Consider the following 115,343-nt stretch of genomic DNA (forward strand, 5'->3'; position numbering starts at 1 on the left):
GGCTGTACATCAGCGCCAGTGCTGCAAGAACTGCGGCGGTCAATCGGGTGACTGTTCTCATGGCTCTCAGATTCACTCCACACTTGTTTTTATAAGCGGTTCCTGCTGCTTAAGTCTTAGAATGCTCTATCCCCCTTGGTTGCTATGCATTTATAGCAGCCCGCAGGGCGATTTGCATTTTAGAGTGAAAGTTCCGGCGGAAATGACTTATAATAAGTTACTAAATACAGATCAAGGAATAGGGGCAGCGGAGATGACACTGATTGAACAAAGAGAGCATAGACAATATCCCGAAATCACGAAGCTGGAGACCTCCAGAGCCGCATATGAACGCGACTATTCGCGTCTGATCCATTCGCCGACCTTCCGGCGGCTGCAGGGCAAATCTCAGGTGTTCGGAGCCGGAACCGGGGATTACTACCGGACACGCCTGACCCACTCGCTGGAGGTGGCACAGATTGCCCGTGAAGCGGCCAAGAGCCTGCTGCGTTCTTACCCGGAAGTAGAGACAGGAGCTGCAGAGAATCCGGGCCTGGTCATTGACCCCGAGGTGGTGGAATGTGCGGCAATCGCCCATGACTTCGGACATCCTCCATTTGGGCATAAGGGAGAAGAGGTGCTGGACAACCTGCTGGAGAAGCTGGTGACCCGCAAGACGGTGGAGGCAGTGGCCAAGTCCGGCGCAGGTCCTGTTCAGCAGCAGACGATTCATGAGAGCATGAAGCGCAAATATGAGCATTTTGAAGGCAACGCCCATAACTTCCGCCTGATTATGTTTCTGGAGAAGCGTGAGAATATCGACGGCCTGAACCTCTCGGACGCGGTGCTGCTGGGCATTAACAAATATCCTTTTCCCGGGACGGTGCTGAAGAAGGGGATGTATCTGCACGAATGGGAGTATATCCACGAGATCCGCACCCAGTGGGGAATTCCGGCAGGCAAAAAGACGCTGGAAGCGCAGCTGATGGACCTGTGTGACGATATTGCTTATTCGGCGCATGACCTGGAGGACGGCATTAAGGCCGGTAAGATTGAGGTGCATGAGCATTTCATGCATGACGACTACATCCAGCGGCTGATTGTGGAGAAAATCACCACGCTTGAGGATGCCTTCTGGTCCGGCTGGAACAAGTCCGCGATCCGCTTCAAGGTGGAGGAGGTGCTGAGTTCATTCCTTCGGGTCTGGAAGGAGAAAATGCCTACCTGTGAGAATGACTATTCCCGCACCCGCCGTGAAGTCAAGGCCTATTGGGTCAGTACCTTTGTCGCCAGCCTCGGCGTGATCGGGGACGGGGACTGGAAGAAGGTTACCTTCATTAAGGAAGGCAGGGAGGATGAGGACATGCTGCGGACCGTTAGTGTGCTCAAAAGCTTCGCCTGGGTAACGATGATCCGCGATTTGCGCGTACAACGTCTGCAGAAACGAAGCGAGTGGATACTGCGGCGGCTGTGGGAGGCATTCCTTGATCCAGAGACATCCCGGAGCATTATCCCATCGGACTGGCTGCAGCGGTTCGAGAAGGACCAGAAGTCGGCGAAGCCGATCTGGACCTGGGAGCATATGGTGACCGATTATATCGCCGGAATGACCGATGCTTTTGCCGAGAAAATCTACAATGAGCTGTACGGGCTTAAGGTTGGTTCGATTTACGATCTGGATTAGACCTATATAGTAGAACCTTTACCTGTCCGCCGTTTGGGCTGGCAGGTAAAACCTTACATCGAGAGAAACATGTAAATTTTTAACCGACTGTTGCCGACATAGTACATGTAACCTATTTTTTTTTGCTTTTTTTATGAAAATAAATGAAATCAGATGGAAAATGGTGTAAACATCCAGACATTATCAAGGGGGCACACAGGTGTGGGTATAGGTCAGCGACTGAAGGAGTTGTTAGGAAAAGGGAGGAAGGGAGCAGACAAGGAGCAGCAGGCAAGTCTATTCCGGGGCAGAAAAAGCATCGGCTCCAAGATAGCCTACGGTTATGCGGCTCTGGCTGTATTCGTTATGATCAGCGGCGGGGTTTCGCTCTATCAAATGAACAATATGCAGAAGAACACCGGGAACATTATTAAAAATATCATTCCCGAGCTGAACAAAATACACAATGTCAATTACCTCACAGAGCATGTTATGGCCCTTAGCCTGCAGCATATCCTGAGCACTGACAACGCGGACAAAAACGCGCTTGCGGAAGAGCGGTCCAAATTTATCGGCAAAGTAGCGGGTACTTTTAAGGAATATAAAGCCAATCTGAAAGGAGAGCAGGAGCTGAAGCAATTACAGTCGCTCGTCGGGAAATGGGGTGAGTTCTTGACTGTCAACAATCAGGCGATCCTGCTCAGCAGCTCAAATGACGAGAAATTAGCCCTGGAGGTATCGCGGAAAGGGATTGACGCTTTTAATTCCATGCAGGTAGATCTGGATGCGCTGGTGGCGCACAGCCAGAAGGATGCTGAGGATGAGGGCAAGGTTTCCACGGATATTTTTAATACCTCCGGGAGAATGAATATTGGGACTGTGCTGATTGTCCTGATCGTTATCGGTTTGGTGAACATGTTCATCCGCAGAACGATCGTCAACCCGCTGAAGAAGGTAACGAAGCAGCTGCAGCAGATCTCAAGCGGGGATCTGACGGCAGAGGAGACACTGATTGGCAACAAGGATGAGATTGGTCTGCTGGCTACAACCGTGAATGAAACGAACCGCACGCTGCTCGAAATGGTCAGCCAGATCCGAAATGTATCGAGGATTATTTCGGAGCAGGGCGATGAGCTGATGCATACGATTGCCGATACCAAGGAGGGCAGCAGCCAGATCGCACTGACGATGGAAGAGCTGGCCTCAGCCTCCGGCAGCCAGGCCGAAGCAGCAGTGGATGCCTCCAAGGCGGTAGAGGAGTTAAATGCGTTAATCGAGAATTTTGCGGGCAGAGGTACGGATCTCTCCAATCATTCAGAGCAGGTCCGGCAAAAGGGCGAAAAAGGCCGGGCGCTTATGGAAAGCTCCGTGGCGCAGATGAACGAGATTGCCGATGCAGTCTCGCAGTCTATGGGCACCGTTGAAGAGCTGAACCGCAAGAATGAAGGCATCTTCCATCTGGTGGGGGCCATCCGGAGCATCTCGGAGCAGACCCATCTGCTGGCGATCAATGCCGCCATTGAAGCGGCACGGGCTGGTGACAGCGGACGCGGCTTCGCGGTTGTCGCACAGGAAGTACGGAAGCTGTCGGAGGATGTGCAGCGGACGGTCTCGGAGATTACAGAGATTACGCAGGGTATCCAGCTCGACTCCAGAACCATGGTAGAGCAGCTGCGCGGCGGAGTAGCCAAGACCGAGCAAGGCAGCCGGCAGATTGTGGAGACCGGGGATGCCTTGGCTGAAATCAACGGCTCGGTCCGTATGATGGCGGTGACCATCGATGAGATGGGCCAGGACCTGCAGCAAATGACCGGTGCCAGCGAGACCATGAATGAGTTCAGCCAGCATATCTCGGCACTCTCCCAGCAATCGGCGGCAGGTGTCGAAGAGACCTCTGCTTCTGCGCATGAGCAGCTCAGCTCAACCACCGCCGTGGCTAACGGCATCGCGGAGCTGAAGCTGCTGCTTACGGAGCTCCGGGAGTCGGTTAGCCGATTTAAGGTGTGAGGGGGATAGATTGAACTTTAAGACTTCTGGGCGGCGATGTCGGCCGTAACTGCGGTGATATTTGGACTTACGGTCGCTGTTGTTCCCGGATTTCTTGATTTGAACCGCAGTAGCGGTTGAAATCCGGGAACAAAGGCGGACGCTACCGCTCCTACAGTTCCAAATATCCCCTCCGTTACTCTCATCTAGATGTGGTACTTCAAGTTCAATCTATTTGGTGATGGAAGTATAACAAGAGCCTCTGCGTAGTTCAGCAGAGGCTCTTTATTATGCGTGAATACGTGAATACGTGAATACGTGAATCACTGAATGAACTGAATTGCTGAAATTAGTTGAAAGAGTTGAATGAGCTGAGCATGTATCGACATGTGGGTGCTGGTGATGCTAATGCTGGTGGTGATGCTGTTGTACTGATACTGATGCTGGTGCTGGTGCTGGTGCTGGTGCTGGTGCTGGTGCTGGTGCTAGTGCTAGTGCTAATGAGTCCGCTTGGAATCCTGCACAATTTGCAACATTTACCTGATCAATATGAGGTGAATGAGAGATTGTTGCACAAATGTCAGCAATTCTTCTCCAGTTGGCAGATGAACGGGACAATTCCTGCATTTCATGCAACATTCCGCTAGAATAGCCCAAATTGGCGATACCCGAGTTGCAATATGTGCAACATTTGGCCGCAAGGGACCGTTAGAACTCTAAACTGTGAGTCTGCGAGGTAACAAAATTGCCATTACTCAACCAAACCCCTAGCTCGCCAACCCACCGACGCACCAAGCTATGACCTGCCAGCCGACCAACTAGCCGCCAACCCGCCAAGCTACGGCCTGCCAGCCAACCCGCCAAGCTACGGCCTTGCCTGCCAACCCCCTAGCTCTCCAACCCGCCAGCTCAGCCGCCCAAGCCCCCTAGTACTGGCGGCTATAATCCACCAGGTTGCGCGAAGGCTTGCCGGATTCCAGATAGGCCTGCATGTTCTCCACGAAGATGTCGACCACCCGGTCGGCATAGCGGTCAGTTACCCCGGCACAGTGAGGGGTGATGATTACCTGCTCCATGCCCCATAGCGGGTGGTCCTCCGGCAGCGGCTCGGTCTCGAAGACATCGAGGCCCGCCCCGGCTAGCTGACCGCTGTTCAGTGCAGCGATCAGATCGTCCGTATGCGTGGTCACGCCACGGCCAATATTAATATAGTAGGCCCCCTGCTTGCAGGCGGAGAAGACCTCAGCATCGAACAGCCCGCGGGTTTCGTCGGTTAGCGGCAGGGTGTTGACCACGAAGTCCGCCTCGCGGACGGAGTCCTTCAGCTCCCCGGTGGTGAAGATCTGGTCGAAGCTCTCTACCGTCCGTCCGGATCGGCTGACTCCGATCGTCTTCATCCGGAAGGCTTTGGCGATTCTGGCGGTCTCGCTGCCGATAGCACCGGTTCCGGCGATGACGATCGTCTTGCCGGTCAGCTCGCTCTCCTGCCCGTCCGAGTGCCAGCGGCGGTTCTGCTGGTTGCGGATATTCGTGTGCATATTCCGCGTGAACATTAGCATGAAGCTGAGGATGACAGCGGTAATCGGCTGCGCATGCACGCCGCTGGCGTTCGTCAGCAGAATTTCGCGTTCCTTCAAGCCCTCCAGCGGAAGCTTCTCTACTCCGGCGGACCAGGCTTGTACCCAGCGGAGCGGCGAGCCCTGGCGCAGCACGGTGTCACGGATGCCTTTGCCCCAGCCGATAATAATCTCTGCGCCGGAGAGCAGCTCCAGATCAGGGTTCCTGGAATCTCCAAGGGTAAGGGTGTACTCTGGTGCAGCGGCGCGGATCAGCTCCTGCTGAGCGGCTGACAGCTGCTGCATACAAACGATGGATTTAGTCATGTTGGTTCCCTCCTGTTCTACATTTCAGTAGAGAAATAGACGATAAGTATAGATAAGCATAACAAATCTGCCTGGAAAGGTGAAATTCGCATGAGTCATTTGGACCCGGAGCAAGAAGTGGAGCGCCTGTTCGTTGCGGTGCCGCTGCCTGATACGCTGCTTGAATATCTGAAGAATGAGTCTGCCCGTGTGTCGTCAAGACTTAAATTTGCCAGATGGACACATTTCAAAGATTTCCATATTACGCTGCAATTTCTTGGAGATACCTCCAGGGAAAATATTCCATCTCTCTATGAGGCACTATGGAAGGTTGCGCGCTCAAGTAAAGGCTTTCAGCTGAAGCTCGGCGAATGGGGCACCTTCGGTCTTCCAGACTCGCCAAGAGTGCTTTGGGCCGGGGTTTCCGGCGAATTGGAGCCGCTGAAGGAGCTACAGCAAAGGGTGGTTTCTGCAACCCTTCCTCTAGGATATACTCCAGAGATGCGAACGTACAATCCCCATTTGACAGTAGCCCGCAAATATCGCGGAGAAGATCCGTTTACGCTGGAGCAGCTGGAAAATTTACGGATGGACACCAAGCCCTCGGGCCAATTACTTCCAGACATAGGCTGGACGGTAGATGCTTTTGTGGTGTATGCTACCAGGATGCATGCCATTCCTATGTATGAAATGACTGAAAAATTTACATTTTTCTCAACATAAATCGACAAGAAAGTTTTCAAAGCTTCCATTTTCGGTTACATACAATAGGAATGTGCCGTAAAATAGGAGGTAAAACATGTTGATTTTCAAACAGAGCCGCTATATTGCGCTGCTGGTTGGTGTAATCCTAGTGTCTTTCTCAGCGATAAGTTTGATGAACCCCGAAGGATCTGCTGCTACCGGGGAGAATGTAATAGAAATGGGTAAGTTGAACTCTGCAAGCCACCAGTCTGTGGAGCAGCTTATTCCGCAAGCCGCATCCGTCCTGCACAGGACAAGCCATTCAGCCGCAATCCATACACCCATGCTCTACACCACAGCTGCCAAGCCTGTCCATACCTGGACCCGCACAGTGAGTGCAGGATGGTTAAGTCCCGAGAAGCTGCAGCGCAAGGATGCGCCTAAGCCGGCTTCCATTCTGACTAAGCCTAAGGTAACTGTGGTGAAAGCATCGCCGCCAGTGGCGCAAGCGCTGAGGATCGCGGCAACGGGGACGAAGAGTGTGAATGTAAGCAAAGCTGTAACTCAGCAACATCCCCCCGCAACATTGTTCTTCTCCCGGACCAAGCTACTACCCAAGGAGCAGCAAGCTGAAGCTACCTGGAGCTACGCCGTATCCGGAGAAGACCTGCATCTGCTGCAAAAAATCGTCATGGCAGAGGCAGAAGGCGAACCGTACAAGGGCAAAGTGGCAGTTGCCAACGTTGTTCTAAACCGGCTGCGGTCAGCCAATTTTCCCGACACGATTAGAGAAGTAATCTATCAGAAAAGGCAGTTCAGTCCTGTAGGCAATGGGCGTCTTAAGCGCGTCAAGCCAAATGCGGACAGCATTAAGGCTGTGAATGCAGCACTTATGGGGGTCAAAGAAGTTACAGATGATACGTATTTTTTCCTGTCGCTGACGCTGGCACAGGATCTTACCGTGCATCATTCCCGGACACTCGCCAAGACCATCGGCAATCATACTTTCTATAAATAAAAAAATCTCTATACATCAGACGCTATACGTCTATTCTATTACGCCCTTATGGTGTTACCGGCTGACGCAGCCACATCAGGGATATCGCTGGCTGCTATATCTTGTCAGCTCCGCGCAAAGAGCCTCCAAATCCAAGCTTACGGCTGGATTGGAGGCTCTTTGCAGTTCGGGTAGGGTAACCCGCTTAAGGAGTGACATAGACGGCTTCTTCGCTCCGTGCCTTGGGCGGCGGGGCGCTCCACGCCTCGGAGAAGGCCGCTTCGGCAGCAGGCTTTCCCAGCATCTTGAGGATGGTGGCAGCGCAGTGCTGCGGCTGCTGGAGGTCCGGAGAGGTCTTGCGCTTCTGCGGTCCTCCGAATCCGGCATATTCGCTTAGGAGCATGGAGAACCATTTATCCACGACGCCCGGATCAAGCATCTCGGCCAGCCCCAACTCAACGAAATACTGGCTGTTCTTCTCTTCCTGTCCCGGGATGGCATTGTAGAACAGCATGGGAATACCCTTGGCCTGGGCTTCAGTGCAGGTCATTCCGCCGGGCTTCGTGATCAGCAGATCGGAGGCATCCATCAGCTTGTTAATCTCACTGCTGTACCCGAGAATCCTTACATTGGGATGGTTCAGCAGGGGGTTGGCCTGCATTTTGGTTATAGCTTTGTCGTTGCTGCCCATACAGAAGATAAGCTGGATCTCATTGATCCGGGCGGTGAGCGAGTTCATAATATCCTTGCCGAACATCAGGCCCCAGCCGCCGCCCATAATAAGCGCAGTCGGGATGTCAGCGAGCCCCAGCTCTTTGCGCAGCTTAGTCTTACCCTGGGACTCCCAGAATTTCGGATGCACCGGAATTCCGGTCACGGTCACCAGCTCGGAGGGGACGCCGCGTCCTGTAAGAATGGATTTGACCTTTGAGGTCGATACCAGATATCGGTTGGCTTCTGCATTCACCCAGCTGCCATGGGCATCATAATCCGTAATCAGCGTGTAGAACGGTACATCCAGCCCCTGACGCTTCAGCCTGGAGATGACCGCAGCGGGAATCGGATGCGTGCAGATAATCAGATCCGGCCGCAGCTGCTCAATGACCTGAGAAGCATGGGTATAAAAAATCCGGTGAAGGGCCAGCTGGGTCAACCGGTTGAGTGATTTATGATATTGGGTCTTATACATCATGCCGACCAGCTTCGGCTGGCTGCTGACAGTTTTGCGGTAAGCGGAAAGAATCCAAGGAGCGACCGTAGGATTCAGGAATTTTCCGAGCTCGAAGACCCGGCACTGAACATCGGGGTTCAGCAGTCGTATTCCTTCAGCCAGAGCATAGGCTGCCCCTGTATGGCCCGTGCCGAAGCCTTCCGAAAACAGCAGTACTCTTTTCTTTCGCATAAGTTCACCTGCAACTTTCCATTATAGGTAGATTAAATAGATATCTTTATTAGTCCGTTTGCGGTTTGCGCGTACATGCTTCTCCTAATATTATACTAGGGATTTTGCTTCTTTTCTCACATTATACAAATAAGACGTAAATAGAAAGTTAAAACACTGCAATAAAATAAAAAAAAGTTGCAAACTATTGCAAAACTATAGGCAAAGTGATAAAGTTGGTCTTGACCGAGTGACCGGATCAGTAAATTGGTCAGAACAAGACTGCTAGACGATCCTCAAGGAAAGGGAGTGTATGAATGGCTGTGGTAGATCGAAGGCAGCAGGTGCTGCAGGCGGCGACGAAATCTTTTTCATTATTCGGCTATAAGGCAACTACAATGGATCAGGTCGCCAAGATTGCCAATGTCGGCAAAGGGACGATTTACACCTTTTTTACGAACAAGGAACAGTTATTTGATGAAATCCTGCGTGATGTCATCATCGAGATGAAAATGATCGCCGAGCGGGAGATTAGGCGCGATAAGCCGTTTTTTGATAATCTGCACCGTGTGCTGGATGCCCTGCTGGAATTTCGGAGCGAACACGAGCTATTCATTAAGCTGTCTCAGGAGAGTCTTGACTTCGGAACGCCGCAGGCTGGTGAAGGACTCGACAAGATCGAGAGTGTGGTGCTTGAATATCTGGAACGGGAGGTGGAGCAGGCCATTCGTCAAGGGGAAATCAAACCCTGCGATCCACAGATTGTGTCGGTGGTAATGTTCAGGCTATATATCGCGCTTACTGCTGAGCTGAGTAAGGTACATGTGCCGTTGACCAAAGAACAGATCAAGCATTACTTTCATCTGTTTTTGGCAGAGGGGCTGTCACAGTAGAAGTTAAGTCCGGTATAGGGATGGCGTCTCGTACAGCTGCGCTTTCCCTGAGTGGGATCGATGAGGCGGATGGTTCTGAACAGGGTAGACTCATTTTTTTTTGCCTTTAATTGACCAAATGGGGAAAACAGTCATCCAGTGTTACTGTAACATTCACGAAACTATCATTTCACAGCAAGTCATCGTATTTTTCAAGAGAGAGCATATGATCATAAGGAGAGAACCAGAATGAAATCTTTATCCGTGTTTATGAAGGATCTTGGCGCGGTATTCAAGAATCCCAAGATGCGTATTTCCATGTTTGCCATTCTATTTATTCCTGTTCTGTATAGCGGATTGTTCCTGAAGGCATTCTGGGACCCTTACGGTAAAATGAACGAGCTTCCGGTAGCGGTTGTCAACCAGGATAAAGGTGCTGATTATGAAGGCACCAAGCTGACCGCCGGAGAAGATCTGGTCACGGAGCTGAAGAAGACGGACGGGTTCAAGTGGAATTTCGTCAGCAGGGAGCAGGCGGAAGCCGGGCTTGCAGATAATACCTATTATATGGCGATTGTGGTTCCGGAAGACTTCTCGGCCAAGGCAACTACACTGCTGGATGCAGATCCGCAGCCGGCCAAGATCATCTACGAGCCGAATGAAGGCTACAACTTCCTGGCAGGCCAGATTGGCGGCACGGCAGTGAAGGATATCAAGAGCAAGGTATCCGCCAAGATTACGGAAGCTTATACCAGTTCTGTGTTTGATAAAATCACCAAAATCGCAAACGGTCTGGGCGAAGCCGGAGACGGTGCGACCAAGATCGCAGACGGCGCCACCAAGCTGGATGACGGCGCTCTGAAGCTGAAGGACAATCTGGTTGTCCTGACCGAAGGCACTGGCAAACTGCTGGATGGTGTAGCGCCGCTTACGCAGGGCGTGAGCGACCTGAATAATGGAGCAGCCGCTCTGAAAACCGGCAGCAGCACGCTGGCCGGAGGACTGCAGCAGTTATCCGCAGCACATAAGCAGCTGCAGGAGGGTGTAACGCAGTCGGCAGCGGGCAGCAAGCAGCTGAATGCCGGGCTGCAGAAGACGGCAGCCGGAACGGCTTCGCTACAGGCCGGAACACAGTCGGCTGTAGTCGGCACAGAGAAGCTTCAGACAGGTACGAAGGCGGTCGTGGACGGCAGCGCGAAGCTTGCGGCCGGATTAAGCTCCTCCGCCGAGGGCAGTGCGAAGCTTGAAGCCGGACTTACGGCTTCGAAGGATGGCAGTGCCAAGACCGCAGCCGGAGCCAAGGCTGTAGCTGACGGTCTGCAGGCGCTGGCGAAGTCGAATCCGACGCTTGCGGCAAGCCCTGAGGTGCAGAAGCTGCTGGCAGCAAGCGCGGCAGTAGCTGCGGGCACGGCGCAGCTGGACCAGGGCCAGCAGCAGCTCCTGAACGGAGCTGCTGCCCTGAACAGCGGCCAGGGGCAGCTGCTTGAGGGAGCAAATCAGCTGCACAGCGGTTCACAGCAGCTGGATGCAGGTGTAGGCCAGCTGCATGACGGAGCGCAGAAGCTCTACGCAGGCAGCACACAGCTGCTGGATGGCCAGAATCAGCTGGTAGCCGGAGCAGGAGCACTGGAGAACGGCGGTGCGAAGCTGGCCGCAGGCATGAAGCAGTTCGGCGCAAAACTGGACGAAGCGGCAGCGGGCGGCGTGAAGCTGGCAGACGGCGGCAAAGCGCTGGAAGCTGGCACCACGAAGCTGCTGGCCGGCGCAGGCAAGCTGGGCAGCGGACTTAGCTCGGTAGCCGATGGCTCGAAGAAGCTGAGTGACGGAGCAGGGCAACTGAAGGATGGCCTGGATGAGCTGAAGACAGGCTCCGGTGAGCTGGCAAGCAAACTGGGCGATGCGGCATCACAGACTAAATCGGTGAACAAGACCGATGGACTGGTATCCATGTTCGCCCAGCCGGTCCAGATCGAAGAAGTGAAGGTTAACAAGGTGCCTAACTACGGTACAGGATTTGCTCCTTACTTCCTGTCCCTCGGATTGTTTGTAGGCGCACTGATCTGTACGATTGTTATCCCTATGCGTGAATCCGAAGTCATTGGCGCCAGCCGGTTCAACCGGTTCATGAGCCGTACACTTACGTTCTCCCTGATGAGTGTGCTGCAGGCGCTGCTGGCGGTCCTGATTGTCTTGTATGGTCTGGGACTTGAAGTACAGAATGTACCCTTGTTCTACGCCTTCTCGTTCATTACCAGCCTGGCCTTCATGTGGATGATTCAAGCTATTGTTACCTGGATGGATCAGCCGGGCCGCTTCGTAGTCATTCTGATTCTGATCTTCCAGTTGACTACAAGCGCAGGAACCTTCCCGCTGGAGCTGATTCCAGACTGGATGAAGATCTTCAATCCGCTGCTGCCGATGACTTACAGTGTCAAAGGCTTCAAGGCAGTAATTTCTACTGGAGACTTCGGCTCCATGTGGGCTGATGCAGGAACACTAGGTGCTTATGGAATAATCTTCCTGGCACTTACCTTCACCTACTTCATGACCCGTGACCGCGGCAATGAAGCTGTGCTGAAAAGTGAACAAGTTTTGACTGTATAAAGCAACAACATTCTTTGTAAAACATACGAACCAAAAGCGTCCCCTAAGGGGGCGCTTTTGGTTTATTCATAAATATAAATAGCTAATGGAAGTGCCGTTTTCAGGCCGGGAAAATGGTTGAAACGCTTTCAATGCATAAGCGCTTATTCGTCATTTATGCATAATTATACATTCGACAGTTTTTTTACGCTTTTATTCGCTAAAGCTGCAATGTAAAAGTATTTGTTAATCAAGCTCATAAAAAAGTTTAAATTGCGCTCATGTCAGCTCGATGATAAAATAATAACACCAATTCTGCCTGAATAAATATTAAGATTTTCCGCTGAAAAATTTTCCTGGAATTCCGTCTACTTTATAATAGAGAGGTTGCATGTGATGAGACACACTGAACTGCCCGGCAAACAGGGCCTTTATGATCCCCAGTTCGAAAAAGACGCTTGCGGCATGGGATTTGTCGCGCATATTAAAGGCAAGCCGTCCCATGATATTGTCAGCAATGCGCTGACTATGCTCTTCAATATGGAGCATCGGGGAGGCCAGGGAAGCGAGCCGAACTCTGGAGACGGAGCCGGTATTATGCTGCAGATTCCTCACCGTTTCTTTGCCGGCGAAGCCGCGAAGCTGGGCTTTGAGCTTCCGGAGCCGGGCCATTATGGCGTGGGCATGATCTTTCTGTCTCATAACGAGGAGATCCGGGCCAGCCATGAGGCACTCCTGAGCGAGATTATCGCGGAAGAGGGCCAGCAGGTACTCGGTTACCGCGATGTCCCGACCTTTGACGAAATGCTCGGCAAGACGGCCAAGGCTGCTAAGCCTTATGTACGCCAGGTCTTTATCGGCCGCTCGGAGGGAATTAAGGATGACCTGTCCTTCGAACGCAAGCTGTATGTGATCCGCAAACGGGCAGAGCTGGCGATCCGCTACGGCGGGGCAGAAGAAGGCGAATCCTTCTATGTGCCGAGTCTTTCCTGCAAGAAGATCGTATACAAAGGCATGCTGACTACCGTACAGGTAGGACAATTCTATCTTGACCTCCAGGAAGAGACGCTGGAATCAGCGATTGCGCTGGTCCACTCCCGCTTCAGCACCAACACCTTCCCGAGCTGGGAACGTGCCCACCCTTACCGCTTCATGATCCACAACGGTGAAATTAACACCCTTCGCGGCAACGTGAACTGGATGCATGCCCGCCAGTCGCTGTTCAAGAGCGAGAAGTTCGGAGAAGACATCAGCAAAGTTAAGCCGGTGGTGAATCCGGACGGCTCCGATACGGCCATGTTCGATAATACCTTTGAATTCCTCTACCTGAGCGGACGCTCCCTGCCCCATGTGGCAATGATGATGGTTCCTGAGCCTTGGAGCAATCATGACAGCATGGACGAGAAGAAGAAAGCCTTCTATGAATACCACAGCACCCTGATGGAACCGTGGGACGGGCCTGCCGCAATGGGCTTCACTGACGGTGTACAGATTGGGGCCATCCTCGACCGTAACGGCCTGCGTCCTGCGCGTTACTATGTCACCAAAGATGATCTGATTATTCTCTCCTCTGAAGCGGGTGTCCTCGACATTCCGGCAGAAGATGTACTATACAAAGACCGGCTGAGACCGGGCCGGATGCTGCTCGTGGATACGAAGCAGGGCCGGATTATCTCGGACGAAGAGGTAAAAGCCGAGATCGCCTCCGAGCAGCCTTATCAAGAGTGGCTGGATGAGCATCTGATCGGCCTCGATCAGCTTCCGGATGCACCGGAGCTGCCGAATCCGAAGCATGATAATGTGCAGCAGCTGCAGCAGTCCTTCGGCTATACCTTCGAGGATCTGCGCAAGGTTCTGGAGCCCATGGCCTCCACAGGCGCCGAAGCTGTCGGCTCCATGGGTTACGATTCACCGCTGGCCGTGTTATCAGACCGTCCGCAGCGCCTGTACAATTACTTCAAGCAGATGTTCGCCCAGGTCACCAACCCGCCGATTGACGCGATCCGTGAAGAACTGGTAACGTCCACAGCGACTACGATCGGACCTGAACGCAACCTGCTGAAGGCAGAACCGGAGAGCTGCCGGCAGATCTCGCTGGATTCTCCGATTCTCTCGAACGAGGATTTTGCCAAAATCCGTCATGTCCGCCGTGCGGGCTTCAAGTCGATGTCCATTCCGATTCTCTTCCCGGCGGAGCTGGGAGCAGAGGGGCTGCGAATCGCCCTTGACCGGATGAATGAGGCGGCAGACCGCGTCATGGGCAAGGGCCATAATATTCTTATTCTGTCCGACCGGGGTGTAGACCGCGAGAATGCGGCAATTCCTGCGCTTTTGGCAGTCTCCAGCCTGCATCACCATCTGATCCGCTCGGGAACCCGGACCAAGGTCAGCATTCTGCTGGAATCCGGCGAACCGCGTGAGGTTCATCATTATGCGCTTCTGCTGGGTTATGGTGTAAGTGCGGTCAATCCTTACTTGGCCTTCGAGAGTCTGGATGACATGATCAGCCAAGGCCTGCTCCGCGGAATCTCGCATGAGAAGGCTGTGAAGAACTATATCAAGGCAGCTACGAAGAGCGTGGTCAAAATCCTGTCCAAAATGGGAATCTCCACGATTCAGTCCTATCGGGGGGCACAGATTTTTGAAGCGGTCGGGCTGAATTCGGAATTCGTGGACCGTTACTTCACTTGGACGCCTTCGCGTATCGGCGGAATTGGCCTGGAGGAAGTGGCGCAAGAAGCACTTGCCAGCCATAACCGCGCCTTCACCGACAAAGACGGCAACGATATGGTGCTGGATTCCGGCGGTGAATACCAGTGGCGCAGTGACGGGGAAGAGCATCTGTTCAACCCTCAGACCATTCATCTTCTGCAGCACTCCGTGCGCAGCGGTGATTATGAGATGTATAAGAAGTATGCAGGACTCGTTCAGGGCGAAAGCGAGAAGCACCAGACGCTGCGCTCGATGCTGGAGTTCAAGAGCACCAATGCTCCGGTCTCGCTGGATGAGGTAGAATCGGCTGAATCGATCATGAAACGCTTCAAGACCGGTGCCATGTCCTTTGGCTCGATCAGCAAGGAAGCACATGAGACGCTCGCCATTGCCATGAACCGCATCGGCGGCAAGAGCAACACCGGTGAAGGCGGGGAAGATCCGGCGCGCTTCATTCCGGATGCTAACGGCGATTCCCGCCGCAGTGCGATCAAGCAGGTGGCCTCCGGACGGTTCGGTGTTACCTCGAACTATCTGGTGAATGCCGACGAGATTCAGATCAAGATGGCGCAGGGCGCCAAGCCGGGTGAAGGCGGACAGCTTCCGGGCCGCAAGGTGTATCCTTGGGTTGCAGAGGTCCGTGGTTCAACGGCAGGTGTAGGACTGATCTCGCCGCCGCCGCATCATGATATCTATTCCATTGAGGATCTGGCCGAGCTGATCTATGATCTGAAGAATGCCAATCCGCGTGCCAGTATTAACGTGAAGCTCGTCTCTGAGGTTGGCGTTGGCACTATTGCCGCAGGTGTGGCTAAGGGCCGCGCCGATATTATCCTGATCAGCGGTTATGACGGCGGAACCGGCGCTTCGCCGATGAACTCCATCCGTCATGCCGGACTGCCTTGGGAGCTGGGCCTGGCGGAGACCCACCAGACGCTGATGCTGAACAATCTGCGCGACCGTGTAGTGCTGGAAACCGACGGCAAGATGCTCAGCGGGCGCGACCTCGCGGTAGCCGTTCTGCTGGGTGCCGAAGAATACGGCTTCGCTACTGCACCGCTGGTAGCCGTAGGCTGTATCATGATGCGTGTATGCCAGATGGACACCTGTCCGGTTGGCGTAGCTACCCAGAACCCTGAGCTTCGCAAGAACTTCATGGGTGATCCACAGCATGTGGTGAACTTCATGACCTTCGTGGCACAGGATCTGCGCGAGATTATGGCCGAGCTGGGCTTCCGGACGATTGAAGAGATGGTTGGCCGCACCGATTGCCTGGATGCAGTTAAGGCATCCACGCACTGGAAGAAGAAGGGCGTCGATCTGAGCAGTCTGCTGCACACTCCGGCTATGCCGGAAGGAAGTACACGCTTCCGCAGCAAATTCCAGAACCACGGTTTGGAAGAGACCTTGGATATGATGCATCTGCTTGACATTGCTGCACCTGCGCTGGAATTCGGTACGGCAGTTGAAGCTTCTCTGCCGATTACGAACGTGAACCGTGCAGTGGGTACGATTCTGGGCAGTGAGCTGACGCGCAAATACGGCGCAGCCGGGTTGCCGGACGATACGATCCGGCTGCATTTTACCGGATCAGCGGGACAGAGTCTGGGCGCATTCGTGCCGAAGGGCGTCACTATTACCGTTGAAGGCGACTCGAATGACTATGTCGGCAAAGGGCTGTCCGGAGGCAAGCTGATTATCCGGCCTTCACGCAAGGCTACCTTCGCGGCAGAAGATAATATCATCATCGGAAATACAGCACTGTACGGAGCGACCGGCGGCGAAGCTTACGTGAGCGGCATCGCCGGTGAACGGTTCGCCGTCCGTAACTCCGGGGCGAATGTAGTCGTTGAAGGCGTGGGCGACCACGGCTGCGAATACATGACCGGCGGCCGTGTGGTTGTACTGGGTTCAACGGGCCGTAACTTTGCAGCAGGGATGTCGGGCGGTATCGCTTATGTATACGATCCTGACAACACCTTCGTCAAACGCTGTAACCTGGAGATGGTGCTGCTGGAGCGTGTGGAGGAAGCGGACGAAAGCGCTGAACTGCATGCCTTGATTAGCCGCCATACTGAGCTTACAGACAGTAATGTGGGCCGGGCGATTCTGGACTCATGGGCTGAGGCCCTGCCGAGATTTGCCCGGGTGATTCCGAAGGATTACAAACGGATGCTGGAGCAGATCCGCAAGGTGGAGCAGAACGGTTTGACCGGTGAAGCTGCACTGATGGCTGCTTTTGAAGCGAATATGCGTGAGCTTGCGCGTGTTGGCGGTTAATGTTCTACATTTCATAAGTGATATGCTTCGGCATTGACGGAGCGCATGATCAATTCAAGAGGCCACCTCTTTCCCTTATGGAAAGAGGTGGCCTCTTATGTTTTTCTTACAGGAAATTATGGTCTCGTCTGATGGTGATAAAGTATGCATAGAATTGTGGAGGATTAATGCTCCTTCATTTATCCACAGGATGCTGGCGCGAGGGTGGGCGGGCCAAGTGTATGTGAAAAACAGCACACATAGTACTCGCACGCAGGCGCATGTTCCGAATGTATGCGAAAAACAGCATACATTGTGCTATCCCGTTCACCCGTTAGGTTGATTTTGTGCCAAGCCGTTTCCACTGGCTTTCACTGCATTTCTTTCCTAATTTCAGGGAAAAGGGAAGGTGTGGTAAAATATATAAATGGTTGAAACGGGTTTTGGATATAACAATAAAGTGTAAGTAACGGAGGGGAAGTTTGGAACTGGAGGAGCGGTAGCGTCCGCCTTTAGGTTTGGATTTCTACCGCTATGAGCGGTGTAATGAGGAAATCCAAACCTAACAGCGGCCGGAGGTCCAAACATTCTCCGCAGTTACGATGGAAACTTTAATATTTATTTATGCCCGTTTCACACCAAACCGACGAAAGGAAGTGAAGTTATGCCGAATACGGCAGAAGTGGTAAAGCCAGTAGCCAGCCTGATGGGGGTCACCAAAAAGATCGGCTCCAAAACGCTGATCAGCGACTTGACACTCGACATTCCACCCGGGCAAATCTTCGGATTCCTCGGGCCGAACGGAGCCGGTAAAACCACTACCATCCGTATGATGGTAGGACTTATCTCCATTAGCCGCGGTGATATCTTAATCTGCGGACGAAGCATCAAAGACCATTTTGAAGAGGCCATAGCCAATGTGGGGGCCATCGTAGAGAATCCCGAAATGTACAAGTTCCTTACCGGATACCAGAATCTTCGCCAGTACGCCCGCATGGTGCCCGGTGTGACCAAAGAGCGCATCAATGAAGTAGTGGAGCTGGTTGGCCTCAGTCAGCGGATCAATGACCGGGTCAAGACCTATTCCTTAGGGATGCGCCAGAGGCTGGGGGTGGCCCAGGCTCTGTTGCACCGGCCGAAGCTGCTGATTCTGGATGAGCCGACTAACGGACTGGACCCGCAGGGGATCCGTGAGCTGCGTGACTATCTGCGCAAGCTGTGCCAGACTGAGGGGACAACCGTGTTTGTCTCCAGTCACCTGTTGTCGGAGATGGAGCTGATGTGTGATAGTGTGGCGATTATCCAGAACGGCCGCCTGATCGATGTGAAGCAGCTTAAGACTGTTGGGGATGCAGCGGTACCGGTGAGCCAGACGTTCTTCGAGGTGGATAACCCTGAGGCTGCACTGGCGCAGATCGGCCAAGGCGTGATCATGGAAGGCGGAATAGCTGTAGATGCGGTGCGGGAGGAGATTGCCGAGCTGAATGCCAAGCTGGTAGCTGCCGGGATTAAGGTCTACAGCATCAAATCGATGTCCCGTTCGCTCGAAGATCAATTCTTGGAAATTACAGGAGGTGAAGGCATTGGGTGAGTTCGCTTCTCTCATACATAATGAGAATATCAAAATATTCAGACGTCTGCGGACATGGATTATGCTGGTTCTTCTGGCGCTGATGAGCGCGCTGTTTCCGGCGCTGGTTCACTTCACCACGAATGGCAGCGATGTAGTCGGGTTATGGGACAGTTTCCGGACTACCGTAGCCATCGCTTTTTTCCTGAATACCATCTTCACAGCTTTAGTGGCTGCCGACTCCGTGGCGGGCGAATTCACCTGGGGAACGATTAAGCTGCTGCTGATCCGCCCTTGGAGCCGCTCCAAGATTCTGCTCTCGAAATATATTTCGCTGGTTATCTTCAGCCTTGTCAGCACGGGAGTGCTAATCTTATTCGGCTATGGCTCCGCCTTCATTTTCTCTTCCGGGGCTGCAGGCATTACGGGGGACATGGTGATGGGCTGGGGGCAAGGAGAATATGTCTTCATGCTGATTCTGTGCAGCTACATTGAGCTGTTCCTGACAGCAGCCATTGCCTTCATGATCTCCAGCGTATTCCGTTCCAGCGGCCTGGCGATTGTGCTGTCGCTGTCGATCATGTTTACCAAGGATATCTTTATTGCCATATTCAACCCCGACCGCTATGAGTGGGCGAACTATCTGATTTTTGCCCATATGAATCTTAGCAATTATCTGGTGTCGGATACCGGTCCCGGAGGAGCAACGCTAGGGTTTGCGATTGCCGTTCTGGCTGTGTATTATGTTGTATTCATGGCGGTATCCTGGATTGTGTTCCGTAAAAGGGATGTGGCAGCGTAAAGAGCAAGAAGGAGCTTGCCAGTTTAGGTGTACAGGCTGAGAGCTTACGGCTCATGCGCCCTCCAGCTTACTCTGCTTGCTCTCTCTGCGCTTGGCTGCAGTCTTCTTGGCAGTGACCGTATGCAGCCCGCCCGCTGTCTCAGGGGCGGGCTGTTCGGTCATGGCCACAGCCCCGTTCAGCAGGCTGCCTTCCGTAATGCTCAAGGAACCGGCGGCAATATTGCCGTGCAGCTGTCCCGTTCCGGTCAGAATGAGCTTCCGCTGGGCGGTTACGTCTCCATAGACCTTGCCGGCGATAATGATCTCCTGCGCCTCAATGCTGGAGTGGACGGTGCCCTGTTCACCAACCGTCACAGTACCCTCACATAGAATCTCCCCGCTGAAATTCCCTTCAATCCGCAGGTTCGTATCGCAATGCACTTTCCCCTCAAGCGTGCCGCCATGTCCGATCAGCGAGTCGGTTGACCTCAGCGAAGCACCCGGTTGACGTCTGTTCCACATTCCCGCATTCCTCCTTATATTCTTGAACCTATAAAGGCTTAACATAATTGAGCGGATTCACCGGCTTGTTCTGCTTCACGACCTGAAAATGCAGATGGGGGCCCGTGCTGCGCCCGGTGCTGCCCAGCATGCCGATCTGCTCCCCTTTGCCGACCCGTTCACCGGGGGTGACCGTCATCTGGTTCAAATGCATGTACCAGGTCTCCAGTCCATTGTCATGCTTGATTATGATGTATTTGCCCCGGGCTCCCATTTGTTCTGCCGAGGTAACCACACCGCCCAGCGCCGCGTATACTGCATCTCCGATATTTCCTGCAATATCAATCCCTGAATGATAAGCAGAGACGCCCTTAAAAGGATCGGAGCGGTAACCGAAGCTGGAGGTGATGACCTTCGAGCCGGTAGGCCACATCACAGCCCGCGCCAGCCGGGCTTGCTTCTCCTGGGCTTGTTTTGCTTGAACATCCGCTCTCGTCTTGTGTGCCTTTTCGGCCTGGGTAATCGTGCTGGAGATACTGCCAATCATCTCATCCATGATGCTGTGGATCTCCTCGAAGTCGTCCTTTGTCTCCTCAACCAGCCGCTGCGGATCATTCTCGTAGACGGCGACATATTCACCGCCGACCTGCGGATTCACCGTCCGGCGCAGTGCGGTGGCAGCAGCCTGGAACCGGAAGTTAATGGCAGGGGATACGGCGGCAGGCGGCGATACGGCAGGAGGGACGGCTTCCAGCTGCTCCCGGATGAACGGGCCGGCGCTTAACCGGCTGACTTTGCCATGGGTTCCAGCGGCAGCAGCGCCGGTATCCGGCAAGCCCGCCACAAGCAGCTGCCTGCCGTTGCCGGAAGCTGCTGAGGTTGACGTATCCGCGCTGTAGGTCTTGGCGCCAGCATTTTCAGTGCGGATAGCCGCACTAGAACCGCTACCGGCAGCAGAAGAGGTGGTTTCTTTGTTGATCAGTGATTGCAGCTGCTCTTCCAGCTCAGTCACACTCTTCAGCTTGTCTTTAATGCTCTCCGCTTCCTCCGAGAGCTCGCTTACCTGGCCGCGCAGCTGCTGTAGCGCCTGATCCTTATCAGCAACCTTCAGCTCCATGCGGATATTGGTCAGTGATAAGGCGGCCGCTTCGGCCTCCAGCTCTGCGATGGACCGGGAAGCATGGATATGCATGGAGGTGACCAGACTGGAGAGGGACAGCGCGGCTGCGGCAGGCAGCGCCAGAGCGAAGGGCTTCGACATCTGCAGCTGCTTCACAGGCCGTCCGGCCTCACGCATAACGAGCAGCGTAATCTTTTCCTGACTTGGCTGACTCTTCATAACGTCTCCTTACTGCGGCCATGGAAGCCGCTGGGTATGAACTGACTGATATCATCTGTCGGGGTGCAGGGGGCTTATCCGATTCGTCCTACTACTCTATGTATTCCATAACTAAGGTGAACATGACAACGGTTTACTTGAATAAAGAAGGAGAGTTAAGGCAAAACCTGTAGTAAGCGCAGGCTTCTGCCGCGGCAGATTCCTCATGAAAGTTAGCAAGCGCCGTCTATGCCCGCAGAGATAGTAATAGTTCTTACAGTTGATCAGGAGGCCCGGAATGAGGATATTTGCCGTTATCTTATGTCTTTTTATTGTGCAGCTTGCTATTATTACCGCTTCCGAATTTCGCCGTCCGCAGCGGGCACTTGCCTGGATATGTATCACCTTCTGCTGCCCGCCGCTGGGCCTGCTGTTCTACTATTTCCTGGGCCGTGATTACTGGCAGAGCCGCAAGCTTGGCAACCGGTGCGTCTCCCTGCTGCGGGAAATCCGCATTCACGTTGCCGGTAAGATTCATAGGGTCAAACAGGTGGAAGACACCGGAAACCCCGGCTTTGAGCACCGCTCTGAGCTGCTGCACCTGTTCTCGGGGCTGGCGGACAATCCGGTTACAAGCCATAACCGGTGTGAGGTGCTCTCCGGCGCGCAGGAAGCGTATAAGTCCATGCTGGAGGCGATGGAGCGTGCGCAGGAGCATATCCACATGGAATTTTATATTTTCCGGGATGACGGGATCGGCAAGCAGTTTCAGGAGCTGATGATCCGCAAGGTACGCCAGGGGGTGAGGGTGCGCCTGCTGTGCGATGGACTGGGAAGCCATAAACTAAGCCGGGGCTTTGTGAATACACTGAAGAACGCGGGGGTGCAGGTCTATTTTTTTCTGCCTCCGCTGACTGCACTGCCGGACCGCCGGTTCAACTACCGCAATCACCGGAAGATCCTGGTGGTGGACGGACTAACCGGATTCACCGGAGGCATGAACATAGGCGATGATTACCTGGGCAAGAATCCGAAAATGGGCTACTGGCGGGATACGCACCTGCGGCTGGAAGGGGATGCCGTCTATCATCTGCAGTATGTGTTTCTCAAGGACTGGCGGCTGGCGGCCGGTGATATTATCAGCCATCCGCGCTTCTTCCCGGATCATGACTGTAGCGGAAGGGATGCCGTGCAGATTGTCGCCAGCGGCCCGGATGCGGCGATAGATGCCACCCAGGAGATGTATTTCGCTTCTATTTGTGCTGCAAGGCAGCGGATCTGGATGACCTCGCCGTATTTCATCCCTGACCCTGCGATAAGCAGGGCGCTGAAGAATGCGGTCCTTAGCGGAGTGGACGTAAGGATCATTATCCCGGCGAAGCCGGATAACAAGCTGGTCTATTATGCCACGTTGTCGTATCTGGAGAATCTGCAGGACGCCGGCGTGAAATTTTACCGCTATACCACAGGGTTCATGCATGCCAAGGTAATGATTATTGACAGCCTGCTGGCCACCGTCGGCAGTGCCAATCTGGACATGCGCAGCTTCTATTCCAACTTCGAGCTGACAGCGGTGCTGCTCCGTCCGGAGATTATTACAGAGCTGGCTGAGGACTTCAGCAGAGACCTGAAGCACAGTGAATTCATTGATCCGAAAAAGTTCCGGGAGCGCAGCCGTAATGTCAAACGCATAGAAAGTCTGTGTCAGCTCTTATCTCCGCTATTATGAGAGAAAAGATGGCGGAATCATCGTTTATCGAAGGTTATATCAATTTACATGCGTTATTTGAGGTTCCTTTATGATATAATGGAAATATAAGAAGAACAGGGGAGAAAGCACGATTGTACGTTCGCTTTCGTAAGCTTCTTAGATATACTATTTATAGGGGGAGTTCTATGACTGTAAGCCAACATATCTTTACGAGTGAAGAACAGAAGAAGCCGCAGAAGTCTGGAGTGTTCAAGACGGCAAGACTGGCCCAGCGGATTGTGATGATTGTCATCGGAGCGGCCATGATGTCTGTTGCCCTTGAAATTTTTCTTGTTCCCAATAAGTTGATTGATGGCGGAATCACCGGTATTTCCATTATGTTGTCCCATATTTTTAATATACCGCTCGGTATTTTGTTAACCCTGCTTAACCTGCCGTTTCTGGTCATCGGTTATAAGCAGATTGGCAAGACGTTTGCCTTATCTACTCTATTCGCTGTAGTTCTGATGTCCATTGGAACCCAACTGCTCCATCCTGTGAATCCTATTACGGTTGAGCCGCTGCTGGCAGCAGTATTCGGAGGGGTAATCCTAGGAGTGGGGGTTGGACTCGTTGTCCGTTATGGCGGATCGCTTGACGGAACTGAGATTGTAGCCATTCTTGTGTCCAAGAAGCTTCCGTTCTCTGTAGGGGAAGTCGTCATGTTCTTCAACCTGTTTATTCTGTCCGGCGCAGGCTTTGTGTTCGGCTGGAATAATGCGATGTTTTCATTAATTGCTTATTACATTGCTTTTAAACTGATAGATATTACACTTGAAGGTCTGGATCAGTCGAAATCGGTATGGATTATCAGCGATAAATTCCGTGATATCGGCGAAGCTCTGACGGAGCGTCTGGGACGCGGAGTGACTTATCTTGATGGTGAAGGCGGATTCTCCGGCGATAACAAGAAAGTGATCTTTGTAGTTATTACCCGTCTGGAAGAAGCGAAGCTGAAGTCTATCGTAGAGGATTGGGATACCGAAGCATTCATCGCGATAGGCAATATCCATGATGTTAAGGGCGGCCGATTCAAGAAAAAAGCAATTCATTAGCATTAGCGTCACCGGTTCAGCCGGAACGCTTCGAAGGAAGGTATATTTACGAACGACAGAGTAACCCATACGGCGGTCCTGACTTGCTTCGCCGCATGCCCATATATAATAATACCTTCCGTCCTGATTAAGGACGCCAGGGTAAGCCCGCAGCCTGAGAATGGCATTTGCGGGCTTATTGCTGTCCTGAGGGAAGCTTGGCAATAATTGCTTCGACCGGCTGAGGAGGAACCTTGGCAATCAGATCTCCTAACCGGCTGAGACGCTCTTCTATATTCAGCAGGTTAAAATCTGTAGGCTTGACGCCCCGTTCAACCTCCTCCCACAGGAGGGGAGTGGAGACAGTAGCCAGCGGCCGGGCGCGCGGGGTGTAAGGGGCAGCGAGTGTTTTGCCGCCGTAATGCTGGAGATAATCGAAGTATATTTTGTCCCCGCGATGCTTCTTCAGGCGCTCCAGGGTGAAGAGATCGGGCCGCTTCTCGGTAACATAACGGCCTACGAAATGCCCGATCCGGCGCAGATCATCGAAGGTGACCCCCGGCTTAACCGGAACAATGATCTGCACTCCGGTGGCTCCCGAGGTTTTGGGAACCGAGGCCAGCCCGAGCGATCTCAGCACCTCTCCTACCACAGCAGCAGCTTCCATAATCCGCGGTTCGACCTCAAGCGAAGGGTCCAGATCGATCATCCATTCGCAGGGCAGCGTACTGCCGGCATAATGGAGGGAAGGGTGGAATTCGAGCGCGGCCAGATTGCCCAGCCAGAGCAGCTCCGGCAGGCCCTGCAGCACAATGTAGGTAATATCATCCTGCACCGCCGTGCTGACGAATTCCGGCAGCGGCTCCGGGGCGTTCTTCTGATAGAAGGACATCCCGGGGACGCCGTGGGGATAGCGGATCACCGTGAGCAGCCGGTCCTTGCAATAGCGCAGCAGGTAGGGCGAGAGGGCTGCAAGCTTTTGCAGATAGATCTGCTTAGTGATGCCCATCTCGGGCCAAAGCGGTTTGTCGGGATTGGTGATGCTGATTTGCTGCCCGTCTACGGTAATAGTTCCTTTAGTGGCCGCTGGCATGGGACACCCCTCCTTAGGCTTGTCTATGTCTGCCTATATAGATTGAACCAATGATTTTTATATTTAAGGGTTATCCGTGACTCCAGAGAAGTTTTGGACTTCCGGCCGCTGTTGTCTGCAGATTTCATGATTTTATACCGTTTTTAACGGTTGAAATCCGCAGACAAAGGCGGTCGCTACCGCTCCTCCAGTTCCAAAATTCCCCTCCGCCACTTTCCCCTTAACTTAAATTCCAAGTTCAATCTATATAGTATTTGCCTTACTTTAGTTTTTCAGTCGGGATTCCGGCAAAGACAGGCCAGTGTACTTTTTTTACGCAAAATGTCCCTTTTGGCCCGAGCAGGCGCTTATAAGAGTGTTAGCTAGAAGAGAGGAGCGTTTTACGATTTTGGATGAAATGGAACACCTCGTTGTTAAGGTTCAAAACGGCGAAGTGGAGCAGTACGGGCGGATCGTTGAAGCTTTTCAGCAGCCGATGTACCGTTATTGCAGCCGTCTGCTAGGCAGCGGGGCAGAGGCGGAGGATGCCGTGCAGGAGATTCTGGTCAAAGCCTATCAAAATATCGGCAAGTATCGTCCGCTGGTCAGCTTCTCTTCATGGATGTATAAAATCGCCTATCATCATTGCCTGGCGGTTATCCGCCAGCGCCAGCGGCAGAGCCGGGTGATGCTGCTGCTGCGGCCGCAGAAATATGCGGAAAGCCCGGAGCAGCAGATGGACCGATTCCTGTTCGATGAACCGCTCGCTGTAGCGCTATCCCGGCTGAAGCCGGAGGAGCGGAACCTGCTGGTGCTGCGGATTTTTGAAGAGCAGAGCTTTGCCGAAATCGCCGTCATTCTGGGCAAGAATCAGGATGCGGTCAAGAAAAGATACCGGCGTACGATCGTTAAGCTCACCGACCTGCTGCAATCGCAAAGAGAGGGGGAGGCATCACCATGGACGAGCAATTCACTGCTGAAGAAAAAAGGATAAGACGAATGGGCGCAGGTGAGGCAGCGGGCAGCATTGATGTTAAGTCATCCGTTATGGAGCGGGTACGGGTCATCCATGACCAGCGTCTTGCATCAGAGGGCGGCGGAACGCCAGCTTCACCGGGGCAAGCGGTGCCAGAAATGGTTAGGCAGGGGCCTGTGATGACCAGGCAGCAAATGCCTGCGAAGCGTCCTGCGGTACAGCGGGGCAGAAGGCTGGCCGCCGGACTCTGCGCAGTTGCGCTGCTGGGGCTGGCTGGGTTTAGCGTTCTCCGCCATGTGACGGACCAGGAAACTACGGGGACGCTGCACCCGGACTTTGCGGTCATCCGGCAGACGGAGGGGCAGCCTCTGGTCTTGAAGGATAACGGCGGCAGAATTGTGGCACAGGTGAAGAATGCAGAATTGAAGGTCTACACGCCGGCCTACATTGGCTCTAGCTCTGCCCGAGAACGTTTCTTTAAGCTAAGGGAGCAATATGAACAACAGGCGCAAGCGGATTTACAGCCGGGAGAGACAGCAGCTTATTATGTCAATGACAGTGAATTGATTGCATTGATGAACGGGCTGGGTTATGGGAAACCGCTATTTTTCACTAGCAGAACGGTTACGTATACCAACTACGCGAAGCTGTCAGCCGCCCGGGAGCAAACGGGCAAGTGGAGCTTTGCACTGCCGCCTGAGCGAATAGGCGGGTTACAGTTTGCCGAGGGCCGGCTGTTCGCCAAAACCCCCTCTGCGTTTGAGCCGGAGTATAGGCTGGCACTGGAGGCATTGAAGGCCAAAACGGAAGCTGCTCCGGACGGGAATCCGCTGGCTGCAACTTTATGGCCCTTGGAGAATATCGCAAGCGCCGAGGTGATCTATCAGGATGGCAGCCAGCAGCTGAAGCTTCAGTTATTCTGGAATAACGCAGCAACAACCGGTCCTTCGCAAATTCACGTATCCCCCGGCCAAACCGCTGAACTATGGACCTACGAGGATAAGGAGCTGCTGTTCATTCCGGGGGCAGGCGCTGGAGAAGAGAACGGAAGTTCGGTAAGCATACTGTATTGGTATGATAACGCCTACGGAGGGCTTGCTTTGATAGCGGACCCGCCGGATAAGCGGCTGACCCGGGAGCAATGGGAGAGCATTGCCGCTGGTATGGTGCAGCGGTGAGGCGGCAACCATTGTGCTTGCCCATGCGGCTGAGCGCAGATAGGCAGCTAAAACCCCCTCTGGCTTAAAGAACAAGAATGGGCGGGCAGATCGACCTGAGCCTGAATCACAGGCTGGCGGAAGGTGCCGGAGGGATTCCATTCCAGAAAATGCAGCTTAAACACCAGCTCAGGCTTAATCCAAACGGAGCCTGAGCTTCGCTGCGGAAGTGCAGCAAACGGCATTTGCTCTGTGACAAGCCCCGGAATCCGTTCGGTCAGCGTCCGCCAGTCCTGGACAGTCATTCTGCCCGCCCCGGCATGTCCGATATAATGCAGCCCGCCTGTATCATCATACAGGCCGAAGAGCAGCGCATTCACAATGCCGTCCCGGAAGGTGACACCACCGGCGACTGCGGTGACATCGGAGATAATCTTGAGCTTCTGCCAACGCTTGTCTTTGCCGCCGGGTGCATAGGTGCTGTCCAGATCCTTGCAGACGATCCCTTCCAGACTGCCTTGCCGCGCAGCGGTGAGCAACTGGGCGGGGTCCGGGTAGCTCGGCACCTGCTGCACATGGGGATGGGGCAGCAGCATCTCCTTCAGCAGCTCCTGCCGCCGGAAAAGCGGTTGGTCCAGCAGCCAGATGCCGTTACAGTACAGCATATCAAATACCATATACAGCACCGGAACCTGCGGCTGCACTGCCCGGATCGCAGCCTCGTTCTTCAGGCTGTCCCGCCGCATGACCTCATGGAAGGAGGGCTTGCCGCCGCTGAGCGCAATGATCTCGCCATCCAGAATGAAGGAGCCGGCCCGGCAATAGCTCTCTGGTCCGTCCAGCTCAGGATACTGGAGCGTGCGCCGGTTGCCCCGGCGGTTAATCAGTTCGGCATGGCTCCCGTCGTAATAGGAGATCATCCGCACGCCGTCCCATTTGATCTGGGCGATCCACTGGTCCCCGCTTGGAAGCACAGAGGCTAACACAGGCTCAAACGGAGTGACGGGTTGAAGCTGAAGGGAGCTGTCCAGCTTGGCGGCGGGTGCAGACGTCCGGCCGCTAGGCACCGGTGCCCTTGCTCTTCGCGCTTCTGCGCTTCGGCTTCGGGGCAATCACCGGAATCGGTCCGGTGGCTTCATCTACAACCGGGGCGGCGGGTGTATCGGTTGTAGTCGTGGCGGCAGTGGCCTTGGCCGGACGTTTCTTCGCTCCTGCAGCAGTCTTCGGCTTAGCCCCGCTGCCTCCCTTGGCGGGTCCGGGATCGGAAGGAATATGCTGCACTGCCTCGATACTGGCCTGTAGGGCGGCCATTAGATCGATAACATTATTCTCCTGGCGGGCGGGAGCAATATGGAACTCTTCGCCTGCAATCTTATGCGTGATCAGATCAAGCATCCGCTGGCGGTAATCATCGGTGTATTTGGCAGGCTCGAACGGGGTGGACAGCTGTGAAATCAGCAGCTTGGCCATGTCCAGCTCTTTGTCGTTCACACTGCCCGGCTCCGGCAGGCCCGGGACCTGTGATACCGGACGGACCTCGTCCGGGTAATAGATCGTCTCAATCGCCAGGCAATCGGCCAGGACGCGGATGGCGGCCAGACTGCTTTTGGAGCGGATGGAGATCTTGGCAATACCTATCTTCCCGGTCTGACGCATCGCCTCCATCAGCAGACGGTAGGCATTGGCACCTGCCTGATCGGGCGATAAATAATAGGTCTTCTGGAAATAAATCGGGTCGATCTCCGTCAAATCCACGAAATCCAGTATGGTGATGCTCTTGCTGCTCTCCTCGCTTAGCTGATCCAGCTCCTCCTTGTCGAACAGGACAAACTTGCCCTTCTCATATTCGTATCCCTTGCCGATCTCCTCCCAGGCGACTTCCTTGTCGCAGACAGGACATTTACGTACATAAGACAGCGGACTGCCGCATTCTTTGTGGATGTAGCGCAGCGAGATGTCTTTATCCTCCGTAGCAGAGAACATCTTGACCGGAACATGCACAAGCCCGAAGCTGATGGCACCTTTCCAAACGGTATGCATAAGAATCGCCTCCTGATGGGATGTGGTATGGCTTAGTATGGGGCGGCAGTGCTTTTTCTAGCCGGATGCATTATTTGAGAGTCATGGGAAAAAATAATGCTGCTCAGCTTACACAGACACATAGCGAGAAGAGGAGGCATTATGGACAAGGAGCACTATCACTGGAGCGATGCGTTATCCGAGCAGGATATTCCGGCAGAGGCGGTCAATTGGGACAATATTATTGCCGATCCCGAGGATGCCGGGCTGGATGAGGATGCTGGGCTGCTGGATGCCGATGCAACGATTGGGGAGCTTCCGGCGGAAGATGACGAGGAATAAGGAGGCAGGAAGAGAATGGATATAACACGTGCGAAGGATATTTACGCTTCCAAGGACAAGATCGCGGTACATCTCGACGGTGAGCCGGTCTGGATTGAGCATGTCGATCCCGATAACGGCATGGCAACGGTTCAGGTAGGCTCCCGGCCGACGAATACGCAGACTGTTGGTGTTGAGCGGCTGGAGGAGCAGGGGAAGTAGCGGGTTAGCACAATAAGTCAGGTAGGTATCCAGGTAAAATACTCATTGGAGCAGGGTTCTCTTGGCGGTGACAGCATCGCGGGGAGTACCCTGCTTTTTTATGGCCTTACTACCGGACATGGAGCCTTAGCCCTCTAATTATAGCTGACACAGATATTGACGCCGGGAGTGGTGACCCCCTATATTTGGAAGAAGAATTTTGACGAAAAGAGATGATGGAAGTGCGTCCGATATTGCTGGGTGTGTGCTCGGCGCTGTTTTTTGCGGTGACGTTTGTGCTGAACCGGAGGATGGAGCTTGCGGGAGGAAGCTGGGCCTGGAGCGCCTCGCTGCGGTACTTGTTCACGCTGCCGCTGCTGCTGGCGATTGTGGCCGGAAGAGGGAGGCTGAAGCCGTTGCTGGCTGCGATGAGAGAGCGTCCGGGGGCTTGGCTGCTGTGGGGCACTGTCGGGTTCGGCCTGTTCTACGCGCCCATCTGCTTCGCCGCTGCCTATGCACCGGGCTGGCTGAGCGCGGGAACGTGGCAGATCACAATTATCTCCGGTTCGCTGCTCGCTCCGTTCTTCGGAGAATGGGTCAGCGGACCGGGAGGACAAGTATACATAAGAGGTAAAATCCCGCTGCGCGGGCTGCTTCTCTCCCTGATTATTCTCGCAGGAGTAGCGCTGCTGCAAGTAGAGCAGGCGCGGCAGCTCGCTCCTTCCCAGGTCCTGCTGGGCATTGTCCCGGTACTTATCGCTTCCTTCGCTTATCCGCTCGGCAACCGCAAGATGATGGAGCTGTGCGGCGGCCAGCTGGATGTATTCCAGCGGATTCTCGGCATGACGCTTGCCAGCCTGCCTTTCTGGCTGGCTATTGCCCTGTACGGCATGGCAGATACAGGGCTGCCTTCCTCCTCTCAGGTAGGACAATCGGTCATCGTTGCACTCAGTTCGGGAATTGTGGCGACGGTGCTATTTTTCCGGGCAACCGATCTGGTCCAAGGCAGCATGAGCAGTCTCGCAGCTGTGGAAGCGACCCAGTCACTGGAGGTACTGTTCGCCTTGCTGGGGGAGATGCTCCTGCTGGCTTCGCCGCTGCCTTCCTTCCTCTCATGGGCGGGGATCGCGGTCATTATTGGCGGAATGGTGCTGCATAGCCTGTTCTCCCGGCATCCGGGGAAGCCTGGGGCGGCTCAAGTGGTCTCGACGGACTGACAGAGGCTGTTGCGGTGCAAGTAGCATACCGATATAATTAAGGATATTGTTAACCGTTAGGGACTTCAAAAAGGTGGTAGTTGCAGCTTTGGACAATAATAAACAAACGGTGTTTACGTACCGTTCATTCAGCCTTCAGGATACGGAGGCACTTGCCGCCGCCATTGCTGCCGTGTCATCGGAAGGGATGGTCATCGGCCTTGACGGAGATTTAGGTGCAGGCAAAACGGCGTTCTCGCAGTGCTATGCGCGCCATTTAGGGGTGGAGGGCATTGTGAATAGTCCTACTTTTACCATTATCAAAGAGTATGAAGGACGTCTGCCGCTGTATCATATGGATGTATACCGGATATCGCTGCAGGAAGCGGACGAGCTGGGGCTGGAAGAGTATTTCTATGGCGATGGTGTGAGTCTGGTGGAGTGGAGCCGGATTATTAAGGACCTGATGCCGCCGCGGCATCTCCATATAGAGCTGAAGACCGCCGGCCCGGATGAACGGGAGATAACGGTGACCGGAATCGGAGAGTCTTACGGCGAAGTGTGCCGGATGCTGATCCAGAAGTGGGGTAAAGAAACATGACGAACTCGAATAATGAGCCGCGCAAGCGGTTTTTGGCGCTGGATACATCAACGGCAGTTCTGGGAGTGGCCGTTACTAACGGCGGGGAGCTGCTGCATGAGATCAATGCTTCCGGGGAGCGGAACCATTCGGTTCATCTGCTGCCTATTATTGAGCAGGCGCTCCAGGCGTCTGCCACTACGGCCGATACAATCGGCGGAATCTCGGTCGGGATCGGTCCGGGCTCCTATACCGGAACACGGATCGCTGTGACCGCAGCCAAGACGCTGGCCTGGGCCTGGAACGTTCCGGTTACCGGCGTATCCAGCCTCCATGCGCTGGCCTGGGGCGGATATCATGCGGCTTCTGCGCAGCAGAAGCAAGGCTCCATAACGTCCCCGAACGGCACGGCAGGAACAGACTGGATCATTCCGCTGATCGATGCCCGGCGGGGACAGGCATACACCGCTGTATTCGCGGCGGACGGGGACAAGCCTCCCCGGCGGCTGGCGCCGGATGCCATCAGGCTGATGGCCGACTGGGTGCAGGAGCTGGCGGTACGGCTGAAGGAAGCCGCAGCTGAGGGCAATCTGCCGGACACCCTGTGGTTCGTAGGCGAGACGGCACTGCATGGAAGTGCGGATACGCTGGCTCCGCTGATGGAAGCCGCCAACGTCCAGGCACTGCCTTATGAGCTGGAAGGACGCTGGACCGGATTCCTGGCGGAGTCGGGTCTCTACGAAGAGAGCGGAGATTTGCATACGCTGATTCCCAATTATACGCAGCTGTCGGAGGCGGAGGCGAATCTGCGCCGCAGCAGCGAAGGGAGCCTGAATACACGATGATCGAACCGGAACGTAGACCAGCTCAGGGGACTGAGCTTGTTTTTCGCCTGATGCGGCTGGAGGATGTGCCTGCGATTCTTGTGATTGAACGGGAGGCCTTCACCATGCCTTGGACAGAGGAAGCCTTCCGCAACGAGCTGTCCCACAATCATTTTGCTAAATATATGGTAATGGAGCTGGCAGGGCATATTATCGGCTACGCCGGAATGTGGGCGATTGTCGATGAGGCGCATGTGACTAATATTGCACTGCTGGAGGCATACCGGGGGCGTAAATGGGGCGAGCGGCTGCTGGACGAGCTGATGAAGACGGCGGCTTATCTCGGCATGAAGTCAATCACGCTTGAAGTACGGGTCTCCAATGAGGTGGCCCAGAATTTATACCGCAAAAAAGGCTTCAAGCCTGCCGGTACCCGCAAGGGCTATTATTCGGACAACCGTGAGGATGCGCTCATCATGTGGGCCGATCTGCCGGAGTACGGGGAGCAAGCTGTAACGGAAGGAAGCGTGGACTTGAAATGAAGACAGACACGGGCGCAAGGGAGCCTGTATTGATTCTGGCGATTGAAACCAGTTGTGACGAGACCTCTGTAGCTGTAGTGAAGGATGGGTGCGAGGTGTTGTCCAATATCATTTCCAGCCAGATTGAGACCCACCGGGCATTCGGGGGTGTGGTGCCTGAAGTGGCCTCCCGCAAGCATGTTGAGGTGATTACGCTGGTCATTGAAGAAGCTTTAAGCGCGGCAGGCGTACGTCCGCAGGAGCTGACGGCTGTGGCGGTAACGCAGGGTCCGGGGCTGGTGGGGGCGCTGCTGGTGGGAGTCGTGGCTGCCAAAAGCCTGGCGCTGGCCTGGGGCAAGCCGCTCATCGGCACGCATCATATTGCCGGTCATATCTATGCCAACCGGCTGGTCAAGGAATTGAAGTATCCGGGCATGACGCTGGTCGTGTCCGGGGGGCATACGGAGCTGGTGCATATGGAGCGGGAAGGCAGGTTCCGGATCATCGGGCGCACCCGTGACGATGCGGTCGGCGAAGCGTACGACAAAGTAGCGCGGGCCCTGGGCTTTCCTTATCCGGGAGGGCCGCATGTGGACAAGCTGGCGCATGAAGCGGAAGCAGCCTTCGCTCTGCCGCGTGTGTGGCTGGAGCCGGGTTCGTATGACTTCAGCTTCAGTGGCCTGAAGTCTGCGGTGCTGAACGCGGTGAATCAGAGCAAGATGAAGGGGCTTGTGCCGGATGTTGCGGGCATTGCGCGCGGCTTCCAGGAATCCGTAGTTGAAGTGCTGGTCGAGAAGGCGATCCGTGCCGTCCGGGAATACCACGCGGAGCAGCTTCTGCTCTGCGGAGGGGTAGCGGCGAACAAGGGGCTGCGTGAAGCCCTGACCCGGCGCTGCGGGGCAGAAGGGATTGAGCTGATTATCCCTCCTCCCGTGTATTGTACGGATAATGCGGCGATGATTGGTGCCGCAGCTTACGTGAAATGGAGACATGAAGGCGGGATTCCGCTGGATATGGTAGCCGATCCCGGCTATTCGCTGGAGAAATGGTCGGTATCTGCCTATTGACTTTTGCAGAAGCCGCCGGGTATAATCAGTTCAATTCAATCATCTTATATTTGAACAAACGCAATGATCGGAAGCAGTAAGGTCACTCCGGGATAAGAGAGCTGCGGGCAGGTGCGACGCAGTCGATGGAGACCTGAACTCGTCCGGGAGCGGAGCGGTGGAAGCAAGGGGCTCTTTGAACAGGAGCATTGGCCGGTACAGCATGTAATCCGGCGACCTTAGGTACATCGTTACGGTTAACCTCCGTGAGAGGGTGGTCAGTCAGGGCTTTGGCGGAGTGGGAACATTCCGGGAACCTTGCAGACATGGAGTGGGTATCTTAGAACAGCTGGAAGGTTAGCGGGTTCGGATATCAACAAGAGTGGTACCGCGACAGTGAACAGCCTGTCGTCTCTTGAATGAGACGGCGGGCTTTTTTGTGCACAAATAAGAAGGAAATAAATAGGAATGACACGCAAGGATCGGGAGTAGTAGACGGCTAAGGTGAACAGAGAGCTGCGGGGAGGTGCGACGCAGACACCAGAGGCTGGCGAATCTCGCCCGTGAGCGGAGCAGAGGAAAGAGCTACAGGTACGCTGCTACGGATGTCCCCGTTACCGGACTATTCAGATCCCCCGGACTTCCTCTTACCTTGGATTGGGAGATCTGATGCTAAGCTGGACGCAGCCGGGACTTCTATACATTAGGGAGCCTATGCGTCAAAAAGAGTGGTACCGCGGAGGGCTGACCCCCCGTCTCTTTATAAGAGACGGGGGGTCTTTGTGCTTTTTAGGAGGCAGCCCTCCATGATATAAACCTAATTTGAGGAGGAATTAAGATGATCATTCCGGTAAAGAAACGAATTCAGATTTTTGACACGACGCTGCGCGATGGGGAGCAGGCCCCGGGGGCCAGTCTTACCCCTGAGCAAAAGATTATTCTGGCCGCCAAGCTGGCGGACCTGGGAGTGGATGTCATGGAGCCGGGGTTCCCTGTATCCAGCCCGGGGGATTTCGCCGCGGTGGAGACGATCTCCCGCAACATTCAGGGCGTGGAGATCTGCGGCTTCGCACGTGCGGTCAAGGGGGATATCGATGCTGCTGTACGGGCCACCCGGGATGCTGCGCGGCGGCGGATTCATCTGTTCATTTCCTCCTCCGACATCCACCTGCGCCATCAGCTGCGCATGAGCCGTCCTGAGGTTGTAGCGGTTGCCAGAGAGATGACGGCTTATGCCCGCCAGTTCTGCGACGTGGTAGAGTTCACTGCAATGGACGCTGCGCGGACGGGTATCGACGATCTGATCGAGATGGTCGAGGCGGTGATTGAAGAGGGCGCTTCGATTATCAATCTGCCGGACACGGTAGGTTATGCGCTGCCGCAGGAATATGGAGAGATGTTCCGGCGTGTGCGGCTTGGGGCCCGGGGCGGCGACAAGGTCATCTACAGCGCCCACTGCCACAACGATCTGGGCCTCGCCGTAGCGAACAGCCTGGCGGCCATTGAAGGCGGCGCCACGCAGATTGAGGTCACGGTCAACGGTGTGGGCGAGCGCACCGGCAACTGTGCGCTGGAGGAGCTGGTCATGGCGCTGGAGACACGCGGAGACTCTATCGGCGCCGAGACTGGAATCGTGCTGGATAAGCTGTATGACACCTCGCGGATGATCAGCGGGGCGATGCATTTCCCGATTGCCTTCAACAAGCCGGTGGTCGGGCGCAATGCCTTCCAGCATGAATCCGGCATCCATCAGGACGGTCTGCTGAAGGACCGCAGCACCTACGAGATTATGGACCCGGAACGGCTGGGCATCCCGCGCAGCATGATTATCCTCGGCAAGCATTCCGGCAGGCATGCGCTGAAGGACCGCGCCGCGAAGTACGGTATTGCCCTGGATTCGGCGGAGCTGGACGCGCTCTACGAATCCTTCAAGGAGACGGCTGACCGCCAGAAGGCCGTCAGCGATGATGAGCTGCTGCGGATGGTCAGCAGCACCACAGGACAGCAGGCGCAGGTCTATGCGCTCGGCGAGGTCCAGGTCCTGGCCGGCAGCGCGCCGCGCCGCGTGGCTGCAGTGACAGTGCGCCATCTGCAGAGCGGCGCAGAGACGACCCAGACCAGCACCGGAGACGGTCCGCTGGAAGCAATCATTGCCGCTATAGGGCAAGGGATTGCCGAGGATATCCGCTTCGACGGGCTGGAGCTGCATTCCCTCGGCAGCGGCGGGAATGCCCAGGCCGAGGCCGCCGTCATGGTGGAGTGGAAGGACACCAAGTTCCGGGGCACGGCCATCCATCACGATATTGTGATGGCCGCAGGCATTGCTTACATCGCCGCTTGTAATGCGGCGCTGCTGTCGGAATCGGAGGTGCTCACTCCCGGCTCGGCGGTGAACAGCTAGAGACCAGAGACCAGAGACCAGAGACCAGAGACCAGAGACCAGAGACCAGAGACCAGAGCGAAGTTGCCTCGCAGGTTCAACGCTTTTGATCGGCCGGATGCCTCTGCCATGTCACCGACATCGGCAGAGGCGTATTTGCTGTCCAGGGCTGGCGGGGCGGCGTATGGCCAAATGTATACGAAAAACCAAACACATTATATGCCGCGACGGCTGACGGGCGCATTGTAGTCGAAAAACCGACCACAATGCGCCGGATGAGGGTACGCGAGGCAAATGTAATCGAAAAACCGACCACAATGCGCCGGATGAGGGTACGCGAGCCAAATGTAATCGAAAAACCGATCACAATGCGCCGGATGAGGGTGCGCGAGCCAAATGTAATCGAAAAACCGATCACAATGCGCCGGGTGAGGGTGCGCGAGCCAAATGTAATCGAAAAACCGACCACATAAGGCGTTGCCTAGGAGCGTGGGCCGGATGGCGCACAAGTGAACGTACATATCGTCTAAACCTAACATGATTTTTGACCCATGCGGCATTTGTCAACCTGTGGACAACGTTATCCACATATTCCGCACGATTTGTGTAAAAACCGTGTAAAATCAGCAATAACGCCTTTTTTGCGAGCACCATAAACAGGAGGTTATGCTATGAAACAGAATTGTGAGAATTGTGGATAATGTGGATAATTCGGTGGATAAAAAGTCCTTGACAAGCAAAGTAGCCATTTTACGCATGAAAAAAGCCCCAAAGGGCTATTTTCAGACGATAGTTATGCACGGAAACTGTGGATGGGGCTGTGGATAACTACATTTGAACAAATTGGAAACTGTTAAATTTTTTTTGAAGCGCCTTTACATTATTCCTCAGCCAGTTTCTCCCATTCGCTAAATAAATCTCCCAGCTCGCGTTTTTTGTCCTTCAGCTCACTTTCATGCTCCTGCAGTGCCATATAATCCTGATACACCTCAGGTTTAGTCATCTCATGCTCAATCCCCGAGATGGCTTCCTCCAGCTTCGCGATATTCTCCTCCAGTTCAGAGATGCGGCGCAGGCGGTTACGTTCCTCGCGTTTGGCCTGCTTGTCCGCCTCATAGGAGAGGGAGCCGCCTTTCTCTGCGGATGTGGCTTCGCTGTCGGCACTGCGGGAGGACTTGGCGGCGGCAAGCTCGGCTTCCTCTTCGGCAATTGCTTTGAGCTCAAGCTTTTTCTCAATATAGTCGTCATAATTGCCCAAATACTGATCAATTCCGTCCGGGTGCAGCTCAAGTACCCGTTCAGCCATCTTGTTGAGGAAATAACGGTCATGGGAAATGAACAGCAATGTGCCTTCAAAATCGATCAGGGCCGATTCGAGCACCTCGCGGCTAATGAGATCCAGATGGTTGGTAGGCTCATCGAGAATCAGCATATTGGCTCCGCGCAGCATCAGCTTGGACAGGGCCACCCGGGCCTTCTCGCCGCCGCTCAGCGCAGCTACCTTCTTAAGTACATCCTCGCCGCTGAACAGGAAGTTGCCGAGAATCGTGCGGATTCTGGCCTCCTCGAGCATCGGATATTCGCTCCACAGCTCCTCTAGCACAGTATTGCGCGGATTCAGCCGGGTCTGCTCCTGGTCATAGTAAGCGATCTTCACCTTGGTTCCCCAGTTCACGGTTCCGCGGGAAGGCTCGCGGGTGCCGGTCATACATTGCAGCAGTGTGGACTTCCCGATCCCGTTCGGCCCGATCAGCGCCGCTGTCTCGCCGCGCCGCAGCTCGAAGGAGGCATTGCGGAAGAGCGGTGCAGCCTCAGGACTGAAGGAGACTGCGACCTCACGGACCTGTAGTACCTCCTTACCGGACATGAAGTCAGGCTCGAAGGAGAAGCTGGCCTTCTTCAGGTCGCCCAGCGGCTTGTCGATGCGCTCCATCTTGTCGAGCGCCTTGCGGCGGCTCTGTGCCCGCTTGGTGGTGGAGGCCCGGACAATGTTGCGCTGCACGAAATCCTCCATCCGCGAAATTTCGTCCTGCTGCTTCTCATACTGCTTCATACGAATCTCGTATTCCGCAGCCTTCAGCTCCATATAACGGCTGTAGTTGCCTGTGTATCTGCGCGATTGGTGGCGCTCAATCTCCACGATGGTCGTTACCAGGCGGTCGAGGAAATACCGGTCATGGGAGACGACCAGGATGCCTCCGGCGTAGCCGCGCAGATAATCCTCCAGCCAGGTGAGCGTCTCGATATCCAGATGGTTGGTCGGCTCATCGAGCATAAGCAGATCAGGTGCTTGAAGCAGGATGCGGGCCAGCGCCAGACGCGTCTTCTGGCCTCCGCTTAAGGTGGAGATCGGAGTATCCGGTGCGAACTCCCCGAAGCCCATCCCGTGCAGCACACTGCGGATGCGTGTATTGATCTCATAGCCGCCGTGATCCTTGAACCAGTCGGAGCGTCTGGCATAACGCTCCAGCAGATCCTCATAACGCTTCGGATCTTCGGCAAGCGCCGGATCGGCGATGTCCGTCTCCAGCTGCCGCAGCTCGGCTTCCGCTTCCAGCAGCGGCGCAAATACGGCGAGCATCTCTTCCTGTATAGTGTTATCCGATTGTAGGCCGCTGTTCTGGGCTAAGTACCCTATCGTAGTTTCCTTGGACTTATGAATTTGCCCGCTGTCATAAGACATCTCACCCGCGAGAATCTGCAGAAAGGTCGATTTGCCTGCTCCGTTGACGCCAACCAGCCCGACTCTCTCCCTCTCGTTCACCATGAGGCTGATGCCGTCCAGCACGCTTTGTATACCGTATGATTTCGTAATTCCTGTCGCTTGAAGAAGCATTCTGATGAAACCTCCGCCCTTGCAAATTGGCCTTGGCGGCTTGCGCCCCGGCGATTGTCTAATCTTATTCTCCAGTTTACATGAAAAAGCTTAGCCGTGCGAGGTCCATTCTTCTAACAAGGGGAATGAATCAACCTTGGCGAACCAGTGAGAAGAGTGGTAAACTGAGCTTACAAACTATGATAAGCTAGGAATAAGTGAAGGAGGAGGCTGCCTATGCAGGACAGCAGCATGCGGCTAGCCGGGCGGAAGCGCGAGCTTCGCGCCGGGAATACCGCGCTCCGCGATGCCTTGCTCATGGAGCAGCGGGAGCTGTTATCCGCCCGGGTATGCGCTCATGCCTGGAGCTGGTTCTCACAGGAAGGAGCAGCTTCCCTGCTTGCTTATGCGCCATTCCGCTCCGAGCTGGACTGCCGTCCGCTGCTTGCGGCGGCGTGGGCGGAAGGGCATGAGGTGCTGCTTCCCCGCGTCAACCGGGCGAGCGGGGACTTAAGCCTTCACCAGGTAAGCTCCTGGGATGAGCTTGTCCCTGGAACCTACGGGATCATGGAGCCGCCAGCCGGGAGTGCTGCACTTGCCGGCCCCATCGCACAAGCAGGACGGGGAAGCGGCTGGCCGGAGGTCATCTTCGTGCCCGGACTGGCCTTTGACCGGCGGGGCGGCCGCCTCGGCTACGGACGCGGTTATTATGACCGCTTGCGCACTGCCCTGGAGGCCGGAGTCTCCGGCACGGCTGCCAAGCCTATGTGGATTGGTCTGGCCTACGGCCTCCAGCTGGTACCCGAAGTACCGCTTGAAGAGCATGATGCCTTGATGGATCTGCTGATTACGGAGAACGGCATCTGGGATTGCCGGAAGGAGAGGCTACATGGAATTAACTCATTTCAACGAGCAGGGCAGAGCCCGCATGGTGGATGTGAGCGACAAGGAAGTCACCAAGCGGACAGCAGCAGCCAGAAGCCAGGTGCATATGGCCCCGGAGACGCTGAGCGCCATTAAGGCGGGAACGATCCGCAAGGGCGATGTGCTAGCGGTAGCTCAGGTTGCAGGGATCATGGCGGCGAAGCAGACCGCAAGCTGGATTCCCATGTGCCACCCGCTGCCGCTTACCGGAGTGGATATCCGCTTCATGGATAACAACAAAGATGAACTATATATAGAAGCAACCGTCAGCACTACCGGCAAGACCGGGGTGGAGATGGAGGCGCTGACTGCCGTATCGGCAGCTGCGCTGACCGTATATGATATGTGTAAGGCGCTGCAGAAGGACATGATTATCGGACCTACGATGCTGGTGTCCAAGAGCGGCGGCAAGAATGGGGATTACGCGCTGGAGGCAGAGTAGAGCAGCAGCAGGGAATGATACAGCCGAAGGCGCAGCGGCAGCTGCTTCAGCAGCCGGACATACATAGTACATAGAGAGGGAGGGACAACCTATGGCGTGGAAAACAGCAATCCTGACGGCCAGCGATAAAGGGGCCAGGGGCGAACGGGAAGACACGAGCGCCCAGGTGATTCGGGAGCTGGTGGAGGAGGAGCTGGGCGGCGAGATCATTGAATACCGGATCGTGCCTGATGAGCAGGATGAGATTATTGCTGCATTGATTGAGCTTACGGATTATTTCCAGGCGGATCTGGTGCTGACAACCGGCGGAACCGATCTGGCCATCCGCGATGTGACGCCGGAGGCGACGCGGCGGGTCATTGAACGCGAAGTGCCTGGACTCTCCGAGGCGATGCGCAGTACGGTGATGCAGAAGAACCGCGCAGCTATGCTGTTCCGGGGAATCTGCGGTATCCGCGGAAGAACCCTGATTGTCAATCTGCCCGGTACCCCGAAGGGGGTACATGAGAATCTGGCGGCGATTATGGACCAGCTGCCGGAAGCTCTGTTAATGGTTACGGGACAATACCGCCAGTAATCGGACTCTGCTCTCTTCACTTTTGTCTAAATCGTTCAGGATAGACGATGGATGTGTGATATAAGTTATGGTATTATTATTTTATCGTTAACTATTGTCATGAACGGACAGAAGGATGGGAGGAAACCGGTATGTTAGGTGGTATTGGCACACCCGGAATTATCTTGTTGGTTATCTTGGCGCTGCTGCTCTTTGGTCCCAATAAGCTTCCTGAGCTGGGGCGGGCAGTCGGGCGTACCTTCCGTGAATTCAAGGACGGCGCGCGGGAGATTGTGAACGAGCCGGAACCGGCCAAGCGGAGCGAGACACCTGCTCCTGTGGCTGCGCAGACGGTAGCAACAGAACTTCCGCAGGACCGCCGTCTGCCGGAATAATTTTAAGGTTCCCACGCAGGGGCGTCTTTCCCAGGTCTGCTTATAGACCGGGGCGGCGCTCCTTTTTTCTCTAATGTATATAACCATATTCATATCAATCCGGGTGGTGTCAGTCATGTCTCTGGAAGCGGAAGAAATGTCCCTCGTCGATCATCTGACGGAGCTGCGCAGACGTCTTATCTACGTGCTGATCGTGTTCGTGGCCGGACTTGTGCTCGGCTTATTCGTCGCCAAACCAATCTATTTGTATCTTATAAGCGCCGATGTTGCGCAAGGCTTCATTCTGCATGCGTTCTCCTTCTGGGACGGAATCGGGATGTATATGAAGATCGCTATGGCAGTCTCGCTGGTCTTCTCTGTGCCGTTTATCGTCTTCCAGCTATGGGCGTTCATCAGCCCCGGCCTGCGGCCTGTGGAGCGGAGCGCTGCCCTGCGTTATGTGCCTTATGTGTTTGTGTTGTTTATTGCCGGCATTGCGTTTGCCTATTACATAGTGTTCCCTATGGCCTTATCCTTCACGATCTCGATTACACGGAATATGGGGCTTGAGGAGACCTACGGCATCGCCGAATACTTCGATTTCCTGTTCAGTCTGGTGATTCCGCTGGCCCTGCTCTTCGAGCTGCCGCTGATTGTCATGTTCCTGACCAAGCTCAGGGTGCTGAACCCGCTGCGTCTGCGCAAGATGCGCCGTTATGCCTATTTCGCGCTTGTGTTCGTTGCTGTGGTTATTACGCCGCCTGATTTCATCTCGGACTTTCTGGTGACGATTCCGCTGCTGGTGCTGTATGAATTCAGCGTATTTCTGTCCGCATTCGTCTACCGCAGGCAATTGGCTGAGGACGCTAAGCGGGAGGCGCGGTATGTGAAGGCAGATTAGAGGGATGGGGGCATAATATGCCCCTTGTTGGATAGAATGGAGTAAAGTGTGTGTCGGACAAGCGCTGAAACCATAATTTTGGCAAAAACAAATACGATTTTACGTAAAAGGACTTGAAATCCGTCTTCAAGTTGAGTATCATAAAAATTGTTGTTAGCACTACAGAGGGTTGAGTGCTAACGCTGCTGAAAAACCGGGATTGGCCGGAGCAGCATTCCGTAAGGGATGCTGATGGCGCAGATCCCCGCAGCTCAATCTATGTTTTCAAGGCAAATCACATAATTTCAAAGGAGGCTATTTTTTCATGATTAAACCACTAGGTGAACGCGTATTGGTAGAACCAAGCGAGCAACAGGAAACCACTTCTTTCGGGATCGTGCTTCCAGACTCTTCCAAAGAGAAGCCGCAAGAAGGTACTATTATCGCTGTAGGCAGCGGAACTTTGAAAGACGGAGTCCGTGTAGCGCTGGAAGTAAAAGAAGGCGACCGTGTGCTTTTCTCGAAATATGCCGGAACTGAAATCAAATACGAAGGCAAAGAATATCTGATTATGAAAGAAAGCGACATTCACGCTATTCTTGACTAGTCTTAAGCGTCTCTCATAAGCCGGATTCAGAATACATTCACAAATTATATTAGGAGGTTAACTATACAATGGCAAAAGAAATTAAGTTCAGTGAAGATGCTCGCCGTGCAATGCTGCGCGGGGTTGACGCTTTGGCAAATGCAGTAAAAGTTACACTGGGTCCTAAAGGCCGCAACGTGGTACTGGAGAAGAAATTCGGCAGCCCGCTGATCACGAATGACGGTGTAACCATCGCCAAAGAAATCGAACTGGAAGATGCTTTTGAGAACATGGGCGCACAGCTCGTTAAAGAAGTAGCTACCAAGACTAACGATGTAGCCGGTGACGGTACTACAACTGCAACGGTTCTGGCTCAGGCTATGATCCGCGAAGGTCTGAAGAACGTAACTGCAGGCGCTAACCCGATGGTTATGCGTAAAGGGATCGACAAAGCAGTGAAGGCTGCTGTTGCTGAACTGCAGAATATAGCTAAGCCGATTCTGGATTCCCAAGCTATCGCTCAAGTAGCTGCAATCTCCGCTGCTGACGAAGAAGTGGGCCAACTGATTGCTGAAGCTATGGAAAAAGTGGGCAAGGACGGCGTTATCACCGTTGAAGAATCCCGCGGATTCCTGACTGAGCTTGAAGTGGTTGAAGGTATGCAGTTCGACCGTGGTTACATTTCCCCGTACATGATTACGGATACGGACAAAATGGAAGCCGTTCTGGAGAACCCGTACATCCTGATCACAGACAAGAAGATCAGCAGCACGCAGGAAATTCTTCCCCTCTTGGAGAAGATCGTTCAACAGGCGCGTCCGCTGGTAATCATCGCTGAAGACATCGAAGGCGAAGCTCAGGCGATGCTGATCGTGAACAAGCTGCGCGGAACATTCAATGCTGTAGCGGTTAAGGCTCCTGGCTTCGGCGACCGCCGTGAAGCTATGCTGCAGGATATCGCTGCTCTGACAGGCGGCCAAGTGATCACTGAGAAGCTTGGACTGGATCTCAAGAGCACTTCTATCGAGCAACTGGGTAACGCCCGTCAAGTGCGCGTAACCAAAGAAAACACTACAATTGTAGACGGAAGCGGCGACAAGGCGGACATCAATGCACGCGTTAGCCAAATCCGTTCCCAGCTGGAAGAAACGACTTCCGAGTTCGACAAAGAAAAACTGCAGGAGCGTCTGGCGAAATTGGCTGGCGGCGTAGCCGTTGTCAAAGTCGGTGCTGCTACTGAAACTGAACTCAAAGAGCGTAAGCTCCGCATCGAAGATGCCCTGAACGCAACCCGCGCTGCGGTTGAAGAAGGTATCGTATCCGGTGGGGGTACGGCTCTTGTGAACGTATATGCTGCTGTAGCTGCTGTTGTAGCTGAAGGCGACGAAAGAACTGGCGTTAACCTCGTGCTGCGCGCACTGGAAGAGCCTGTTCGTACCATCGCTGCTAACGCAGGCCAAGAAGGTTCCGTTATCGTGGACCGCCTGAAAAAAGAAGCTATCGGCATCGGCTACAACGCTGCTACCGATGAGTGGGTAAACATGTTCGAAGCAGGGATTGTTGACCCTGCCAAGGTAACCCGTTATGCTCTGCAGAACGCGGCTTCCGTAGCGGCTATGTTCCTGACTACCGAAGCGGTTATCGCTGACAAGCCAGAACCAGCCGGTGCTGGTGGCGGAATGCCAGATATGGGCGGCATGGGCGGTATGGGCGGCATGATGTAATAAGGGTGACAAACCCTTATGCATCAAGGGTTTCCTGAGAAGGAAACACCGTTTGACCACATGATGCAAAAATAAGAGGCTTCCTATGAGTTCATTGAACTTGTGGGAAGTCTCTTTTTCATAGCTCAAATCTTTAATATTCTTCAATCTAATTCTTCATCTAAAAGAGGTTTTACTAAACGACGCACTTCGTCTGTTGACGTGGTATCCATTAATTGCTCTCTTAGTTCGTCTGCGCCTCTAAATCCACGAACATAGATTTTGAAATAGCGAAGAAGTGGTCTAAATGAACGTGGCAGGGTTTCTGTTGAATATTTATCGTGAAGCTCCAACTGTAAAAGAAGTAAATTGAGAAAATCCTTAGCGCTATGTTCTTTAGGTTCTTTCTCAAAAGCAAATGGATTAGTGAAAATGCCACGGCCAATCATGACACCATCAACGCCGTATTGTTCTACTAATTGTAATCCTGTTGCGCGATCCGGAATATCTCCATTGATAGTTAACAACGTATTTGGAGCGATTTCATCGCGTAATTTTTTTATCTCAGGAATTAGTTCCCAGTGTGCAGCTACTTTGCTCTTCTCTTTTTTTGTACGAAGGTGAATGGTAAGATTCGCAATATCTTGTTTCAATATATGTCCTAACCAATCGCGCCACTCGTCAATTTTAGAGTAACCCAATCTTGTTTTAACACTAACCGGCAATCCACCTGCTTTTGCTGCTTGAATAATTTCTGCTGCAACTTCAGGATGCTTTATTAATCCAGCCCCTTTTCCACTGGATGCGGCGTTTTGTGCTGGGCATCCCATGTTTATATCGATACCACGAAAACCAAGTTTTGTCATATCAATACTCATCTGTTCAAAAAGTGCAGGTTTATTGCCCCAAATATGAGCGACAATCGGTTGCTCATCATCTGTGAACATTAATCGCCCACCTACATTTTCTTTTCCAACAGGGTGACAATAATTTTCTGTACTTGTGAATTCCGTGAAAAATACGTCAGGTTTTGCAGCTTCACTAATGACGTGACGAAATACAATATCTGTGACGTCTTCCATTGGTGCTAATATAAAAAACGGTTTCGGTAAATCCAGCCAAAAATTTGGTTCGTTACTCATATTATCTTCTCCTGTTGCAACATAGCAAAGTCTTTTACCCATCATACATAGTATCATTATTTTTGTTGAATTTGTATGAATAGTTGTAGTTTGACGTGAGAGTGATATAGATTCCAATCCTGCAACCTGTCGACCTGTTCCCGGCGGCATGATGTAATTTTGCCCACATGATTTAATTAAGCTACTCACAAGTTCGATTGAACTTTGTGAGTAGTTTTTTTTATGCGATGGAAATAAATTAGGTATCGTAAAAGTCTGATCTCCTGGAGATCAGGCTCTTTTTGCTGTTTGCCAGAAGTGAGCGGCAAGCGCGAACTTAAAGATTTCTTTAACTTTCACACAGGGGTTAATCCGCCATGTAGAATTGTAGCTTGATAGGGTTAATCAGCTAATTTAGGAGCAAAGAAGGGGATTTCCAATTGAAAGGCCGGTACTTGATGACAAAAATCCGAGGTTTTATCATTTTTTTAATCTTTCTTCTTGCAACAACTCCATCAGCAGCAGCGGCACAAAGCTCCAGCTATGCAGAAGCGCTTAACCACTTAGGATTGTTCAGTGGAACGGAGAATGGATATGAACTGTCGCGGGTGCCTACCAGGGCAGAATCCCTTGTAATGATGCTGCGTCTGTGGGGGAAGGAAGAAGAGGCCCTGAAAAGCACCTACAAAAATCCTTTTAATGATACGGGGTGGGAAAGCCGCTACGTGTCGTATGCCTATGCCAAGGGTGTAGTTAACGGAATTAATGAATATCGTTTTGGCGGTAACCGGCCCATCTCGCTTAACCAATATTGTTCAATGGTTTTAAGGGTGTTGGGATATTCAGAAACAAAGGGCGACTTTACCTATGAAACCGCGGTTTCTTTCGCCTCAATAGTTCTAGGAATAGATCTTACAAAAGAACGTGGATTCAATCGGGGAACTCTTGCAAAAATAAGCAGTTATGTTCTAAACACAAGACCCAAAAACCAAATTGAAACACTAGGTCAAACCCTTAGTGCAACAAATGTTTTCACCACGCAAGCTTTAAACGAGGCAAGGTCACTTTGGGAGCAGGATAATAATCTGGATGGAGCGACGATTTTAATATATGCAGTGGGTTCTGACCTTGAATCACAGCAAGGACGGCTAACCGATGACTTGGAAGAAATTTTGCGAGGTCAGCCAAACCAAAATACGAAAATCCTGATGCAAACAGGCGGAACGCTCAAATATCACAACAAATATATGGCCGATGGAGCGTCCGAACGCTTTGAAGTTAGCCATGGACAACTTAAAAAGCACGAAAGCCACATCCAAACCGCCGCATCAGACCCTAGGACACTGAGGGATTTTCTTGTATGGGGCAAAACCGTTGCACCCAGTGAGCGTTATATCCTGATTCTATGGGATCATGGGTATGGTACAATGGGCGGATTTGGTGCAGACGAGCTAAATGAACGAACAACGATGAAGGTTTCGGAGCTTTCCAAAGCAATCGATTCATCAGATATGTATTTCGACTTAATCGTCTTTGATGCATGTCTTATGGGCACCGTTGAAACTGCCTATGCGCTTAGAGATCAGGGCAAATATCTCATAGCTTCTGAAGATTCAACCCCCGCAGCAGGCTTGTACTATACCACATGGATAGGTGCGATAGAGCGAAACCCACAGATTAGCACTGAAAGAGTAGGGCGTTTAATTTTAGATTCCTTTACCCTTCATTCGGGGATTGAAGCTAAGATGCAAACAACCATGTCAATGATGAAGCTTTCTCAGGCGGAATCCTTGGTTAAGGCCATAGAACATGCAGAGTTTGATCTCTCACTAACAGACCTTGCAAACCGCTCAGAGCTATTAGGCAAAAACGAAGGGATATTTGATCAATATGATCTTATAGAGCTCATGGGCCAATCATCAGAAGTCACTGCTGCAGCCCAAGCACTTGCCTTCGAAGTAAGAAATTCAGCAGGCTATAACCATCGCAACGGTGTGGCTTTATATTTCCCTAACAGAAAAATCGCACAAACAAATGAAATGAAAGAAGAACTACAAGCCATTGGCCTTAGCTCAAAGTATATAGAAACTATTTTCAACGGTAAGCTGTAAAGGCTGATCGTTATCCAGAATGTGGTCTTATAACAAGGAGGTATTTTATGAAGAAGATTTTAAGCTTGATGCTGGTACTTTCGCTTCTCGCATCAGTAACGCCTGTTTATGCGAATGTAGCAACAGAGTACGCCTATATGTTTGGTGTGAAAACAGGAGGAAACGATGACGGCGGAACAGGTGATGAGATTCACATGGGCGTGAGTACCTATGAATCTGGACTACCCTCTGATCATGCAGCAAATCTTGGCGGAGCTCCCGCTTGGTCTGATATAAAACATACCTTTAAAATGCAAAATATTCCACCATGGAGAATGAATGAATTCGTTTTTTGGCTGGTGGGCAGTAATGACTGGTACGGTGAATCTGTGGATTTGTATCTTCCCTATCTTGAGGGGAATACCAATCCAGAGAAGGTAATGACCATTCCAATACACTCATGGACAAAAGGCAAGGACAGACTGTATCATGACATTTCGGACGTAACCAAAAGAAAATTCACAGATATAGGCTATGTTGACGAGCTTGGAGGAGAGTTCTATCTGGATGCGAATTCGTCAGACTCTGAACGTGTAGAGTGGAACAAATATGTCAGAGATCAATATGGTTATTATGACATCATGCAATATGAGGATGCTCCTGTGTTCAGCTATACTGTTTCGGACGACTCTGTAGGCAGGGATTGGTTAACATTCCAGGAACCAACCAAAACAAAAACGTTTCAGTTAGATATTGACCGCAAGAAGCTTCACGATCAAATGGTTGCACAGAACAAAGCAGAGATTTCGCTAACCTACAGGGTGGCGCTGCTTGCCCAGTCTACCAATGCTGAAAGTCTCGGGGGGACCTTTGCCCATACAAGCTCAGGAAATCCCGAAGTTAAAACCTATTTAACAACAAAGATAGGGCAAGCGGATTACTATTATAAAGATGTAACTTATACGTTCTATCGTAGTATATATAACCTCGGCAACCCTGATATCAATCAGACTGTTACCTATTCGCCGAGCCAGGACAACCGATATCTGAATCGGAAATTGACAGATGTTAACATCACAGTTGAAGCGGTTTCCATTCATAAAAAAGCCATGACGCAAGAAATTAAAACGGAGCTGATCACCAACTTCCAAGCCACGCCTTTGTTATATATTGGGAACAATACGACAACACCGCTTGCCAACCTAACCATGACCAAACTGCAGGGCAATGACGGCAAACCAAACGGCAAACTTCAGTTCACCGGACAAGTGCCGCTGGATGTTAGTGCAGTTGAAAGCGAGGGCATAAGGCTTCAGCTTGACAACGTATCTACCCATCTAACGAAAAAAGGCCGGGCTCAGGCCTATCATTTGGAAAATCCAACTCCAGAATCAGCAACATCACAAAGTTTTTATTTCTCAACTCACAAAGTGGACACAAAAACACCAACTGTAAGAGTGACCGATAAAAATGGAAATGACCTGGTGGGGGCAGATTCCATTCAAAACAACATCAAAAAGCTGCATGAATTTTATATGGTTGCCAGCGAAACACTCTATCCAGACGGAAATGTCGCCCACAGCGAGTCGAATCAAAACTATTTTAATTATGAGCTGTACAAGAAAACTGGTGATTCCTATGAACCGGCCATGACCCGAATCACAAACTTTGACGGTACAGGAAACAGAGCAAGAGTTACCGCACCTATTAACACGCAGGTTATCAATGGCGTTAGCCTAAAACTAAGTCCAATCGATCGGGCGGAAGGCGAATTCAAGCTTCGGCTGTATGGATGGGATCAAGCTGACAATCCGCTTGGCGGAGATGCCGGATATGCAGAAATTGAAAATATCAAAATCGATAATCTGGCTCCGCGAGTGACCGTAAACGAAACGGTACATCCGCAAGATGCACAGCTTCGCAAAAGAAATGACTATCGCTTTGAAATGAACGACCTTGAGCAAAGCAATAACGGCTGGTCAAGGACTTATTATACCTTTATGAACGGAATTACGGCGCCACCTGACACGCCAATCAATCAAATTAAACCTGCCTCCACAGAAATTGCTTCAACTCAAGGGCTGTGGGCATTCGTAGACTCAGAAGGGGATAGCACAACTGCCATGCTATCCATTCCAAAAGGGGACAACTATGAGGGAACTCTCTATTATTTCACAGTAGACTCACTTGGAAACGATTCTAGAAACGAGCAAGCATCAAGATACTATAAAAAATCTGTGAGTATTTTCAATGGAAATGTTGCCGACACCCTCCATACGGAGGATTCAAGTCTTCCAAAGCCGTATTTTGACATTAGCTTTGACGTAAGCAATTCAAACCTTGAAACGAGTTATCGGTGGATTTCTGATCCTGGCAATGACAAAAGCTTTACGCAAAAATTTAGAGTATACGAATCAAGCGATGATGTTGGTGCAGCTGAAAAAACTAATCTTAGCGGAACCAAAGTTTTGATGGACGGGAGATATATACTGGAATATCGTGTGAAAAATAAACAGTCTGGTAACACTGCCGAATTTTCACAAGTATACACGTATGACGCCTATTCCCCGGAGATTAAATATACCGCAGGAAGTCAGCACGATCATTTCAAATCATCACAACAGTTTAACGTGAAAGTGACAGACCGCAGTGGAATTGCAAGTGCATATTACTATTTATCTAAGCCAGACTCAGAGATCAGAATTGAAGAGTTGCCAAACTATCCGCTGACTCTGACAATGGACAGTGACAATATAGCCCAGGTTAATCAGACCTTGACCCTGACAGGACTTCCAACAGGTGCGTACAGCATTGTTGTTGTGGCCAAAGACCCGCATGGCAGAGAAAGCAAAAAGGTTTCCCCATACTTTGGCATGAGGTCAGAAGCTGCAATCATTGACACATTGAACTTTACGGAGCCAAAGACTTTAAACGGAATGGGTACAACAACGGATGGAACCTATAGTGTCTATGCTGTTTTGAATGAACCGCATGCAGCATGGACTTCTGATAGCGCATTGAAATATCAAAAACCGGTATATTATGCAACAACGGACGGCATGCCAACAGATAACGGCGCTTTAGTTTCTGAGTTTACAGCGAGCAACAATTCCGGTGGGAATTATGCCTTTACACTCGACACACCGGTTCCGCTTGAAGAAGGTGTCAACACCATCTACTTCCAGTTTGGACTCATCAATGCTCCTGCTGACGACAAACCTGAATTTTTAACAGAAGCAAGACCGCTCACCATTCTTTATGATAGCCAGGCACCAACCTTTGAATTGCCGGACTATAGCACCATTCAGCCAACAAACGCATCCGTGACAGCAACAATCATCGCAAGTGATGCTGGCACAGGGATTAGCAAACTGACAGTTGCACCAGAGGATGCAGACAAAATCACGGTTTCTCCATATACAGACGGTGCATTCACAGTAACGGTAAGCGAAAACATCACAACAAAACTGATCCTGTCTGATGAGCTTGGAAATCGTGTTCTTGTTCCTATTTCCGTATCTAACATTGACCGGGCAGCTCCATCTGCGCTTGCTTCAAGTAACATCGTGACCAAAGGAGCAAGACAAGATGGTGTGGTTACAGTTGATGTCTCAGACAAGAACGATACAACCGTTTCATTCGCGCTTATTCAAGACCCCGCAGACAACCATATTCTAACCGAAGCGGACTATGCGTTGTTTCAATCAAGCCATTCCGTGGAAATGCAGAGTAGTCCGGTAATCATTAATGGCGCAGGCAATAAACAGAAAACCTACACCATTGAGTTGAAGGGGCTTAGTGAAAGCTATGCCATTGGGGTCAAAGCTGTCGACACAGCAGGAAATGAGACTGAAAAAGTGTTCTTTGACTCAAAACTGGACCTGGTTGACGCGGAGGCATCCATTGTAAGTGTCAGCGCAAACCCTGCAACAACAAAAACCACCGCAACGGTTAGCGTTTATTTTAACGTTCCAGTCACCGTGATGCCTAACGCACCTGTAGAGGGTGATGTTGTGGGTGAAATGGCAAGGTCGAACCTTCTGTATACAGGACTTCTAACAACATCGGCTGACTACGTAATGGACTACGAGGTTGTAATTCAAAACAATAATAAAATCAGCCTCTATATTCAGGATGAAGTTGGAAGGGATAGCGTTCTAGAATTCACGCCTGATGTTAATTTCGTTACAGGATTTGATATTTCAGGTCATGTAGAGAAAAATGGTCAAACGATCCAAAACGGCGGGTTCATATCCTATAACCAGGGCGATAAGCTTTACTATGTTGTCGTTCCGGAACCAAAGTATTCCGGACAATATTTCTTTGTTGAAAATGCAGTGTTATCCGGATTAGAACTCAATACAGAGCTAAGTGTTCCTGACCCTTCATTTACAGAGGAAGAAGGAAGAACAGCTTATTCAAAGCTGGTATTTGAAGCGCTAAGAGACGGAAAAACAACAAAATCAGCTTATTTCGAGTCATACACGGCAGAAGGTATGGAAGCTGACCGGATGGAAGATGAATATGTTGCCATTACAGTGGTTGACGAAACTGCACCAGCTGCAAAGGTGGACTATTCGATGACGGAGTCAACCAACCAGAGTGTTACCGCAACACTTTCTGTATATGACCCGGAAAGCGGGATTTTGAAACTTGAGCGTTCGTATGACGGCATAAGCTTTAGCCCCATTGAATCGATTGTTTCGCATACCGAAACCTTCGAGCAGAATGCAACGGTATATTTCAAAGTGACAAACAAAGCCGGAATAGAAACGATCGTGCCAGTCACCGTGTCAAACATTGATAAAACGCCAATCACACAAGACACACACTACAAGGTTGAATACAGCTATGAGAACTATCTTGGGAACTGGGTTCCAATCACAGAAGGAAAAGCCTATAGAAGGGTTATGGCAACGCTCAAGTTTACCGGAGGCGGAAAAACTCTTTCGATGACAAACAACAACGCAGCCTTCTCAAGGACTCTAACTGAGGATAATAACACCTTCACATTTGAGTTTAGGGATCAATCGGGCAACACAGGTTCTCATACGGTTAGCTATAACCAGTTTGACAACACCATTGGACAAACATCCTATGTGTTATCGAATACGGCCAAGACCAACAAAAATATCTTTGCAACGATCACTTTAACGGATGATTCAGGTGAAATCGCATTTGCAGAGGTGAAGAAGGGCGATGTGGTCTATCCCTTCAAAGGGGAGCCGCTTGAGAATGAATATGTCGTTGAACTGGACAGCTCAGGAATTTATAATGTGACAGCCTATGACTACGCTGGAAACCGTTGGACGACACCGATCACCGTCTCAAACATTAATAAGGTAGCGCCTACTGCAATCGCAAGGACTTACAGCACGCCACCAACCACCATTACTGCACAAAGCGTGAATGTGGAGTTGACACAGTTCAGCAAGGATATCAAAACGATTACAGTCACTGGTGTAGAACCTACCGGAAGCCTAACTGCCAACGATATCGTACATATCCCCGGCACAAAAGCTGTTCGGTTTAGAAAAAATGGTACAGTGTCCATGTTCTTTGTTGACGACTATGGCAACGAAGGACAGGAAGTGATTACCATATCGAATATTGTGTCCACACCGCCGCAAATCAAAGCCACTGCAACATTAGCTGAAGATAAGCTGAGCGTGAATGTAACCTTTGATCAAATCCGTGACAGTGACGGCGTTCCGCTGGACATTCTTAGAAAACTAACAGAGCTTACCGTTTCTTATCGTGGATATGAACATGCACTTCTGACTGAAGTGAAGGACGAGTCCGGCGATGCCCTGTCCTATAAAGAGGCAGTAATCAACGTTAAAACTAACGGAGAGCACGTCTTTCAAGTTAGGGACCAAACAGGCATCACGCAAAAAATTCTCGTAACGGTTGAAGGAATTGAAGTGGGCGGCCCAAGGGTTAAAGAAGTTCGCTGGACATACAAATATCTCGAAAAGAACCAAAGTGGTGAGTGGGTGGAAAAGGATCATCAAAACAAGATTGTTGTTGGTGTTGACACCTCTGGAAAAGAAGAAGGATATGTTGTGGGAATCGACAAGAACCCGGCAACAAACCAGAATGTGAATGTCACGGTAATCACGGATAAAGATGCTAAACTCGTGGGCGGAAACGATCCTTGGGAACAAGAGAAGTCAATGAACTATAGAGAAAATGGACTTTACAATTTTAACCTTGAAGGAAGAACAGGGACCTATACCTCGTATGGTGTTGACATTGGGCTAATCGACAAAACACCCCCTGTGCTAAAACTTAAAAATGGTGAAGAGCTAATCTTCATCGAAGGCATGACGCCTAAAAAAGATGCCTCCATTGCCTATGACAAGTCTAAGCTTCTAGACTTCGAAGCATGGGATATGGTTGCGGGTAAAAAGGTCGACCTGACGAACCGGGTCACCATAAGCTATGGAACTGGCGGGCGGGTGTTTAACCCTGACAACATCTTAGCAAATGAATTTGTTCGCTCGAACCCGTACTATATCGACTATACCGTAAGAGATGATGCAGGGAATCAAACCACCATTCGCCGGACCGTTCGCCTTGTGGGTCTTTATGACACCATAGCTCTTGTGAACGGCGTTATGCCAGACAGCTCAAATGCTGCGTCCGTTCTTGGAAACAAGGTTGAAATTTCATTGAAGAACTTTTCCGGGATCTCGTATGCACGTTATGAAAAAGGTGTCTTAACACAAGGTCAGATGAAAACAAAAGGTACTGTCCTGCAGGAGAAAAGCGGAGTGTATACCCTCGATAATGTTACGAGCGGCTGGTACACCGTATATATCCAAACGGATAAACGCGACTATTTCAACATTCATGTATATGTCTCAAATCAAGGAGGGAAATAGGCAATGACGTTCTATAGAACAATGAAACGCAGCGTAGCTGCAGCTATTATTCTATCCATGCTTTTCACTTTTGCAAGTTTCCCTGTTCATGCTGACGCCAGTAATGCGGATTATTCCATTGCGAACGAATTTATGAAATATTCAATCAATTCAAAAACGGGTGGTTTCTCCATCGAAACCATTGATGGTCATCCACAAAAAGCGTTTGACAACAACCTTCCGCTTCTTTATAAGGAAGATACAGCAAGGAGCAATGGAACATCCTTCACAACCGTTCGTATCGACGGAAAGGATTTTATTTTCGGTCAGGAATATGGCTGGTTTGGAATCGATACAAAGCTTCATGAACCTGTAGTCTCAGAGCAAAACAGGCTTTTAACCATTGCATGGGACATTAAGGGCTATACCATCACACAAAAGGTATCCATTTCGATTGACCCTAACAACTCAAGGACTGGCAACATTGGTGTTTCTTATGATGTGAAAAATAACAATGCCACAGCCGGAACGGTGGGGATTCGGCTTCTTTTAGACAACGCGCTTGGTTCAGAAATTGATGCACCTTATGTGTTGGTTAATCCGTCGCAACCGACAATCGTTGAAACCGAATATAGCGGTGACCACCTTCCGCAGCAAATTAGATATGTTGATTCTCTTTCAGCTTCGAACAAGACAGCTTATGCCCTCTTGTCCGGCTGGAGCGGCAACAAGGATGTAAACGTTGATAAAGTGATTGTCGGGCACTGGATTAATCTTGCAAACACAAGATACGATTATACACCAAACCCTAGTGTTGACTTTACTAATTACTCCAACAAATATTTAGTTCCTGACACTGCAACGGCTTATTATTGGAATGAAAAATCAATTGAGCCGGGTCAAGTCAGAATTTCTGAAATGCTCTATGGTATCGGTAACTTTGCTGAACAAACCAAAAAGGAGCATGTATCCATAGGGATCCACACTGAACAAGTATTACTTACTAACGACAAAAAAGCTTATGAAAACAATGGTGTTATTAAAGCAAATGTAGTCATTGACAATAGTGTCTCAGGAGCAAAAGAACTTATAGAACCCATTGTGAAGCTTAGCCTCGAAGAGGGACTTGTGTTTGCAGCCACGAATACACGGGAATACACGGTGAAGATTTCGGGCGGTCTTAACATTGGAACGGTGTTTGATATTCCGGATGTTGACATTATTGCAGAGACACAGTCTATGATCACATCAAAACGTCTGGTCGTTTCGTTAAACGCAACAGAAATTATTGATGCTAGCACAAATAAAGTGGTTGACTATAGTGCAAACACAAACATTTTGATTCCAGCAGTGGAAGGAAAGCTCCCGGAAGTTTCAATGAAGCATGTTTTCCCGGCGGCAGTTTATTATGAAGGTGACAAAAACCTTACCGTTTCTGGCGATATGAAGGTTCTGATGGAGGCCCTTTCGGGGAGTGACGGATGGAGTCTGTACCTTGTTCCATCATCCAGCGCTGAGGCTGTTCTGATTGACAAAAGAAAAATAAGTTTTGTTGAGGAAGGTCAAACGCTTGCCTTCTCAACGAATCAGACGTTGGCGGTTGGAAAGTATGACATTGAATTTAGATTTACGAATCAACAGCTGATCGATGCCTTCGGTACAAAAATCCAAGCCACAACTAAAGTGGACGTCACCAATAAAATAGCGGATAAAAGTGCAAGCTACGGTATTGTTTCGCTAGTCCGATTCACAGACGCTGCAAACAACAGACAGTTATATGATTATATTAGTTTTACAAACGAAGATGTAATGAAGAAATTTATATCCGGCGGCGTGAAAAAAGATGGCATTCTTCACAAAGAAATAGCATTTGAAGAAAATAAAACAGAAATTCTGTTGACCCTTCGCGGAAAAATCAGGCTTATGGATACGGGTAAAGAAAAATATTACTCTGCCAGCAGAGCCGATGGCGATATTACCATCAACAGCATCCTGACCTATGACAGCAACGAAGCTCTTAAGATGACCGTTGACAACGAGGGTGCAAAGCTAGAAGGCGATGGTACCGTCAAAGTGATCAACTCGATTAATATTTGGCATAATAAGTGGCATTTCGAAGTGAGCAATGGAACTAAATATACCCTGGATCGGGAGGCTGTTGCCGAGAAGACTGCTCAAGCATTTGAACTTCAGCTCGGAGATGCCGGTTATATGCTGCAGAATATTGCAGGGTTCTTGATCAATATTAAATATGGTGTGATGACCCAGGACGATGATGATTTCGGAATCAGCTTTGGCGGAAGAATTTCAATGCCGTTAAAAGCTGCTGATCCATCTAAGGGTGAGGAGCATTATGATTATAAAGGCTCGCTAACAGCGAACGTTCAAGATGTTCTCTATGGAAGTAAAGACAGCAAAATTGGTTTTGTTGGCATTAACACAACACTGTCTGTAGCCCTGCCCAAAGATATATTAGGCCCGTTAGTAGGAAACGAAGCCGGTGTTAAGGCGGATATAACCATTAATACCATTGATGATATTTATAGCATTGATGCCGGTGTTTCCGTTACCATGCTGGAAGTAGAAGGGTCACTGGCACTGAAGAAGGTTCCTATTAACGAAGTTCCCAAGATGATGCTGGACAAGCTCACCTTCTTTTTAGCGCCATCCACAATGAAAGTTCCTGTGGTTGCACCTTATGTATTTATCACAGGCCTTGGCGGAGGAATTTCAAACCTTGCAGATACCGTTGCCGGAGAACCGGCAGGTGAACTTCCACCCCTCACCATCCATCTTCAAACAAGGCTTTTAATTAATGCCATTATTGTAGGCGACTTTAAGCTGGATGCTAAACTATCCGGTCTTGCCATAGAAGGCAGCGGCCACTTGGAGAAAGACGAAGAGGGAAGGCTTCTTAATATTCAAGCGGGAATGAATGTTCAATGGATCTCGCCGTTTCAACTCAATGCCTTCGGCAGCATCAGTATTCATGCCGGAGCCATTCGTGGCGGGATAACGATTAAAATTACGGAAGATTATTTTTATGGTTATGTTTATGCAGGGCTGTTCATTCCAGACTCCATCCCGCTGCTTGGGGGCAAGGAGATCGCAGGAGTTGAGGCAGCAGTCTCATCTGACTTTGTGGGTGCAAACTTTAAGGTCATTGGGGTGAAGCTTGGCTTTATCTATTATTGGAACGGTGACCTAAGCTTTGGCGGGTCCATCGACCTCTCTTCAAGAGGAGATGCCGTTCACTATGTCCACTCGGAAGCGCTGGACGAGAGCGGCAACCTTGTGCCAACCACCATGATCTATGGAACGAATATGAGAAGACTGAGTACGGAGGCCATCGCTAAGACAAGGGCCGGGAATGGGGTTACAAAAGAGATTAACCCGACAACAAAGGATGCACTTCTCTTTGAAATTCCACTTCGTGGTTTAATCAAGCCTTCTGCATCAGAAATCATTGTCACCAATCCAAATGGAAAAAGATTGACCATGGTTGAAGACGATAACAAGGGCAACGGAAACTATCTTGTTCAAGCTTTAGATGGCACTAACTATTTATACATTTCAGTCACTGATCCCTCTCTGATTGTTGCGGGTAACTGGTCCATTTCAGTTACAACACCGGATGTTTATATAGACAACTTTGCAGTAAACAGTGTTGACTATATGCCAGAGCTTACAGGAATTAATGCTTCTACTAGCAATAATACAAGCCGTGAACTTAACGTTTCCTGGACTACGGACAAGCAAAGCAAATATTCGGGTGCACTTAATGTCTATGTCACAAAAGACTCGTCCGTCATGAAAACAATCGAATCGTCTAACATTCAAGATACTTCATCATTAATTAGTATTGGCAACCTGGAGTTAGATGAAATTGAATCAGGCGCTCATGCGTTCACACTTCCTGAGTCCTTTCCTGAAGGGAAATATCATGTGGTGGCAATGCTTGTTAACCATCAAGGCGGAATGAGCAAGAAAATCACTGCTTCAACATTCACTTTCACAAATCCATTGCTCCCTCGAAACCCGAAATCCGTTTCTGCGGTCTACAGCGGTGACGGCTATGTGAAGGTAAATATAACGGGAAGCGACGAAACTGCAACACATTATCTCGTGGCGATCCAAGACGAAGATGGGGTTGAGGTCGATAATTCCTTTGGTCAATTTAAAGTTGGCAGTGACATCATTCTAAAACCATTGGAAAGCCAAACCAACCGGCCTCTATTAGAGGAAGGCAAGACTTATTTTGTTAAAGTGCAGGCTGCTAGAATTGTGGAGTCTCCCCTGAAGCAGGCGGAATATTATCGGTCAACCGAATTTGTATCATCGCCAAGCTTTGTTATGCCTTCAACGGATAAACCTCAGCTTGTAAGCATTGAAACAAACGTTGACCGGTCAAAAGATCGCTATTACTTAAACACTGACCAATTAAAGGCGACGTACACCTTCGACAGACCTGTTAAAATGACCTTAAATCTTAACACCGAAGATAAAAACACGCCTCAAGAATTTAAGAAGGTCTGGTCATTTGAAGAAAGTCTTGAAGACGGCCAGCAGCTGGTTGACTTTATAGCGGTTGCTGAAAACCGTGACACCCTCCAAGGCAGCAGGTCATCAGGGGCTATTGGATTTACTGTTGATACAAAAGCACCTGCGTTACTCCTTGATGAAGATGTTCAAACCAGCCTTGATAAGGAAAACGTTGATAACACTGTCAGCAATCAAGTTGTTTTTGTTGGCGCAGACTCAAGCTACAGCTTCCGTGGTCTAACAGATCCATCCGCAACATTAACGTTAGACGGCACTTCAGACGGAATTGTTATCAGTCCGGACGGAACCTTCGTTGTCAATCGTAAGGCCTCGAGTGAGGACCCGAACCAAACCCTGATGCTTAAAGCGGTTGATGATGCCGGTAACGAAACGGCTGTTCCAGTGTATCTTGTGAATCGTGTTTTGTCTGAGTATGAAAGCATTAAACTAATCTCTGACCTGGAAGGCTCCGAGGATCAGCCTGATTCGATCGAGCTTGGCATAGGCGGGACAACGGCGCTTTCTGTGAAAGCTCTCCGCACAGTTAACGGCACCGTTCTAAAAGCAGAAGACGTTGTGTGGGACGTTCTTTATAATCAGAACATCATCAGACTTTCGCAAGATGGGACCATTGAAGCATTAGCTCCAGGCGAAACTGCCATCAAGGTTAGTTATAGACTTTCTGCCTTTGAAGGCCAGGACGGGAAGACGGTCTATAAAGAACTGTCAGACGTTATCAAAATCAAAGTAAAAGATTATGGTTACCGTTATGAAGTTCGTCAGACACAAGGGTTCTCGTTGTACACCATATACACTGAAATGAACATGGGCAAGGCAACGGTTGTGATTGGAGGCAACAAACAAACTCTGTTATATGACAATCTTAAGAAAGCCTATATTGGTGCTTCAAAGGAGCTTGTCACAGGCGAGCAATTAACAGCCAAGCTTGGTTTTGAACCAACGGTGAAATCTCCTGTTCTTCTGCGTGGAGATACCGATGGTAGTGGTGCTATGGATAAAGTTGACGTTCTGGCAACATTGAACGCTATTTTAGACAATATTTACAACGGTTTTAGTTCTGCAGAAAATTGGATGAGAGCTGATACAAACGGTGACGGCATTGTTGACATTGTAGATGCGCAGCTCACCCTAATGGAGGCACTTAAAAGATGATCAAATACTTAAAAATCATTTTGTGCATAATGCTTCTAGGGGCTGCCCTACCATCATATGCCTATGGCGCAAATGATGCTGCAGACCTTAGTTATCGTGTGGACATCAAAGTAACGGACAGCTCAGGTTCCTTGAAATCATCATTTGAAGTTGGAGAAAAAATATTTGTTAAACTAAGTCTTTCCTATACGGGTGCCGGAAGGGCGCCTGTATATGGCTTTCAAGGAAAGCTGCAGTTTGATTCTTATGTACTCGACAATACCGCTGTGAATGTGGAAAAGGACATTTCAATGAAATATGCCGATGGTGCCATCAACTATGTCTATTTGGATATGACCGCCAACGGAAAAGAGGATTCCATACTGAAAAATATTGGAACGGCTGTATTTCAAGCTAAGAACAGCGGCACGTTCAGCATCTCTTCAAGCGGCTTCATTATAACGAACAAAGATGCGACACACCGGTACATTGAACCGGTTGAAGATGTGCAAATCATTGTGGGCACTGGAATAAAGGACCCCTCAAAATCTCTATTATATGAAGACATTGTTGCTGCAAAAGCTTTACTTGCTTCAGTTACTATTGCGGATAATCCCAAAAACATCTACTATCCGGATCATTGGTATCCGACAAAATCCGCTCAAAAATTGAGAGATGTGATTGCCGGGGCTGAGGCTGTTTTTAATAACAAGGATGCGCTGGCGTCGGAAATCACTGAAGCTATTGAAAAGCTTAGCATTGGTGTTTCCGATTTCGAGAACTCCAAAATTGTCGGCCCGAAACGTTGGGCTGCTCCGGCTGACAATACCACAGTCAATAACACCGCAGTTGATCTGTACTATTCCGTTAAAGCTTCTGTTAAAGGCGGAAATGGCAAAATTGCCGAGGGCTTTGAAGCTCAGACCATTCGCGCAACAACCTCTGCAACCATCAGAATGATTCCGGATGAAGGGTTTGAAACAGAATATATTTTTGTCAACGGTGACAAATTTATAGGCCATGACATTTACACCATTCCAGAGGTTAGCCGGGACACCCTTGTGGTTGTTACCTTTGCGAGAAAAACTCCTTTTACAGATATAGCACATGACGATTGGTTCTATTCTTCTGTAAGATATGTTTACAACAAGGGACTATTCACAGGAACCTCTGGAACGGAATTCTCACCCTCCGGGAAAATGAGCCGTGCCATGCTGGCCACTGTAATCTATCGCATGGAGAATAAACCGAATGTTAAATTTGCAAATGTATTCTCTGATGTTCAAAGTGGCCGTTGGTATTCAGATCCGGTGATTTGGGCAAATCAAAGCAAAATTGTTAACGGGTATGATAAGGGTAAATTTGCTCCTAATGATGCCATCACCCGTGAGCAAATTGCTGTTATGCTGCATAGATACGCAAAGGTTAAAGGTGTTGACCTTCAAGCAAAAACTTCAAGCCTGAGCTCCAAAGATGCAAATAAAATTTCAGGCTATGCCAAAGAGTCCATTACTTGGGCTGTGTCCAAGGGCATCATGAAGGGCAACACGGATTTGACTATAAATCCTTCGGGTCTTGCAACCAGAGCGGAGGTTGCCACTATGCTCGAAAGGTTTAATGAGTTGAATTGAATATAAGATGAATACAAACCAAACTGACTTAGAGCTTCTCTTTGTCAGTTTGGTTTCTTTATGTGAACTTTGATGAAGCTGTGAAAAATGGGAAATAAATCCTCGGCAGACCCGGGTTCCGGGTCTGCCGATCTTTTAAAATGGACGGCACCAGCTTTTGGATTGACGGATATTTAGAACGGTGGTAATATTAACCCAAAGTAAAAACCTTTAAACTTTTGTAAAGATTAATAAGGTTTATATTGAGACAAAGCTGACATTAAATGTTCTATTATCAGTGAGGAAAAGGATATATCATGATATGTAAGGAATTTTTTATTTTCACTGAAAGTTTAATCGTTTAAACTTTAGAGTGGAGGAGGCGGGTAATCTAAGATGAATATTCATGATGTAGCCAAAAAGTCAGGGCTCTCGGTAGTGACTGTATCCAGAGTGCTAAACCACTCACCGTCTGTGCGTGAGTCCAATAGACAGAAGGTGCTTAAAGCGATGGAGGAGCTGAATTATCAGCCCAATTCCGCAGCGCGGAGTCTGGTACGCGGCAAGACGGGAGTCATCGGGATGTCGATTAACAACTTTAACGATTCTTTCTATGACCGCGTAATTCGTGTGGTCAACCGCAAGCTGACGGAGCAAGGGTATTTCTTGGCGTTATCCATTGCCGAGAATGAGGATGAAGGGGATAACTTCCTGTTTCAGAAGGACCGTGTGGACGGGATTATCCTGTTGTCCCCGCTGGAAGAGGAAGCATCTGTAGAGGAGCTGAAAAGAAAAAACATTCCGTTTGTATTGCTGGATAACCAGTTCCAGCATGAGGATGTTCCCAGTGTCGTGGTCGATAATTACCAGGGCGGTTATGAGGCAACCAAGCATTTGATTAATCTTGGACACACGCAGATTGCCTTTATCGGCGGCCCTTCGGTATTCCTGAGCGTTGCGGAACGTAAGCGGGGGTATAGCCAGGCACTGGAGGAAGCAGGGCTAACGTCGTTCGGCACAGATTCCTGCGGGTTCACGGTGAGCGGGGGGTATGAGGTCGCCAAACGCTGGGTCCGTGAAGATAAGCTGCCGACAGCCTTTTTTTGCGGAGATGACTTCATTGCTCTTGGAGTAGTCCAGGCGCTGCGCGACGAGGGGATTCGGGTCCCCCATGATCTCTCGGTCGTGGGATTCGATGATCAGCAGTTCGCAGGCGAATTCTACCCGCGGCTCACGACGGTCAGGCAGCCTGAGGCGCAAATGGGCAGCATCGGGGTTGATCTGCTGATGCAATTAATCCATGGGGAGGTGATGCCGCCCGCTGTAACGAAGCTCGCTCCTCAGCTTCTCGTGCGCGAATCGTCAGCAAATGTAAGATTAACCTGAATATTAGGAGTGAAATGATCTGTGAAGTATTACTTGGGAGTGGATGCTGGGGGCAGCAAAACCTATGCCATGATTGCAAGTGAACAAGGTCAGGTTATTGCTGTAGGCCGGGGAGGAAACGGAAATCACCAAAAGAATTGCGAGCAGGCAGAAGAGAGTTTACAGCAGGCGGTATCGGAAGCGGTCATGGCGTCAGGGTTGACGAGGGACCAGCTGGAGTATTCCTGGTTCGGAATGGCAGGAGCCGACAGAGAGGCTGACTTCCGGATTCTGCGGCCGATCATCAGCCGCCTCAGCCTTCCCCGGACGGAGATTTCCTGCGATACCTGGAATGCACTGCGCTCCGGCACCGGGGAGAATTATGGAGTTGTGCTGATTTGCGGTTCAGGTGTGAATTGTGCCGGCAAGAATCCGCTGGGCGTGATGCATCAATGCGGGGGGTTCGGTTACCGGTTTGGTGATTTTGGCGGCGGCTATGATCTAAGTATGGAGGTATTCCGTAGCGTGATGCGGGCGCATGATGGAAGAGCGGGCAAGACGGTGCTGACAGAGCGCTTAACCCGGCGGCTGGGCTATTCCAGCGTTACGGAGCTGCGGGAGGAGTATCTGGATCATTACCGGGAATTACCGGCTGATATTGCCGAGCTGCTGTTTCAGGCGGCAGAGGACGGGGACCAGGTTGCCACTGAGCTACTGATCAGGCAAGGCGATGAGCTGGGACTGGCTGCGGCGGCAACGATCCGCCAACTGGCGATGGAGAAGGATACTTTTGACGTTGTACTGGCCGGCAGCCTGCTGACCAAGGGAGACCGCTCGGGAATCATCAAGCGCGCCATTGAGCAGAGAGTGAAGCAGTCGGCGCCGGGTGCCACCTTGAGGATATTAAACCGTGAGCCGGTGGTTGGTTCGGTCGTTCTGGCGATGGAAAGCAGCGGAATGGATGTGAATCATGAAATCCTGGACCGCCTGTCTCTGGAGCAGGTAATCAAATGAAAATGGTGAAGGAAGGTTCTATCATGGAGGAAACATTGAAGCTGGTTGTAATCGGAGCCGGGTCATCGTATACACCTGAGCTTATCGAGGGGATTATCAAGCACCATCAAGAGCTGCCCATCGGCGAAGTATGGCTCGTGGATATTGAGGAAGGGCGGGAGAAGCTGCATACGATTGCGGAACTAAGCAAGCGTATGATTGCGGAGTCCGGCCTGCCGATAACGTTAACGGAAACGCTTAACCGCAGGGAAGCCATCGCCGGAGCGCACTTTGTCTGCACACAGATCCGGGTAGGCATGCTGGAAGCGCGGAAATGGGACGAATTGATTCCGCTGAAGTACAATGTGATCGGTCAGGAGACGACAGGCCCCGGAGGGATGATGAAGGGCCTGCGGACGATCCCGGTCATTCTCGATATTTGCAGGGATATGGAGGAGCTGGCCCCAGAGGCCTGGCTGCTGAATTTCACGAATCCGGCGGGCATGGTGACCGAGGCGGTACACAAATATTCTTCGGTTAAGAGCGTAGGGCTGTGCAACTCTCCCATCGGTTTTCAAAAGTGGCTCTCCGAGTTCTTCGGACTTCCTATTGACAAGATCTATGCGGAGTTCGTGGGCATCAATCACCTGCACTGGGTATCTGATGTCGTGATTGACGGAAAGAGCAAGCTGCAGGAGCTTATTGACTATCCTCAGGATTACAAGGCCAGCAATGTACCGTTTGATTCCTGGGACCACCGGTTCCTGAATGGGCTGAAAGCGATCCCTTCCTATTATCTGAGCTATTACTATATGACAGACGAGATGCTTGCGGAACAGAAGGAAGCGGCAGCATCGACCGGCTCGCGGGCTGAGGTGGTGAAGCAGGTGGAGGAAGAGCTGTTCGAGCTGTACCGGAACGTAGAGCTGAAGGAGAAGCCGAAGCAGCTGGAGCAGCGCGGCGGAGCCTATTATTCGGAGGCGGCGGTACTGCTGATGCGGTCCATCTATAATGATTCGCGCGATATTCAGACGCTGAACGTACGAAATAACGGAATCATTGATTTCCTGCCGGATGATGCTTCCATCGAGGTGAACTGTCTGGTGACCAAGCAAGGTCCGCTGCCGGTCCCGCTGCGCCGCATTCCACAATCCGTCAGAGGTCTGCTGGCGGCGGTTAAGCAATATGAGAGTCTGACCATCGAGGCAGCCGTTCGCGGAGACCGGGACATTGCCCTGCAAGCCCTGGTGCATCATCCGCTGGTCCCTTCAGTCACCGTAGCTGAACAGCTGCTGGATGAAATGCTGGAGCACAACAAACCATTTTTGCCATTATTTCATTAGACTTACGCCGGAGGGGAAGACGGATGAAGATGGCAGAGAAACCAAGGGTAAGGCACAAGTTTAGGGATCAGTTAGATTTACAGTCCATGGTTTGGCCGGGCATTATCTTTGTTCTTATATTCAGCTACATTCCAATGTATGGCGTGGTTATGGCCTTCCAGCAGTATGATATCTTTGGCGGCATAATGAAGAGTCCGTGGGTTGGATTTATGAATTTTAAAATGTTCTTTGAGGCTCCCGAGTTCTGGAATGTGATGAGAAATACGATTGTGATTAGCTTTCTGAAGCTGCTGATTACGTTCCCGGCCCCCATTCTGTTTGCGCTCATGCTGAATGAAATCGGAAATATGGCATTCAAACGGTTCATCCAGACCGTCAGCTATCTGCCGTATTTTCTGTCCTGGGTCATTGTATCCGGATTTGTATTCTCGCTATTATCCGTGGATAACGGAACGCTGAATTATTTGCTGGAACGGCTGGACCTGATCGTAGAACCGGTTAATTTTCTGGCGATTCCGAAATACTTCTGGTCGATTCTGGTGAGTGTCAATGTGTGGAAGGAGATCGGGTTCGGGAGTATTGTCTATCTGGCCGCGATAGCGGGTGTTGATCCGGCCTTGTATGAGGCGGCCTCTATAGACGGTGCAAGCCGTTTTAAGCAGATCTATCTGATTACCCTCCCCAGCATTGCTTCTATTATTATCATCTTTATGATTCTGGCCATCGGCAATCTGCTTAGTGCGGGATTTGAGGACATTTTGCTGCTGGCGACCAATCCAATCCTGCGGCCATACTCCGATGTCATTGACACCTACGTATACCGTGTCGGGATATTGAATGCCAGATTCTCTTATGCGACAGCGGTAGGACTGTTCAAAGCGGTGATCAGTGTAATTCTGCTGGTGACAGCCAACAAAATCGCCCGCCGGGCAGATGTTAGTCTCTGGTAGACCTACAATCTATAGGAGGAGTGAACAATGAGACTAAGCCTGGGCGACAAAATCATGCAGCGGACGATCTATATCCTCTTGACACTGATGGCTGTTATTATGCTCTATCCGTTCTGGAATGCGCTTGTGATCTCCTTTAATCAGGGGAGCGATACGGCGCTGGGCGGCGTAACCCTGTGGCCGAGAGTGTACACCTTCGAGAATTATTATATTGTGTTTCAGGATCACCGCCTGCTGAACTCTTTTCTGATCACCGTCCTTAGAACCTTGAGCGGCACGGCCTTGTCGGTCTTCTTCACGGCCCTGTTAGCCTACGGCATGTCCAAAAAGACATTGCTGTACCGTAAGCAGTATATGGTCTTCTTCATGGTTACGATGTTCTTCAGCGGCGGGCTGATCCCCACTTATCTGCTCATCCGCTCTCTGCATATGCTGGATACCTTCTGGGTACTGATTATCCCGGGAATCATCAGCGTCTACAACATGATTGTAATCCGCACCTTCTTCGCTGCGCTGCCTGACGGGCTGGAGGAATCGGCCAAGATCGACGGCTGCGGCAACTATGGGATTTTCTTCAAAATTGTCATTCCCGTCTCCGGCCCGGTCCTCGCTACGATTGCATTATTTACAGCGGTGGGGTACTGGAACGACTGGTTCACGGGAGCCATCTATATTACGAAGGACCCTCTGCTTCCTATACAGACGCTGCTGCGGCAAATTATGAACTCCAACATTATGACTGAGATCGGCTCATCGAATGCCATTGCACTGGATCATATGAACCGGAATCGCACGGTCACCACGAAGTCATTGACCATGGCTACGATGATGATCGCCACTATCCCGATTATTTTGACGTACCCCTTTCTCCAGAAGTATTTTGTTAAGGGCGTACTGATCGGTTCATTGAAAGAATAGCAGTCTTTCATATCGTGTAGAAAGAAGGGGACAACATGCGCATTCGGTTGAAATGGGTATCGCTTCTGCTTACCGGCCTGCTGCTGCTCACTGCCTGCAGCAGTGGCGGGGAATCCGGCACTCCGCAGAACACAAGTGAGGGAGAGGCCGGGGCAGCCACAGATGACGGCGGCATTAAGCCTACTACCTTCAGCTTCTATGGGAACTACGACTGGCTTACAACAGCCTCTTGGGGGGAGAATGAGGCGACGAGATGGATTCAGGAGAACCGCAAGGTTACCGTTGAGCCGGTGCAATCCGGGGGGGCGGCCGCAGAAAAGCTTAACACGATGATTGTCAGCGGCGCTCTGCCGGATGTGATCTTCACGGACCGGGGAGCCACAGTGGAACGGCTGGTGCAGGCAGGAAGGCTGGTAGCGCTCGATGAGTATTATGAGAAGTATCCGAATTTCAAGAAATATGTAAAGGAATCCACCCTGAACCTGCTTCGTTCTGAGGACGGCAAAATCTATCAAATCCCCAACTGGTACACCTCCGGGCAGTTTGGCAACGGGGGCTATATGGTCAATAAGGATATCTATAACGCACTCGGCAGACCGAAGCTGGAAACCTTTGATGATCTGTATCAATATTTGCTCCTGGTGCGAGATAAGTACCCGGATGTAGTGCCTCTGGAGGTCGGTGAGAAGGGAGGCGGCCTTGACATTATGTACGGCGGTTTCAAGGAGAATACCACCAGCAAATTCATCTCCCTTATGGGTTATCCTGAAGGCGACAGGCTGATCCCGATCTATGACGATCCTGCTTTTGAGGACATGATGCTCTATATCAACAAGCTGTTCCGCGAACGCCTGATCACCCAGGATGCGCTGCAGCAGGTCCAGGATGCGGTGAAGGAGAAGGTGAATACCGGCCGGGTAGCGGTCATGGTCGAATCCAACATCACTACGTACGGCGCCGAGGGGCACCGGGCACTGACTGCGGGCAACCCGGACAGCGGATATGAGATTATTTGGCCGGTGCATAAGGCGGGAATAGACAAGAATAAGGTGTTTGTCAGCGGCTTCGAGACACTGGGCTGGAACGTCAATGTCATTACCACCTCCGCCAAGAACCCGGAGGCCATCTTCGCCTACTATGACTGGATTACGGGTCCGGAGGGACAGAAGGTACTGTTCTTCGGTCCGAAGGGTCTATACTGGGATGAAGAGGATGCAGACGGCGCCCCGGTTCCGAACGAGAAATACAAGACAACACCTGCTAATGAGCGTACGGAAACTATGCGGAAGTTCGAAGATTTCAACTGGGCGGGCAACACGACTCTTATTGATACGGCAAAAATGAGCCTGGAGGCTTCGCTTGCCGCCAACCAGAAATCATGGGAGACGGTAGCGCAGTCCACGGTGACCTGGAAAACCGCTCTGGATATTACGGAATTCGTGAATACCGATCCGGTTCCCGATACGGAGATGGGGATCATCGCCCAGAATGTTCAGAATATTCATACCCTGGCTTTTGCCCAGATGGTTCAGGCGAAGTCGGACGAAGAGGTGCTGTCCGCGCTGGAAACGGCTAGAAAGAACGCCAAAAAAGCCGGGCTGGATAAGCTACTCGAGTTCAAAACGCAAAGATGGCAGGAGAATGTCCAGAAGATTAACGCGAAGAAATAATTCTTGTTGTGACCCGAATAAGACTATTATTATGGAGGCGTGTCTATGATAATTACCCTGAGAGCAAGGTTCACTGCGGTGTTAAGCTTGGCGTTGGTTTTCTCTGGAATGGGTGCTTCGATTCCGGCTATGGCCGAGGAGGAGAGCAATCCGCCTTTTGAGACGGAAGTCATTGTACGAACCGTTAACCAGTTCAAAAATGTAGCGGATGTCGAGGACTTTATCGAGCTGTCCGAACAGCACGGAGTGGATGTCATCAGCTTGAACGTGAAGCAGGATGAAGATGATGAGGTCCCGTCCGGGCGGGTATTCTATCAGAGTGATATCGCTCCGATTGCCCAAGGCTACGAGAACTTCGATGCCCTTCAGGAGGTAATTACAGCCGCACACGCCGCAGGAATTAAGGTTCATGCGTGGATTCCGCAGTTCCATGACCAGGAGGCCTTCCTGGCGCACGATGAATGGCAGATGCAGTCGCTGGTAGGCGGGGTTCAGACTCCGTTCACTGGCGCGAACGGCAACGAATACTTCGTCAATCCGCTGCATCATGAAGTGCAGCAGTATGAGCGCTCCATCATTCAGGAGGTCATTGAGAATTATGCGGTGGACGGTGTGGTGTTAGACTGGATTCGCTTCGATAATTACAACATGGATGTCAGCAATTATACGGTAGCCAAATATCAGGCAGCGTTCGGATATTCTCCGCTCACTATTAATTTCGATGTGGATTCTGCCCAGCGGCGGCAGTGGAATGAATGGAGAACCGAACAAATCGGCCAGTATGTTGGTGATATCCGTCAGGATATTATAGGGTCCTCGAATCCGGATGTGGAGCTTGGCGTGTATATTCTGCCGCCGGAGTTCACTGAGGTGGGACAGGATGTCGCCAAATTCAAGAATGATATCGACTTCGTTGCTCCTATGGCGTATTTTGATGACTGGGAATTCAACAGCGACTGGGTGTACAGCACTTCCTACGGTATCCTGAAGGATACGAGCGACCGGATCAGCGGCAGCCAGGTGGATATTGTGCCTACGCTGGATAATGACTGGACGAATGATCAATATCAGGAGATTTACCAGGGAATCCGCCAGAATTATCCTGGCGTGAAGCGCCTGTCGTTCTTTGCCTATGGGGCCTGGCCTGAATCCGAGTTAATCAAAATCAATGAACGTACAACCTGGCCGACCCCTGACTGGACGGCCCCGGGAGAACAGGACTATCCGGCTCAGCTGCCAGCAGGCTGGAAGGCCAGAAATATCGGCTCCAAGCCGGGGAACGCCACCTACAATACCTCCAAGAAGCAATTTACTCTCAGCAGCAGCACTACGGATATTTGGGGAAATGGAGACCAGCTGAATTATATCTACCAATCCGTGAGCGGCAATGCGGAGATTATAGTTAAGGTGCAGTCCACTAGCGGGCTGGACGGCTGGTCCAAGGCCGGCGTTATGATTCGGGAGTCGCTGAGTTCGAATTCCAAGCACGCGGATATGATGCTTACCCCGGAGAATGGGGCAACCTTCCAGTACCGGACAGCGACTGCGGGCACTATGACCGATCAGAATGCGGCGGCTTCAGTTCCGAAGTGGCTAAAGCTGAAGAGAACCGGAAATACCTTCAAAGGCTCTATCTCATCCAACGGGAGCAGCTGGCAGACGGTCGGAACCGTGCAGATTCCAATGAACAGCCAGGTGTATATTGGAATAGCGCTCAGTAATCCGGGGGATACATCCGGGAATAAGGCCGTGTTCAGCAATGTGAAGATCACCCATTAAGTGTTACCATGTGTAGAAACCCTTGAGGGGCCTGTGTGTAGGCCTTTCAAGGGTTTTTAAAATATGAATATGATTCGCATAACAACCGGAAAAACTAAGCTTGTGCCCCGGATGTACGGAAAATATACTGCTCTACCCAATCCATATTGCTATTGCTAGAGTAGATTAACTTGAGGGAGATTCTGTTAGAGTGGCGGCAATGGACTGCGCCAAAAAAGTGGACAGGGGTAAAGGCGTGAATCCGTTCCGATTACATTAGGAAATGGGGGGATACAGATGGATTTCAGTGCATTGACTGGCCTTTTCGTGGATAACAATGGTTCGGTCGTGCTGAATGTTCTGTTATCTACTGCCTTGATCTGGAGTGTTAAGCAAATTGCGAATAAAGAGAAAGTCATACAGAATTATCAGAAACGCGATGAGGAGAATGAGAAGCAGCTTAGCGAATATAACCGTACGCTCGTGAAGCTGCTGATTGAGAGAGGAACCGCAGAGAGAAAACCTAATGATGAGGAGGTCGTCAACAAGTGAAGCTCCTCGATATCTTTCGCAAGCACGAGCTGAAGCCCAGCCGGGTCAAACAGGAAATTGAGACCCTGGGCCAAATTCAGGAGGCGTATGAATCCAATGATCTTGAGAGGCTTATTGATCTGCACCGTACCGGCTTAGGCAGAAGAGGAGATGATCTGCATGGACATTATTGATTTGGTACTGATTACACTGGAAATGATAGCCTTGATCGCTTTTACCGCATATGTTATCCGTTACAGCAAATATTTCATCGGACGAGGGCCTATGCGCACTTATAATTTGTACCTCCGCAGTGTGTGGGTAACTTATGGGGCAGTAGCGCTTCTGTGTCTCAATCTGCTGTGGGGAAGGCTAAACATTATTCTCGGGCTGAACCTGTCCGGTAGCTTATCCGATATCCTGCGGGAGTATGTGCTGGTGCTGACGCTTGTCATGCTTGTATTCGCAGGCTTGATGCACAAGGAGTTATGGGACAGCAACCATAGGCACAAGACCCGCCGTGAGCGCAAGAAACTGAAATAGTAGGCCCATTCCCCATCATTCCCCCTCGGACACCCGTCCTCCGCTACGTTCATCTCTCTCAATATGAAAAAGCACCAGCTCCAGCTGAAACAGCTGGCCGCTGTAAGCAAGCTGAAACAGCCCGCCGGCCTGCTCCATCGTCTGGCGGATATTCCGCAGTCCGATCCCGTGGGAACGCTTATCGCTTTTGGTGGTTAGCAGCTCGCCGTTTGGTCCTTGGAGGACGGACCCGGAATAAGGATTCAGAATCCGTATAAATAAGCTGTCATTCAGGTAATGCATATGTATGGCGATGTATCGTTCTGCTCCCTGCTCTTTGGGGATCAGGCTGGCTGCTTCCAGTGCATTATCAAAGGCATTGCCCAGAATAACGCTGATTAAAGCGGTATTCAGCATGAGCCGGGGCGGAAGGCTCAGCTCCAGGCGCAGATCAATCTCGGCTGCGGCGGCCTCCCGTTGTTTGTAGTCCAGAATGGAATCAATGACCGGGTTGCCGGTGTTGCAGTAAGCTTGGGCATGTCCGGTCCAGCCCAGCAGAGCATCCAGCTCGGCTGTAGAGGCACCTTCTTCTCCGCTGAGGACTCTGGAACGCAGGCCTAGGAGAATATGGTTGAAATCATGGCGGAACCGGAGGGCTTCCTGCTGAAACTCCCGGTTCCGGTGATACTGGTTCACATAATAGCTGTTCTGCTGCTCCAGCAGCAGGCGTTGGCTGCGTTCAGACTGCGCGCTCAGCACGCGGTCTATCAGGAGGAAGATCAAGAGATTGATAGCGAGCAGCAAGGCGGGAACAACAGGGAATAACTGCGGATATAGCTGGAAGAAGGGACTGCCGGACAGCTGCAACAACACGGCAATGCTAAGACAAGGACAGAGAAAGGCAACAGATCCTAACCATCCGGTCAGCTGGCCCCGGCCCTCGCCTTTCACCAGCCTGCGCAGCAATAGAACGAGCAATAACATCAGCAGCTTCGAGCACAGCAGGCTGAGCCTGTAACCGAAATCTGTTCGTGGCAGTGGAACCGCCGCATCGCTGAGGATAATCAGAGCCGAGATAAATACCACAGCATATAACCGCCATGCAGTGCTGCCCCGGTAAAGCAGGGACAGGCCCAGGATCAGTCCGATATTGCCTGCCATCAGCAGCAGGGCGGGCAGGGAGCTGTGATGGAGCAGAGCCTGAACACCTATGTACAGAATGTACAGCACAGTCAGCCGCAGCCGCGATTCTACACGGCAGGTGAAGAAGCGGCTGAAGAAGAGATGCAGTATGACTGCCAGAAGCGGAAGTACAGCGAGATAAATAATTTCATCGAGGAGTACAGAATTCACACCAGCTCCCCCCTGAAATGCAGATAAGCCCTACGCACACCGGGGCTGTATTTGCCGCTGACCGGCAGCTCGCAGCCGGTAGTGAGGATGATTTTTTTGGCGCTAATGGCCTGGATTGAATAGAAGTTTACGATATAGGACTGGTGAATCCGCACGAAATGGCTGGACGCCAGCTTCTGCTCCTCCTCTACCAGCTTCCCGTAATATTGCAGTTCCCTATCCTGAGTAACCAGTGTAATTCGTCTGATGCTACTCTCCAGATAGTGAATTTCGCGGTGAGGAATCCTTAGTTCCTGGTTCTTCAGCTGCACTGGAAGGAAGCTGGTCCGGCCCTGCTGCCGGAGACGGAGGGTCTTATGTATGGCCTGGGCCAGCTTCTGCTTGAAGCTTTCCGGCGCAACAGGTTTCTTAATGAACCCTGACGGACGCAGGTCAAATAGCTGCATATGGTATTCTTCATGGCTGGAAATATAGATAAGCTGCACCGGGTCATTGCCGTCATCCTCCCTCAGGAGCTGCCCCGCTGCAATGCCGTCCAGACCGCCCAGCTCAATATCCATGAAGATAATATCGAACTGCCTGCCGTCCCGAAGGTCCCGGGCGAAGCTTTCTCCCGAATAATATATGGAAATCTCAATGTGCTCGTTCAGGCTTTCCCCGGTTTCCAGAATCAGGCGCTCGGCCTCTCCGGCAACGCGGGGCTCATCGTCACACACAGCAATATGAATCATCGGCTCCTCCACCTTTGCATTTATCCCTACATTATACATTTTCATCCTCAAAAACGACATGATCTCGCATGAATATGACACCTGCGTTAGCGAAGGGGACACCGGATGGTATCGTTAAGCCGTCAACAGATTTGAATGGAAGAAGGAGTGTTTGCTTTGACGGCAGCGGTATTTGAGGCTCAGGGCTTATCCAAGGAGTACCCTTCAGGGGTAGCGCTGGATCAGCTCTGCATGAGAATTGAGGCGGGAGATGTGTACGGCTTCGTGGGGGAGAACGGGGCGGGCAAAACAACTCTGATGAGAATCATCGGCGGTCTGGTGCATCCGACAGCCGGAAGGATGGCCTTGTTCGGAGAACAGAGCAAGGAGAGGCTGATTGCGGCCAGACGCCGTATCGGCTTCCTGATCGAACGGCCTTCACTCTACCCGCATATGAATGCGATGGAGAATCTGGGCTTTTACTGCCGTATCTTCGGAATCAGGGATAAGGGCAGGAGCGCGGAAGTGCTGAAGATTGTAGGTCTGGATGAGGCGGGACCGAAGAAGACGGGCGAATATTCGCTTGGTATGCGCCAGCGGCTGGGAATTGCCGTGGCCTTGCTGAACCGGCCGAAGTTCCTGGTGCTGGATGAGCCGGTGAATGGACTGGACCCTGCGGGAATTGTGGAGGTCAGGCATATTCTGGAGCAACTGTCCCGGGAACAAGGCGTGACTCTGCTGATCTCCAGCCATATTCTGAGCGAGCTGCAGCTGCTGGCCGGTAAATACGGCTTCATTCATCAAGGCCGGCTGATTCAAGAGATTTCGGCTGCTGAACTGCAGCAGTCTGCGCAGGTGATGATCTGTATTACCACATCTTCTCCGGCAGCAACCGTAGCTGAGATGCTGAGGCAGGAGCTTAGGCAAGGGGATATCCGGGTCAAGCAGACCGGAGAGATCGAGCTTCCCCGCAGCGGGGTGGATCTGGAGCGCCTGATGTCTCTGCTCGTGCAGCGGGAGATCCCGGTTGACGGCTTCCAGCTGACGGCGCCCAATCTGGAGCAGTATTATATGGATTTGATCGGGGGCGGCGGAAGATGAGGAACCTCTGGCAAGCTGAAATCTATTATTTGCGTAAGGATCTGGCCTTTAAAAGCGTTACCGCAGTCTTCGGCTTAGCCAGCCTCGCACTAGTTCTAATTCTGGGCAGCAAAGGTAGTTATGACCTGGGTAGTTATGCAGAGCCGCTCAAGACGGCTGCTTCATTCTCTATCCTGTTCTATCTGGTTATTCCGCTGCATGCCTGCTTTTTTGCAACCGAAGGCTTCGAGTATGGCTCGGTGCAGAATATTATTGCAGCCGGGCATAGTAAGGCGAAATATTTCACCGGTAAATATGTGCTGGAGCTGCTTGCCGTTCTGGGCTGGCTGCTGGAGTTCTACGGTTTATATTATCTCTTCTCTCTGGCGGCAGCGCTAATCACAGGAGCTTCGGTAGGACATGCCGGACATACAGAGGATCTGGCGGCTGGTCTAACAGCCTTGGGACTGAATCTGCTCTATCTGGGCGCTTATTGTGCTGTAGTCATGATGCTGGGGATGCTGATCCGTAAACCGGCTTCGGCGGTGGTGGCCGCTTTCTTCTTCATCTTCGGCAACCTGCTGCTCAGCGGGTATCTCAAGGACGCCTCCTCTGCGATTCTTCGCGCGGTTTCTGAGCATTCTCTAATGACGCAGATTCTCAAATTCTCGGGGATGTATGTGGAGAATTCACAGCTGATCCTGCTCTCGGGGACGGGGGATTATATGCGCGCGTTGTGGATTCCAGCAGTTTGGATCTTGTTGTCTCTAACTATCGCCCTGACCGTTTTGGAGAAACGGGATATTCAGATATAATAGGGGAAAAGCTTGCAGGGAGGCGGTCTGTTTGACTTCGAATGATACGCTGCAGCTGGCGACCTTCGCCGGCGGCTGCTTCTGGTGTATGGTCAAGCCGTTCGATGAGCTGCCGGGCATCGTCTCGGTGGTGTCAGGTTATACGGGCGGGCATACGGAGAATCCAACCTATGAAGAGGTAGGGTCGGAAGCTACCGGGCACCGGGAGGCGGTGCAGATTGTCTATGATCCGAAGCTATTTCCGTATGAACGGCTGCTGGACATCTATTGGCAGCTGATCGATCCGACAGATGACGGCGGGCAGTTCATGGACCGGGGGCATTCTTACGCTCCGGCGGTCTTTGTGCAGAATGAAGAGCAGCGGAAGCAAGCGGAGCTGTCGAAGGAGAGGCTGAAGGCCAGCAAGCGCTTCAAGGCACCGATTGTGACGCCCATCCTGCCGGCTGAGCCGTTCTATCCGGCGGAAGCAGAGCATCAGCAGTATTACCGGACCCATCCGCTGGATTATAAGCTATATCAGAAGGGCTCGGGCCGTGACGACTTCACAGCGCTGCACTGGAACAGCCGTGAGGACAAGAAGCGGCTGCGGGGCCGGCTTACAGAGCTGCAATATGAGGTCACCCAGAACAAAGGCGATGAGCCTGCCTACCAGAATGCGTATTGGGACCACTTCGAGGAGGGCCTCTACACGGATGTGATCAGCGGTGATCCGCTATTCAGCTCAGCAGACAAATTCGATTCCGGCACAGGCTGGCCCAGCTTCACAGGTCCGGTTGAAGAGGGGATGATCCGGCGGGAAGCCGATTATAGCGGCGGGCAGGTGCGGACCGTGCTGCGCAGCAGGTTGAGCGGAGCATATCTGGGGTATCTAACCTTTGACGGGCCGGAGCCGGCGAAGCAGCATTATCATATCTATTCTGCCGCCCTTCAGTTCGTCCCGAAGGCAGAGCTTGAAGACAGAGGGCTGGGGCGTTATTTGGGACTATTTTCCACAAGCTGAAAGCTTGGTCATATTTATAGCTGCCGGGAGCATATGCTTGATCTATAGTCCTGTCCACAAAAGGGGTTGAAGATTTGGCGGGTGCACTTTTAGGCAGCTTTTTGTCTGCAATGGCAACAGTGCTGGGCGTTATTCCTATTCTGTTCGTAAGGCGGCTGTCCGAGCTGTGGAAGGATGTGCTGGTGGCCTTCACTGCCGGGATCATGGTCTCTGCAAGCACCTTCGGGCTGATGCAGCAGGCGATCAAGGAATCGGGCATTACTGCGCTGACTCTGGGGCTGATTACCGGCGTATTGCTGCTCGATCTGATCGAGAGCCATATTCCGCATATCGATGTGGAGAATAAGCCCGGCCTCAGCAATCTGGATTCCAAAGCGCTGCTCGTCATGATTGCGCTATTCATTCATAACATCCCCGAAGGGCTCAGCACAGGCTTCAGCTATGCCAGCGAGCAGACAAGCCTTGGCCCGATGGTGGCGATTGCGATTGGCGCGCAGAATATGCCGGAAGGGCTGATTCTGGCAATCTTCCTCATGAATGCCCGCGCCACCCGGCGCAAGGCCCTGACCATAGCCGCCCTGACCGGTCTCATGGAGATGGTATCGGCCGTGATCGGATATTTCACAGCCAGCTATGTACAGAATGTGGTTGGATACGGATTGGCGTTCGCTGCCGGAGCGATGCTGTTCATCGTGTATAAGGAGCTGATCCCGGAGAGTCACGGCCACGGCTTTGAGCGGCCCTCGACGTATTCGTTTATATTTGGGCTGCTGGCGATGGTCTATATTACGCAGTTTTTTGGCTAGACTGTTTTAGCGGCAGTGTCATTTGCATCTGGCTGCTGCAGCCGCTATACTATAACGCAATCCCCGGTTCCTATGGAGAAGGAGTGATGACACGATGGTTAGACTGGAATGGGAAGCTGTATTATCCTTCGTATTATTGATTGCTTCATACTTGTGCTTATACGCAGCTATTCAGAAGCGGACGAATTTCGCCCGCTACAGCATGACCGTTCTCCTGATAGCCAGTGGAGCGCCGCTTGCCGTGATGCTGATTCTGGAGAGCAGAAGGGAAGCGCTGGATGCCAATATCGGGCTGGGCATGGCGTTCCTGCTGACCTGGCTCATTACCGCAGTTGTATTTGTAGCTGCATTGATTACGTGGATAGTTAAGGCAAGGAAACGCGCTCATAGGTAGAAAATAAGAAGATAAGCAAAAAATAAAAAGCTGTACAGAGACTGTAATGCCTACAGTTTCCGGACAGCTTCTTTTGTGTGTTCCTCTTTACCGATCGGCGCTCTACACGTGCAGGGTATACCGGCCCGCCTTACTGGTCTCCCGTACAGCTTCAAGCTCCAGCGCAGAGAGCGGCTGCGAACGGGCAGCCGCAATATTCTGCCGCAGCTGCTCCAAGCTGCTGGCCCCAGGGATAATAGCAGCAACCGCCGGATCAGCCAGCGGATATTGCAGTGCAGTCTGCGTCAGCGTCCGGGTGAGGGTGGTCTGGCTCATCAGCTGCTCATGCAGCGCCGTGAGCTCAGCCTCCGTATAGTCCAGATACGCCCGCTGCGCCTTGCTGCTGCCATGATCGGTCAGAATGCCGCTCGCCAGCGGCCCCCGCGCAATCAGGCTGATGCCTGCGCGGCCCAGCAGCGGAAGAATGCTCTCCTCCGGGCGTCTGTCGAGAATGCTATACTGGCTCATCACGCTGACAATTCCGGAACGCTGTACATATTCACGGATTACATTCGGCCGGATGGAGGAGATGCCGTAATGGCGGATAACCCCTTCGCGCTTCAGCTCCTCGAAGGCTTCAATCGTCTCATCGATATCATCCTCCAGCGTTCCTCCGTGCAGCTGATACAGGTCAATATAATCGGTCTGCAGCCTGCGTAGACTCTCCTTCACAGCGGAGCGGATATAGGTCTTGGAGGCATCCCAGCCCCAGCCTTCCTTACCGGGAATTCTGCGGTTGCCCACCTTAGTTGCCAGGATAACGTCAGCGCGGCGGTGCCGGATAGCCTGACCGACAATCTCCTCATTGCGGCCCTCATCGTAGAGGTCGGCAGTATCCAGGAAGTTGATCCCACGGTCCAGCGCTTCGTGGATAATGGCGGTTGCCTGCGCTTCATCGGTGCCCAGTGACATGCAGCCGAGGCCCATGGCACTTACGTCTAAATCGGATGATCCCAATCGGTTAGTCTTCATCGGATGTCCTTTCGTTACTGCAGTGATGGGTATTGATGGGTATGAATGAGTTCATTATAGCATTCAGGCACAGCGTAAGCACTCGGACGGGACTGCTTCAAGGTTCAACTGGTACAGCATCCGTCTTTAAATTGTGGTTGGGCTTGATGAGACCTGAAGTTTTAAAAAAGTAAAAGAATTGCGAGAAATTGTATGTGGAAAACCGAATACAATGTGCTTGCGCGAAGATGTCGGGCCGAATGTATGTGAAAAACCGAATACAATGTGCCTGCGCGAAGGTAATCAGGCCCAATGTATGCTAAAAACCGAATACAATGTGCCAGCGCGAAGATATCAGGCCCAATGTATGCGGAAAACCCAACATAATAGTTTAGGCGGTGCCGTCTTACTGATCCAATTAAATCTGTGGGCAAGGACATACCTCAGGGGTTCGGTGAAAAGAAACCAGAATAACCGAGTCGGTTCCTTACGGACCAGAAAGCCGTTAATTTGAAGAAAAAGGAACTTTTTGCAGAGTAACGGACCGAGTGGACCTTATCGTCTCTCTAAAGAACGTTTAGAAGTGGAATATTCGTTAATAAGGGCCATGGTGTCCGCAACTTGCCCAAGTTGTGACTCTCCTTCGAAATAAGCGCGTCTCAGTCCGTAACGCCGAGCCAAACGCCCCAATAAGACCGAACCCACACCTAAGGGAGATAGCTCCACGCCTTCAGCCCTTCTGACATCGCTAAGCCTCTACTCCACCATTTTAAATCTGATGCTTTACTAGTAGTGATATCTGCACAAAAAACAATCCTGCATCACCGCGAGCGGGTGGGCAGGATTGCCGTCATATCTATAGGTGGAGTGCCTGCTTAACTTATCCGCGCAGAATCTGCTCGATCTGCTCCAGTTCTTCCGCACTTAGCTCAGGCGCATTGAGTGAAGCTACAGCATCTTCGATCTGGCTCACCTTGCTCGCACCGATCAGTGCAGAGGTCACTTTGCCGCCGCGCAGGACCCAGGACAAGGCGAGCTGTGACATCTTCTGTCCGCGTGCCGCCGCAATTTCGTTCAGCTTGCTTACCTTGGCGATAACCTCTGCGGTGATCTCCTTCTCGGAGAGGAACACACTCGGTCCGGCGGCACGGGAATCGGCGGTGATGCCGTTCAAGTAACGGTCGGTCAGGATGCCCTTCTGCAGTGGGGAGAAGGCAATGGTGCCGATGCCTTCTTCTTCGAGCACATCCTGCAGGCCGTCCTCGATCCAGCGCGACATCATCGAGTAGTTCGGCTGATGGATCAGGCAAGGCGTGCCCAGGCGGCGGAGAATCTGCGCGGCTTCACGCGCTTCCTCCGGTCTGTAGTTCGAGATGCCGACATACAGCGCCTTGCCCTGGCGTACCAGCAGGTCGAGGGCGGACATGGTTTCTTCCAGCGGCGTATTCGGGTCCGGACGGTGGTGGTAGTAGATGTCTACATAATCCAGTCCGAGCCGCTTCAGACTCTGATCCAGACTGGATACCAGATTCTTCTTGGAGCCCCATTCCCCGTACGGGCCTGGCCACATATAGTACCCGGCTTTGCTGGAGATGATCAGCTCGTCACGGTAAGGGGCAAGATCCTTCTTCAGTATTTGGCCGAAGCTCTCTTCAGCAGAGCCGGCGGGCGGGCCGTAGTTATTGGCAAGGTCGAAGTGGGTAATCCCCAGGTCGAAGGCACGGCGGACCATAGCGCGGCCGTTCTCGAAGACATCATTGCCTCCGAAATTATGCCACAGCCCGAGGGAGATGGCCGGCAGCAGTAGGCCGCTGCGTCCAGTGCGGTTATATTTCATCGTGTCATAACGTTCAGGATTGGCGATATACATATTGGATTCCTCCTAAGTTTAAGTTGTGCGGGACTTCATACCTTCCTAATTGTAGCGGATAAACGCTTTCAATCGTATGTCAGCATGGCTGATTTTTATAGCACAATGTCTGTATCTGCATGGCGGAGCCGGTACTCTTTGGGCGAGCAGCCCTTCACCTTCTTGAACATCCGGGAGAACAGCAAAGCATCCTGATACCCCACCGATTGCGAGATCTCCCCGATAGTGCAGCCGGTCTCCGTCAGCAGCTCGCAGGCCTTGGACATACGGAATTGGAGCAGATATTGCTGCGGAGGCAAGCCGACCGTCCGCTTGAACAGCGCCGACATATATTTGCGGTCCAGCTTCAGGGAAGCGGACAGGCTCTCCATCGTCACATTCTCGGCGTAGTGGGCTTGAAGGTAATGCAGGCACTGCTCGACATAGACACTTCTGCTGCGCGGAGCCGGGCTGTCGGCAGCAGGGACCGTGCGCAGCAGCAGGGAGAAGAACTCATAGAGCATCACCTTCAGCGGCAGGTCCAGCAGTTCCCCGCTGCTCCCCGTCTCAGATAACCTGGCAGACAGCGAGGGCATCAGCACCTGGTCCATCGGGAACACCGGCTGCTCCGGGGTAAGCGAAGTCCGTCCCAGCAGATAACCCGCCTCCTCCCCGGTAAAAGCAATCCAGGAATACAGCCAAGGGTCAGCCTGATCTGCGGCATAATGCGTTACCACATGCGGATAAGTGAGGAAGGCTTGCCCTGCGCTCAGTGTATGGGTGGCTTCACCGACGGTTACCTTGCCGGTTCCGGCGTGTATGAAATGGATTTTGTACAGGCTGCGCACCCCGGGTCCGAACGAATGACCGGGTGCGCACTGCTCCTGGCCCCAGTAATGCAGATACAGGTCAGGATTGGCCCGGTGGGGGCGATGGGCGTTATATTTGAATACAGTCATGCTTACAGCCTCACTTCCTGAAGGATGATGGCACTCCTAATGAACATATATCTCTAGTATACCTCAGAAGGAGGATGACCGGACAACCGCAAATAGTCCCAGCCCGGGAAGGGGAGGGACTAGGAGTATGAGGCTGAAGGCTGGCTGGCTGGGGCTGCTGGGAATCAGGCTTCTATTTTGAGCATAACCAGCTCTTCTACGGGCTGACCGTTCACTAAATGCTCCTCCACGATACGGGCCGCATCCTCCGTCGTTACATTGTAATACCAGACCCCGTCCGGATACACGATGACAAAAGGGCCGTTGCCGCATAGGCCGAGACAGCTGCTTTTGTTGATTTTGACCGTTTTGTTGATCCCTTGCTCCACCAATTGCTCCTTGAATTCCTGCATGACATCCTCTACGTCCTGGTTATTGCAGTGCTCACTGCAGCAGAAGAGCAGATGCTTCTTAAGTACCTTCAGACGCATATTCATCGCGGTTTCCCCCTGGATTCTATAAGAGTAGCTTACCTGTTATACGAGGAGTATAGTCTCTTTTGGCGGCGCTGTAAGGAGATTAGAGCATTGTTCCCAAAGGCTTAATAACTGCCATGAACCGGAGAATTCAGTGTAATCTAAGCTGACTTCAAACCACTGAATTTGTGGAAAATGTGTCCGGCAGGCAATTTCCTGTTTCATAATTTTTTTTGTGGAACCCGGGCAAAGATTGAAAGTTACCAGTTTCGCGGAGGAGCGTTTGGTTAAGTAAGGGGTGTGAAAGTTAAGCGAGAACTAAATTACAAATCAGCTACCAGGAGGGAATCGTTATGAATAAGAAAATTGTAGGGGTATTCCATACGGAGCATGAAGCTTCGCGGGCTATTGAAGACCTGAAGGCACATGGATTTCTGACAGAGGATATCTCAGTGATAGCGAGAAATAGACGCGATGCAGAAGCGATCAATGAAGAGACAGGAACCAAAGCGCCTGAGGGGTTGGCATCCGGGGCGGCGACAGGAGGTATTCTTGGCGGTGTGACGGGGCTGTTGGCAGGCATCGGCGCCCTGGCAATTCCGGGAATCGGGCCGATTATCGCAGCGGGACCGATTGCAGCGACATTGACCGGAGTAGCCGTTGGGGCAGGAACGGGCGGTCTTGTAGGCGGTCTGATCGGGCTGGGTATTCCTGAGGATGAAGCGGAAAGCTACGATAATGATGTGGACGAAGGACGCATTCTGGTCATGGTGGATGCAGATAACAAGCGGGAAAGTGAAGTATATTCTGTATTCCGTAACCACAATTCAGCGAACGCTGACCGTTATATGAATGATACAAGTGCTGCCGGGGATGCCCCGCGGGACTCCGTCACAGATGCCGTGGATGCGGCGTTCAACGGCTCAGGTCTTGAAGGCAGACATGATACAGGGCTGGATACCATGAATTCCGCTACGGAGCATGACCTCCCGGAGAGAAGAGCGGTGGAGGACATGAACCAGCCGGGGATGACAGGAGACCTGTATTCCGGCACGCGTAACGGCATAGACAAGACACCGGATCATACAGCAGACCGCAGACTGGCGGATCTGGAGGAGAAGCAGGCACAGAATGCTGCAAGGAATGAGGGAGCGCGAGCCGGCCAGAGCCGTGAGGGCGGACGGTTATAGTGAACTGCTGCTAGACCAGAGCATGGTCGCAGCTGGCAAGCGATGAATGTAACATGTGAATGACACAAACAAGGGTTTCCCGAAGTCCCGCCGGACTTCAGGGAAACCCTTGTTTGTCGCTGCAACGAATGACGTCTATTAAAAGGATGGCGGAGCCTGTTCCTGCTTGGTGGATAAGTTGCCGGGCAGAAACCTACATCCAAGCCGCATCCTGCCTGACCGCAGCGATCTGCGGAATCTCCTTGCCGGGCAGGAAATGAATGCTGCGGATGTAACGGATCGTGCGGCTCTGCGCCCGCATGATCACGGAATGGGTCTCGGCGCGTTCCTTGCCGATGAAGCGGACGCCGCTGAGGAACTCGCCGGAGGTCACTCCGGTTGCGGCGAAGATCACATCACCGGTGCCGACCATGTCCTCCATGGACAGCACCCGTGCCGGATGGTCCAGGCCCATCTGCAGGCAGCGCTGCATCTCTGCAGGGCCTTCGGGCAGCAGCCTGCCCTGAAGCTCCCCGCCCAGGCAACGCAGTGCGGCGGCAGCCAGTACGCCCTCCGGTGCACCGCCGGAGCCCATGTACAGATCGACATCGCTGTCCGGCAGCGCGGCGGCAATCGCTCCGGCAACGTCGCCGTGGCTGAGCAGCTTGATGCGTACGCCCGCTTCGCGCAGAATGGCGATCAGCCGCTCATGCCGCTTGCGGTCCAGCACCATCACCGTCAGCTCGGAGAGCGATTTGCCGGTAATCCGGGCGGCCTTGTGCAGCGTTACTTCCGCCGGGTCCCCGAGGCTGAGCCTGCCGGCCAGCTCCGGTCCGCAGGCCAGCTTCTCCATGTAGATGTCAGGCGCGTGGAGAAGGCTGCCCTTATCCGCAATGGCAATGACAGACTGGGCATTATGCAGCCCGCAGGCCACCACCTCTGTGCCTTCCAGCGGGTCCACCGCCACATCGACGGAAGGGCCGTTACGGTTACCGACCCGTTCCCCGATGTAGAGCATCGGGGCTTCGTCCATTTCTCCTTCACCGATCACGACGGTCCCGTCAATGGAGACGGAATCGAACATGGAACGGATTGCAGTTGTGGCAGCTTCATCTGCCGCATGCTTGTCGCCCCGGCCGATCCAGCGGGCTGAGGATAATGCCCCAAGTTCAGTGACCCGTACAATTTCCAGTGCCAATTCGCGTTCCATAAGATTCCCTCCAGTTCAGTCTGATTAGATATAACCCATAATAATGCCGGCTGTTTCTTCAATGGCCTTATCCGTAATATCAATGACGGGACAACCCAGCTTGGCGAATAGGGCTGCCGCATATTCCATTTCCTCTGTAATACGATCAAGGCTGGCATACTGTGAGCCTGTGGGCAGACCCAGCATCTTCAGCCGCTCGGAACGGATCTTCAGCATATATTCCGATTTCATGGTTAGTCCGATGATCCGTCCTGCAGGCAGGCTAAGGAGCTGCTGCGGCGGGCCGACCTCCGGCACAACCGGATAATTCACAACCTTTTTGCCCCGGTGGGCCAGAAAGATACTAAGCGGCGTCTTCGAGGTGCGGGACATGCCGAGCAGGACGATATCCGCCTTCAGCATCGCACCGAGGTCGCGCCCGTCATCGCAGGCGACGGTGAATTCAATAGCCTCCATCCGCCGGAAGTAATCCTCGTCCAGCTGGTGCAGCAGTCCTGGACGAGCCTGGGGCGCATCGTCGAAGGTATCAATGAAGGCCTGCATCATCGGCCCCATGATGTCAACCACTCTCAGATCGAGGCGGACGGCCTCTTCACGGATCACCTCCCGCAGTTCAGGCTGAACGAGAGTATAAGCTACGAAGCCCTGATGCTGAGCGGCCTCTTCCATTACCTTGCGCAGTTCATCTTCATGTCTGACATTACCGTATCTTCTGATGGTGACACGCTGATTCTGAAATTGGTGTATCACGGCCTGCACAACCGCATCCGCCGTATCTCCAATAGAATCCGAGCATATCGTAATGAAATGGGTGGATGGCTCCATGCTCTATCAATTCCTCCGTTATCCTTTGGCTTCAAGCTCGAGGAGAAGCTTTACGATGGAAGTCTTGGTCAACCGCCCGACTACGTCCAGCCCAGTGGCGGACCCTTCCCCGCTGCCGGGAACAACTACCGGCAGACTGTCTACCTCGTGATATATCATGCGCTGCGCGGCGTCAAGCACCGTGTCATCGGGCGAAACAGTGACTACCTTGGGCTGACGGGTCATGACCATGCTCACAGGCATGGTTACCGCTCCGGGATTACCGAGCGTGACCTTCAGGAAGTCCTTGCGCGAGGCGACCCCGGTTAGCTTACCGTTGCTATCGCAGATGATCAGCGTACCGACATCCTGCAGGAACAGTGTAACTACAGCATCCTGAATCGTCGTATTCTCGCGGATAATGACCGGGATGCTCTGGATATCGCTAACCTTGGTATCCTGCAGCAGGCCCCGGCTGTTATGGCGCGCTGCCGCCTTGGTGCCGGGGAAGTAGCCGACCTTGGGCTTCGCGTCCACATATTCGAGCATGACCAGGATGGACAAGTCTCCCCGGATGGTCGGCCGGCTGAGGCCCAAGCTTTCGGCGATTTGGTCACCGGTAATCGGCGCTCTTTTTTTCACAATCTCAATAATTTGCAATTGTCGGGCTGTCAGTTCGATCACAATGTTCCTCCGCTTTCCGGTATACGAATAGATGCAGGCACTTCTCTATATAGAAAAGGAGTACCGTTCCGCCGATTCCTCCTTTCAATCAGACGTCCTAATGGAAGCTTATTCCCTAACTTGGTTATATAATACGCAATAATGATCATAAATGCAATATATAGTACGTCATATATAAAATTAATGAGCCTTGTGCAAACAAAAGATAGGCGAGTTGTGCCCGACGTTGGGAAATATGGTAAGGTTTGGAGAGAGGTTCAGGCAAGGAGGTGTATTCATTTGAGGAAATCATGCTTCATTCTATTGTATAGCGTGGTCCTACTATCATTGTTACTTGCCGGATGCAGCAAGGACACCCCGAAGTACGCAGAACTGTTCACACAGGTGGAAAAGCACCAGGCTGTGTTCACGCAGCCGCTAGAAGAAGGGCTTGCTGCTCTGGAAATTACGGATGCCGTAGGGGAATACGATACAACTCTGGGGACAGTGATGCAGGATGAAATCCTGACTGTGAATGATATGGAGTTCATCCAGCAGATTACGGCAGATGTACCAACGGATAAGATCATTGGCTACCGGATCGGGACAGTATTTCCCAGATCAGAGTCCGGATATGAGAATGCGATGGAGCTTGTGCGCGTATTCCTGGAACATTACAAGCCTGCGGATAAGGAAGAGGCGGACAAAGTTGAGCAATCCATTCAGTCGATTGACCGGATGGCGCTTCCGCTTAAGCCGCTGACTGGATCTATCGAAGAATCATGGACTTACGGTGAGGGTGAGAATAAGCTGTATATCACCTATAAGATATCGAACAGCAACCAGAGTGATGAGGAATTGCCGCTGAATTTGTATTTCAGTTCGGAAGAGAAGCATTAAACTCCATGGTGCCCAACGCTATATGAAAAGACAACAGAACAGCCCGGAACCCTTTTGTAAGGGTCCGGGCTGTTCACATACGTAGTATCTTACAACATAGGTTAACGCAATGCTTCTAAAAAACCTGTTCTCCAAGTTGGATAATGTAGATTCCATCCACAAACGTTTTTTACTTTGGTATTCAAAGCCCCTCTCTCCCATCCACCTGCTCCTAATTGAAGTTCTGGTGAGGGTGCGTTCAAAATATCTGCATATACTGGAAGCCAGTCTATACCCTTGGCGGGTTCATCATCCACGATGTTATACGTTCCTGTCGGCCAAGCCAATGCTAGAAAAGCTGCATTCGCAGCATCCTCAACATGGATAAAAGAGGAGACTCCGTCTGTTGCCGTTAACTCGTGATTCCGAACTTGTCCCGCCGTGGCTCCATTCTTGTCATACCAGGTAGATGGACCATAGAGTGTGCCATACCGCAATATGACATAGTCGGGGATTTCTGTAACTGCGCTCTCTAAGGCTGCAATACCGCTGATCGTCGTACTCCGGGGTAAAGGTGCGTGAACATCCAAGGCCACTTCTTCCATCGCCGGCTCATCCCCCGGTTCATACGCCCATGAAATACTTTGGGCAATGATCTTCTTAACATTGGCTTGTCGGGCAGCGTTCACCAGATTCCGGGTTCCTTCCATTCGAATTCGTGCATTCTCTGCTGAACTCCCCTGACTCAATGCTGTTAACTGATGGATGACTACATCTGGCTGGTTCTCGCTTATGATGTTTACCATTTGTTTCAGATTAAACGCATCTGCAATGACAGCTTTAGCTCCTAACTCTTCGATAGCCTGTCCTTGTTCCTTACGACGCGTCATTCCCGTTACTTCGTGACCTGCTTCCACTAATTTTGGAAGTAAAATACGTCCAATAACTCCACTTGCACCAGCAACAAATATCTTCATGTCGATAAACCTCCCAATGTTTTAACGGCTGATAAAAACGTCTATTCATCTTTTCCCGGAATGATAAATAAGGATATTACTCCCATCAAAACCGAAACTAGTACCATCCCCAGTATGCTCAACTTAAAATTGCCCATGCGGTCATAAACTAAGCCCAGCAGAAATGGCCCCCCCGCCCCGATGAGAAAACCAAAACACTGAGTCATGGCTGCCCAAGAGGCGGCCTCTTCAGGCGTTGACGTCGCTTCGAGTGGGAGCAAGTTAACTAGAGCAAATAACATTCCTGATCCTAGTCCAATTAACAGCACAGCAGGCCATAAGAAGGTGGAGAAGAATAACAATAAGAGGCCGGTAGCCTGCATCGAAGACGATATGATTAGCCAACTCCGTCTGGAAGGATGGACCTTTAAGAGCATTTGCATAATCATTCCACTCGGGATTTGAGTGATGGCAAACAAGGTCACCATGAATCCAGCGTGCAGCCGGGAAATACCTGCCGTAATGAGCATTAATGGAAACCACCCCAGGAGCGAATAAAACACGACAGATAAGAGTCCGAATTCGATGGCAAGCAGCCACGCTTTTCCTGTTTTCCAGGGCAGCTTCAATGGTCTTGAAAAGGATACTTCTGTAGCAGAAGCATGTATCTGTCGTCTTTGCATGCCATACCACAGCGGTAGAGCCAATATTGCAGGTATGAGCCAGAATGAAAGTGCCGTTTGCCAGGAGTGAAGCTTCCATTGTAATGGTGAAGTCAGGCTCGAACCAAGCGCTGCCCCTAGTGCTAAAGCCATGGAATACAAAGCAATCATTGATGGCACCCTGTCAGCCATATACTTCTTGATAAACCCCGATAGCAAAGGCCCCATCATAGCAATACCAAAACCAGATAGCAATGCAGTCAGAAACAACAGCGGGGCAGAGTGAATGAAAATGCGTAAAAACGTACTTGTGCCAATGAGAAGCAAGGACAAGGTAATGACTCGTTCCATCCCCAGTCTTTCGCTCAATTGTACAGAGAACGGAGCGAGAAGCCCCATACAAAGCAGCGGAATGGAGACCAGCAAGCTGGAAACTGCACCACTCAAGCCGAGATCCTGTTGAATGCTGCTCAGTACTGGTGCGATGGACGCTATCGAGGGTCTCAAATTCAGTGATGCCATGAAGAGGGCCGCTGCTACCAGCCAAGGACCTATTACATGCTCCTTACTCGTGCGCAAGGGAATAATTGCGTCTGATTGAATTCTCATTGTGGGTGCTCTAGCGTGTTGAATTTACGATTCCTCATTGTCATAAGCTTCTTTCTAGGTTGGATTTATACTGGCATGACTTATGGTAACATGCTAGATTGGTTATAATAAGTACCACTTTACGCCTATTTAACCATACCAATTCCAAGTTTAGAAGGAGACACGTTAGATGAAGACGGAACTAACAGAAACAAAAACAAGACGAGTCTACACTCTAATAAGAAATCGGATTTTTCAAGGGGGTTATGAGTTGGGAAGTCTCCTTCCCTCTACTAGAGAGCTGGCAAAGGAACTGGGAGTCTCACGGGCTCTCATCGTTGAGGTATACGAGCAGTTGACGGCTGAAGGTTATTTGGAAGGACGCCAAGGTTCAGGCACCTATGTTATGGACATCGGAAGGAGCAGACCGTTTCTAATACAACAGGAGGATTCAATCACGACAGACCAACTCTCTTTTTCCAAAGACAGTGGGGATTTTAACGGAATAGATTTCCGGCCAAGCTTCCCGGCCCTTGAGCATGTTCCACTTCAAAAATGGAAAAGAACCGCACTTGAGGTTTACGACAATGCTCCTTCTTCTGCATTTGGCTATCAAGAAGATCTATCTGGGAGTTGGCCACTTAGACAATCCATTTGCCAGCACCTCCTCAAATTCAAAGGATTCCACTGTGTACCTTCACAAATTATTGTCACATCCGGAGCCACCCAAGCCATCTCCTTATTGTGCAAACTGTTGTTGAAGCCGAAAGATATTGTAGCCATTGAAGATCCTACTGCTGCGTTTATTCATAATATTTTCGTCTCGACGGATGCGCAAATTGTACCTGTACCTGTCGATGAACATGGACTATGTGTCTATAACCTTCCCACACACTCGCAGCCTAAATGTATCTTTGTCACCCCTTCTCATCAATTTCCTTCCGGAAGCATCCTGTCCATCAGCAGACGTATTCAACTGCTGGATTATGCTCGGCGTACCCGAAGCTATATTATTGAAGACGATTATGATAGTGAATTTCGATATGGAGGAATGCCGATCCATGCCCTGCGAGAGCTTGATGCCGAACGGGTTATCTATGTGGGGACATTCAGCAAAAATTTGTTTCCATCATTACGTCTTGGTTATATGGTCGTCCCCCAAGAACTACTTGAGCCATTGTTAGAATTAAAACGGATGGCCGATATGCAATGTCCCACCTTGCCACAATTGACGTTAGCTCAATTCATGAAGGAAGGACATTTGGAACGTCATATCACACGAATGAAACGCATTTACGGCAAAAGAAGAAAACATCTGATAGCCGCAATGAATGAGGCGTTTGACGGCAAAGTAACGATATCTGGTGATGCATCCGGTTTGCATGTCGTAGCAAAATTTCCAGGTCGTAACATTGATCTTTTAACGTCTATGCAACTTGAGGAGCAACATATCAGAATATATCCTGCCGAGCGATATACCATTTCGAAAGAAAAGTATACTGAGAGCCTCATTATGGGATTTGGTAATGTAACAGAATTACAGATCACTAAGGGAGTCAAGACGATTGCCCAATTTCTATAAATCCTGCGGAAGTGCTTCAATGCCTGCTTTTGGCAGCACGGGGATTACCGGTTTAGGCTTGAAGAACAGTTGCTTCAGCGCGCCAGCATTCACAAGGATGGTTCCCGCGATAATGGTGAATACGCCAAGCAGCGTTACCCAGGTAACCGCTTCGTTATAGAACAGGAAGCCTACCCCGACGGCAATCGGCGGAGAGATATACAGCCAGGTGGACGGGAAAACCGGATTCGTCTTGGAGACGAGCCAGTAGAACAGCGTGTGTCCAACCATGGAGCCGACAACGGTCAGGTAGAGCAGGGAACCTGCGGTTTTGAATGACAACAGGAAGGACGGGTGCATCGGCTCTGTGAACAGGGAGATGATGAACAGCAGCGCCCCGCCGTACATCATCTGTGCTGCGTTTAAAGCCACGGGAGACTCGGCGGAGAAGGTGGTAATTACTTTTTTGGAATAGATCGCTCCCGCCGCGTAGCAGAGTTCCCCAATCAGCACCACCACACAGCCGATCAGCCAGAGCGGAGTGACGTCAGCCGCCAGGCTGGGCAGCACCAGCAGCAGGACTCCGGTGAACCCGATGATACAGCCGAAGAGAGAATAGGCGGGCGCTTTTTGGCGCATAAAGGCCATCTGCATGAGCAGAATCATCATCGGCCCGGTGGCAGACAATACGGCGGCAAGTCCGGAGGATACATATTGTTCCGCCCAGTAGAGCGCGGCGAAGGTGCCGAAGGTCAGCGCAGCTCCTGTGAGCAGCATTTCCTTGCGCAGGAGCAGGGAGAAGCGGGCTTTGCCCCGCAGAACCATGAATAGGAACAGCACCGCACCCGCCGTGAAAAAACGCAGTCCCGCAGAGAAGAAGGGCGGCGCTCCGGCGTCTACGCCGATTTTGATGGCCAGGAAGGTAGTGCCGAAGATCAGACAGACAAGTGAATAAGCTAACAGAATCATGGTTCAGTTCCCCTTTGTGGTGGTAATGTGGCAGCGTCTTAAAGATTTCAGTTAATCATATCCTTATAGACACAGAACAGATTAGAGATAGCAGAACAGTTACGGAGGGGAATGCTGTACAATAAGGTTAAGAGAAGTTAGCAGCTGGGCGTGCGAGGTTGTGTAGACGTCGGCAAGCGTTAGCAGGAGCCATGTCGAGTGAATTTTGAGCGATGGAGCGGGGGCGACCCCGTTATAGGTTGCAGAGAGGCGGCAGATTGATGAAAAAAATAGCGGGTGCCGAGCAGAATAATCCCTTATTCCGCCAAGTTTATGAGTTCATGCTGAACCGGATGGAGCGCGGGGAGTGGAAGACTGATGACAAGCTGCCGTCGATCCGGCTGCTGGCGGAGGAGCTGGGAGTTCACCGGCTGACCGTGTTCAAGGCCTACCGGGCGCTGACTGAGAGCGGTAAGCTGTATGTCAAAGACAAATCCGGTTATTATGTGGCCCTGGGCAGCAGGCTGGACCCTTCGGCGGAAGATGGGGCGGCAGTGCCGGGGTATATGGTCAGGAGCCCGATGTCCGATATTCAGCGGCTGCCGGTCACGCACCAGTTCTCTCGGGCCTTGATTGATCCGGGGCTGCTGCCGAACCTGTTCCTGTCTGATTATGTAAAAAAAGTATTCGACCTCTACCCGAAGGTCCTGGGCACCTACTCCTCCGTGGAGGGTGATGAAGAGCTGCGTGTTACGCTGAGCAGCCATTTCGAGGAGCGGTATAAGCTCCAGCTGTCGGCCCGCGAGCTGCTGATTACTTCAGGTGCACAACAGGCCATCAATCTGATTGCCGGGATCATGCTCGGTCCGATGGATGTTGTGCTGGTGGAGCGGCCTACGTATAGTGTGGCGCTGGATATTTTTCGGCGGGCAGGAGCGCGGCTGGTAGCTGTGGATATCTCGCCGCAGGGCTATGATCTGGCGGCGGTGGAGGAGCTGATGCGTAAGAATAAGCCGCGGATGTTCTACATCAACCCGACCCATCATAACCCGACGGGGTATACGATTCCGGCCCAGCAGCGCAAGCTGCTGGTGGAGCTTGCAGAGCGCTACCGCTGTCTGCTCGTGGAGGATGATCCGTTCCGCGACATGTACTTCTTAGAGGAGCCGCCCCCGCCGTTCTTCGCTTATGATACAGAGGGCTGGGTCATGTATATCAGCAGCTTCAGCAAATATGTGGCCCCCGGCCTGCGGATCTGTGCGGTGGCCTGCCGTTATCCGTTCATGGAGCGGCTGATCGCCGCCAAGTCCTTGGCGGATAACGGGACGCCGCTGCTGAATCAGAAGATTTTTCTGCATTATTATACCTCGCCGCGCTTACAGCAGCATCTTGGCAAGCTGCGGATTGCCCTTCAGGTGCACAAGGAGATTATGGAGGAAGAGCTCGCGGCCACCGGCTGGGAATGGACGCCCCCGCAGGGCGGACTTAATCTGTGGGTCAAGCTGCCGGACAGTGTTCCGGTAACTAAGCTGCTGGCCCGTTGCCTGGAGCATTCGATCTCCTTCGTACCGGGTGAAATCTGTGATCCGCTGGGGGAGATGAAGTCCTGGCTGCGCCTTAGCTACTCGTTCGCCAGTGAAGCCTTGCTGCGCGAGGGAATGCAGCGGCTCACCGCCATTGCGCGGGAGATTGAGGCGGGGGAGTAGATGACGGGAGTATGTAACCTTTCTCTGGAAATTTCCGTCTGAGGGTTATGAGGAGCGTGATGTTTATGGTAACGATAAGGAAAATGCGGAGCGCCTGGCTGATGATTCTCTGTGCGCTGATTGTCTTCATGACACTGCTGACTGTACGCCCGCAGGTAACCTATGCGTGTTCTTGTGCAGTGTCTGCTTCACCGCTGGAAGCAATGGAGCAGAGTGCAGCTGTTTTTGAGGGAACAGTAGTTTCTATTAAAGAGAAATTTAAAATTATGCAGTCCAGCGCTGATCCGGTGCGCGTAACCTTTCAAGTGGGAGCGCGGTGGAAGGGTGAAATGGGGGAGAAGGTTACTGTAACTACGGCATTGTCGGGGGCGAGCTGCGGTTTCGAGTTCACCAAGGGCGAGCGCTACATCGTATATGCAGCTGGGGAGGAAGGAGAGGGTAAGGGAGGGACAGCTAAACTTACAGTCAGCTTGTGCAGCCGGACCGCAATGTTCTCTGGTGCCGAGGAGGACCTGAATGAGCTAGGCGCCGGAATGTCAGGGGGCTCGCCCACGGAGCCGCCCGGGATCGCTGATGATCCAGGGGCGGTCTCTGGTAACCATCCTCCAACCTCAGCAAGCCCTCCAGCTTCTGGAGATAGCCCAACAACTGAGCCTGAAACCACATCTGCATCTTGGCTGCCATACGCCGGAGCGGGTGCCGGAATCGTAGTCCTTGGAGCCGCCGCACTGATTCTCCTGCGCCGCCAATCTAACTCGCGGAAGTAATCCAGAGCATCTGGAGTATCCGTAACTCCAGAATGCAGCGGCCGGGAGCGATGGGCATAGGAAGGGCTGAAGTTGAATATGCCTTATGCGCGCTAAAGGAGCGAATGAGGAGCATTAGTGCACCTGAATTTGTAAATAGTTGGCTGGACGAGCGAATGAGGAGCACTAGTGCCCCTGAATTCAGCAGACGCGGGCCAAATGAACGAATGAGGAGCATTAGTGCACCTGAATTCAGCAGACGCGGGCCAAATGAACGAATGAGGTGCACTAGTGCCCCTGAATTCAGCAGATGCGGGCTAAATGAACGAATGAGGTGCACTAGTGCCCCTGAATTCAGCAGACGCGGGGCAAACACATGAATGAGGTGCACTAGTGCACTTGAATTCCCCGGACGCACGCTAAATAAACAAAGGAGGGGCACTAATGCCCCTCCTTATTCCGTTTGCTCCTATTCCATCATAGCCGATAAAGCCGATGCTCCGTGAGCCAGCTGATCAGCTCTTCCATGCATTGCTCCGGTGTACGCTCCGCTGTGTGCAGCGTCAGCTCGGGGTCAGCCGGAACTTCATAAGGATCAGAGATCCCGGTGAAGGCCGGGATCTCACCGGAGCGGGCTTTGGCGTACAGCCCTTTGACGTCCCTTGCTTCACAGACGGGAAGCGGGCAGTTCACATAGACCTCGACGAAGCCCGGCAATTCCTGCCGGGCATAGCTGCGCATGTCGGCATAAGGACTGATTACCGAGACCACGGTAATTACGCCGTGCCGGTTCAGCATCCCGGCGAGGTAGACCGCTCTGCGGATGTTCTCGAACCTGTCCTCGCGGCTGAAGCCGAGTCCCCGCCCCAGGCTGCGCCGCAGTTCATCGCCGTCCAGCCATTCCACCGCCTGCCCCTGCTCCCGGAGCCGGTCTGTGAGCAGCGCGGCAAGCGTTGACTTGCCCGCCCCCGACAGACCGGTAAGCCATATCGTTAAACCGGCAGAGGTCTTGTGTGCTTGTAGCTTACCAGTAGTCACTACTCTGTCCTCCCCGCGCCGTAAGGAATCCGCTCCAGCAGGCCGGAGCCGTAGATCTGCTCCAGGCCCAGCTCGGGCATATGAATATAGCCGATGTAGCAGTCACATACCTTCATGCGGCAGCTCCGCTCAGCGGCAAGGCCCTCCAGCCCGTCGCGGTAGAGGTTACCGATCACCGCGCGGTCCTTGTAGCAGCGCTTCACCAGGCCGGGGCCTTGCACGTAGAATACGCTGCTACCAGCATTACAGCTGGCACCGAGGCTGTCATAGTCCATCGCATTAATCTGGAAATGCGGGTCTATCCCACTCAGGAAGCTTATATCCTCCGCCGTATAATAATCCCGTTTATCCTTGTAGGCGTTCACCCACAGATAGACGTCCTCCGGCAAGGCCGCACGCAGCGAGGCGATAGCCGGGAAGGCACTATGCACCCCCACACTGCCCACGCTGAACGGAATGCCCTGCCGGTATACCGTCATGCACTGCGCCAGGAACTTTTCCTCACTCACCTGACCGGGATGATAGGTCGCCCAGAAGGCGGCCTTCGCCGGGTTCAGTTCAGCAGTGAAATCAAGTCGGGCCGACAGATTGGTCTGGATGGCGACCTTGTCCACATGCTCCAGATGGGACAGGGTAATCAGCGCCTCCCGGTACCAGCGGTGCGTCAAGCCCTCGCCATACGGATTGAAAAAGATAGACAGGCGGTGGCCTGCGCCCCCCTGCTCCGCTACCCAGCGGACGAAGGTTTCCAGACCTTCGCGGTCTTTGGCGAGGGTGGCGGCGCTGTCTTTGGTTTTGCCGAAGGGGCAGTAAGGACAGTCATAGTTACAGGAGGAGAGGGAGCCCCGGTAGTAGAGGACCGCCTTCATGGCACGATGAACTCCTGCATCTGCTCCCTGATCTCACCGGAGATGAACCAGTCACCGATGGAGTCGGAGTAGCCCAGCCCATCTGGAGTCAGCCGCAGAATACCCTCATCATCCGTGGCGAACCCGCTCTGTACCAAAAGGCCAAGCTCAGGATGGTCCTCCCATAGCTTAGTCCCGAACCGCTGGTTATAGTCCGCAATCGTCAGCCCTTCGCTGTGCAGGATTGCTTTTAGAATGAACCGCCGTTTCTGCTCGTCCAGGCTCAGCACGATTCCATAATCGGCTGTATTATAATGCTCTGCGGCAACATAATCCGCGATGATGCTCTCCGTAGCCTTGCGGCTGACGCCGTAGCGGGAGGCATAATGCACATTCCGGGTATAGGAACGCGCGCCGCACCCGAGGCCGACCATCCCTTCCTCCTGGCAGCTGTAATCAAGAATATCCTTGCCGGTCCCGGCATCCTCCTTGGCGAATCTGCGCATCGAGTATTGGCGGTAGCCACGCTCTGCCAGCACAGCACGTGCCGCTTCATAGCATTCATGACGGATATCCAGCTGGTTCACCAGGTCGCCCGGCTTCACAATCGTATGCTCACGGGTGTAGAGCGGATAGAGGAAGATTTCCTCCGGTTCATGCAGCAGCGCCTGATTCAGCGAATAGAGCCAGGAGTCCACCGTCTGCCCCGGGAGTCCGTAGATCAGATCCAGATTGAGGATAGGAAAATCAAACTGCCCTAGCAACTCCAGCGCACGGTACACCACCTCGGGGTCCTGCGGGCGGTAAATCGCAGCCGACTCGGCGGCTACGAAGCTCTGGATGCCCATGCTGACCCGGTCCACCGTATGCTCCTTCAGAATCGTCAGCTTCTCCTCCGTCAGCGTCTCGGGTGAGGTCTCCACGGAGATGGAGGTGGTCCCCAGATCCACTCCCATAATATCCGTAGCAATGCTGAACAGCCGGTTCAGCTGCGCAGGAGCCAGAAGACTGGGCGTCCCGCCGCCGATGGCGAAGCGTGCGTAAGGCTTGTGACGGGTGAAGGCTGCCCACTGCCGGGCCTGCCGTTCCAGCGCATCCACGTATTCGGCGTGTACATTCGCTCTTTTATCAGGCAGCGTGAACAGGTTGCAGAAGCCGCAGCGCGCGCCGCAGAACGGAATATGCATATATAAGAACAAACTCTCCGCAGGCTCATCCCGCCACAGCTCCTCTAAAGGAAGGGGGGACGCGAACTCGCGGTAAGCGGTTTTGTGCGGATAGGAATAGAGATAATTGCGGTAAGGATGGGCCGTGATCTGCTCCGTCCATTGCTGAAGCTCCCCAGCGGAGAAGGGAGGGTGTCCGTCTTGGTTCGTGTGATGCAGAGATTGCCGGATGGACGTCATACGTTCTCCTTCCTTGTGCGGGATCGAATTTCAGTTCAATGCCTATAAAATAAATTCCCGGTACGGAACATTCCATACCGTGTCATGCGCCAGCCGATGGCCCTGATAGCCGTCTTCGCCATAAGCCGTGCCGTGGTCGGAGAAGGCTAGACAGAAGACAGGGTTGCCGCGCCCCCGGAACGCATCGAACAGACGCCCAAGCTCCCCGTCGGCATAACGCAGCGCTGCACGCTGGCTTTCCACTGAATCTTTGCGCGCGCCCGGCAGGAACATATGGTTCGGGCCATGGATCGCCGAGACATTCATGAACAGGAACAGCCGCTGGTCCAGCGGGGTGTTGCCGAGTAGCTTGAGCGCATGATTCACCTGATGCTCCGTGGAGCGCGGGTTCGTGACCCCGAAGGTCATCCGCCAGTAGCTCTGCTGGAAATAACCGGGGAGGACGCGGGCGAGGGGCACTTTTTTGCTGAAAAAGATTACGCCCCCGATACACACCGTCTGATAACCCGCCGCTGCCAGCCCCGACACCATATCCGGAGTATCGAACAGCCAGGTATGGGGATGGGTCTTCATCCCGGTATTCCTGGAGTGGAACAGCCGTACATGCTCAGCCTTATTCGTGTTAGCCGGAGTGGGTAAGAAGCCGCCGAAGAAGGCATGATGGGCCGCATAAGTGAAGCTGCCAGGGGTATGCCGCTGCTCCCAGGAGCCGCTGCCGCACAGATTGGGACAATTCGCCTCCTCCAGCACAGCCGCATCGTAGCGCAGAGTATCGAGTGTGATCATTAAGATATCGTGGGTGCCGACAATGGCATTCATATCGGTCATGGGGCCGGATTCCTCCTGGATAGCTGCTTCATTTCCCATTCGTAGGTGCTGCAGCCTTGGTATTCAACATCGTACAATAAGTCGCCAAAAGGATTCACATCCGCCGTATACGTCTGCCCAGTGCTTCCCACCAGCACATCGATGCCCGCGACTGAGCAGTTCGGAAAAGCAGCCAGGGAGGCCTCTGCTGTCCGGCGTACCTCTGCCTGCTGCGCCTCGCTCAGCCCGGCCTCCGCCGGAGTCATCCGCTGGCTGCGCAGATGCAGATTCGTAATCGGTGTGGTGCTGACTCTGGCGACAGCGTGGCAGGCATCACCAGCGACAACCAGCTGGCGGATGTCGAAGGAATGCCCGCTTATGCCGGGCTTCGGAATCCACTGCTCGGCATAGGCGCCGTGGCGGTAGAGCCAGTTAATGATACCGGCAAGGCGGGCAGAATCCGTATAGCGCTGTAGCTTGCCGGAATTATAATACACCGGGGGACGGGTGATATAGCTCTCGACTCCGATGGTGGTAACCGCCGACTCAGCCCCCGTGGCCGGGTTCAGCTGATATGCAATCACGCCGGAGGCGGCGGAGCCGCTGGCCAGCTTGATGAACACGCGGTGCATCCGCTGCGACAGCATCAGCTCGCGCAGGGAGGCGTAGTCTACGGGGACTTGTCCGCCACTGCCGCGAAGCGGACGGGGAACAGAGACGCCGGACTCGGCGAGAATCTGCTGGGTCCGGCGCTTGTCCGTCATAGCTGCGATCTCCGCCGGATCGTTGGTCCAGCGGGAAGCGGGCAGCAGCTGCCTGGCCTCCCGCCGGAGCCGCGCCAGCAGGCGGCAGTAGCCGCGGAACCACTGGGACGGGTGATGCAGCACGCCGGGCAGCTCCTTCAGGGCGGAGGCCGCTTTGAAGCTTAGCGGCCTCAGGTCCGGCTGCTGCCCGAACGGGTGCAGCGAGTCGTCCGCGTCCGGCGCATCCGGTGCGCCCAGCGCGATAAGCGCCCGCTCCAGCGTGAAGCTGCCGCCGGGGGACTCCAGGCGCAGCAGCGGCGTTCCCGCTGCGGACCCCGGCACAGCGGGCATGCTGAAGCTGCCACCCGGGGAATCCGGCAGCAGGCGCTGCGCTTCCGCTGAGGACCCCTGCGCGGAGTGCCCGCCGCTCCGGCGGCCGGGGTACTCCAGCTGGGGTTGCCCCGGCGCTGGTGAATGAAGACCCGCCTGTTCCGGCGCTCCGTCCCGAAGCTGCGACTGCACAGCCTGCTCCAGCAGATCAGCCAGCGGCTGGCCCTCCAGCAGTCCGGCATAGGGAATCAGCAGCGCCGGGGGCATCCCGAGACGCGAGCGCGCCTGCTGGATACCGGCCGCGCGCCGGTCGCCGGGCTGGCAGAAGACAACCAGCGGCTCTGCGGGCTGCATTATTCTGTGATTGACGGATAACGCCAGTCATCATCGTCATCGGCTTGCTGCTGGTCGCTGACATCGACCGGCAAGCCGCTGTTCTTCAGACGCAGCATCATCTCGTCAGACATGAAGTGATGGCTCAGGTTGAGCAGCTTCAGTCCCTTGACCCGCTCGCTGGCGAGCAGCGCTTCTGCGCCGGTGTCGCTAAGCGTTCCCAGTGACATATCCAGGGTATGGAGCTGGTCCAGAATCGGCGCATCCGCCAGGGCTGCGGCAATTTCGTCCTGTATCTCACTGTTTTTGAGTCCGAGATAGGTTAGCTTAGGGAATTTCCCAGGCTCGATCAGCGGCTGGAGGTCGTCCAGCCCGCCGTCGAAGCCGTAATTGTCCACTCCAAGATAGAGTTCGAGCTTCTGCAGGTTAGGTAGAGTGGAGCCGGCGATATCCGCCAGCACATCCTTGCTGAGTCCGCCTGTAATGATAATCAGTTCTTCGAGCTTGTCGTGCTGCAGCTGACTTAGCCGCAGACTGGTGCCGCCTTGGATGGTCAATGACTGAAGCTCCGGATAGGCAGGGAGCAGCGGGGAGAGGTCACTCTGGGTAATCCACGAGATTTCACATTCCTCGTAGCTCATATCCCCAATGAACAGCTTACGCAGTGCCGGGAAGCTTGCGCTATGCTTCACAAGTGCCTGAACGGTTTCCTCTGAGCTGTTCTCATAGGCTTGTCCCCAGTCGCCAATCGTAAGGCTGGTCAGGCCGGCGGCTTCAGGGCTTGCGCTTAAGCGTTCAATCTCCGTCTCCATCCGCTTACCTTCTTCAAATCCATCGTAATCAATGCTGAGCTTCACTGCTGTCATGAACATCCCTCCAAGGTAGAATTATGGCTTCCAAATCACCCTAACATGTAGGGAGAGGTAGAGTCAAATGGCAGAGGAACAGGTGCACCTATTTCTCCGTTAACGCCCGTAACCACGGGGTTGTACGGGTCAAATGTAATCGAAAAACCGACCACATTTGGCACGGCGGTGGCGTGTGGTCCGAATGTAGTCGGAAAACCGACCACATTTGGAGTGGCGGTGGCGTGTGGTCCGAATGTAATCGAAAAACCGATCACATTTGGCACGGCGGTGGCGTGTGGTCCGAATGTAGTCGGAAAACCGATCACATTTGGCACGGCGGGGGTTGCCGCGAAGGACGCGCACCAGAGCGCAAAAAAGCACTATCCGCCCGTCCGGGGGGAATAGTGCTCTGCATGATTTACACCCAGCCGAACAGCCGCGCCGCCGAAGCCACCGCGAAGGTTACGCCGATAGCGATAGCGAGCGGGATTACAGCGGAGAGCACGGCCCACTTCAGGCTTTTGGTCTCCTTGTAGATGTTCACGAGTGTGGTGCCGCAAGGATAGTGGAGCAGGGAGAACAGCATCATATTCAGCGCCGTCAGCCAGGTCCAGCCGTGGCTCAGGAAGATGTCCTTAATGCTGCCGAGACCTTCGATATCGACCATGGCCCCAGAGGACATGTAGCCCATTAGCAGGATAGGCAGCACAATCTCGTTAGCGGGCAGGCCGAGGATGAAGGCCATAATAATGAAGCCGTCCATGCCGAGCAGCTGTGCGAACGGATCGAACCAGGCTGCCATATGATTCAGCACACTCTCACCGCCGACAAACAGATTGCCGAGAATCCAGGTGATAATCCCTGCCGGAGCAGCCACGATGATGGCGCGGGTCAGGACATTGAGGGATTTTTCCTTGGAGGAGCGGACAATGGTCTTCCAGATCTGCGGGCGGCGGTAAGGCGGCAGCTCCAGGGTGTAGTGGGTAGGCACACCGCGCAGCGCCGTTTTGGACATGATCCACGATACGCTCAGGGTGACGATAATTCCGACCAGCACGATCCCCATCAGCACCAGCGCAGTCGAGAAGGTACGCAGTGCCCCGGTGGTGGTTGCCCCGACCATGAACATGGAGGAGAGCAGAATAAGCGTAGGCCAGCGGCCGTTGCACGGGACGAAGTTGTTGGTCAGAATGGCCAGCATCCGTTCGCGGGGCGATTCAATAATGCGGGTGGACAGAATAGCGGCAGCGTTGCAGCCGAAGCCCATCGACATCGTCAAGGCCTGCTTGCCATGCCCCCCGGATTTCTTGAATAAGCGGTCCATATTAAAAGCAACCCGGGGCAGATACCCGAAATTCTCCAGCAGCGCGAACACCGGGAAGAAAATCATCATAGGCGGCAGCATGACGCTGATGACCCATGAGGTTCCACGGTACAGTCCCAGCACAAGGACGCCGTGCAGCCAGGCCGGGGCATGAACAGCCTCGAAGCCGGCGGTCAGATAGCCTTCGATCCAGCTGAAGAGGGAGGCAATCCAGCCCGAAGGGTAATTGGCTCCGGCAATGGTAATCCAGAATACCAGGCCAAGGCCGGCGAGCATAATGGGGAAGCCCCAGATTTTCGAGGTGACGATATTATCCAGCTTATAGGTGCTGCCGAGCTTCTTCTTGTCGTGATAGGTGACAGCATCGCTGCAGATTCCAGCCGATACGCCGTAGATTCCGCTGACGATCTCGTCGCGGACCGCCCCTTTGTCTGCCAGCTTCTTCGCAGTTGCGAGCAGGGAATCGAGCGGGTCTTGGCCGTTAATGGCATGCGGTGACTCCATGGCGGGCCACCTCCTTCGCTACAGATATACCCTTGCGTCCCATATGGGCTCTGAGGGAAGCCAGCAGGCTGTGATCACCGTCCAGCAGGCGCAGGGCAATCCAGCGTGCCGGATATCTGGCGCCGACCGTCTGTTCCACCATCGGGATCAGCTCGGCAATGCCTTGCTCAATCTCCTCGTTGTAGGTGATCTTCAGCGGCTCTGCCTTGAATTCACCGGTCGCTACGCGTGCGACCTGATCCAGCAGCGCTTCGATGCCGATTCCGTTACGGGCCGAAATGGCCGTGACAGGCACCCCGAGGCGCTCCGCAATCCGCTTCAGATTAATATCAATGCCCAGCCGCTTGGCTTCATCGATCAGATTGATGCAGACCACGGCGCGTCCGGTAATCTCCAGCACCTGCAGGGCCAGATTGAGGTTGCGCTCCAGCGACGTTGCATCCAGAACCACCAGCGTTACATCCGGTTCCTCAAAAATAATATAGTCCCGGGCCGCCTCTTCATCGGCGGAGTTGGAGTAGAGCGAATAGGTGCCGGGAAGGTCAACGGCCCGGTAAGTATGCTCCTTGTGGGTGAAGTGCCCTTCGGCGGTAACTACGGTTTTGCCGGCCCAGTTGCCGGTGTGCTGGCGCATCCCGGTCAACAGGTTGAACAGCGTGCTCTTGCCTGTATTGGGGTTGCCGGCAAAAGCTACGGTATACTCACTCATCCTTCTCCGCCTCCAATCAGTTCGCCATAAATCAGGGAACTCTCTTCCCGCCGCAGGGCAATAGTAGTGTTGCTGATCCGGTAAGCTGTAGGGTCTCCAAGCGGGCTGCGCCGCAGCACCTCTACAGCATTGCCGACAACAAACCCGAGATCAAGCAGTCTTCTCCGCAGCACGCCCTGAACCTCGATGCCGCTGATCCTCAGTGTGCTGCCGTTCGTAGCTTCAGACAATGGAATTACGGCTCCAGCCATAAGCTCTCCCACTTTCGTATGATTAATGAATGAATAGTTATAGTTATCCTTAAGTATGAAGTATGCACTTGTATAGTATATTGTGCAGGGCACAGAATATTGCATCCTGCCACAATATTAGTATACGTAAATAAATTTGTCCTTGCAACAATAATGTTTCCCTAGGGAAAGATAAATACAGCAAGATTTATCAAAAGTGTTTCCGGTGTCTGCTATATACTTTGAGTTGTGGAGGGGGTGAGAGTAATGCACTACCAATTGATTCACAAGAGCATCGAGTTTATTGAGCAGCATTTGGAAGAGGATTTGGATTTGGAGAAGGTGGCTAAGGCAGCGGGGTTGTCCAAATATCATTTTCACCGGATTTTTCGGAAATATGTGAATAAAAATGTCCATGAATATATCCGGGCCCGCCGTCTCAGCCAAGCAGCCAATCTCCTGCTGTACTCCGAGACACGTATTCTTGAGATTGCGCTGCAGTGCGGCTTTGAGAGTCAGGAGGCTTTTACAAGAGCTTTCAAGGAAATTTATGATTTGCCGCCTGCCCAGTACAGATCGCAGGTGAGACTATTGATTCAAGAAAGAGAGGTATTTACAATGTCAGAGATTACAGGCTGGTATATTACAGGTACCCACCCGGAGAACTATAAGGTAGAGATCGATCCCCGCGTCTGCTATAAGACAAGTCCCTCCATGCATCTTCATTCCAATGAACAGGCTACGCAGGACGACAATGGTTTTGGAACCTTGATGCAGCAGTTTCAGGCAAGAGAGTATCGGGGGAGACGGATGCGCTTCTCCGGGTTCGTAAGAACGGAGGATGTCACCGGCTGGAGCGGCCTGTGGATGAGAGTGGATGATAATCAGCAGAATATGTTAGCTTTTGATAACATGCAGAACCGGAGCATACAAGGAACCACGGAATGGAACCACTATGCCTGCGTAATGGATATTCCGTCCGAAGCTGACGTGATCAATATCGGAATTCTGCTGAGCGGAAGCGGGAAGGTGTGGCTGGGGGAGTGTGAATTTGAGGAAGTAGGCAAGGATGTACCCGTAACAGATGGCTCTACAGGTGCGGAGAACCTTCCGTCCGGGCCGCAGAATCTGAAGTTCGACCAGCAGTAACAGCCGGAGCAATCTGCTTCAAGCTGAACGCTGTAACCGGCCCCGCACCCAGATCGACAGGGCCAGCAGCAGCGGAATGGCGACCTGAAAGAGCGGGTCAAGCTTCAGGCTTGGCCCCAGGCCGATGGCGATATGCTGGGTGTAATCCCGTTCCAGGAAGGAGGAGCCGTAGATGATTGCCCCCACAGGGAAGACCCACCATTTGGCCGGTTTGCCGGTCAGCTCTGCAAGAGCTTTTACGGAACAGAAATAGAAGATCATCATCTTGATCAGCAGCCCCACGAAGAGCTGGACAGTCACCAGGATATCAAGCCGTTCCACAAATTTGAGGTTGGATAAAGTGCGGACGGTTTTGAGAAAAGGCAGCTGGCTGATTCCCGAGATGGTCGGGCCAAGGACAGCCACATTGAGCGCGTTCATGAAGATCAGGAACAGGCTGATGAGCAGATAGGCATTCACCGTATATTTTACAGGCAGACCAGGCTTCTCCCATAAGGACCACAGCATCAGAAAAACAATCATCTGCCCGAAGGGGAACGAGACGATTTCCGGCAGCGCAGCTTCAATCACCGGCATCAGCCCGCCCCCAAGGACAGGTGACAGACGGCCGAAGTCGATAGATCCCATCATTCCAAGCATGATAACGAGCAGGATATAGAAGAAAAGCATCACGGGCAGCAGGACCTCGGGCAGCCTGAATACAACCTCGGCCCCCTTCCAGATGGCGTATAGCGCAAGCAACACAAAAACAAGCATCGTGACAGACATGGGTGTTCTTGGCAGCATGGTCATCGCCGTCAGTTCCCCGAGATCGCGGACATTACGCATGGACTGATAGGCAAAATACAGGCTATAGACACCGCCGATGAAGGCTCCCGGAAGCTTGCCGAAATGGAGCTTAAGCATCCCGATCAGGTCTGTGCCCGGAGAGCGCCACTGAATCCACATCAGCAGCAGAAGCAGGATGAATCCGGCGGCGGAGCCTATACACATCGCCAGCCAGGAGTCCTGCTTCGCCGTGCCTCCGAGCAGGAACAGCGGCGTGCTGCCGATCTCAAACAGCATAATCATGAACGCAATCTGGAGGGAAGAGACCTGTTCTTTGTTGGGCATGATTACGAATCAGCCTCCTAACCAATAGATGATGGCTCTGCCGATAGGCTGGAAGAACGCCGTATATAGAAGACTTAGCGATACATGGGGGGTTCTGGTTATCCCGCATAGGTTAATATAGGCGCAGTATCCAAGAATACAGCCGAACCAGAGACGCTGCAGGCGGCGGCCTTCTCCGCGCAGCTTCGTCCACCCCCAGAGATAAGCAATCGCGTAGAGTATAAGAGTTATAGCTATTTTCATAGATAGGCTCCTTTACTCCTGTTGAACGGATTTGAACGATTTATTGCTGAGGCCGGTCCGTTCAATCTTGATCGAGACCTGCGGGCGGATCTCAATCTCTTGAAATACGCGGTCCCAGCTTTTCTCCTCTTCGATCTGCTTCCAGCGCTTGCGGTCGCTCCGGTGGATTCTCACGGCAAATCCCGTGACGTCGGCCCCCAGCCGCTTGACCTCCGTCCATGAATCATTGACAAGACTCAGCACCCGCTGTTCAAGAGAGGCTTCCATCTCACGGATGGCCTTGCGGTCATTCAGATCCATGACGCTCCCAAGCTCGGTGAGTACTCCGCTGCCTTTGACCTCAATATTCATCACATAATGATCCTTATCCCAGACGGGGCGAACCGTAGTGGCCGAATTCTGCAGAATAAATGAGGCGTCCAGCTTGTCACTCTTCGTAGGCTGAGAGGCGAAGGCGATGGTCGCAGAGTCGATGCTATTGGTCAGAAAAGAGAGGCCAAAAGCCTGCTTCTGGCTGAGCCACCCCACGAACGTATCCCCTTTGATGACTCCGAGTCTTCCCAGCGCCAGGCGCGAAGGCAGATCTGTAACGCCTGTCTCGCTGGTCTCATCCATCGTCTGGGGACCCGTCAGGAGAATTTCCGGCAACACGGCACTTCGGGACTCGGAGGAGAGGGCCATAGCCAGCTCATACAGGCGGGTTCCGGGATAATAGGATACGAGCTTCGCTTCCTGTTCAATCATGAGCTGGATACCGGCCCCCTGATTTTTGGTCATCTGCATAAGCTGATCCAGGATATCACCGGCGTCCCCCTGGGTTATAAATACGAATACAGTTTCCCTTGCATCCTGCTTGCGCAGGAACATATCAATCAGCTGATTAATCCCGTGCCTGGCGAGGCTCTCACCAATGACGGTTATTCTGGAGTGGGAGAAGAACATCTCCCGTGTACTGGTCAGATTGGTTCGTTCAATGGCCTCCATGATCGTCCGGCCTTTGACGGTGAAGGTGAGGAACGGCGGCGAACTGGTACTGCCGCCTCCGCCGCCCCCCATACCGCTGGCCCCCGATGAAGGGTTGATCACCTGATAGGTCGCTTTCCACTGATTGTTCTCCCAGTCATAGGCGGAGCCGGAGGTAATGCCCAGCTCGTTAAGCTCCCGGTCATCCCAACAACCAGAGAGCAGAAGAGAGAGAAGCGGGAGAGTGAGCAGGAGGCGCAGCAGATAGCCCGGTTTGTTCATCATGTCTCCAGCCCCTTCCGCTTAGAGCGGGCCTTGTGCACCCTGTTCAGCAAGACCGCGCCTAGCGGTACCAGGACATTGAACAGGAAGAAGACCACGAACCTTCCCTCCTGGTTATAGACATTGAGCTTGGCTGCGCTTTGCCAGGTGAACAGGCATTCCAGGGCGATGATCAGGCCCAGCGCGCCAATGAAGGGTCGGCTGCTGCTGACCCGGAACGTCTGCTTGAAGCACTCCACCGTCACGAACAGGAAGATGGCGAATTTGAGATAGATCGACAGCACCCAATAAGAGATGAAGAGAATATCCAGCTTCTCTATGAACCGGCCGATCCGGAGGATGCTGACAGTAGCGAAGCCGGGGTAGCTGCTCAGCTTAATGAATTCCGGGCCGAAGACCATCAGGGCTATAATCAGGGAGAACATCATTAGGACGGCAACGAACAGCAGGCCTGTCCAGCCGATAATTTTGGCCCGCTGCGGATATTGCAGGTAAGGAGCCAGGAACAGCAGCACCGCCACTTCAGACATCCATGCAGTCGGTGTCAGGCTCGCCAGGGTGATCTCAGCCAGATTATGATCGAACATGGGCAGCAGATGATGCACATTCAGATCAGTGTAGAGCCCGAACAGGTACAGCGGCACGAAGAACAGATAGAGCAGAATAACCAGACTGTTCACTCTGGCGATCGCTTCAATGCCCTGCCGAACCATATAGATAGTAATGAAGAGAATAAGTATGACCAGCACCGTGATCGGGGTGTTGATCAGGACATTGTCTTTAATGAAATTGACGAATTCCCGCAGAATGGTTGCGGTGGTGTCCAGGTAGAACTGGAGCATTAGCAGACCCAGGATGACTGCGACCACAGGGGAACTTTTCTCCCCTACCCACTCCAGAAAAGGAGCGCCGTTGCTGCTCTGAATCACAGCCCCGACGATCCATGCAATGAGCAGCCCCGCCACAGTAGACAGAATAATGGCGAGCGGAGCGTCCTGCTCTGCATAGGTGCTGATAATGATAGGCAGTACGACAGTGGCGGTCGGCAGGATGGTATTGACGACAAGCATGGCGGCTTGGGTGGTGCCGATTTTTCCATTCATGCTGGACCCTCTCCCTGCGGCTTAGGCTGTGCCGGTGATGGATTAGCTGTGTTTTCCACGGGCTGTGGCTTCTGGTTAGGGGCTTGTCTGCGGGTCTCCTTGCCCAGGTTAGTTTTGGGACGTATGTCCATGCTCCACAGCGGAACGCGGATGAAGATATCCTTCAGATAACGCGGAATCATCGGCGCTACCGGAGACAGGTAGGGCACCCCGAAGGAACGCAGGCCTGCCATATGAATCAGCAGTACCATCAAGAAGGACATGATGCCGAACAACCCAAGCGATGCGGCGATAAACATCATTATAAAGCGTATCAGCCGGATGGAGTTGGCGATGGCCAGTGACGGAATCACGAAGTTCGAGATGGCGGTAAAAGAAACCACAATGACCATCGCCGCCGAGACCAGCCCGGCCTGAACGGCAGCCTGCCCCAGCACCAGCGCACCTACAATAGAGATAGCCGGTCCGATGGTCCGCGGCATACGTACCCCCGCTTCACGCAGGACGTCGAAGGTCAGCTCCATCAGCAGCGCCTCTGCGAAGGCGGGGAGCGGAACCCCTTCCCGCTGGGCAGCCAGACTGATCAGCAGTGTGGTCGGCAGCATCTCCTGGTGAAAGGTAGTGACGGCAATATAGAGTGCCGGCAGCAGCATAGAGACGAAGAACGCTCCATAGCGGATCAGCCGCAGAAAGGAGGAAATATCATACCGCTGGTAGTAATCCTCGCTGGATTGAAAGAAATTGAAGAAGGTAGACGGAGCCAGCAGCGCAAAGGGAGTGCCGTCAATGATAATCCCGACTTGACCTTCCAGAATGCCCCCGGCTATGGCGTCGGGACGTTCGGTATTCTGAATGGTGGGAAAAGGCGTCAGGCCGCCGTCCTGTATGAATTCTTCAATATAATTGCTCTCCAGAATGGCATCGGTATTGATGGCGTTCAACCGGCGGCGGATTTCGGTTAGCACCTGTTCACTGGCGAGGCCCTTCAAATAAACGAGGGCAATCCCGGTCCCGGTACGCTGGCCGATTTTATATTCCTCAATCCGCAGATCGGTGGTTTTCAGGCGGCGGCGCAGCATGGAGGTCCCGGTGCGCAGGCTCTCTGTGAAGCCCTCTTTGGGCCCGCGGATAACCCCTTGGGAGGTCGGCTCATTAATGCTTCTTTTCTCCCAGCCGGAGGTGTCGGCGGCCAGTGCGACCGGAAGCCCCTCGAACAGAATCAGGGTATAGCCTTCAAAAAGCAAGGGCAGCAGCACCTCCAGAGTCCGGGCCTCCTTCACTCCCCCAACCGGCAGAATGTGCTCCTTTATCAGGTCGAAGGCAGCTTCTGTGGTAATCTGGTCTCCGTTCAGCGTGCTGTTCTCCATTAAGGACTGGAGTACTGACTGATTGACAGTATCAGCGTTGACCAGACCGTCAATATAGATGAAGGCAAGGGAAAGGGGAGGCTTGGCTTCACTCTTATAATGGCGGATGACAATATCCGAGCTGCTGCCGATCCGGCGGCTGAGTTCCTGCAAATTATCCTCAAGGGAGAGCTTCAGCGGAAGCGGTGCAGGCACGGAGGTTTCTACGGTATCTTTGGTAGTCTGGCGGCTCTTCTTCGTTTGCTGAGGCATCTCGGGGGCTCCTGTCTGCTGAAATCTGGATGTGCTCCCTGTATTATCCCCCGCAGGAGGATTCCTTATTCTGCCTGATGTACGGATGGAGCTGAGCGCGTAGGGGAATTGCTGGTATCAAAAAAAAGAAACTGCCCCTTAGGAATGGCAGCTTCGCAGCATTCCATCAAGGCAGTTTCATAAACACACTTTAGATTTGAACTTTAAGCTTATTGCATTATTTAGTCTGGACAACCAGCGCGTTGCTGATCAGGCGTCCCGGAGTGGTCAGATACTTGCCGTTGTAGTAGAGGCCGCTGGAGGCACCGCCATCGAGGTTCATTGCCTGGTAGGCTCCGGCCTGCTTCATAATTTCCGCAAGCTGGGGGATGGTTGCCCCGCCGGAGGTCAGCAGAATCAGCTTGTGGTCGCGGGTGATGCCCAGCGCGCTGCGGGAGCCTCCGCCGGTAAGGATTTTGGGGTCCCGGAAGCCTTCCCCCGCCACATTCAGCGCGACCTTCCCGTTGACCAGCAGCCGTGGTCCTGCCTGGAGTGCGCCAAGAACGGAACCGGAATCGAAGCGTGCCTTGAATTCACTGCCCGGAATCAGCTCAGCCAGCATATTACTGTCGTATGCGAAGACAGCCCGTTTGTCTCCGGAACTGTTCTTCAGCATCTTCCCGCCGCTGATGATGTAGCCGTAAGGAACTTTGAAGGCGCCGTCAGTATAGGCAGCGAAGAACGTGCCGTTGATCGCGGCAGCGGCATTGCTGCGCTTGGCAATGCTGGCAAGGGCTTCCGTCTTGCCGACGGTATTCCCGGCCAGAACGGCATCCAGCTTCACCGAAGGATGCAGCAGGGAGACCGTGACCGTCTGGACGCTGAAGGAGCGGCCGCCGACCTTGTAGGTATGATGTCCGCTGACTACAGCGGGCGAGCCGCTCTTGATCAGGCTGCCGTTCTGTACAGGCAGGGTGGCTGTCTCAGCGGTGCCTGTTTCAGCCCCGCTTGTCAGCGTGAGCGACCCAGCTTCTCTATTCCACTGGAGCTGTATGCCGAGTGTCTGGCTTACAAGAGACAAGGGGACATAGGTGGTCCCGTTCTCACTGAAAGGCCGCACACTTACGGTAACGGGCTTGCCGTTGACGGAAGCCCCAGGCTTGCCTGGAGTGAAGATAATGGAATTCCCGCCGCGTGACATCTGAATCTGGCCGCCCGAAGCGGTGAGCACAGACTGGATACCGGCGAAGCCGTTCAGGAAGCGGAGCGGGATGAAGGAGTGATTCTCCTTGTCCACATATACGGCAAGCTTGGCCTGCGGCGCCGCAGCGGCACCGGATTGCAGTGCTGGAAGAAGGACAGCCAGCAGACAGAAGGCGGTAAAGAGGGTGAGCATTTTTTTCATGATACACAAAATCTCCTTTAGGTGGTAGCAGGTTAATCTGCAGGTTAGGATGATTCTGGAACAGGCCCCAGAATGCAGCACTTGAGCTACTATCATATAATCGTCTCCCGTTACCGTCAATGGAGCATGCATCCAGCAGCTTGTTAGTTTATAATGGGATCACATTAGAATATCTACATATAAGGGTGGTAGCGATCATGACAAGAATAGGCTTAATCCGGCACGGCAGCACACGCTGGAATCAGGAGGGCCGGGTACAGGGTCATACGGATAATCCTCTGGACGAGGAAGGCTTCCGGCAGGCCGGCGTGCTTGCGGAGCGGCTTAGCGGTGAAGCGTGGGATTATATCTATTCAAGCGACCTGCTGCGGGCCAGACAGACGGCGGAGACCATCGCCGGGAGGCTGGGCATCCCGCTGGCCGGTCTCGTTCCGGGCATCCGGGAGATGAACGGCGGATTGATTGAAGGAACTACCGAGAGTGAGCGGATCGAGCGCTTCGGCAGCCAGTGGAAGACGATGGAGCTGAAGCTGGAGCTGGAGAGTCAGGAGCTGGCCCGCGAGCGGGGAGTCCGGGCGATTGAAGAGCTTGCTGCGCGCCATCCCGGCAGCAATGTGCTGGTAGTCAGCCATGGGGCTATTTTGCGGAGTACGTTGGCCGGACTTGTGCCTTCCCTTGATGTGAGCGTGCTGCTGAAGAATACCTCCATCACCTGCCTGGTCAAGGATAATGACAGCTGGAGCTGTGAATTGTACAATAGCGCTGAGCATATGGACGGATAGAACGGGATATTTCCGGGCATTTCATTACAATAAAGCGCCGGTCCTGCCGATAATATGCTTAGTGCTCATCCTGAACGGGTATTCATTTACAGCATCTCTTGCCGGAGTTGTTCAGAATTTGTTCAGTCTGTTCCTGTACAGTAGCGCTTGAAAGCGATAAATCTATAAATTCATTGATAGGCTGAAGGAGGGCGTAAGACTAGTGGAAGAGGCCCGTAATTACATGTTGACAATTTTATCCATACTTATAGGGGTACTGACCGTATATAGCTCGCTCAGACTGACAAGCGATTTCTCACGACAAACGCAAAGAACCCGGGCAGTCCGCTCGAGTCTTGTGGTGCTGGTGATTAGTGCCGGACTTGGGGGCATGCATCTGCTCGGCAGAAGAGGCTTAACCGGCTTCACTACAGAAGGCAGAAGCCTGCTGATCTCTTTGTTCCTGTACATGCTGACACTCGCTGGTATTCTGTATCTGTTCCTGCGGATGCGCATGATCCTTGGGGAGCGTGAGCAGCTCAAGGAATTGGCATACCGGGATACGCTGACCGGCCTGCTGAATAAGAACGGAATGGATCATTTCTGGGATCATTGCAAAATGAGCGAGCAGCTTGCGGTATTATATCTGGACCTGAACCGGTTCAAATCGATTAACGATACCCTCGGCCATCATACAGGGGATTTGTTACTGGAGGCCGTTGGAACCAGCCTGCAGCAATTCACCTGCAAGGGCAAGCGGCATATTTTCCGGGTCGGCGGAGATGAATTCGTCATTATCGCCAAACGCTACAGCCGCAAGGAGGCAGAGCAGCTTGCTCTTAAGGTTCTGGAGCGCATCACCCGTACCTATAAGCTGGAGAGCCATGAATTATTCGTGTCCGCAAGTGTCGGGATCACGATAAGCCAGGGCCGTATCGATCCGAAGCAGCTGCTTCAGGAGGCGGATTCCGCCATGTACAACGCCAAGCAGCTGGGCAGCGGACGTTATGCCGTATACAAGCAGGAGAGCCGTATTCCTTCCGTGAAGCTGCTCAGCAGCTCAAGAGCGCAATAAGGTTTATAAGTGTTATAAGTAAGCCTGCGCCATCCTATGGACAGCGCAGCTGTGTAACATAATTCAGACGCCTCTGGCAGCCAAAAGCCCGGCCAGAACATCTGGATGATCCGTAATGATCCCCGCTACCTCAGCATCGATTAATGCCTGCATCCGCTCGGGATCATTAACCGTCCACGGATGATAGACAATGCCTTTCTCCGCTGCGGCATTCACGAACTCCGGCAGTACCGAGGAGTGATGGGCATGCAGCGCATCCGCTTGCAGGGTAGCCGCGTAATTCCAAGGACGGTAGAGTCCCTCCCCGTAGAGAATACCCGTACGGATCTCCGGTGCCAGCGACTTGCAGTACGCCAGGGAATAATGATTGAAGCTGGAGATCACGACCCGCTCACTCATACCCTGCTCCCGGACAGCGGCGATTACCTTCTCTTCCATGCCGGGATAGAGGAAGGTTCCGTTCTTCAGCTCTATATTCAGAATCGTCTCCCGGCCTTGCAGCAGATCCAGCAGCTCGTCCAGTGTCGGAATCTGTTCTCCTGCGAACTCTGGGCTAAACCAGGAGCCTGCGTCTACCTCCAGCACCTCACGTAGCGTCTTATCCTTCACATAACCGCTGCCTGAAGTGGTGCGGTTAAGACTCTCATCATGGATCACTACCACTGCTCCGTCACTGGTCATTTGTACGTCGGTCTCAATGCCGGTTGCGCCAAGCTCAAGACCCTTGCGGAAGGCCGCCATTGTGTTCTCCGGGGCGGCTGCGGATGCGCCGCGATGCGCGAAATTAATGATGTTCATGTCGAGTAGTTCCCTCCATCTCTATGATGTTAATGCAGCCCGTAGTGTCCGGGCCCCTTATATTATATTCCACATCACGCCAAGAAACCCTGTCCCTGCTCTATAAAGGACGGGTTTCTTGAATTTTACCGTGGTACGTTCGGAAGCAATCGCTTAGAATAGACATCAACTATACTACCTACAGAAAGAAGCGATAGAGCTTGAAGTTTTGTTTGGAATGCGGAAAGCCTCTGGTTATGAAGGAATGCAATGGAGAAGGAGAGGTACCCTACTGTGAATCCTGCGCCGTCTTCAGATTCCCTGTGTTCAGCACAGCGATGAGTACAGCCGTACTGAACCGGGGACTCGATAGAATAATGCTCATCCAGCAGTATAAGCGCAAGGATTACATTTTGCTCGCCGGGTATGTGAATAAGGGAGAGAACGCCGAAGCGGCCTTGGTCCGTGAAGTGAAGGAAGAAGCGGGGCTTGAAGTGATTGCTTATGAATATATGCGCAGCCAGTATTTCGCCCCGTCCAATACGTTAATGCTCAATTACATCAGTGTGGCCGATACGGAGGACCTGAGTGCCATGAGCGACGAGCTGGACCACGCAGCCTGGTTCACCCTGGATGAAGCTGCGGACGCGATATTACCAGGCAGCCTCGCGGAGAGCTTCCTGCTGACCATCATCGATAAGCTGAGACAGGGGCGGGCTCTGGAGGATTTTACAGCGGTTGTCCGGTAATTGCTGATTCTGAAGGATACGGCTTCCCTTATGCAGAGACGATGTCGCGGATTCTCTCATGTACCTGCTGCGCCTCAAGGAGGGCTGCGGAATATTGCAGATCTGTTTTTCGGGCCGGCAGGCGCGGCGGGAGAAAAGGAATGGATACCACAGGCGTATCTGCGCTGCTAAAATAGATTTTAAGTGTCAACTCGCGGATCTCTTCGGCAGGAATGCTGTCCGGGACCGCCTCTGTGAACTCATAGCTTGCGGCGGCACCTGCCCGTGTTCTGGGTGCACTGGTGCTAATCCGGCTGGTTTTGCTGACCTTGCTGAGAGTCAGGGCATTCTCGACAATCTCTGCTCCAAGGATGGCATCGAACGTATACATGGTGGCTGTCGCCGGCTCCGGCTTCCCCGGATGCAGCAGACCGATGGCCAGTGCCTGGCCTTCTTCATCCAGGGCAATCAGATGGGATTCGTCCGGGGTAATGAACCGCTGGGGGAATTTCAGGCTGAAGGCTGACAGGGCATGGGTAGCCCCGCTATGGCCCGCTGCCCTGGGACGGGAGAGTCTGTACTGAAGAACCGCAGCCAACAGCAGGAGAGACACGCCAAGCACAGCAAACAGATACACCAGGATCATGAGCACTGAACCGCCTCCTCACAAGGTTGTGCGGGCCGCCCTTCCTGCATTCACTTCGGGCACAACCCGCTTCGTAAGCTTTGGCAAGTGAACTATTAATAGATATGCGGGAAGAGATCAGGTATGTATGACTTCAAGCGG

General features: G+C 52.5%; 97 protein-coding genes, 1 pseudogene and 2 other annotated features (2 of these 100 cut by a window edge). Of the genes and pseudogenes, 57 read left to right on the plus strand and 41 right to left on the minus strand.

Going from position 1 to position 115,343, the window contains the following annotated elements; all coding sequences use genetic code 11:
* Positions 1 to 61 carry the 5' end (the start) of a polysaccharide deacetylase family protein gene (locus tag NST43_RS03455; protein ID WP_339222559.1) on the minus strand. Its footprint begins 716 nt before the window's first position, so only the first 61 of its 777 coding nucleotides appear in the window; its start codon is at positions 59 to 61; the stop codon falls past the left edge of the window.
* 192 nt (positions 62 to 253) lie between these two features.
* On the opposite strand from NST43_RS03455, the gene dgt reads away from it, so the two are divergent.
* From dgt to NST43_RS03470, 3 genes are all read left to right on the plus strand, one after another.
* Positions 254 to 1,663 (plus strand): dGTP triphosphohydrolase, encoded by a 1,410-nt coding sequence (dgt, locus tag NST43_RS03460; protein WP_339222560.1) that lies wholly within the window; start codon positions 254 to 256, stop codon positions 1,661 to 1,663.
* A gap of 201 nt (positions 1,664 to 1,864) precedes the next feature.
* Positions 1,865 to 3,649 (plus strand): methyl-accepting chemotaxis protein, encoded by a 1,785-nt coding sequence (locus tag NST43_RS03465; RefSeq protein ID WP_209993267.1) that lies wholly within the window; start codon positions 1,865 to 1,867, stop codon positions 3,647 to 3,649.
* 332 nt (positions 3,650 to 3,981) lie between these two features.
* Positions 3,982 to 4,275, plus strand: a complete 294-nt coding sequence (locus NST43_RS03470) for a hypothetical protein (RefSeq protein ID WP_339222562.1) — start codon at positions 3,982 to 3,984, stop codon at positions 4,273 to 4,275.
* A 279-nt stretch (positions 4,276 to 4,554) separates the two neighbouring features.
* On the opposite strand, the gene NST43_RS03475 is transcribed toward NST43_RS03470, so the two are convergent.
* Positions 4,555 to 5,511 (minus strand): D-2-hydroxyacid dehydrogenase, encoded by a 957-nt coding sequence (locus NST43_RS03475; RefSeq protein WP_339222564.1) that lies wholly within the window; start codon positions 5,509 to 5,511, stop codon positions 4,555 to 4,557.
* Positions 5,512 to 5,601: 90 nt separating this feature from the next.
* On the opposite strand from NST43_RS03475, the gene thpR reads away from it, so the two are divergent.
* Both thpR and NST43_RS03485 read left to right on the plus strand, forming a co-directional pair.
* Positions 5,602 to 6,213, plus strand: a complete 612-nt coding sequence (thpR, locus tag NST43_RS03480) for an RNA 2',3'-cyclic phosphodiesterase (protein ID WP_339222565.1) — start codon at positions 5,602 to 5,604, stop codon at positions 6,211 to 6,213.
* 76 nt (positions 6,214 to 6,289) lie between these two features.
* Positions 6,290 to 7,192: a cell wall hydrolase gene (locus tag NST43_RS03485; RefSeq protein ID WP_209993271.1), complete on the plus strand. Its 903-nt coding sequence runs from the start codon at positions 6,290 to 6,292 to the stop codon at positions 7,190 to 7,192.
* Between the two features lie 184 nt (positions 7,193 to 7,376).
* Here NST43_RS03485 and NST43_RS03490 read toward each other — a convergent pair whose 3' ends face one another.
* The gene (locus NST43_RS03490) at positions 7,377 to 8,573 is read right to left on the minus strand and encodes a glycosyltransferase (protein WP_339222566.1); all 1,197 of its coding nucleotides are present in this window, start codon (positions 8,571 to 8,573) and stop codon (positions 7,377 to 7,379) included.
* A 296-nt stretch (positions 8,574 to 8,869) separates the two neighbouring features.
* Here NST43_RS03490 and NST43_RS03495 point away from each other — a divergent pair, with 296 nt between their 5' ends.
* From NST43_RS03495 to NST43_RS03515, 5 genes are all read left to right on the plus strand, one after another.
* Positions 8,870 to 9,445: a TetR/AcrR family transcriptional regulator gene (locus NST43_RS03495; protein WP_036693681.1), complete on the plus strand. Its 576-nt coding sequence runs from the start codon at positions 8,870 to 8,872 to the stop codon at positions 9,443 to 9,445.
* 228 nt (positions 9,446 to 9,673) lie between these two features.
* Positions 9,674 to 12,028 (plus strand): YhgE/Pip domain-containing protein, encoded by a 2,355-nt coding sequence (locus tag NST43_RS03500; protein ID WP_339222568.1) that lies wholly within the window; start codon positions 9,674 to 9,676, stop codon positions 12,026 to 12,028.
* Positions 12,029 to 12,403: 375 nt separating this feature from the next.
* Positions 12,404 to 16,999 (plus strand): glutamate synthase large subunit, encoded by a 4,596-nt coding sequence (gltB, locus tag NST43_RS03505; protein ID WP_339222569.1) that lies wholly within the window; start codon positions 12,404 to 12,406, stop codon positions 16,997 to 16,999.
* Positions 17,000 to 17,642: 643 nt separating this feature from the next.
* Positions 17,643 to 18,569, plus strand: a complete 927-nt coding sequence (locus tag NST43_RS03510) for an ABC transporter ATP-binding protein (RefSeq protein WP_339222570.1) — start codon at positions 17,643 to 17,645, stop codon at positions 18,567 to 18,569.
* Positions 18,562 to 19,350 (plus strand): DUF2705 family protein, encoded by a 789-nt coding sequence (locus tag NST43_RS03515; RefSeq protein WP_339222572.1) that lies wholly within the window; start codon positions 18,562 to 18,564, stop codon positions 19,348 to 19,350. Before NST43_RS03510 ends, NST43_RS03515 begins: the two co-directional genes overlap by 8 nt.
* Before the next feature lie 51 nt (positions 19,351 to 19,401).
* Here NST43_RS03515 and NST43_RS03520 read toward each other — a convergent pair whose 3' ends face one another.
* Both NST43_RS03520 and NST43_RS03525 read right to left on the minus strand, forming a co-directional pair.
* Positions 19,402 to 19,851 (minus strand): polymer-forming cytoskeletal protein, encoded by a 450-nt coding sequence (locus NST43_RS03520; protein ID WP_339222574.1) that lies wholly within the window; start codon positions 19,849 to 19,851, stop codon positions 19,402 to 19,404.
* Positions 19,852 to 19,879: 28 nt separating this feature from the next.
* Entirely contained in the window at positions 19,880 to 21,169 is a 1,290-nt protein-coding gene (locus tag NST43_RS03525) for a M23 family metallopeptidase (protein ID WP_339222576.1), read from the minus strand.
* Between the two features lie 277 nt (positions 21,170 to 21,446).
* On the opposite strand from NST43_RS03525, the gene cls reads away from it, so the two are divergent.
* Entirely contained in the window at positions 21,447 to 22,877 is a 1,431-nt protein-coding gene (gene cls, locus NST43_RS03530) for a cardiolipin synthase (protein WP_209993280.1), read from the plus strand.
* Positions 22,878 to 23,044: 167 nt separating this feature from the next.
* Positions 23,045 to 23,953, plus strand: coding sequence for a YitT family protein (locus NST43_RS03535; RefSeq protein WP_339222578.1), 909 nt, complete (start codon positions 23,045 to 23,047; stop codon positions 23,951 to 23,953).
* Positions 23,954 to 24,128: 175 nt separating this feature from the next.
* Here the strand turns inward: NST43_RS03535 and ligD are convergent, their stop codons facing one another.
* Complete coding sequence (gene ligD / locus NST43_RS03540) at positions 24,129 to 25,025, minus strand: non-homologous end-joining DNA ligase (RefSeq protein ID WP_209993281.1); 897 nt, start codon at positions 25,023 to 25,025, stop codon at positions 24,129 to 24,131.
* A gap of 397 nt (positions 25,026 to 25,422) precedes the next feature.
* Between ligD and NST43_RS03545 the strand changes: the two genes are divergently transcribed.
* Together NST43_RS03545 and NST43_RS03550 are read left to right on the plus strand one after the other, a co-directional pair.
* Positions 25,423 to 25,998 carry a sigma-70 family RNA polymerase sigma factor gene (locus NST43_RS03545; RefSeq protein ID WP_339225327.1) on the plus strand — a complete coding sequence of 192 codons (576 nt, stop codon included), beginning with the start codon at positions 25,423 to 25,425 and terminating at the stop codon, positions 25,996 to 25,998.
* A complete protein-coding gene (locus tag NST43_RS03550; RefSeq protein WP_339222580.1) occupies positions 25,962 to 27,158 on the plus strand; it encodes a hypothetical protein in 1,197 nt (398 codons plus the stop codon). The genes NST43_RS03545 and NST43_RS03550 overlap by 37 nt, the downstream gene beginning before the upstream one ends.
* Before the next feature lie 47 nt (positions 27,159 to 27,205).
* Here NST43_RS03550 and NST43_RS03555 read toward each other — a convergent pair whose 3' ends face one another.
* Positions 27,206 to 28,204 (minus strand): DNA ligase, encoded by a 999-nt coding sequence (locus NST43_RS03555; RefSeq protein WP_339222582.1) that lies wholly within the window; start codon positions 28,202 to 28,204, stop codon positions 27,206 to 27,208.
* Positions 28,197 to 29,177, minus strand: a complete 981-nt coding sequence (locus NST43_RS03560; protein WP_209993285.1) for a Ku protein — start codon at positions 29,175 to 29,177, stop codon at positions 28,197 to 28,199. The genes NST43_RS03555 and NST43_RS03560 overlap by 8 nt, the downstream gene beginning before the upstream one ends.
* 141 nt (positions 29,178 to 29,318) lie before the next feature.
* On the opposite strand from NST43_RS03560, the gene NST43_RS03565 reads away from it, so the two are divergent.
* From NST43_RS03565 to NST43_RS03600, 8 genes are all read left to right on the plus strand, one after another.
* Positions 29,319 to 29,498 (plus strand): hypothetical protein, encoded by a 180-nt coding sequence (locus tag NST43_RS03565; protein ID WP_339222584.1) that lies wholly within the window; start codon positions 29,319 to 29,321, stop codon positions 29,496 to 29,498.
* 15 nt (positions 29,499 to 29,513) lie between these two features.
* A complete protein-coding gene (locus tag NST43_RS03570; protein WP_339222586.1) occupies positions 29,514 to 29,699 on the plus strand; it encodes an H-type small acid-soluble spore protein in 186 nt (61 codons plus the stop codon).
* Positions 29,700 to 29,920: 221 nt separating this feature from the next.
* Positions 29,921 to 30,895, plus strand: a complete 975-nt coding sequence (locus NST43_RS03575; RefSeq protein ID WP_339225328.1) for a multidrug resistance efflux transporter family protein — start codon at positions 29,921 to 29,923, stop codon at positions 30,893 to 30,895.
* Between the two features lie 109 nt (positions 30,896 to 31,004).
* On the plus strand, positions 31,005 to 31,475 hold the full coding sequence (gene tsaE, locus NST43_RS03580; protein WP_339225329.1) for a tRNA (adenosine(37)-N6)-threonylcarbamoyltransferase complex ATPase subunit type 1 TsaE: 471 nt from the start codon (positions 31,005 to 31,007) through the stop codon (positions 31,473 to 31,475).
* Positions 31,472 to 32,299 carry a tRNA (adenosine(37)-N6)-threonylcarbamoyltransferase complex dimerization subunit type 1 TsaB gene (tsaB, locus tag NST43_RS03585; RefSeq protein WP_339222588.1) on the plus strand — a complete coding sequence of 276 codons (828 nt, stop codon included), beginning with the start codon at positions 31,472 to 31,474 and terminating at the stop codon, positions 32,297 to 32,299. The genes tsaE and tsaB overlap by 4 nt, the downstream gene beginning before the upstream one ends.
* Positions 32,296 to 32,820: a ribosomal protein S18-alanine N-acetyltransferase gene (gene rimI / locus NST43_RS03590; protein ID WP_339222590.1), complete on the plus strand. Its 525-nt coding sequence runs from the start codon at positions 32,296 to 32,298 to the stop codon at positions 32,818 to 32,820. Before tsaB ends, rimI begins: the two co-directional genes overlap by 4 nt.
* Complete coding sequence (tsaD, locus tag NST43_RS03595) at positions 32,817 to 33,866, plus strand: tRNA (adenosine(37)-N6)-threonylcarbamoyltransferase complex transferase subunit TsaD (protein ID WP_339222592.1); 1,050 nt, start codon at positions 32,817 to 32,819, stop codon at positions 33,864 to 33,866. The genes rimI and tsaD overlap by 4 nt, the downstream gene beginning before the upstream one ends.
* A gap of 54 nt (positions 33,867 to 33,920) precedes the next feature.
* Positions 33,921 to 34,264: a binding site (T-box leader), on the plus strand.
* A gap of 50 nt (positions 34,265 to 34,314) precedes the next feature.
* Positions 34,315 to 34,608 (plus strand) — a binding site (T-box leader).
* 75 nt (positions 34,609 to 34,683) lie between these two features.
* Entirely contained in the window at positions 34,684 to 36,246 is a 1,563-nt protein-coding gene (locus NST43_RS03600) for a 2-isopropylmalate synthase (RefSeq protein WP_339222594.1), read from the plus strand.
* A gap of 76 nt (positions 36,247 to 36,322) precedes the next feature.
* Here NST43_RS03600 and NST43_RS03605 read toward each other — a convergent pair whose 3' ends face one another.
* Positions 36,323 to 36,694 (minus strand): hypothetical protein, encoded by a 372-nt coding sequence (locus tag NST43_RS03605; protein WP_339222596.1) that lies wholly within the window; start codon positions 36,692 to 36,694, stop codon positions 36,323 to 36,325.
* A 411-nt stretch (positions 36,695 to 37,105) separates the two neighbouring features.
* Positions 37,106 to 39,061, minus strand: a complete 1,956-nt coding sequence (locus tag NST43_RS03610; protein ID WP_339222598.1) for an ABC-F family ATP-binding cassette domain-containing protein — start codon at positions 39,059 to 39,061, stop codon at positions 37,106 to 37,108.
* Between the two features lie 216 nt (positions 39,062 to 39,277).
* Between NST43_RS03610 and NST43_RS03615 the strand changes: the two genes are divergently transcribed.
* From NST43_RS03615 to groL, 7 genes are all read left to right on the plus strand, one after another.
* Positions 39,278 to 40,060, plus strand: coding sequence for a 5-formyltetrahydrofolate cyclo-ligase (locus tag NST43_RS03615; RefSeq protein ID WP_339222600.1), 783 nt, complete (start codon positions 39,278 to 39,280; stop codon positions 40,058 to 40,060).
* Positions 39,969 to 40,406 carry a cyclic pyranopterin monophosphate synthase MoaC gene (moaC, locus tag NST43_RS03620; RefSeq protein WP_339222602.1) on the plus strand — a complete coding sequence of 146 codons (438 nt, stop codon included), beginning with the start codon at positions 39,969 to 39,971 and terminating at the stop codon, positions 40,404 to 40,406. Before NST43_RS03615 ends, moaC begins: the two co-directional genes overlap by 92 nt.
* 91 nt (positions 40,407 to 40,497) lie before the next feature.
* Positions 40,498 to 40,983, plus strand: a complete 486-nt coding sequence (locus NST43_RS03625; RefSeq protein WP_036693720.1) for a MogA/MoaB family molybdenum cofactor biosynthesis protein — start codon at positions 40,498 to 40,500, stop codon at positions 40,981 to 40,983.
* A gap of 131 nt (positions 40,984 to 41,114) precedes the next feature.
* The gene (locus NST43_RS03630) at positions 41,115 to 41,357 is read left to right on the plus strand and encodes a twin-arginine translocase TatA/TatE family subunit (RefSeq protein WP_209993296.1); all 243 of its coding nucleotides are present in this window, start codon (positions 41,115 to 41,117) and stop codon (positions 41,355 to 41,357) included.
* A gap of 115 nt (positions 41,358 to 41,472) precedes the next feature.
* Entirely contained in the window at positions 41,473 to 42,237 is a 765-nt protein-coding gene (gene tatC, locus NST43_RS03635) for a twin-arginine translocase subunit TatC (protein WP_339222606.1), read from the plus strand.
* Between the two features lie 304 nt (positions 42,238 to 42,541).
* Positions 42,542 to 42,823, plus strand: a complete 282-nt coding sequence (gene groES / locus NST43_RS03640) for a co-chaperone GroES (RefSeq protein WP_036693725.1) — start codon at positions 42,542 to 42,544, stop codon at positions 42,821 to 42,823.
* Between the two features lie 68 nt (positions 42,824 to 42,891).
* On the plus strand, positions 42,892 to 44,526 hold the full coding sequence (gene groL, locus NST43_RS03645; protein WP_209993298.1) for a chaperonin GroEL: 1,635 nt from the start codon (positions 42,892 to 42,894) through the stop codon (positions 44,524 to 44,526).
* A 143-nt stretch (positions 44,527 to 44,669) separates the two neighbouring features.
* Here groL and NST43_RS03650 read toward each other — a convergent pair whose 3' ends face one another.
* Positions 44,670 to 45,647: a tRNA-dihydrouridine synthase gene (locus NST43_RS03650; RefSeq protein ID WP_339222609.1), complete on the minus strand. Its 978-nt coding sequence runs from the start codon at positions 45,645 to 45,647 to the stop codon at positions 44,670 to 44,672.
* A 437-nt stretch (positions 45,648 to 46,084) separates the two neighbouring features.
* Between NST43_RS03650 and NST43_RS03655 the strand changes: the two genes are divergently transcribed.
* The 14 genes from NST43_RS03655 to NST43_RS03720 all read left to right on the plus strand — a co-directional run bounded on the left by NST43_RS03655 (position 46,085) and on the right by NST43_RS03720 (position 71,957).
* Positions 46,085 to 47,737, plus strand: coding sequence for a clostripain-related cysteine peptidase (locus NST43_RS03655; RefSeq protein ID WP_339222611.1), 1,653 nt, complete (start codon positions 46,085 to 46,087; stop codon positions 47,735 to 47,737).
* A gap of 47 nt (positions 47,738 to 47,784) precedes the next feature.
* Positions 47,785 to 54,603 (plus strand): hypothetical protein, encoded by a 6,819-nt coding sequence (locus NST43_RS03660; RefSeq protein WP_339222613.1) that lies wholly within the window; start codon positions 47,785 to 47,787, stop codon positions 54,601 to 54,603.
* 3 nt (positions 54,604 to 54,606) lie between these two features.
* Positions 54,607 to 60,297 carry a hypothetical protein gene (locus NST43_RS03665; protein WP_339222615.1) on the plus strand — a complete coding sequence of 1,897 codons (5,691 nt, stop codon included), beginning with the start codon at positions 54,607 to 54,609 and terminating at the stop codon, positions 60,295 to 60,297.
* Positions 60,294 to 61,907, plus strand: coding sequence for an S-layer homology domain-containing protein (locus NST43_RS03670; protein WP_339222617.1), 1,614 nt, complete (start codon positions 60,294 to 60,296; stop codon positions 61,905 to 61,907). The genes NST43_RS03665 and NST43_RS03670 overlap by 4 nt, the downstream gene beginning before the upstream one ends.
* 375 nt (positions 61,908 to 62,282) lie before the next feature.
* The gene (locus NST43_RS03675) at positions 62,283 to 63,272 is read left to right on the plus strand and encodes a LacI family DNA-binding transcriptional regulator (RefSeq protein ID WP_173136535.1); all 990 of its coding nucleotides are present in this window, start codon (positions 62,283 to 62,285) and stop codon (positions 63,270 to 63,272) included.
* A 21-nt stretch (positions 63,273 to 63,293) separates the two neighbouring features.
* Entirely contained in the window at positions 63,294 to 64,265 is a 972-nt protein-coding gene (locus tag NST43_RS03680; RefSeq protein ID WP_339222618.1) for a BadF/BadG/BcrA/BcrD ATPase family protein, read from the plus strand.
* 23 nt (positions 64,266 to 64,288) lie between these two features.
* Positions 64,289 to 65,587 (plus strand): 6-phospho-beta-glucosidase, encoded by a 1,299-nt coding sequence (locus NST43_RS03685; RefSeq protein ID WP_339222619.1) that lies wholly within the window; start codon positions 64,289 to 64,291, stop codon positions 65,585 to 65,587.
* 23 nt (positions 65,588 to 65,610) lie between these two features.
* Positions 65,611 to 66,537, plus strand: coding sequence for an ABC transporter permease subunit (locus NST43_RS03690; protein ID WP_339222620.1), 927 nt, complete (start codon positions 65,611 to 65,613; stop codon positions 66,535 to 66,537).
* Between the two features lie 27 nt (positions 66,538 to 66,564).
* Positions 66,565 to 67,455, plus strand: a complete 891-nt coding sequence (locus tag NST43_RS03695; protein WP_209993306.1) for a carbohydrate ABC transporter permease — start codon at positions 66,565 to 66,567, stop codon at positions 67,453 to 67,455.
* 35 nt (positions 67,456 to 67,490) lie between these two features.
* Entirely contained in the window at positions 67,491 to 69,125 is a 1,635-nt protein-coding gene (locus NST43_RS03700; protein WP_339222621.1) for an extracellular solute-binding protein, read from the plus strand.
* Positions 69,126 to 69,170: 45 nt separating this feature from the next.
* Positions 69,171 to 70,904: a family 10 glycosylhydrolase gene (locus NST43_RS03705; RefSeq protein ID WP_339222623.1), complete on the plus strand. Its 1,734-nt coding sequence runs from the start codon at positions 69,171 to 69,173 to the stop codon at positions 70,902 to 70,904.
* 276 nt (positions 70,905 to 71,180) lie between these two features.
* On the plus strand, positions 71,181 to 71,435 hold the full coding sequence (locus tag NST43_RS03710; RefSeq protein WP_036723207.1) for a hypothetical protein: 255 nt from the start codon (positions 71,181 to 71,183) through the stop codon (positions 71,433 to 71,435).
* On the plus strand, positions 71,432 to 71,608 hold the full coding sequence (locus NST43_RS03715) for a hypothetical protein (RefSeq protein ID WP_209993309.1): 177 nt from the start codon (positions 71,432 to 71,434) through the stop codon (positions 71,606 to 71,608). Before NST43_RS03710 ends, NST43_RS03715 begins: the two co-directional genes overlap by 4 nt.
* Entirely contained in the window at positions 71,595 to 71,957 is a 363-nt protein-coding gene (locus tag NST43_RS03720; RefSeq protein ID WP_339222626.1) for a hypothetical protein, read from the plus strand. Before NST43_RS03715 ends, NST43_RS03720 begins: the two co-directional genes overlap by 14 nt.
* Positions 71,958 to 71,972: 15 nt before the next feature.
* On the opposite strand, the gene NST43_RS03725 is transcribed toward NST43_RS03720, so the two are convergent.
* On the minus strand, positions 71,973 to 73,289 hold the full coding sequence (locus tag NST43_RS03725) for an ATP-binding protein (protein WP_339222628.1): 1,317 nt from the start codon (positions 73,287 to 73,289) through the stop codon (positions 71,973 to 71,975).
* Positions 73,286 to 74,020 (minus strand): LytTR family DNA-binding domain-containing protein, encoded by a 735-nt coding sequence (locus tag NST43_RS03730; RefSeq protein ID WP_339222629.1) that lies wholly within the window; start codon positions 74,018 to 74,020, stop codon positions 73,286 to 73,288. Before NST43_RS03730 ends, NST43_RS03725 begins: the two co-directional genes overlap by 4 nt.
* 135 nt (positions 74,021 to 74,155) lie before the next feature.
* On the opposite strand from NST43_RS03730, the gene NST43_RS03735 reads away from it, so the two are divergent.
* From NST43_RS03735 to NST43_RS03755, 5 genes are all read left to right on the plus strand, one after another.
* On the plus strand, positions 74,156 to 75,100 hold the full coding sequence (locus tag NST43_RS03735) for an ATP-binding cassette domain-containing protein (protein ID WP_339222631.1): 945 nt from the start codon (positions 74,156 to 74,158) through the stop codon (positions 75,098 to 75,100).
* On the plus strand, positions 75,097 to 75,894 hold the full coding sequence (locus tag NST43_RS03740) for a hypothetical protein (RefSeq protein WP_339222633.1): 798 nt from the start codon (positions 75,097 to 75,099) through the stop codon (positions 75,892 to 75,894). Before NST43_RS03735 ends, NST43_RS03740 begins: the two co-directional genes overlap by 4 nt.
* Positions 75,895 to 75,925: 31 nt before the next feature.
* Complete coding sequence (gene msrA, locus NST43_RS03745) at positions 75,926 to 76,894, plus strand: peptide-methionine (S)-S-oxide reductase MsrA (protein WP_339222635.1); 969 nt, start codon at positions 75,926 to 75,928, stop codon at positions 76,892 to 76,894.
* A gap of 74 nt (positions 76,895 to 76,968) precedes the next feature.
* Positions 76,969 to 77,700 (plus strand): ZIP family metal transporter, encoded by a 732-nt coding sequence (locus tag NST43_RS03750; protein WP_339222637.1) that lies wholly within the window; start codon positions 76,969 to 76,971, stop codon positions 77,698 to 77,700.
* A 94-nt stretch (positions 77,701 to 77,794) separates the two neighbouring features.
* On the plus strand, positions 77,795 to 78,094 hold the full coding sequence (locus tag NST43_RS03755; protein ID WP_339222639.1) for a hypothetical protein: 300 nt from the start codon (positions 77,795 to 77,797) through the stop codon (positions 78,092 to 78,094).
* A 102-nt stretch (positions 78,095 to 78,196) separates the two neighbouring features.
* Here the strand turns inward: NST43_RS03755 and NST43_RS03760 are convergent, their stop codons facing one another.
* From NST43_RS03760 to NST43_RS03775, 4 genes are all read right to left on the minus strand, one after another.
* Positions 78,197 to 79,105: an aldo/keto reductase gene (locus NST43_RS03760; RefSeq protein WP_339222641.1), complete on the minus strand. Its 909-nt coding sequence runs from the start codon at positions 79,103 to 79,105 to the stop codon at positions 78,197 to 78,199.
* An 859-nt stretch (positions 79,106 to 79,964) separates the two neighbouring features.
* Positions 79,965 to 80,954 carry an aldo/keto reductase gene (locus tag NST43_RS03765; RefSeq protein WP_339222643.1) on the minus strand — a complete coding sequence of 330 codons (990 nt, stop codon included), beginning with the start codon at positions 80,952 to 80,954 and terminating at the stop codon, positions 79,965 to 79,967.
* A gap of 95 nt (positions 80,955 to 81,049) precedes the next feature.
* On the minus strand, positions 81,050 to 81,892 hold the full coding sequence (locus tag NST43_RS03770) for an AraC family transcriptional regulator (protein ID WP_339222644.1): 843 nt from the start codon (positions 81,890 to 81,892) through the stop codon (positions 81,050 to 81,052).
* 164 nt (positions 81,893 to 82,056) lie between these two features.
* Positions 82,057 to 82,368 (minus strand): (2Fe-2S) ferredoxin domain-containing protein, encoded by a 312-nt coding sequence (locus NST43_RS03775; RefSeq protein ID WP_339222646.1) that lies wholly within the window; start codon positions 82,366 to 82,368, stop codon positions 82,057 to 82,059.
* Between the two features lie 332 nt (positions 82,369 to 82,700).
* Between NST43_RS03775 and NST43_RS03780 the strand changes: the two are divergent.
* Positions 82,701 to 83,195: pseudogene (locus NST43_RS03780) on the plus strand (general stress protein); the annotation flags it as partial.
* A gap of 535 nt (positions 83,196 to 83,730) precedes the next feature.
* Here NST43_RS03780 and glpX read toward each other — a convergent pair.
* The 3 genes from glpX to NST43_RS03795 are packed head-to-tail and all read right to left on the minus strand — an operon-like array spanning position 83,731 to position 86,214.
* The gene (gene glpX / locus NST43_RS03785) at positions 83,731 to 84,726 is read right to left on the minus strand and encodes a class II fructose-bisphosphatase (protein WP_339222648.1); all 996 of its coding nucleotides are present in this window, start codon (positions 84,724 to 84,726) and stop codon (positions 83,731 to 83,733) included.
* Positions 84,727 to 84,750: 24 nt separating this feature from the next.
* Positions 84,751 to 85,551, minus strand: coding sequence for a pyruvate, water dikinase regulatory protein (locus NST43_RS03790; RefSeq protein WP_339222649.1), 801 nt, complete (start codon positions 85,549 to 85,551; stop codon positions 84,751 to 84,753).
* An 18-nt stretch (positions 85,552 to 85,569) separates the two neighbouring features.
* Positions 85,570 to 86,214 (minus strand): helix-turn-helix transcriptional regulator, encoded by a 645-nt coding sequence (locus NST43_RS03795; RefSeq protein ID WP_339222650.1) that lies wholly within the window; start codon positions 86,212 to 86,214, stop codon positions 85,570 to 85,572.
* Positions 86,215 to 86,493: 279 nt separating this feature from the next.
* Between NST43_RS03795 and NST43_RS03800 the strand changes: the two genes are divergently transcribed.
* Positions 86,494 to 87,093: a hypothetical protein gene (locus NST43_RS03800; protein ID WP_339222651.1), complete on the plus strand. Its 600-nt coding sequence runs from the start codon at positions 86,494 to 86,496 to the stop codon at positions 87,091 to 87,093.
* A 101-nt stretch (positions 87,094 to 87,194) separates the two neighbouring features.
* Here NST43_RS03800 and NST43_RS03805 read toward each other — a convergent pair whose 3' ends face one another.
* On the minus strand, positions 87,195 to 88,049 hold the full coding sequence (locus NST43_RS03805) for an NAD(P)-dependent oxidoreductase (RefSeq protein ID WP_339222652.1): 855 nt from the start codon (positions 88,047 to 88,049) through the stop codon (positions 87,195 to 87,197).
* Positions 88,050 to 88,090: 41 nt separating this feature from the next.
* Positions 88,091 to 89,299, minus strand: coding sequence for an MFS transporter (locus NST43_RS03810; protein ID WP_339222654.1), 1,209 nt, complete (start codon positions 89,297 to 89,299; stop codon positions 88,091 to 88,093).
* 169 nt (positions 89,300 to 89,468) lie between these two features.
* Between NST43_RS03810 and NST43_RS03815 the strand changes: the two genes are divergently transcribed.
* Positions 89,469 to 90,860, plus strand: a complete 1,392-nt coding sequence (locus NST43_RS03815; RefSeq protein WP_339222655.1) for a PLP-dependent aminotransferase family protein — start codon at positions 89,469 to 89,471, stop codon at positions 90,858 to 90,860.
* Here the strand turns inward: NST43_RS03815 and NST43_RS03820 are convergent.
* Complete coding sequence (locus NST43_RS03820) at positions 90,855 to 91,808, minus strand: EamA family transporter (RefSeq protein WP_339222657.1); 954 nt, start codon at positions 91,806 to 91,808, stop codon at positions 90,855 to 90,857. The genes NST43_RS03815 and NST43_RS03820 overlap by 6 nt on opposite strands.
* Before the next feature lie 260 nt (positions 91,809 to 92,068).
* On the opposite strand from NST43_RS03820, the gene NST43_RS03825 reads away from it, so the two are divergent.
* The gene (locus NST43_RS03825) at positions 92,069 to 93,493 is read left to right on the plus strand and encodes a PLP-dependent aminotransferase family protein (RefSeq protein ID WP_339222658.1); all 1,425 of its coding nucleotides are present in this window, start codon (positions 92,069 to 92,071) and stop codon (positions 93,491 to 93,493) included.
* Between the two features lie 65 nt (positions 93,494 to 93,558).
* A complete protein-coding gene (locus NST43_RS03830; protein WP_339222660.1) occupies positions 93,559 to 94,260 on the plus strand; it encodes a hypothetical protein in 702 nt (233 codons plus the stop codon).
* 456 nt (positions 94,261 to 94,716) lie between these two features.
* Here NST43_RS03830 and cysC read toward each other — a convergent pair whose 3' ends face one another.
* The 9 genes from cysC to NST43_RS03875 form a co-directional block, all read right to left on the minus strand.
* Positions 94,717 to 95,277, minus strand: a complete 561-nt coding sequence (cysC, locus tag NST43_RS03835; protein ID WP_339222661.1) for an adenylyl-sulfate kinase — start codon at positions 95,275 to 95,277, stop codon at positions 94,717 to 94,719.
* Positions 95,277 to 96,146, minus strand: a complete 870-nt coding sequence (locus NST43_RS03840) for an STM4011 family radical SAM protein (RefSeq protein WP_339222662.1) — start codon at positions 96,144 to 96,146, stop codon at positions 95,277 to 95,279. Before NST43_RS03840 ends, cysC begins: the two co-directional genes overlap by 1 nt.
* Entirely contained in the window at positions 96,143 to 97,531 is a 1,389-nt protein-coding gene (locus tag NST43_RS03845) for an STM4012 family radical SAM protein (protein WP_339222664.1), read from the minus strand. The genes NST43_RS03840 and NST43_RS03845 overlap by 4 nt, the downstream gene beginning before the upstream one ends.
* A gap of 42 nt (positions 97,532 to 97,573) precedes the next feature.
* Positions 97,574 to 98,359 (minus strand): STM4013/SEN3800 family hydrolase, encoded by a 786-nt coding sequence (locus NST43_RS03850; protein WP_339222666.1) that lies wholly within the window; start codon positions 98,357 to 98,359, stop codon positions 97,574 to 97,576.
* Positions 98,356 to 99,765 carry an STM4014 family protein gene (locus tag NST43_RS03855; RefSeq protein WP_339222668.1) on the minus strand — a complete coding sequence of 470 codons (1,410 nt, stop codon included), beginning with the start codon at positions 99,763 to 99,765 and terminating at the stop codon, positions 98,356 to 98,358. Before NST43_RS03855 ends, NST43_RS03850 begins: the two co-directional genes overlap by 4 nt.
* Complete coding sequence (locus NST43_RS03860; RefSeq protein WP_339222670.1) at positions 99,765 to 100,610, minus strand: STM4015 family protein; 846 nt, start codon at positions 100,608 to 100,610, stop codon at positions 99,765 to 99,767. The genes NST43_RS03855 and NST43_RS03860 overlap by 1 nt, the downstream gene beginning before the upstream one ends.
* A 400-nt stretch (positions 100,611 to 101,010) precedes the next feature.
* Complete coding sequence (locus NST43_RS03865) at positions 101,011 to 102,420, minus strand: ferrous iron transporter B (RefSeq protein ID WP_209993335.1); 1,410 nt, start codon at positions 102,418 to 102,420, stop codon at positions 101,011 to 101,013.
* Positions 102,398 to 103,129, minus strand: a complete 732-nt coding sequence (locus NST43_RS03870) for a FeoB small GTPase domain-containing protein (RefSeq protein WP_339222672.1) — start codon at positions 103,127 to 103,129, stop codon at positions 102,398 to 102,400. The genes NST43_RS03865 and NST43_RS03870 overlap by 23 nt, the downstream gene beginning before the upstream one ends.
* Entirely contained in the window at positions 103,126 to 103,380 is a 255-nt protein-coding gene (locus tag NST43_RS03875) for a FeoA domain-containing protein (protein WP_209993337.1), read from the minus strand. The genes NST43_RS03870 and NST43_RS03875 overlap by 4 nt, the downstream gene beginning before the upstream one ends.
* Before the next feature lie 246 nt (positions 103,381 to 103,626).
* On the opposite strand from NST43_RS03875, the gene NST43_RS03880 reads away from it, so the two are divergent.
* Complete coding sequence (locus tag NST43_RS03880; protein ID WP_339222674.1) at positions 103,627 to 104,508, plus strand: AraC family transcriptional regulator; 882 nt, start codon at positions 103,627 to 103,629, stop codon at positions 104,506 to 104,508.
* Positions 104,509 to 104,526: 18 nt separating this feature from the next.
* On the opposite strand, the gene NST43_RS03885 is transcribed toward NST43_RS03880, so the two are convergent.
* From NST43_RS03885 to NST43_RS03910, 6 genes are all read right to left on the minus strand, one after another.
* Positions 104,527 to 105,621 carry an endospore germination permease gene (locus tag NST43_RS03885; RefSeq protein WP_209993338.1) on the minus strand — a complete coding sequence of 365 codons (1,095 nt, stop codon included), beginning with the start codon at positions 105,619 to 105,621 and terminating at the stop codon, positions 104,527 to 104,529.
* 9 nt (positions 105,622 to 105,630) lie between these two features.
* Positions 105,631 to 105,864: a hypothetical protein gene (locus tag NST43_RS03890; protein ID WP_209993339.1), complete on the minus strand. Its 234-nt coding sequence runs from the start codon at positions 105,862 to 105,864 to the stop codon at positions 105,631 to 105,633.
* A 12-nt stretch (positions 105,865 to 105,876) separates the two neighbouring features.
* Positions 105,877 to 107,112, minus strand: coding sequence for a Ger(x)C family spore germination protein (locus NST43_RS03895; protein WP_339222676.1), 1,236 nt, complete (start codon positions 107,110 to 107,112; stop codon positions 105,877 to 105,879).
* Positions 107,109 to 108,212 carry an endospore germination permease gene (locus NST43_RS03900; protein WP_339222677.1) on the minus strand — a complete coding sequence of 368 codons (1,104 nt, stop codon included), beginning with the start codon at positions 108,210 to 108,212 and terminating at the stop codon, positions 107,109 to 107,111. Before NST43_RS03900 ends, NST43_RS03895 begins: the two co-directional genes overlap by 4 nt.
* Positions 108,209 to 109,831, minus strand: coding sequence for a spore germination protein (locus NST43_RS03905; protein WP_339222678.1), 1,623 nt, complete (start codon positions 109,829 to 109,831; stop codon positions 108,209 to 108,211). Before NST43_RS03905 ends, NST43_RS03900 begins: the two co-directional genes overlap by 4 nt.
* Positions 109,832 to 110,048: 217 nt before the next feature.
* Positions 110,049 to 111,215, minus strand: a complete 1,167-nt coding sequence (locus NST43_RS03910; RefSeq protein ID WP_209993343.1) for a phosphodiester glycosidase family protein — start codon at positions 111,213 to 111,215, stop codon at positions 110,049 to 110,051.
* A 197-nt stretch (positions 111,216 to 111,412) separates the two neighbouring features.
* Here NST43_RS03910 and NST43_RS03915 point away from each other — a divergent pair, with 197 nt between their 5' ends.
* Both NST43_RS03915 and NST43_RS03920 read left to right on the plus strand, forming a co-directional pair.
* Positions 111,413 to 111,997 carry a histidine phosphatase family protein gene (locus tag NST43_RS03915; RefSeq protein ID WP_339222679.1) on the plus strand — a complete coding sequence of 195 codons (585 nt, stop codon included), beginning with the start codon at positions 111,413 to 111,415 and terminating at the stop codon, positions 111,995 to 111,997.
* Positions 111,998 to 112,220: 223 nt separating this feature from the next.
* Positions 112,221 to 113,051 (plus strand): GGDEF domain-containing protein, encoded by an 831-nt coding sequence (locus NST43_RS03920; RefSeq protein WP_209993345.1) that lies wholly within the window; start codon positions 112,221 to 112,223, stop codon positions 113,049 to 113,051.
* Between the two features lie 63 nt (positions 113,052 to 113,114).
* On the opposite strand, the gene NST43_RS03925 is transcribed toward NST43_RS03920, so the two are convergent.
* Positions 113,115 to 113,849 (minus strand): glycerophosphodiester phosphodiesterase, encoded by a 735-nt coding sequence (locus tag NST43_RS03925; RefSeq protein ID WP_209993346.1) that lies wholly within the window; start codon positions 113,847 to 113,849, stop codon positions 113,115 to 113,117.
* A 236-nt stretch (positions 113,850 to 114,085) separates the two neighbouring features.
* Between NST43_RS03925 and NST43_RS03930 the strand changes: the two genes are divergently transcribed.
* Positions 114,086 to 114,577, plus strand: a complete 492-nt coding sequence (locus NST43_RS03930; RefSeq protein WP_339222681.1) for an NUDIX domain-containing protein — start codon at positions 114,086 to 114,088, stop codon at positions 114,575 to 114,577.
* 28 nt (positions 114,578 to 114,605) lie between these two features.
* Here NST43_RS03930 and NST43_RS03935 read toward each other — a convergent pair whose 3' ends face one another.
* Positions 114,606 to 115,208, minus strand: a complete 603-nt coding sequence (locus NST43_RS03935) for a hypothetical protein (protein ID WP_339222682.1) — start codon at positions 115,206 to 115,208, stop codon at positions 114,606 to 114,608.
* A 111-nt stretch (positions 115,209 to 115,319) separates the two neighbouring features.
* Positions 115,320 to 115,343: the end of a sensor domain-containing protein gene (locus tag NST43_RS03940; RefSeq protein WP_339222683.1), read on the minus strand. It continues 648 nt past the right edge of the window; 24 of the gene's 672 nt are visible here — the last part of the coding sequence; the start codon falls outside the window, past its right edge — the gene reads right to left on this strand; the stop codon is at positions 115,320 to 115,322.

The organism is Paenibacillus sp. FSL H8-0332 (assembly GCF_037963835.1).
In the GTDB taxonomy this organism is placed as follows: Bacteria; Bacillota; Bacilli; order Paenibacillales; family Paenibacillaceae; genus Paenibacillus_AQ; species Paenibacillus_AQ rhizoplanae.

Bases quoted from the DNA above. Each gene is read 5' to 3' on its own strand.
- dgt (WP_339222560.1), top strand. From the start codon at position 254: ATGACACTGATTGAACAAAGAGAGCATAGACAATATCCCGAAATCACG.
- NST43_RS03475 (WP_339222564.1), bottom strand. From the start codon at position 5,511: ATGACTAAATCCATCGTTTGTATGCAGCAGCTGTCAGCCGCTCAGCAG.
- thpR (WP_339222565.1), top strand. From the start codon at position 5,602: ATGAGTCATTTGGACCCGGAGCAAGAAGTGGAGCGCCTGTTCGTTGCG.
- NST43_RS03485 (WP_209993271.1), top strand. From the start codon at position 6,290: ATGTTGATTTTCAAACAGAGCCGCTATATTGCGCTGCTGGTTGGTGTA.
- NST43_RS03490 (WP_339222566.1), bottom strand. From the start codon at position 8,573: ATGCGAAAGAAAAGAGTACTGCTGTTTTCGGAAGGCTTCGGCACGGGC.
- NST43_RS03495 (WP_036693681.1), top strand. From the start codon at position 8,870: ATGGCTGTGGTAGATCGAAGGCAGCAGGTGCTGCAGGCGGCGACGAAA.
- NST43_RS03500 (WP_339222568.1), top strand. From the start codon at position 9,674: ATGAAATCTTTATCCGTGTTTATGAAGGATCTTGGCGCGGTATTCAAG.
- gltB (WP_339222569.1), top strand. From the start codon at position 12,404: ATGAGACACACTGAACTGCCCGGCAAACAGGGCCTTTATGATCCCCAG.
- NST43_RS03510 (WP_339222570.1), top strand. From the start codon at position 17,643: ATGCCGAATACGGCAGAAGTGGTAAAGCCAGTAGCCAGCCTGATGGGG.
- NST43_RS03520 (WP_339222574.1), bottom strand. From the start codon at position 19,851: ATGTGGAACAGACGTCAACCGGGTGCTTCGCTGAGGTCAACCGACTCG.
- NST43_RS03525 (WP_339222576.1), bottom strand. From the start codon at position 21,169: ATGAAGAGTCAGCCAAGTCAGGAAAAGATTACGCTGCTCGTTATGCGT.
- cls (WP_209993280.1), top strand. From the start codon at position 21,447: ATGAGGATATTTGCCGTTATCTTATGTCTTTTTATTGTGCAGCTTGCT.
- NST43_RS03535 (WP_339222578.1), top strand. From the start codon at position 23,045: ATGACTGTAAGCCAACATATCTTTACGAGTGAAGAACAGAAGAAGCCG.
- ligD (WP_209993281.1), bottom strand. From the start codon at position 25,025: ATGCCAGCGGCCACTAAAGGAACTATTACCGTAGACGGGCAGCAAATC.
- NST43_RS03545 (WP_339225327.1), top strand. From the start codon at position 25,423: ATGGAACACCTCGTTGTTAAGGTTCAAAACGGCGAAGTGGAGCAGTAC.
- NST43_RS03550 (WP_339222580.1), top strand. From the start codon at position 25,962: ATGGACGAGCAATTCACTGCTGAAGAAAAAAGGATAAGACGAATGGGC.
- NST43_RS03560 (WP_209993285.1), bottom strand. From the start codon at position 29,177: ATGCATACCGTTTGGAAAGGTGCCATCAGCTTCGGGCTTGTGCATGTT.
- NST43_RS03565 (WP_339222584.1), top strand. From the start codon at position 29,319: ATGGACAAGGAGCACTATCACTGGAGCGATGCGTTATCCGAGCAGGAT.
- NST43_RS03570 (WP_339222586.1), top strand. From the start codon at position 29,514: ATGGATATAACACGTGCGAAGGATATTTACGCTTCCAAGGACAAGATC.
- tsaB (WP_339222588.1), top strand. From the start codon at position 31,472: ATGACGAACTCGAATAATGAGCCGCGCAAGCGGTTTTTGGCGCTGGAT.
- rimI (WP_339222590.1), top strand. From the start codon at position 32,296: ATGATCGAACCGGAACGTAGACCAGCTCAGGGGACTGAGCTTGTTTTT.
- tsaD (WP_339222592.1), top strand. From the start codon at position 32,817: ATGAAGACAGACACGGGCGCAAGGGAGCCTGTATTGATTCTGGCGATT.
- NST43_RS03600 (WP_339222594.1), top strand. From the start codon at position 34,684: ATGATCATTCCGGTAAAGAAACGAATTCAGATTTTTGACACGACGCTG.
- NST43_RS03610 (WP_339222598.1), bottom strand. From the start codon at position 39,061: ATGCTTCTTCAAGCGACAGGAATTACGAAATCATACGGTATACAAAGC.
- NST43_RS03615 (WP_339222600.1), top strand. From the start codon at position 39,278: ATGCAGGACAGCAGCATGCGGCTAGCCGGGCGGAAGCGCGAGCTTCGC.
- moaC (WP_339222602.1), top strand. From the start codon at position 39,969: ATGGTGGATGTGAGCGACAAGGAAGTCACCAAGCGGACAGCAGCAGCC.
- NST43_RS03625 (WP_036693720.1), top strand. From the start codon at position 40,498: ATGGCGTGGAAAACAGCAATCCTGACGGCCAGCGATAAAGGGGCCAGG.
- NST43_RS03630 (WP_209993296.1), top strand. From the start codon at position 41,115: ATGTTAGGTGGTATTGGCACACCCGGAATTATCTTGTTGGTTATCTTG.
- tatC (WP_339222606.1), top strand. From the start codon at position 41,473: ATGTCTCTGGAAGCGGAAGAAATGTCCCTCGTCGATCATCTGACGGAG.
- groES (WP_036693725.1), top strand. From the start codon at position 42,542: ATGATTAAACCACTAGGTGAACGCGTATTGGTAGAACCAAGCGAGCAA.
- groL (WP_209993298.1), top strand. From the start codon at position 42,892: ATGGCAAAAGAAATTAAGTTCAGTGAAGATGCTCGCCGTGCAATGCTG.
- NST43_RS03650 (WP_339222609.1), bottom strand. From the start codon at position 45,647: ATGAGTAACGAACCAAATTTTTGGCTGGATTTACCGAAACCGTTTTTT.
- NST43_RS03655 (WP_339222611.1), top strand. From the start codon at position 46,085: ATGACAAAAATCCGAGGTTTTATCATTTTTTTAATCTTTCTTCTTGCA.
- NST43_RS03660 (WP_339222613.1), top strand. From the start codon at position 47,785: ATGAAGAAGATTTTAAGCTTGATGCTGGTACTTTCGCTTCTCGCATCA.
- NST43_RS03665 (WP_339222615.1), top strand. From the start codon at position 54,607: ATGACGTTCTATAGAACAATGAAACGCAGCGTAGCTGCAGCTATTATT.
- NST43_RS03670 (WP_339222617.1), top strand. From the start codon at position 60,294: ATGATCAAATACTTAAAAATCATTTTGTGCATAATGCTTCTAGGGGCT.
- NST43_RS03675 (WP_173136535.1), top strand. From the start codon at position 62,283: ATGAATATTCATGATGTAGCCAAAAAGTCAGGGCTCTCGGTAGTGACT.
- NST43_RS03685 (WP_339222619.1), top strand. From the start codon at position 64,289: ATGGAGGAAACATTGAAGCTGGTTGTAATCGGAGCCGGGTCATCGTAT.
- NST43_RS03690 (WP_339222620.1), top strand. From the start codon at position 65,611: ATGAAGATGGCAGAGAAACCAAGGGTAAGGCACAAGTTTAGGGATCAG.
- NST43_RS03695 (WP_209993306.1), top strand. From the start codon at position 66,565: ATGAGACTAAGCCTGGGCGACAAAATCATGCAGCGGACGATCTATATC.
- NST43_RS03700 (WP_339222621.1), top strand. From the start codon at position 67,491: ATGCGCATTCGGTTGAAATGGGTATCGCTTCTGCTTACCGGCCTGCTG.
- NST43_RS03705 (WP_339222623.1), top strand. From the start codon at position 69,171: ATGATAATTACCCTGAGAGCAAGGTTCACTGCGGTGTTAAGCTTGGCG.
- NST43_RS03710 (WP_036723207.1), top strand. From the start codon at position 71,181: ATGGATTTCAGTGCATTGACTGGCCTTTTCGTGGATAACAATGGTTCG.
- NST43_RS03720 (WP_339222626.1), top strand. From the start codon at position 71,595: ATGGACATTATTGATTTGGTACTGATTACACTGGAAATGATAGCCTTG.
- NST43_RS03730 (WP_339222629.1), bottom strand. From the start codon at position 74,020: ATGATTCATATTGCTGTGTGTGACGATGAGCCCCGCGTTGCCGGAGAG.
- NST43_RS03735 (WP_339222631.1), top strand. From the start codon at position 74,156: ATGGAAGAAGGAGTGTTTGCTTTGACGGCAGCGGTATTTGAGGCTCAG.
- NST43_RS03740 (WP_339222633.1), top strand. From the start codon at position 75,097: ATGAGGAACCTCTGGCAAGCTGAAATCTATTATTTGCGTAAGGATCTG.
- NST43_RS03755 (WP_339222639.1), top strand. From the start codon at position 77,795: ATGGTTAGACTGGAATGGGAAGCTGTATTATCCTTCGTATTATTGATT.
- NST43_RS03760 (WP_339222641.1), bottom strand. From the start codon at position 79,105: ATGAAGACTAACCGATTGGGATCATCCGATTTAGACGTAAGTGCCATG.
- NST43_RS03765 (WP_339222643.1), bottom strand. From the start codon at position 80,954: ATGTATATCGCCAATCCTGAACGTTATGACACGATGAAATATAACCGC.
- NST43_RS03770 (WP_339222644.1), bottom strand. From the start codon at position 81,892: ATGACTGTATTCAAATATAACGCCCATCGCCCCCACCGGGCCAATCCT.
- NST43_RS03775 (WP_339222646.1), bottom strand. From the start codon at position 82,368: ATGAATATGCGTCTGAAGGTACTTAAGAAGCATCTGCTCTTCTGCTGC.
- glpX (WP_339222648.1), bottom strand. From the start codon at position 84,726: ATGGAACGCGAATTGGCACTGGAAATTGTACGGGTCACTGAACTTGGG.
- NST43_RS03790 (WP_339222649.1), bottom strand. From the start codon at position 85,551: ATGGAGCCATCCACCCATTTCATTACGATATGCTCGGATTCTATTGGA.
- NST43_RS03805 (WP_339222652.1), bottom strand. From the start codon at position 88,049: ATGAAGATATTTGTTGCTGGTGCAAGTGGAGTTATTGGACGTATTTTA.
- NST43_RS03810 (WP_339222654.1), bottom strand. From the start codon at position 89,299: ATGAGAATTCAATCAGACGCAATTATTCCCTTGCGCACGAGTAAGGAG.
- NST43_RS03815 (WP_339222655.1), top strand. From the start codon at position 89,469: ATGAAGACGGAACTAACAGAAACAAAAACAAGACGAGTCTACACTCTA.
- NST43_RS03820 (WP_339222657.1), bottom strand. From the start codon at position 91,808: ATGATTCTGTTAGCTTATTCACTTGTCTGTCTGATCTTCGGCACTACC.
- NST43_RS03825 (WP_339222658.1), top strand. From the start codon at position 92,069: ATGAAAAAAATAGCGGGTGCCGAGCAGAATAATCCCTTATTCCGCCAA.
- NST43_RS03830 (WP_339222660.1), top strand. From the start codon at position 93,559: ATGGTAACGATAAGGAAAATGCGGAGCGCCTGGCTGATGATTCTCTGT.
- NST43_RS03840 (WP_339222662.1), bottom strand. From the start codon at position 96,146: ATGAAGGCGGTCCTCTACTACCGGGGCTCCCTCTCCTCCTGTAACTAT.
- NST43_RS03845 (WP_339222664.1), bottom strand. From the start codon at position 97,531: ATGACGTCCATCCGGCAATCTCTGCATCACACGAACCAAGACGGACAC.
- NST43_RS03850 (WP_339222666.1), bottom strand. From the start codon at position 98,359: ATGACCGATATGAATGCCATTGTCGGCACCCACGATATCTTAATGATC.
- NST43_RS03855 (WP_339222668.1), bottom strand. From the start codon at position 99,765: ATGCAGCCCGCAGAGCCGCTGGTTGTCTTCTGCCAGCCCGGCGACCGG.
- NST43_RS03860 (WP_339222670.1), bottom strand. From the start codon at position 100,610: ATGACAGCAGTGAAGCTCAGCATTGATTACGATGGATTTGAAGAAGGT.
- NST43_RS03865 (WP_209993335.1), bottom strand. From the start codon at position 102,420: ATGGAGTCACCGCATGCCATTAACGGCCAAGACCCGCTCGATTCCCTG.
- NST43_RS03870 (WP_339222672.1), bottom strand. From the start codon at position 103,129: ATGAGTGAGTATACCGTAGCTTTTGCCGGCAACCCCAATACAGGCAAG.
- NST43_RS03875 (WP_209993337.1), bottom strand. From the start codon at position 103,380: ATGGCTGGAGCCGTAATTCCATTGTCTGAAGCTACGAACGGCAGCACA.
- NST43_RS03880 (WP_339222674.1), top strand. From the start codon at position 103,627: ATGCACTACCAATTGATTCACAAGAGCATCGAGTTTATTGAGCAGCAT.
- NST43_RS03885 (WP_209993338.1), bottom strand. From the start codon at position 105,621: ATGCCCAACAAAGAACAGGTCTCTTCCCTCCAGATTGCGTTCATGATT.
- NST43_RS03890 (WP_209993339.1), bottom strand. From the start codon at position 105,864: ATGAAAATAGCTATAACTCTTATACTCTACGCGATTGCTTATCTCTGG.
- NST43_RS03895 (WP_339222676.1), bottom strand. From the start codon at position 107,112: ATGATGAACAAACCGGGCTATCTGCTGCGCCTCCTGCTCACTCTCCCG.
- NST43_RS03900 (WP_339222677.1), bottom strand. From the start codon at position 108,212: ATGAATGGAAAAATCGGCACCACCCAAGCCGCCATGCTTGTCGTCAAT.
- NST43_RS03905 (WP_339222678.1), bottom strand. From the start codon at position 109,831: ATGCCTCAGCAAACGAAGAAGAGCCGCCAGACTACCAAAGATACCGTA.
- NST43_RS03910 (WP_209993343.1), bottom strand. From the start codon at position 111,215: ATGAAAAAAATGCTCACCCTCTTTACCGCCTTCTGTCTGCTGGCTGTC.
- NST43_RS03915 (WP_339222679.1), top strand. From the start codon at position 111,413: ATGACAAGAATAGGCTTAATCCGGCACGGCAGCACACGCTGGAATCAG.
- NST43_RS03920 (WP_209993345.1), top strand. From the start codon at position 112,221: ATGTTGACAATTTTATCCATACTTATAGGGGTACTGACCGTATATAGC.
- NST43_RS03925 (WP_209993346.1), bottom strand. From the start codon at position 113,849: ATGAACATCATTAATTTCGCGCATCGCGGCGCATCCGCAGCCGCCCCG.
- NST43_RS03930 (WP_339222681.1), top strand. From the start codon at position 114,086: ATGAAGGAATGCAATGGAGAAGGAGAGGTACCCTACTGTGAATCCTGC.